The sequence below is a fragment of the Candidatus Tisiphia endosymbiont of Ceraclea dissimilis genome, from assembly GCF_964030735.1.
Lineage (GTDB): Bacteria > Pseudomonadota > Alphaproteobacteria > Rickettsiales > Rickettsiaceae > Tisiphia.
This window is the reverse complement of the sequence record NZ_OZ034917.1, coordinates 1038087-1153429: the sequence shown is the minus strand read 5'-3', so window position 1 is coordinate 1153429 and position 115343 is coordinate 1038087. Positions and strand designations below refer to the sequence as shown.

The following is a 115343-nucleotide window of genomic DNA, read 5'->3' as shown; positions in this document are numbered from 1 at the left end:
TAAAGTTATTAAATTAGAGAGAAATGTTTTTACTAAAGAACTTAACTTTGTTACCGCTAATGAAGTAGAAATTACTGGTAATTTTGGCGAGGTTGGAGCTGTAGGTAAAGTTGATTTTAATGCGGGAGGAACGCTAACATTTAATGGTCCAGTGGCTGACCCTAAAATATTCAATTCAACAATAGATGGTGGTGCTAATGGTACTTTAAATGTTCGGGGTAACCTCAAGGCTATAAATGCAGATATTGGAGAAATTAATATCATAAATATTGGTACTGCTGCTAATGGTGGTAATGTTGGTGTTCTAACCATAGATGCCTCGGATGCTAACGTTGCTCTCCTTACAAATGGTGTGGATCAAATCAACTTCTTGCATGCACATTCAGTATTGACGTTATATAATGATGGTGTTGCTGACAGAACCATAACCTTTGCTAATAACTTAACAGGAGGAGTTGGTCCTGCGGGTGCTCTTACTGCTCCTGGTGGGGTAGTATTAATGCATGGTGATGGTGGTAATACTTTAACTCTAAAATCTGTAGGTGGAAAAACCCTTGGGGCAAATGCTGCTAACTCGCTACAAGAATTAGAAATTCGTGGTAAGGTGACTATTGCAGGCGATGTTGATGCACTTGATATACAACATATTCCTGTATTAAACATTATCAATGGTGCAGAATTTACTGATGAAAGTGCCACCTCAGCCCAGATTGCTAATGTCAATATTGGATCCGCTGCGAATGGTTCAGCAAATTACATAATTGATACAAAGCATGGTCCTGTTAATATTTTACCTAATGCTGCTGATCAAATTCATTTCTTGCATGAACAGTCTCAGTTAACGTTACGGAATAGTAATGCTAATGCAGATAGAACTATAACTTTGCTCAATAATCTAGACCCAGGTGGTAATAATATGGGTGTAGTTGAGTTTAATTCTGGTGCTAATAACAAAATATTAAAGATTGACGGAGCAGCTAAAACTTTAGGTATTGTGGGTCGTAAGCTAAAAGGAGTAAATTTTTCTGGTAATGGGAATATTGAGGTCGTCCCCGCCATATATGCTAAGACTATAACATTAAATACAACTGGAAATGCTGAGATAACAACGAACGGTGTTAATGGTGATGTTGTATTTGCTAAGGCTGGTACCTTAAAGGGTAATGTTACAGGTGGAGTGATTTTTAAAGCCGATGGTCGTGTAACTGGTAACATTACAGGGCTTGTGACTGTTAATGCTGGTGATAGTACCGTTGATGGTGTATTGACTAATGTAGCTTTTACTGGTGATGGTCAATTAACTACCACTCAGGATATTGGAGGTAATGTGGATTTTGCTAATAGAGCAGGTACAATTAAGCTGGCAAATACTCGAAAAATTGTTGGTGCTATAAGAAATAGTAGTAATGCAACTTTAGAGTTTTTAGGAGAGGGGGAACTAACTGCTACTAACTTAAACTTAAAAACGTTAAAAGCCGGGGCAGGTGATGTAAACTTAGCTACTGGTAATTATAACATTAAAGAAATCCAGGGTAATGGTGTACACGGCAGTTTAACTTTTGCTAATGACTTTAATTTAAAAGGTGGCATTAACTTGACTGCTGGAAACGCAGTTAATTTAATATTCGCAGGTAATGGCAGCATTGATAGTGACGTCGGAACAAATGCCAACCCGGTTGGTAGTATCCAAATTAAAGCTGGCACTGTGACATTTGGTGGGGCAATTAATTCTAATAACGATCTCGTGATAGCAAATAAGGCAATGGCTGATATTGCTAAAGATTTGAAGGCTCATGAGATTAAGGGAAAAGGTACGGTTAAATTTAGTAATAAAGACAAGATTGTTATTGATAGCCCAATAGATAATGATACTATTCTGGAAATAGCCGGAGCAGATGTAGAAGCTGTCAAAAAAGTTTCTGCTCAAAATATTATCTTCTCTAGTGCTAAGAGTGCAACTTTAACCTTAAAAACAGCAAGTACTATTAATGGTATTACAACAACAGGCAATAATTTCTATAGTCTGGCATTAGGTGCAGATTGTAGCACTGGAACAAATGATATTGCTGCTAACGTAGATATTAAATTACTAGGTGATCACACAATCACTATCAATAGTAAAAATTTCTATTCCGATATATTGACCGAAAAGAATAATAGTGGTAAAGTAATATTCAAGGCAGAGAATAGCGTTGCTTATGGCAATCTAGGGGCAGATAAATTTAGATTGGCTGATGTAATTTTTGATAATAATTCAACGGTAAGAGCTGATATTTACTCCAAGAAAATAACAATTAGTGCTGATAAAACTGCAACTTTTGCTGGTGTTGAAAAAAGAACTATAGCTGTGCCAACAATAAATATAAAGGGAGTTGAATTACCAAGACTATCAAAAGAGTTTAGCTATTATACGCTAATTGATTCGGACAATATAGATGCTAAACCATCGTCCGAGATAAAATTTGAGAATGCCGCCTTGGTTAAAGCTCCAATTAAGGATGGACAGGTGACATTAGCAGATAATGTCTGGTTTAAAGGAAAAGTAGATTCAACATCCTCTGTAAGTTTTGCTAATAAGTATGTATTATTAGAAAAAGACATTAAGTTTGCTAGCATTGAAGCAAGTCAAGCTAAGATAATTAGCTTGCCTGGAAATCAAACTATTGCTGGTGATTTAACCGCTAAAGATTTAACTATAGATCTTGGGACTAATAAATTAAAATATGTTGGTAATGCTATACTAACAGGAACGCTACAGCTGGACACTTTCTATGACAGCTTAAAAAAGGCAGGTGGTAATATAGAAATTCAGGGTAAATTAGATATATCACAACTAGACAGATTGGATGTAAACATAACAGCCCGATCTGATAGTAGCAAAATTTCTAAAGACACTCAATATACTCTGATTTCGTTAGCTAATAAAGATGACAATACTGTAATTGATAAAGACAAAGTTAAACTTGTTTCAGTAAAGGAACAAAACAGCTTTGTTGAATGGAGTCTTGATCCTACTACTCTAACTTTACATGCCAAGAACATTACTAAGGAAGAATTAAAGGAAAAATTAAAGGAAAAAGAAGGAAAGAAAGATGATGAAGGGAAGGAAAAGAAGGAAACAAAGGGAAAAATAGAGGAAGTAAAGAAAGAAGCAAAGAAATTTGTTATTGACTCACCAAATAATTCAGCACAAGAAATAGCGTTTATTAAACAGTTGCTTCAGGTTGAGTTTAATGGAGATAGTGATGCGGCTAAGTTTCTGAGCCAATATGGTTCTATGGATAGCAAAAATCAAGATTTAGCGACTAACAGATTATTACCTGGTAACGAAAATTTAATCGGACAAAGCCCTATGAATTCAACGGCTGCAGTAATGACATTGATGAGTCAAGTTGCTGTTGCTGCTACTCAAGTTGCTGGAAGAACAGCAACTGTAGGAGCTGGTGATGATGATAAGGTAATGTATGGAGTATGGGGTAGTCCGTTTTATTCTACCGCTAACCAAAAAATGCAGCAAGGAGTTAGTGGTTATAACATGAAATCGGCGGGCTTAATCGTCGGCTTTGATGGTTTAGTAAATGATAACTTGCTAGTTGGGGCAGCCTATAGCCTAATTAATACCAAAATGTCTCATAAAAATCAGAAAAGTGGTGATAGAACTAACGGGCAAACTAATATCTTCTCTTTATATGGTGTATATAAATTTGCAGATAATTGGTTTGCTGAAAGCATAGCATCATATGGCATAACTAATGTTAAAAACTTAGAAGGACGCCTAATCTCAGCTGAATCGGCAAGTGTTACTGCTATAGAAAAAGCTGTTGCTAAATATAAATCTACTTCTTATGGTGGGCAGCTAGTTACTGGATATAATTATCAAGCTTCTGAACAATTGACTATTACCCCAGCTATTGGGTTTAGATATTCGCAATTTATGGATGATGGTCATACGGAAACTGGTACAACCTGTCAAAACTTAGTTGTTAAAAAGAGATCGTACAATAAATTTGAAGGTATTTTTGGGCTGAGAACTGAGGCAAACATCCAACTTGACCAATTACTATTAATACCAGAAGTGCATGGTTATGTTAATTATGACTTCAAAGGAAAATCACCAGTAATTGATGCAAGGTTAGGTGGAATAGATAAAGCATTACCAACAAAATTAGTTAAACCTGATAGGGTCTTCTTTAATGTTGGTACTGGCTTAACTGCCAAACACAATATGATGGAATATGGTGTTACCTATAATGCCCACATTGCTAGCAAATATATTGGTCATCAAGGTAGTTTGAAGATTAAAGTGAATTTCTAGAAAGCTTTAAAATTGGGTAGTGTCTCTATGCTTCATTGTCATTCTTAGCAATGGCGGGAATCTAGACCCCTGCTTACGCAGGGGTGACACTGAGTTAAGCCGGGGTGACATCCACAACAGTTGGGATTTTACGTCCTCAAGCCGTCATTGCGAGGAGGCATGAGCCAACGAAGTAATCCAGAAAGTAATCACAAAATGGATTGCTTCGTCGGTCTGGCGACCTCCTCGCAATGACATCTTGTACTTTAACCTTTTTTCCGTGAACACTCACGTTCAATCTACAATTGTAGTATTAGAACAATAATTTTAATTTTAGCGAACCTTGATGGTGGGAATATTTATTATTAAAAACTAAATATTCATATGCTGCCATAATTTCTGCTAGTTGACATTTTATAGTAATAGTTCCGCCAATTTTATACTGGTATTTAGCCGCCTCTTCAAGTAATAATACTTCCTCCCTATTGTTAGATCGATCTGACTCTATCTGCATATGCAGATTTTTTTGTTTGTTATGCAAAAACTTTTCGACTTCCATATATAACCCAGGAACCATCTGGCTAGTATTATTAACATTCATTGGCATAATTACTCCAAACCCTATAAGCCCAGAAGTTCTTCTGCCATTACTAGCTGCAACTAATAGGCTTTGTGTTTCAAAACTTGCATTATATCTAGCAATATTATATCTTCCATATTTAAACCCAATATATGGGACAATTGATACTCTGCTAATCCTTGAATTATAAGCAATTATTGCTTTGCTACTATAGGCAGTATCAGCAAATTTAGCTTTAACTAGCTGATTATACGCTGATAATTTTGTAGAAACATTACCCAAAGCAAGAGAAAGAAAACCCTGTAATATTACTTTTTTCGACAAATTAGTTTGACCATATATCGACATTACATGGGTATGTACAACAATTTTGTTAATACGATTCTTATATTTAAAATTGGAGAGAACATAGTTATAAGCTCCCCCAATAATGCTACCACTTGGCAACTCTATATCCTCGCCAATAGTTACCGCACTAATTTTGCCCGTATACCCATTTAACATGCTTTTACCATTATACTTAGCTTTACCAATCGTGCCACTAATCCACAAATTTTTAGGAACAATATTAACGTCATCGCCAGAGCTAAGGACAGTAAGATTGTTTAAATACCTTAAATTGGTTAATCTTAAATCAATAGTTGAATTTGCAAATTCATAAGATAATATAACTATTTCATTTACCGCTAAAGTAACAACTCTTATTGTTTCTTTTTGTTTTTGTAATAATGCTATTGCTATGTTCTCGGGGTTAGTTGTTACAATTGGAACTAATATCGCATCTGCTGTTGGAGATGCAGCTTCTATTGCTGGCACAGTTTTTTCTTCTGAAGTATCTTTTTCTTCTGGAACGACTGCTCCACCATCTCCTCCTGATGGTACTCCACCACCATCTCCTCTTGGTATTCCTGCTGCTAGAATAACTGCTCTTTTTGGAATGATTGGTTCTTCTCGAACAGCTACTTCCGAAAGAGAATCTGTGTCATTATCACTAAAGCCCATTAACGAACTATTATCAGAATTATCATTAATTTCAACAAGAGAACTTGTGTCATGACCACTAGAGCCTATTAACGAACTATTATCAGAATTATCATTAATCTCAACAAGAGAATCTGTGTCATAATCTAAGTCTATTACCTTATAATTGTCATGAGTAGTTAAGTTTACTTCCTTATAAATATGTGGGACATCATTCCTTTCAACAAGAGAATCTGTGTTTTGATCACTTAAGTCTGTTCCGCAATTATCACAGGAGTCTCTTAATAAATTATTTGGAGATACATTTACGGTTGCTGATGCAGGTGGCGTATTAACAAATGGCTGTGGTATTTGCTCTATAGGTTCGGTATCTTGACTAATCGACTTGCTTTTATCGTAATTTATTAATAGCATAGAACCACCAGGAATGAGCATTCTAGGGTTTTCCTCAAAATTTTTAAGCACGCTTTTCAAAGCATTTGATAAATATTCATGTGGAGGTTTAGCTAATACTACAGAAACATAGAGTATATTAACATAAAAACAACTCAATATAAGACATTTAATTACCTTGTTTATTCCTGTAAAAGTTTTATCTAATATTGACATATTGATATTACTTCCAATTCATTACATTCAGTTAGTGAATACCTCCATTTAATAAATGAGTACTCAAATGTTACTGTCAGGCAATAATTGAAATAGTATCATAGTATTATCCGTTGTCTAGACAAATCTTGTCCACAGACCCTAGTACTACAGTTGTAGTTTAGATGTGAGCATTCACGATTTTTTTGCTATTTTTTTGTGATGAATAAAAAAACCTGATCACCAAGCGTCATTGCGAGGAGACCGTAAGGTCAACGAAGCAATCCATTTCTAATCACTTTCCTGGATTGCTTCGTCGGTCTGGCAACCTCCTCGCAATGACATCTTATACTTTAACCTTTTTTCCGTGAACACTCACATTCAATCTACAACTGTAGTACTAGGCTCTGTGAACAAAATTTTAATTGTTTAGATTTTGAGTATTTTTAAGCGAAAATTAATAAGATTTTTACCGGAATAGTTAGTTCTATTTCAAAAAAATCTTATAATTTGCAGCTAAAAAGAGTCGAAATCTAGTAATTTAAATCTTGTTCACAGAGCCTAATATACCTCCTGAGAATTATCTTTTTCAGGTGAGATATTATGGAAATCATCATTATCTTGGGTCTCTTGTTGATAATCTAATATCTGTATATCATGAGTTTTGAATGCTTCCATAATACTACCAGAAGAGGTAATTTTACCGGTTTGTGGATTTACTGGTAATAATTTAATCGATTCTGGTATTTTAAACGCTAGTGAAGGAATATCAGAATATGCCTTTTCCATAAAGTCGATAAATATCGGTAAGGCAACACTTGACCCTGTGGCAGTTTTTCCAAGTGTTTTTGGTGTATCATAGCCAATATATGTTCCAACAATTATTTTGGGAGTAAAACCAATAAACCAAGTATCCATACTCTCATTGGTGGTACCGCTTTTACCAGCTATAATCTTACCAAGTTTTTTTGCAGCTATTGCGGTGCCTCTTTCAACTGCTCCAGTAAGAAATGAGACAATCTGATAATCACTTGCCTCATCGGTAATCATTCGACAATCTGGTTGAGACAAGATAGGCGGTGATACGTTATCAGTAAGCTGGGAATCAGATACACTACAATTTTCACATTCTCTATTGTCTCTACGATAAATTATTTTACCGTTACGATCTTTAATGAGTTCGACAAAATGTGGGGTGACTTTTTTCCCTGAATTGGCAATTATTGCATAAGCAGTTATCATTTTTTTTAACGTGGTTTCGAGCGAACCAAGCACCATAGAATAAAATCTCTTTGGCTCATTATTAATGCCGAATCGCTTGATTATTTCAGCAACTTTGTTTAGTCCTATAGATTGTGCTACCCTGACAGTAATAAGGTTTCGCGATTTCTCAAGACCTGTACGCATAGTAATTAAACCCAAAAAATCCCCTTTATAATTTTTTGGTCGCCAAACTGGCATACCAGGACCTTGTGGAACCTCTACTGGACCATCTTCAAAAATTCTATTTGGCTGGATGGCATTTTCTAAAGCAGCCAGATAAACGAAAGTTTTACTGAGTGACCCTGGTTGTCGTAAAGCCTGGGTAACACGATCAAATTTACTAACCGCAAAATCATACCCACCAACACTTGCAAGCACCTGCCCTGTTGTAGGGTTCATCACCATAATAGCCCCATTAACAGTAGGAATTTGCCTTAAAGAGTAATTAGCATTTACTTTTTCAACTACTATAACATCCCCTTTCTGCAAAAGAGTTTTTGCAGATTTAAGGTTATTTTTCGCCCATTTCATTTCTGATAAAGCTATTTTGGACTTACTCAAGTCGCAAAGACCAATTTCCGCTTGATTATCTGAAACATTTAATACTACCGCCAATTGATATTCTAGAATGGCTGGTGGCTTTGTTAGTTTATTTAAATTATCTTGCCAGTTATTTATATCTATATTAGTGATAACTCCTCTAAAACCATGTTTTCTGTCATATTCTCTTATACCTTTTCTAAGAGAATTCTCTGCAGCTTGCTGCATATTAGCATCAAGTGAGGTAATGACTGTTAAGCCTCCGGTATAAAAATATTCTTTACTGCCAATTCTACGAATAACTTCTTCCCGCACTTGCTCAGCATAATAACCGGCGGTAACGGTTTCGCTACGATCCCGCTTTTGTAAAATAATTGCCGTATCTATTGCCTCTTTTGCTATTTCTTGCGTTATATAACCATCTTCCAACATTCTCATAATGACATAATCTCTACGCTCTTTTACCCTGGCATAATTTTTTTCCGGGTTAAAATTTGATGGAGCTTTTGGTAACCCAGCAATAAAAGCTGATTCAGCAAGAGTTAAATCGTCAATAGATTTATTAAAATAATTTTGAGCAGCCATGGCAACTCCGTAGGCTCCCCTACCAAAAAATGTTTGATTAAGATATAGCTCCAAAATTTGATCTTTAGTAAAGGTTTTTGAGACCATATAGGATAAAATCGCCTCTTTAATCTTACGTTCTATCGATACCTCGGAGGTTAATAAAAAATTCTTGACTACTTGCTGGGTAATAGTTGACCCTCCTTCCACTCTACGGTGGTGTACAATATTAGAAATATTTAGTATTGCTGCTCTAATTATGCTTATAATATCAACTCCTGAATGTTCAAAAAAATTCTTATCTTCAGCTGAAATAAAAGCCTCTATAAGAGAGCGTGGCACACTACTAATAGGTACAAAAACTCTACGTTCTAAAGCATATTCCTCCATTAATTTTCCATTTTGGGCATACACTCTTGTTACCGATGGTGGATGATAATCGGCAAGTTGTGAGTAGTCCGGTAAATCCTTAGAGTAATTATACAACAAATATATACAAGCACTAATAGCTATTAGCCCTAATATTAAAAATAATTTAAAAAATACGTAAAAAAGTTTGAACATCGTTATATTATCAATTTATTATAAAATTTATAGCTATAGTCAATTAACCTGAATTAGTTCCGAATAAGCACTCACCGTGCTGTCTATTAGCGAGGAGCCGCTAAAATCGGCGACGTAGCAAGTCATTTTTGTGTCACCCCTGCGTAAGCAGGGGTCTAGATTCCCGCCTACGCGAGAATGAAAGGGTAAAAACGTCATTGCGAGGAACCCGTAAGGTCGACGAAGCAATCCAAAAAAACTATTAAATGGATTGCTTCGTCGCCACCAAAGTAGCTCCTCGCAATGACGCTGATGCTCAATACTAATCGGATTTATAACGTTGCCAATTCAAGTTAATTCACTATAATTCCCAGAATCTTTTGCCAATTTTTCAAAATGCAATAGCCCATAAGCAAAACCGATAATTGCAGGAATCATAATAAACAATAATCCCCAATTACCAAAATATTCAACAAGATATACCAAACCAAAAGAGGTAATGACATACATAAAAGCCCGAGATAAAGCAAATGTCATGCTAGCACAGATAAAACGTTTAAATATAGGAAAGCTTTTATAACAAATGGGCAAAGCAGGTCCTAAACATTCATGCAATAAAGATAGAACGGATTGAATTAGAAATAATTGGTAAGGAGAATTAACATGATTCAATAAATACGGACAAAATACGATAAAAATAGCAGATATAATCAGTATAATTCTTAGGATTAATAATGGATACATTTTTAAGCTTAAATAAGATAATACTAATATGACTAACAGCTCTATTATACAGATAATAAAATTATGATGAATAACATCAAGCATTGTATAATCAAAGCTAGTTTTTAAAATATTGGCACAATGTATATAAATAAAATAAAAACACACCGGTGCAACACATTGTAATAAAAAGAAAGCTAGTAGTGTTTTTTTATTAACTTTTGCTTGCCAAATGGGATTGGCTTTTAAGATAGCTGTATCTATATTAATTCTTTCAAAAACTCTTTTTATTCGGTATTGGGCATCAACAAATTCTGGTGCTTCTCTAAGTTTGGTTCTTGCAACAAAACCAACCAATGCAATTACTGTGCCAGCCCAAAATGCCAAACGCCAGTTAAAATCATAAGAACTAACAAGTGAGGCAACCCCTAAAGCACTTAATGCCCCTAGACTACAAAAAGCCCATATTAATCCTATACTTGCATATTGGACTGGAGGGTTAATCGTTTCAGTTAAGTAAAGTTGTGCCCCTGTCACCTCTCCTATGGCAGAGACACCTTGAACAATACGGCAAATTGTCGCTATCCAAGCTGCCATACTTCCTATCTGAGCATAAGTAGGCAGATTAGCCATCACAAAACATGATATAGCCATCAAAGAAGTTGTGATGATCACTGTTGATTTACGCCCTATATTATCACCTATCCAACCAAATATTAAGGCACCAATAGGTCGAAAAATAAATGTAGAACAAAAGATCACAGCCTTCATTAAAGAGGCTGTATGAGAATCAGTCGGTTTAAAAAATAACTCATTAAAAAACTCCCCCATATGGACGTATAACATTAAGTCAAAATATTCTAGGAATGTACCAACTGAGAATAATCCTATGGCTTCTTTTTGGTCTTTAGTTAGGTTTCGTTCCTGCTGATATCTCATCACCTATGCACCTATATATTTAAATTATAGTCAATTAACCTGAATTAGTGCCGAATAAGCACCCATCGTGCTGTCTATTAGCGAGGAGGTGTAAGTCTCCTAATTTAATAAACAATGGATTGCTTCAACCATTACATGGTCTCGCAATGACAGATAACGTCATTGCGAAAAGGCATAAGCCAACGAAGCAATCCATTAAGTGTGGATTGCCGCGACCACTATGTGGTCTCACAATTACAGATAACGTCATTGCGAGAAGCCGCTAAAAGCGGCGACGCGGCAATCCAAGAAAAAGTGAATAGAAATAGATTGCTTCGTTGACCTAAGGTTTCCTCGCAATGACGGTTTATCAATTATTGTTTTCTTAAACTAACGCTTATGTACTCCATCGCTCCTGCTATAGTCAATTCAATTCAGGGGAATTGGGTAGCAGGAACGATGGAGTGACGCCTATAAGTAATAGGCGAGCGACGAGTGACGACGTCACCAACTTCTCATCAATTGACTATACCCAATTCTCCTGAATTGACTATATAATTCTATAACCACATAGGAGAAAGAATTTTTGACAAAAATTCTTTATGTTTTTGTAATTCTTCCTTAGTTGGTTTGACAACTATAGTATTATTTTTATTTGCCATAGTAGTTCTAACCAACAGCTCATCTGTATTTTGTACCTTTTTGCTATTAATGTTAAAACTTATCTGCCTACCTCCAGTAAGCTCAACATAAACTTCTGCCAATAATGCCGCATCCTTAAGGGCTCCATGCAACTTACGCGAAGAATTGTCAATTTTATATCTTTTACATAATGAGTCAAGATTAGCCTTCATTCCAGGGAACATCTTGCGAGCCAAAGCAAGAGTATCAATAGTACTAGCAAGTTCTAAAAAATCTGTATTAGGTCTTTTGAGCAAAGACAACTCATAATTAATAAACTTAATATCAAATGTTGCATTATGTATAACAAGCTGGCTGTTACTAATAAACGCTAAAAACTCCTCGGCAATTTCTGCAAAGAGTGGTTTATCTTTTAAGAACTCTCCTGATATACCATGTATTCGATAAGCTTCTGTTGGCATATCTCGTTGTGGATTAATATAAAAGTGAAAGTGCTTACCGGTTAGAACTTTATTAACCATTTCAATAGCACCAATCTCAACAATCCTATGTCCACTTTTTGGATCTAAACCAGTTGTTTCAGTATCTAAAATTACTTCTCTTAATTGCGGCATTTTAATTTTTGTATTAGTTGAGTTATTTGTTTATCTAAATCTACTATATTAACATCAGTATTAATAACAAAATCTGCTCTTGCTATTTTAATCTGTTGTGATAATTGAATCTGTGCGATTTTATTATAAGTTGTTAAATTAAATCCTTCCCTAGACATTGCCCTTTTTAACCTAGATTCTTCCGAGCAGAATGTTGTAACATAAAAATCAAAATATTTATCAAATTTAGCTTCAAAAAGTAATGGAATCTCAGCAAATGTAATTTCTGAATCATTATTTTGCCGTTTAAAAAGAGACAAACCTTCCACTACAAATGGATGAATAAAATTTTGCAATTTTCTTCTTGATGAATCATTAGCATAGATTAGCTCTGCTATTTTTCTTTTATCAAAAATTTTTAGCTCAGGCAGTAAGTTAAGAATTATATTTTGTATTGCCGCCTTTTTGTAGATATCCTTAATATATTCGTCAGCGGAAAAAGTCATAAATCCTAAATCAGCTAAATAATTTAAGACAAAAGTTTTTCCTGAAGCATAACTACCAGTAATTCCCACACAAATCATTTTAATAAATATTTTATTTTTCTACAATAAAAAGCCCACATTTATTAGCTAGTTCAATAGTTTTTTCTAGCTCAATAACAATCACTTTCTCTTTCTGTATTGCTACCCCTTTATAACCATAACTAGCTAAATTATTTATTGTCTCTGGTCCTATTGTAGGTATATCAATTCTAGTATCTTGTCCCTTCTTCATCATTTTAACAAGTACCCCACCTGTAGAATTTTTGCGTAAATACGAACATCTTTTTATTAAATTATCTGTACCTTCTGCTGCTTCAATACCTATAATATATCCATTATCAACAATGACTGATTGCCCTACATCAAGCTGTCCTATACTATCTAATAGTTTCATGCCTAATTCGATATCTGTATTATCTATTGATGATGGAGCAATCCTGGTCTTAATGCTATTATTTGCACTCAATATTTCATAACTAGAAACTACGTTAAACCCTTTTTCTTCTAGGAAATCTGTCACTATACTAAGAAGTTTATCATCTCCTAAAAATTTTTGTTTTAATATACGAGCAAGTAACCTTGAACCCATTAAATCTACTTTAATTGCTTTTAAATTAGGACGTTTTACACCACCAGCAAGAATTATATTTTTTACATCATATTTACGAAAATACTCAATTATTGGTTTGACCATACCAATTTTAAAAAATTGGTGGGTAAGATCCTTATATAATGTCGGATCTGCTTCTCCTTCTAAAGCAGCGATATAACACTGTCCTCCTTGTGTAATAAAACTTTCAGCTAGTGAGATTGGCAATAAACCATTTCCTGCTATAATTCCCACTATACTAAAAGGATTAGAAAAATTAGAATGTAAAGCTATGGACAAATCTACCTTACGCATATTTGGGTCATGCACATTTTTTATAGTCAAAGGATTTGAAGAGTGGGAACGATAAACAAGGGAGAAGAAGCGAGTACAACGTACTCTTTGTATGTGAGTACGCAAATACCACCAAACTTTGTGAATCCAATTTTTGAAAATAGAAGAGTGTATTTGCCACATTTTAGCTATTTGCCTTATCATGATCGACTTGTCGTGGTTGACAAAATACTCTGGTACTATCCTGCTTTATAAAAGCGATAATTTGTTCTACAATATGGTTACCTTTATATTGCTTTGAAACTTTCTCAACTTTATCAGTAAAAATACCTTCGCTAACAAAAATATCATCTATAGCTTTTATAGTATCAAGCGTTTCCTGATTATCAAAGCCACGTCTTTTCATTCCAACTAAGTTTATTCCTCTAAGAAATGCCCTTTCATTTATAGCTAGCCCAAATGGAATTAAATCTTTCTCCACTGCCGACATGCCACCGATTATCGAATGTTGTCCTATACGTACGAATTGAAGAACAGCAGACAGCCCTCCTATAATAGCATAATCACCAACTTTAACATGACCACCTAAGCTAGCATAATTTGCAAAAATCACATTATTTCCTACGGTGCAATCATGTGCTATATGTACTCCAACCATAAATAAACCATTATTACCTACAGTGGTAACCATCCCACCACCTTTACTACCAGCTTGAATAGTTACATATTCTCTAATAGTATTATTACTACCTATGATAACCTCTGACTTTTCTCCCTCATACTTAACTATTTGAGGGGGTTGACCAATAGAAGCAAATGGATATATAACTGTATTAGCACCAATTTTTGTTTTCCCCTCTATAACTACATGTGATTTTAGCTCAACATTATCTGCCAAAACCACCTCTGATCCAATAGTACAAAAGGGACCTATACTGACATTTTTACCAATTGAAGCTCTTGGATCTACTATGGCAGTTGCGTGTATAGCTGGTAAGCCCATCATTAATTCCTATTTTTAACCATTGCCGTAAATTTGCTTTCTGCAACTATCTGCTCATCAACTTTAGCATTACTTGAGAATTTCCAAACAGAACCTCTATTTTGCTCTATTTTAGCATAAATATGTAATGTATCACCTGGCTCAACAATTTTACGAAATTTTGTCTCTTCAATAGACATAAAGAAAAACTCTTTATCTTTTATAGAGTAATTCATTGATTTTGCTACTAAAATAGCAGAAAGCTGAGCCATAGCCTCAACAATTAAAACGCCGGGCATTATTGGTTTTGTAGGAAAATGACCAGTAAATTGTGGCTCATTAACAGTAACATTTTTGATGCCAACAATTGATTCATTAAGCTTAAATTCTAGCACCCTATCTATTAATAAAAATGGATAGCGATGAGGTAGCATTTCCATTATTTCTATAATATTAATCTTCATTTATATTCCGTTTTTTATAAGCTGTTTCATAATTACTGATTGTTTATGCCAATCTCTAATCGATACGGCAGGGTATCCACCAACTGTTACTCCTGATTCAACATCTTTTATAACACCGGCTTTTGCTGCTACTTGTACTTTATCACCCAGTACTATATGTCCGGCTAGTCCTGCTTGCCCTCCAAGAGCACAATATGCCCCTATTGTAGTACTACCTGATATACCGACCTGTGCAACAATAATCGACCCCCTTCCTATTATAGCATTATGTCCTATCTGCACTAAGTTATCTATTCTACATAAATCTCCTATCACTGTATCATTTATTGATCCCCTATCAATAGTAGTATTACTACCTATTTCAACATTATTACCTATTTTAACTATACCTGTATGGAAAATTTTCTTGTGAACCCCTTTATCTGTTGCAAAACCGAAACCATCTTGTCCAATTCTTGCTCCAGGTAATATTACCACATCATCACCTATTATGCTGTAACTTATTGAAACATTTGAGTATATTAATGCTCTATTACCTATTACCACTCCATAATCTATAATCGTCCCAGATTCTATAACGCAATTATCACCTATTACAACATGATCTTCAATAACAACATTATGTCCTATATAACAATTATTTCCTATAGTGGCAGAATCCGAAATATAGGCAGATTGCATAATTTTGTTAGGATAAGTCTTTGCTTTACTATAGAACAAATCCACTAATTTTGCATAAAAGAAATACGGATTCTTTACTTTTAATAATATTGTTCCATTGTTAGATTCTTGTGAAAAATTCTCTGGAACTATGCAGCATGAAGCTTTAGTGCTTTGAAATTGGGTAATATATTTGCTATTACTTAAAAAAGTTATATCACCAACATCAGCCTCTTCTAAAGATTTAACATCATGGATTAACAAGTCAGTGAAACATGATATCTCAGCATCTATTAACTTTATAATTTCTGATAATTTATAAGAGGCAGATTTCTTATAAAAGCGTGAATTTATCATAGTTAGTTATTTTTATAAAATGATGAGAACAGTATAAATGTATGACGGGAGTAGTATAAACGTCAGTTAAAAAATATTCAAGTTTTCTTACAACAATTTATATGGTATAATAGTATTATATAAACATTTATACTTGAATTTCTTTAGTTTGTCTGATATGTATTATCTCGGATAGGTGTCCGAGTGGTTTAAGGATCTAGTCTTGAAAACTAGCGTACGGGCAACCGTACCGTGGGTTCGAATCCCACCCTATCCGCCACTTCCGTACGAGTTGTCGTTTTTTCAAAAATATCGAACGGGAAACGCAGAGAGGTCTCAAGTTTTTTGCCATTCAGTTCAAGGTTCTGAAATACGAATTTTATCATTTTGCGTTTTTGAGGCATTTCAGAACCTTTGAAAGTTTCATAAGCTTCAGAAGCTAGAGTTATAAAGGTTGAGACGGTATCAGTAAATTTGTCATCTGCTTCATCATAAATTTTTAATAATCGATTAATTTCATATTGACGATCTTTTAATTGTTGTTTTTTTGCTTGAAATTCTTCTGTACTCAATTCACCATTAAGTCGTAAATCTATTAATGAGTTCAATCTTTTTTCGTTTTCAGTATGTTCTTTCTTTAAACAACTGCCTTAGACGATTAATTCTATTAAGGTTAAGAACCGATAAAGCCGGGATGGCACCTTAAAATTCTGATTCTGTTAAATCGTCTCCAATGGGTATAACTTCCTCTACATCTTGAAATATATCAGGAATATCTAGACATTCGGAATCACTACCAAATTTCTCAAGAACTGCTAGTGAAGCCTCATAGTTCTTTGCTCCTCCAATAGCATGTAAAATATGGCTTTTAAGTGTAGAAGCTTCACATGTTTCCTGTATATTTAAAGCTGAATTAATGGACAATAATGCAGATTCATAGTTATCAAGACCTCCCATATCATATAAGATACGACTTTTGTCATACAAAAATGTAGCATTCTCAGGGTCTAATTTAATAGCTTCTTCAATAGTTGACAATGCATGATTATATTCACCTTGATTATTCAGAATAACACTTTTATGGTATAAGAATGCAATATTCTTATGCTCTGTATCTAATTTAATAGCTTCTTCAATAGTTGACAATGCAGCATCATACTTATCTTGATTATTCAGAATAACACTTTTATGGTATAAGAATGTAGCATTCTCAGGATATAATTTAATAGCTTCTTCAATAGTTGACAATGCATGATTATATTCACCTTGATTATTCAGAATAACACTTTTATGGTATGAGAATGCAGCATTCTCAGGGTCTAATTTAATAGCTTCTTCAATAGTTGACAATGCAGCATCATACTTATCTTGATTATTCAGAATAACACTTTTATGGTATAAGAATGTAGCATTCTCAGGATATAATTTAATAGCTTCTTCAATAGTTGATAATGCATGATTATATTCACCTTGATTATTCAGAATAACACTTTTATGGTATAAGAATGCAACATTCTTATGCTCTGTATCTAATTTAATAGCTTCTTCAATAGTTGATAATGCAGCATCATACTTATCTTGATTATTCAGAATAACACTTTTATGGTATAAGAATGCAACATTCTTATGCTCTGTATCTAATTTAATAGCTTCTTCAATAGTTGACAATGCATGATTATATTCACCTTGATTATTCAGAATAACACTTTTATGGTATAAGAATGCAACATTCTTATGCTCTGTATCTAATTTAATAGCTTCTTCGATAGTTGATAATGCAGCATCATACTTATTTTGATTATTCAGAATAACACTTTTATGGTATAAGAATGCAGCATTCTTATGCTCTGTATCTAATTTAATAGCTTCTTCAATAGTTGATAATGCAGCATCATACTTATTTTGATTATTCAGAATAACACTTTTATGGTATAAGAATGCAGCATTCTTATGCTCTGGATCTAATTTAATAGCTTCTTCAATAGTTGACAATGCATGATTATATTCACCTTGATTATTCAGAATAACACTTTTATGGTATAAGAATGCAGCATTTTTATGCTCTGGATATAATTTAATAGCTTCTTCAATAGTTGACAATGCAGCATCATACTTATTTTGATTCTTCAAAATAACGCTTTTATGGTATAAGAATGTAGCATTCTCAGGGTCTAATTTAATAGCTTCTTCAATAGCTTCTAATGCTCCTGTGCCACTACCTTCTTGTTTATTGAGAATAATACTTTTGTAATACAATAATTTAACATTGTCAGGCTTTAATTTAATAGATTCCTCAACAAATGATAATGCCTTCCCATACTCACCTTGTTTATATAGAATATTAATTTTGAGAAACCAGAACTGCTCATTGTTAGAATTCAATTTTATAGCTTCTTCAATAGTAGCTAACGCTTCTGCATGCTCATCTTGCTTATATAAAATCATAGATTTGTAAAACAACAACATATCATTGTTAGAATTTAATGTAATAGCCTTCTTAATAGACTTTAACGCTTCTTCAGTACTACCTTGTTTATCCAGAATAATAGTTTTTCTTAACCATAGTTGATCATTGTCGGGATTAAATGTAATTGCCTTTTCAATAGCTTCCAATGCTTTTTTAAGTTTACCTTGCCTTTCTAGAACAATACTTTGATGATGCAAGAATTTAGCATTATTGGGACTCGAGGCAATATGCTGATTAATGATTTTTAACGATTTTTCACAGTCTGACTTTTCTACGCAAGATAGGTCGTATTTTTGTTTGTAGATTGGATTTTTTGATTTGGAATAAACTAATGCAGAACGAGATAAACTATTTGGAGTTATATTGTAGTTGTATGAAGAATCAGGTACTAAAGATCTCTCCATTCTGTGTGATATACTATCATTCTTTCCTGTGCTATGATCATTAATATCTAGAGCATTGAAATTAATAGGGCTAGCACTAACAGAATTAGGGAATAATTGCATAATACTTAAAGTACTTAAAGCAACCCACCCAAACCCAGTTATATCGTTCTTGTATATATTGCTCTTATTTGAAGTATCATTTACAAGTGGACCCAACATGTTGTCATGCCCCTGTGATGTTGTGCGTAATGTTTGTGCTGTATTATTATTGTCGTGCGCGCTAAGCTTAGATTTCTTATTTTGGGGCTTTTTAGTAATGGATTTGTAATGAGGATCTTTATATTTATATTGGGGTCGATTTTGCTCACTTTTGCGATTATTACTAAACATAATTTTACTCCATATTTGATAATAGAATTTTAATTAAAAATGATTTTCTAGAATTAGTCAAGTCAAGTGCAATAAATAATTTATAATCATGGTAATAATTTTTATTAACATGTGCTTAAGGATGGTAATCGAGACCTAATGGCTCTACACCATAATGAGATTTAACATCGTTATCTCCTGGATATGGATTGAAACTATCCAGCTTGTTTAAATTAGATTTTACATCTGAGAGCATTTTTTCTGCGAATTTATAACCACCAAGCGAGATACAATCCTCAAAAGATTTTAATGCATTAGTCCATTTATTTCGTTCGAAGAAGATCATACCTTCAATATAAGCGATTTCTGGACTAGGCTTAAGATTTAAACACTCACTAACATAATTCAATGCATTTTCCAACTCTTCGTTTAGCCATAAAATTATACCCTTAAGACAATTAGCGTAGTAGCCTGTTTTTTGTATATTTAAAGCATTATTAACTGATTCTAACCCTTTCTGGTACTCAAGATGCTCTTTATATGTAAAAGCAAGGGAAACATATATAGAATATAATTTATCCAGATGATTATGTGCTTTAGCGTAGGTTAAAGCATTGTTAAATGCCTTTATTGCATCATCATATTGCCATAATTTTCTAAAAATAACACCTTGAATAAAATATGCATCATCTGTTTCATTTTCCTTTAAAGCCTCATTAATCTTTTGTAACGATTGTCTATACTCTTTTGATCGCAATAACTCAACACTATCATTATAATGTTGAGTATATTTAGGAGTTACTACTATCGATGGATTAATACTAAGGGTTGTTTCATTATAATATATTTCGGGATTAAAGGTCTCTTGAGAATTTATTTGCTCATCAGACACTAGTATTACATCTCGATGTTTGCCTTGTTCTGTTAATAAATTAATTAGTGCTTTATATGCATCATCAGTTTTCTGGATTTTTATCGATTGTTTGAACGATATTTCTGCTTTCATATAATTACCTTTTAACTCATGGATGGTACCAGCAAGAAGATACGCATCATAGGATTCTTGTATTGCATTAGCAGTTTCAGTAGAGTTCAATGCCTCTTCCAAATGTCTTTCTTCTGACTGAGTCTCTTCTGACTGACTCATATTATATAAAATTTGAGCTTTACGATAATATATTTCATTCGTTCGTTCAATGCTTATCGCGTTTTCAACAGCTTGTAATGCTTCTAAATATTTGTTTTGCTTCTCTAAAATTATACTTTGGAGGTGATATGCCTCATAGGTTGGACTAATTTTGATAACTCTATTAATAATCTCTAATGCCTCATCTGTATATAATTCTTCTGACACTAAGAGCTGAGCTTTAGTAAATGAAATATCATAATTTGCATTTTTATTTTTAAGGCACGATAAAGCGTTATCAATAGATTTGATTGCATCTGAATATCTGCCTTGATGTTTTAAGATAATAGCCTTAAGATAATATGCTTCATATGTTTTATTGATACTTAAAGCCTTATCAATAGCATCCAATGCATTTATCTTGCCTGTACGAGCAGCAATAACAGCTTTGAGATAACAGGATTCATAGCTATTGCGATATATTAAAGCTTGCTCTACGGCCTCTAATGATTGATTATAATCAGCCATACTATTTAAGATTTTAGCCTTGAGATAATAGGCATCATATGATTGATATACAGCTAAAGTTTCTTTTATACTGCTTAAAGCTTGACTATACTGACCATCCCGTACCAAGATTTTAGTCTTGAAATACCACGCCTCATAGGATGAATTTATACTAACAGCTGCACTTATGCTTTCTAACGCATCCTTGTAACGAGCAAGAGATACTAAGATTTCAGTCTTGCGATAGAGTGCATCATAGGTTTGGCTTTTATCTAAAGCCTCATTTATTGCACCTAATGCATAATCATGATTACCAATATTTAATAAGATTTTGGCCTCAAGATACAACGCTTCGTATGTTCTGCTTTGATCTAAAGCATAATTTATGTATGCTGATGCTTCGTCATACTGACTAAGTGCCACTAAGATTTTGGCTTTGTGAAAAAACGCACTATAGGTTTTTCTTTCAGATAGTGCTTTGTCTATTGATTCCGATGCATCATCATACTTACCAAGCTTCTCTAAGATTTTGGCTTTGTAAAAAAACGCACTATAGGTTTCTTTTTGAGACAGTGCTTTGTCTATTGATTCCGATGCATCATCATACTTACCAAGATCTACTAAGATTTTAGTCCTATAATAAAACGCGTCATAGGTTTGTTCTTTAGACAGAGCATTGTCTACTGCTTTTAATGCCTCCCCATTCTGATTTAGTTTACGTAATGTTTGAGCTTTACGAAAATATGCCTCATAGGTTGGATTAATTTCAATAGCACTATCCAAAAATTTACGCATATCTTCATATGCTTTGCGACGCTCACACATCACCACTTTCATATATAATATATTGTAATTTTTTGTATCTATGAGAATTTCATCAATAATTGATTCTGCCTCTGTATATTGATGATTCATATATAACAGTAGACTTCTTACGTATAATGCGTCATAAGTTGGCATCATCTCAATAGCCTTATTCATGGAATCCAAAGCTTTGTCTTCACCTATTTTATTGGCATTTACACCATCACTATAATATTGCTCAAAATTTGGAGACATATTTTGAGCTTTAGTAAACGATTCTTTTGCTTCATCATTTCTATTTTGATGTTTTAATATTTTACCTCTTATATAGTGTGCTTTTGAGGTTTCTTTGATACTCAGAGATTTGTCTACTGCCGTTAATGCATTCGTATATTGTTTTAGTAGTGTTAAAATGTAAGCCTGATTATAATAAAAATTATTATCATTTTGTTTAAGATTAATAGCACTATTAATTGCATCTAATGCATCTTGGTAATTACCTAGATTTTTCAATATATCGCTTTTGTAATAAAAAAACTTAGACCTACTATCATTCAATGCAATAGCATGGTTAACAGCATCTAATGCAGCTCGCAAATTATCTTGTTCTTTCAAGATAATAATTTTTTGATAAAAAAGTTGATCACTATCAGGATTCAGCCTAATTGCCTCATCAATAGCATCTAGTGAACCTTGCAAATCATTTTGTTTTTCTAAGATAATACTTTTTGTATAAAAAAATTGTGCATTATTCTTATTCAGTTTAATTGCCTCATCAATAGCCTTTAATGCCCCTTTATAATTACTCTGACATTCTAAGAGAACGCTCTTTGTATAAAAAAATTGATCATTTTGACTATTCAATTCAATCGCACGAGTAATAGCTTGTAATGCAGCTTTATAATTACTCTGGTATTTCAAGATAATGCTTTTCTTATAAAAATATTGATCATTTTGATCATTAAGTTTAATGGCAGTGATAATAGAATGTAACGCATCTTTATAATTACCAACCTTTTCTAAAAGCTCACTTTTCTTAAAAAACAATTGATCGTTTTTAGGAGCTAATGTAATAGCACGTTTTATGGTAGCAATTGCATCCTCATATTTAGAAAGACTAGCATATGCATCGCTTTGTTTTACTAGTGTGTCTATCCTATTTGTACCAGGTAAACGCTTTGAGTTTGACTGATATGCTATTTGTTTTTTCGTTTGAGAGCTAGATGTTGCGTCACGCGGCAAGCGTGCTAGAATGCTAGCTACATGATAGTCATGCGGGATATTGTCATTATATGTAACATTATTAATATCAGTGATATCTGTTGCATTAACAGGAATATCAACAACAGATTGAATATATGACAATAATTGTGCAAAAAATGCAATATTATACATGAGCATAGATATTACCACTATATAAATATTATTTTAACAATAAGCCTATAGATTAAGATAAGTTGGCTTGGAAAGTAGTAGAATTTGCAAATGACAAAACCCTAGTGTATTATTTCTAAACTCAAGATGAAATAAAAATTATTACAAAACTCTACTTTACTTGTACTATATTATCCAAATTTATCCTACGTATTTTTCCAATTGTTTCCACTATAAACACTCCTTAAAAAATATTAACAATATTAATTTTTTGGAGATATTGTTACTTATTTAGGGGGTCAATTTTCATTACAATTTTTCCTTCAAATGGGTCAATAGTTGATTACAATTTACAAAGTAATAAGTTCTTATTATAGCGACCTCGAAAAATTTTGTTGCATAAATTGACCAAGAGCCGTTTCCACATGAGTTTTTTATTTTTTTCATTGACATTTATTACAGTTGCTTTCTTAATCTATCTTGTGAAATTAAAAAATTGCTTAGTGGACATAAAATAAGGAGTATAATGATAATAGAATTAAAAACATCTTGATAGAGAAACTTATGGAAAATACCTTAGAAAGGATTGCTAACCTGGATATTGCATGATGAATTATCAGTAAATCTTTCTATCCCTTGAGTAATAAAGGTTACGAGATTAAATTTGATAAAACTCAAAAATACAATTTGTATTTTTGTATAATTCCTCTGAACCCCTTATATTACAAGGGGTTCATAGGTGAATTTTGCTACCTTCATGCAATATCCGGGCTAAAAAATATTATCAGCACGCATTTAGCCTAAGTCATGATGACAATTTTAAGGCTGCCGCTTTAGAAAAAATTGGCAATATTATGGTTAATACTGCTGCTCAGGGACAAAATTTTATTACCAGATCACAGGAACATGATTTTTACAATTATGACCTGGTAAATGAAGAATTTACCAAAAATTTACTTGGCGAGGTAGTTGAAAAATGTGATTTGTATTGATAAAGATGACGAAGTAGTTTTATTGCAAGTATACGTTGTTTGATAAATTATTATTTAATCTTAGATGGATCAACTGTATAATAATTAGTTATACGATCAGAAAATTGTTTTAACAAGAAGCTTATAGTAAAACTTGAATATTGTCGTAATACGATATAATATTTTGAATAAAATTATCAATTTTATTATGCTTTACTACGATGTAAGCCTTGTATGTTAAGGTTTTTATGAATTTTCTAATCCAGAATTCGGGTTAGTATTATTATGAAATACAATATTAAAAAATGTTCAAATAAAGATAAACAGATTAAGAACCATTGAAATAAAAAACTATTACAAATAATCTATTAACTTTGGAAGGTAAATTTATGACTAAACTTATAAAACCTACTGACTTTATTAGAAAGCTACAAGATAATGAGAAATTGACCAAAATAAACCTTAGAAACTATAATATCAATAGTAATGATCTTAAATTACTTAGTGGGGCTTTAAAAAATAATAAAACGGTAACACATATAAATCTACATAATACTAATATTTACGATGATGGAGCAAAGATAGTTGCAAAGTTTTTGCAAAACAACACAACCGTAACCAAAATAGATCTAAGTAATAATAATATTAGTGATGATGGGGCTAGACAACTTGCTAAGGCTCTAGAAATTAATAGCACTTTATCCGAACTAAGGCTTGATGATAATATTCTTAGTCATAATGTAGTAAAAGAACTTGTGGAAATGATAGAGGCTGGTAAGATTGTCAGTACAATAAGAATTAGTAGTATTGAAAATAATAGTGTTATATCAGATGTGTTAGATGTTTTAATTGTGGGTTTAACACAAATATAAAAGACTAAAAGTGTAATTATCTGAAGTAGTTGAAATTAAACTTATATTTTAGGTGAATATTTCCTAGATTTGAGGGTCTATCGAGTCTATCAGAAAGATTGTGAATTATAAGATATTTTTGGACAGAACCCAAAATCCAATTATATATACTAGTATTTTTATGACTTTAAAAATTCAGATATGTCAATAATGGCAGCAAAATAATCGTCATCAATGACATTTTCTGATACACCGTTAACATGGATTAACACAGGTCGACAAGAATATCCTTTAGGATACTTTAATAGACTAATTTTTTTCTGCATCTCATTGATTATTGAAGAATCGATATAGTTCTTAGAAAACTTAATTTCACAAATATAAAGGGTACCAAACTTTGTTTGAATTAGGTAATCAATTTGACATCCAGGATAACGAGATGTTTTTCGTTGATAAAATGGATTTTCTGAAATAATATCCTCAGGCTTAATATTTAAACTTTGATGGATGATGGTTCTATTATTTAAAATAAGGTTTTCAAATTGAAGACCCATAATTATATTCCATTCAGCAAGTGAGGTTAAAGACTTAAGACTATAGCTATTACGGTTAATCTTGCTTAAATTCTTATGTATATACTTTAGGTAGAAACGTAAATAGTTATCACTTAGACGATATTTACTTAATTTAGAGTCAATTCCTGATTTAATATCCCAGGTGTGATCTCGGGTAATAAAACCTGATAGCTCAAGTTCTAAAAAATATTCAGATATTCGCCCCCCAGGGTCTATATTTAAAATATTGCATACCTCATTTCTTTCTTTAGAACCGCTAACAAGTACTTCCACAATCTTTTGATAAACTGCACTATCCCGTAAAAATAAATCTGAAAATATTTGTCTAAACTCTTCCACTAGGATGGCTCCTTTTGTAAAGCAAAGATGTTTGATATTTTCTTCTGCTGATAATTTAGGGTTAATCTCTTCTAGATATTTGGGAACACCTCCTGTAATAGCAAGAACTTTCAGTTTCTCGTAAGCTGAGATGTTGCTAGACCAAAAGTGTTGGCAATCTATTAAAGGTAATTCTCCTAATGTTAAACTATATGAAATACGTCCAACGAATCCTGTACTACTTAGCAAATTCTTTTCAATCCATGCCGCAGCAGAGCCACATATAACAAATATAAGTTGATCGTTCTTTTTTAAATGATTATCCCAAAAATTTTTAATCTTTCCTAAGAAAGTTGGCTCTTCCGCAGCCATCCAAGAAATTTCATCAAATAATAATAAACACTTACCTGTCAATAGGCGTTCACCAACTGCCCATAACGCATCACTCCAATCATCGTACCTAGCATAGGGTGCTTTGAATTGCTGGGCTATTTGTCTTGAGAATTCATTAAGCTGATCCTTAGCTGTTACCCCTTTTTCTGGTGACAATCCTTCAAAACTATAAAAATTACTAAACTGTTTGCTAAATTCTTCAATCAACCGACTTTTGCCAATTCGTCTACGACCTTTAACTACAATGAAAGAGGCTAGTTTCTTTTTGCTAATTGCTGTAAGTCTTTCCAATTCCTCGTGTCTACCTAAAAATTTAACCATAGTACTCGATCCTAAAATTAACAAATGCTTATATTCGGATCCATTATATAACGCACATTTGGATCCGTAAATACTAATTTTGTTATTTGTGGATATATTAGTGAGATAGTACACACTATAATCAAATGATTTTGTATACCCATTCTTTAAAAGGCTTATTCTTATACAGAATTAAGGTTAAAATAGCAAATTTTTCAATAAGCACCTGTTTTTTATAGCTTTCTGATTGAATCTCCAAAATTGTTGAATTATGAAATGTCAAGTATGATTTTATTTAATCCTTGATTATTTGTGCTTTATTATAAAATTTACCTTGCATATCAAATATTTGTACTACTCCTTCTGTGTGAATATCGTGAGCTTTTTCAACCATATATTTTTGCTGTGGTGGAAACCATTATAGAGAATGCTACAATGGGTTACTAAACAAATAAAAATTGATAATTCTGGCTATTATTCTTTTGTTACTCTATTACCAGATGGTAAAATAGAGGCGTTTAAAGAGCGTCTGCAGGAATTGTTACTTAATTCTACTAGTTTTCATCAAACAGGAGCAAAGAAAGCAGAACTGTTTTATAGTGGCTTTATGCTAGGCTTTATTAATATGTTAGCTCATAATTATATAATATCATTCCTAAGCTTTTTGCTAGTTCAACTAATCCTATTTTTGGTCTTAATTATTTTCTGATTTAAATTCATTTTAATCTCCATTTAATAATTTGTTTATTTTACTAAATGTAAGATTAAATCTCAACTACTTCACACAATCTTTCTGATAGACCCTCGTATTTTCTTAACCGAATGACATTGTCCTATTACACTCCCCCTAATAACTCTATATCTTGTGTGTGATCTTCTAATACATTCAGATTACTCTCATTACTACTCACTACTTGATCTTTAGGGACATATGCACTATATGCAAGATTGCTAGCATATTCCTGATCTACATTCTTATTAAGTATCTTATTATTAGTATTCTGATATTTTTTTCCAGTTATCATACGAATTACTGCATCTACTAATATCAATGTACTATTAACATCATAATTTTTAGATACAGAATTTGTACTTAAATCATCGGATAATAATCTAGGAAAACTTTCTGGAGAATGTTTGTCGCCTAATACATTATCTCTACGTACTATGTGATGTGAACTATTCTCTCCATGATGATGAGGATGTTTCTGATTATCTAAGTCTAGATCAGATGTGTTCACTGCTAGTAACAATTCCATTCTTTTTAAGAATAATTTCTCCTGATGTGTAATATTTTTACAAAATGTTAATACATCATCTTGCCAATCTTGATTTAAGATTTCTGTTAAATAATCAAAACTCCTGGCTTTATTATCACTAAACTGCTTGATTTTATTACCAAAATCTTCGATTGCGTTATTAATATTAATTGTTAGAAGTTTTTTTTGACATTCTACAGAAGATTTATTTTGGGAATTCTCTAATAAATTCTTGCACTGCATTTTAAATAGAGCAATATTTAACTTCATAGGTTGCATGATATCATTAAATTTTATAAAATTTATATAAGCTAGCATTTCATCCCGTTGGGCTAATAATTGTTCATATTCTTTTACCATTTTTAAAAATTGTGCAATTTCTATATGTTTTTCTATAGGTTCATATAATAGTTCTATAAAAGATCCGGAATTTTGTGATAACATAGCTCCTGTTAATAGTATTCTTGGTAATGATGGATTAGGAGTAAAATGCTTATAGAAGGCATCATTTAACATAGATGCCCATTCACTTGGTGTAATAGGTGGTATATTACTAAGATCTTCTGGTAACAACAAATCTTTTACTGATACCTTAAAATAAGGCGTTGTTCCATTCGATAATTGTACTACTTGATCAATTCTTACATTCAATCTTTCAGTTAACTCCTTTGATGTATTAGCCTGTACATTACTAAAATATTCTTCAACTGTATCTTTACTACCATATTTTGTTAAAACACTATAAGCAGCAGGAGTATTTAAGCTTCTTAACTCTGATGAGCTATAAACAACAGAAAAAAAGAGTGGTAGACCAGCAACATGATAGACAGATTGAACAAAATCCGTCCAATCTTGTACTTTAAGAGAATATACTCTATCCACAAATGCACCATTTGTTTGTTTCATTGCATATTTCCAAGCTAGAAAATATTGTTCTGAAGTTATCCCTATACGCTTTGTATGAAGAAGTTGTATACCACTATCTTTTGATGATTGTTGCAGATCAAAATGTGCTTTCTTCTGTTCTGATGACATTATCATAGATTGAGGTAACCCAGAATTATATAATTCTGGGTTATAAGGATATCCACTAAAATAAGACACTGGATTACCAGGTGACTGTAAACTAATATAAAAATATCCAGAAGATGCTGGGAGAGAAAAATTTGTTGCATGATCCGAGTATGTATAATACGAATAAGCATCAGCACTCTTATGATGAATATTTAAGAAATAATCATACTTATAATGATAGAATATACTTTTAAATAGACTATTTTTATTAAGGATACTGTCAGAGTCAGGCTGACATACTGAATTATCTTCATCTACAATCAGAGTTTCTTCAGTAACAAGAGGTAAAGGTACATTTATTTTCTGTAATACAGAGATTTTTTTGGATCTTTAACATTTGGATTTAACGTCCTTAACTCTTCTGCTGACATATTATGAGCTTTAGCAATAGTACCAAAGGTATCTTTTCTTTTTACTATATAAATTCCTTCAAACTCCATTTTTCCACATTCTACGAAATCAGCTCTTAGCTCTGCCCTATCTTTCCAAGCAGGCTCAGCATTTCTCATTATTTTCGCTGTTTGAACGTAATCCCCAGCAATCAAAGATTCTTTTAATGCTACAATATTGCCTTTTTGGAAAGCATGATCCATTACTCCAACTTGACGTGCTAGATTAAGCCGATCCCAACATTCCTCTCCTATTTGTTTTTTAATCTCCTTATATTTTTGTTCAATGGAGTATTCTAATAAACTTTGAGAAATTGTAGTGTCAATGGTGAAATCTAGATCATCTAACTGCTTCTTCAGATGCGATGTATCACGACCTCGAGATTTCGCATCTGCATAATTTACAATAATATCATATTGCTCAGAAGTTAAATTAATTCCTCTTTCCTTTAATTCATTTTCTGAATATGCTTGCCATCCATTTGGTACTTTATTAATTAGAGCAAAACCAATACCAATGGTTGGTACTCCATAACCATCATCATAGATTTTGAGCTTTTCGCCCCCCTCAGGTTCTGTTACAAACTCAGCAAATTTCTTATTAAATTCTTCTGTAATCATTTTAACCTCCCTTTGGTTTTTGCACTAAAAAATTTAGCATTTAATACACCTTCTTTACGCTTCAAGAAAATATTAGTTACTTCACCTTTTGGTCTAAAATTGGTTGTCCTTATTTCATACAAATAATTTTTACCTTGATACTTAAAAATACCGCTTGCCGCCTCTCCCCATAAAGGATGGGTAACAAATATTTCTTGACTATATAAACATTTATTAGGGTCAAAATGTAGGTAAGATCCTAATATACTAAAATCTTCCATTTGCCTGTTTATATCATATAATTTGCCATTCATTCTAACTTCCCTATAATCATCACAATACAGAATATATTCTTGCTTGTTATCACTAGTATTGAATAAATTAAATCGATAAATCTTCATTTTGCCATTACATCGCTTTATATCAATAGCACTTGCAAACTCATCGCCTGCATCTTCCAGGGTCTCTTCGATTTCTTCAGCTGTTCCTTCAAGAACCACGGTAGGCCACCATTTATGCATATCAATAGGTTTCTTACCTGGGCAAGCTTTGTTATATTGAGCTATTTCTGGGTCTGTAAGTGTTTTGCCTCTTGCGATTGGCTCAATATGTTCAATGCCATTTTGACTAATAAAGTCTTTTATTAGTTGTCGCTCAAACTTTTTCTCCTCTTCAGTAGCTTTCATCGGGTATTCTATTGGAGCCATTTCTTTATCTTTAAAGAAATTCTTAATCCACACACCTTTTTCCTTTTCTGTTTTAAAATCTATAGCAAAAACATTACTATTTATTAAGAGTGCTATAGAAAACATTAATATTTGTAACATTTTATTACTTATCTTCATTTAATAATCTTTACTATAACATATTTTTTTAATCCACTAATAGCTGTTTTCATTATTTTTGTGATATTGCTTATTTTTTATTCTCTAACTCAGTACATTACTGTTATCATTCTTTAAAAGGCTTATTCTTATCCCGAATTGAGGTTATGTATCATAATGCCTTATAAATTTTTGTTATTTTTACAATGGAATAAAAAATGTAGGATACTATAATAAATAACTGTCAGTAATGTACTATAATGATCAAACTATTGTAAAATCAATTATCTTTTACGATAATAAACTAATGGCAGGTCTACTTACCCTTCATTTTTCTTCCATTTTTTCCTGTTATTACTTTTACTTTATTTATCTACGTTATTAGACTTAAGGATGAGGAGGATGACCTCAATATTATCACAAATATACGTAATACTTGTCTATGGTAATATTTCTTTTGTTGAGCCATCAAAACGTTATCATTTTTTAACCTTTTTGTTTACTAATTTTTATGCATTCTTTTATTTAGGTACACAGCAACCTAGGTTCTGTTGACAAAATTTTTAACGTAACCATATTAAAGCTCCAACAAAATTTAGAAAGGCTAAAAAGGTGGCTGGGGCTTTATCAAACCTAGAAAATATACGCCTAAAATGTTTGATTTTACCAAAGAAACATTCAATTAAATGGCGTTCTTTATAAATATGTTTATCATATTCACGTTGTACTTTACGATTAGATTTTGGTGGGATAACAACCTCACACCCCTTATTTTTTAAGCTTTCTACAAACACACTACTATCATATCCTTTATCGCCTATCACCGTCGTATTCTGAACATCTTTAGTAAGATTTTCAGCCTGAGTGATATCATTTCTTTGCCCAGCAGTTAGTATAAACTTCAGTGGGTTACCCAATCATCAACGAGGGCATGAATTTTAGTACTAAAACCACCTTTGCTTCTACCTAAAGCTGCTTCCTCTTGATTACCTTTAATATATCCAGATGAGCAAGCATGTGCTCTTACAATAGTTGCATCAATCATCATTGATTCCATATCTACATCTACTTTAACATGATCCATTAAAGCTTCCCATATACCTTTGTCAACCCATCTCTTAAATCTGCGATAAACACTGTACCAACAACCATAATAATCAGGCAGAAGACGCCATTGACAACCTGTTCTAGCAATAAACCATATTGCTTCAATAAACTGTCTTATTTTTTCCTCATTCTTGTTGTGTATAGCTTTTTTTTTCTTAAAAAATGATAAAATTGCTTCCCATGCTTGGTCTTCTATGTAATACTTCATATCGGTAGTTTCTTGGTTTCGATAACTAGAAACTACCATTTCTTCTTACTATTGCAACTTCTTTATTCTACTCTGATAACTTAACATAAAATTTTGTCAACAGAACCTAGTCCTATTGAGAATATTTTGTTGTTGTAAATGTTGGTCTAGTAAATGATCAGGTAATAGTGCCATATCGGGTATTAAATATGGCTTATTGTCTATTTGTTGAACTAAATGTTGATAAAGATACCAGTTATTTTCATTAATTCCATATCTATTAAGCAAAGTCTGTAAATTATGATATAGCGAGCTAAAGGGCTGATTGACTTGTGACGCTAAATTATGCGATAACAAATTACCCATTGTCGATTTCCAACTATTATCCCACCATTCCATGAAATTTAGTTTAAAAAATGCATTGGTAAGTTTAAATATGCTCCCAGATACTGGGTATTCTCCTGCAAAACGACAATGACTATGACCAAGCAGTGAATCTACCGCCACACCAAGCAAATTAGCAAGTTCTTTTTTCTTTTCACCATTAAAGTTTCTCGTCGCCACTTGTAAGATATTCGCATAAGATTGCAGTAGTGGTATGCCATTATTCTGTAACTCACTGACAAAACTTATCATATCAGGAATTGAAGAAAGTACCACTTTGCCAAGATTTGCCATACATTTCCAAGAGCGATAAGCTCCAAGGATGCGGTCAACTGAGGGTATTTGTGGTTTAACTCCTAGCATTAGGTCTAACTGATTGATAAAACTGTTTGGATTACTAAGCACTGCCAGTTGCCCTAAAATAGTTGGGTCTTTAGTCGCTAACTCTTGTAGCTCCCTGGTAAAAGTACCTTTGATCGATTGTAGCATTAACTCAGGATTACAACCCATATTCTCCATTACCCCAATGCTTCGACCTAATATATTAAGGTTACTAACTATCGAATCAGCAATAAAAGAACGGCTTTTAATTAGAGGGCTAATGATTTTGTCAACAAAGTCATTTTGTCTGTAATTACCAAACTGCTTCTGATATGCTAACCAAGCTTCTGGCGATTTAAAATGTAATTTCCTACTAGCCGACGCCACATCAGCTAGGTTACCACCTCTAACTTGAGTAAATGCTATATTTAAATATTGGTCAGTATCTTTTAAATGAATGTTACTGGCAAGATTATTAAATATTGCCTTATAATCTATTTTATCATTTAGTTTATTAGTCTTTTGGTGATCAAGTAGTGGATAGATAAATTTCAGCCATTCATCATAACCAGCTTCTCGGATTTTAAAGCTATCGTGACTTTGGTGAGTAATATAACCTTCCAGCGGTATTATATAACCACCTGCTAGATTAGCTCTATTGATAGCAATCATTTGCCATTTATTGATTATTTGAGCGACTAACATTGCCCTTTCGCTACCAGTCGGCTTTTTATCAGGATGGCTAATATTCCATAATTCTTGTATTACGTCCTTTTCATAAGCAATATCTCCAAGCTCGTGTACCACACCAGCTTTCTCTAAATCTCTTGTAAGACCATATAACAGCTCTTTAGCAATAGTTTGTTGCCGTAAATCAGTTTGCCGTAAATATTCTTTTATCGCAGCAACCTTATTCAGATGATTTCTAATAAATCTCTCTATGGTAGCCATCTTGATTAAGTTTAAAGCATTATTTCTTTTTTTTACAAAGTGTTCTTTTTTAAAATCATCAATGAACCTATCTATTTGTTTATCTCTTTCTAACAAATCTAATCTTTCCTGTCCGACAAACTCTTTATGGATAGTTTTTAGCTCATCTACTAATTGTTGATCAACAACAGCTAGAGTTTTAAATAACTCCTCTAATTCTGAAGGGGCTGCCCCTTGCTTAACTTTACGTAAAATTTCTTCGGTTTGTTGGTAAATAACATCTTGCTGGATGGATTCTGCTTGATAAGTAACCTTTTTTTGTTCAGGTAGATTGGCTATATCAACTTCTAAGGAAGCTAGATGCTCTTGTAGATTAGGGGTGGCATTATTAGTATCAAATTTCTCATCATCGCCGTGGTAAAAAGATTTAGCTTCTTGTGGATTATCAAGATTGATATGTTTGCCTTCCTCTAGCTGCTTTCTTGCTATATATGAGTCCTCTGGCGATAAATCATAACCTTTAGTTTCCCATTGTTGACGTTGTAAATTATTGATAATTTGCTGATCTAGTTGTTTTTCTGCTGCCAAATATTCCTGAAACTCTGGATTATTAATATGTTCCTGATGTAATTGTTGTAATTTGCCTTTTTCTTCTAATAAAATATCCAAGAACCATTTCGGTATATTCAAATGCTTTGAAGAATTGGCTCCGCAAAACTGCGGGGGATTCGCGTACTCACGTACTAGTTGTACGCTCCGTTCGCTCACCCCTTGTTTTACGTTCCAATTCTCCAGATCATTCGAATATATTTGCTCAATCTTGCCATTAGTACCAAACTGGTCTTGCATATGTTGTTGTAATTCTGCTATTTTCCGCAGTTGAGCAAAATATAAAGGATATTGTTGCTCGGCTACCGTAATTAATTGTAACTTCTTTGCTTGCAACTCAGCTAAACTTAATAAAGAACTTTCAATATTGGTACTGTTACTTGTTGGTACCTGACTATCAACTTGCCCAGTTTCCACTATTTTCTCCATCGATTGAGGAGATGACTCTTTTAGTACAGTATCAATATTATCTTTTAACTGACTATCAACTATCGGATGTAAAGTCTCAACTTCCGGACGTAACTTATTGGAATACACGTATAATCTGTCTCGTAAATATTTAGCCGAATAACCAACACCGTGCAACGTTGCCCCAAATAAACCACTTTCTATAATATTAACCAAACTATCTGACAAGTCATAAGGTCTTTGTTCAGTATGTCGTTCATTATAAAGAAATGGTTCGATAGCTGCCTGACCTACCGCCCCACCGACCAAGCCCTTAGCTAAGGTTGTTGGAAGTTTGCCATATTTTACAGCAGTTGCCGCCCACATTGCAGGTTTACCAATAGGCACGAAGCTAGCCGCAATGTTAATTAGTGACAAATTACCAAATACTATCTCAGCTCCAAATTTGCCAATAGCCTCAACTAATCCGCCTTTACCTGCCGCAATAATATAGTCATTAATTTCTCGCTGTTTTTTCCTCTCTAAAATATCTTCTACTAGTTGATTGGTAAAATTAGGGTCATACTTTAAACCTGATTCACTATATTTTTGCTCAAATTCTTCCTTGGTTAATTTGTTATTATAATTTTTAAAATATTCAGCAATATCCTGTAATTCAGGATCAATAATATTTTGTGGGTTAAAAGTTTGCAGTAAGGTTAATAGGCTTGGGCTATCTGCATAAGCTTGGCTACTAACTGCCCGCCAAACATCCATTTTGCTGCTACCTAACAAATCAAAGACACTATTATAAGATATACGCTCCGGTAATAAGGTCGAATAGTAACGTTGGTGAATTGGTTTGCTATTTACCTGATAATCTAAGTAATTATTTAAGCTGTCATTATTTTTCATCATACTAATCTATTGAATATGATTCAGAGATACCTTGTAATAATCTTTGCTTTTGTCGCTCTAAAGCTTGAGGCTTGTTGAGTTCTATCAAATCAAATTTTAATATATTACCATTTTCTGTCATAACTGGCATATACTGACCGTCTTTCGTCAGGAAAGTATAATAGACACTCTTTTTGTCAGGCGTTAGTTTCCATCTGCCTTGTTGTAAAGATTCTCGTACTTTTACAGCGGCATATTGTCCTGTTGGGTCATTGATATTATCGATAATATGGCTACCACTACCCTTAGCTACAATAGTACCATAATCACAAGCGATATTACCGCTAATAATAGCAAGTTGCAGCTCTGCTAGACTACTTTCTATGTAATCAGCATTCAAATCAATAATCATACGTTGTGCTACCACCTGACGGGGTATTATTATATTCTTACTATCTAGTCGCATATAGACCTTACTAATCAATTCTTGGGTTGCTTTTTTTACTGCTTTGTCAATTGGTAAATCTTCCGTACGTTGGTAGTATTTAGCTAAATATTTTATGGCTTGCCGTGTTTGGTTAATCTCTGTCTCGTTTTGAATATCAGTTTTAGCTAAATCCTTACTCCATTGCTTTAATATATCATTTCTGTCAATTTCTTTGTTAAATTCTGTCATTTCATGATTGATAAATAATGGCTGACTTTTTAATGATAGCTCATTAACTAGTGCGATCATTTGCATAAAGGCTGACGCAGTCTTACGGTCGTAAAGTCTACTTTCAGCATAGAATTGAGTCAAACACTCTAAATCTCCCTTACCCCTTAAGATTTCGTCCATTATCTCCAAGCCATATTGTTCCCCGCCTTCTGTATCATCATCTCGCAGACTAATTATACTATCGGTGACTTGTTTAATTTGGTTAACATCTTTAGTATCAATCTTTTTTAAATACTCATCACGTTCTTTGTTCATTAAATATCTCTGATCGTAACTAGGAATGCCTTTTTGTTCTTGCAATTGTTTCCTAAGCAATAAACGTTGTAACAATGGTATGTTGTTAGGTATTTCACCGTTCTCCTCAACCAATCTAGCTGGGTCTTGTTGAGCCAATTTAAGCTGTTTGTTAAACTGCTCTAGTAAAATATGATATATTTGCTCTTTTTTGTCATAATCAACATCTCCGCTCTTTGGAGCAATTTGTTGTAATATTTCCTGACATTGGTTGAATGGTAGGTATTTTAATTGTTGCGAGACAATAAAAGCCTGCTTATACAAAGCTTCTTGGGTTCTGAATTGCAATAATCGTGGATCATCAATATTAAAGCTGGCTTGTAGTAGATTTTCAATACCATCAACACCTTTGCCAGTATTTAGGATACTGTGCAAATGGGCATTGGTAAGCGAACTAAGTTGATGTTGTCTCATTAATTGCTGATGATGTAGTAGATTATTTGCTTGCCCCTCTAGCTTAACCCGCTGTTCAAGCGACAAATCTTCTTTCCATTCAGCAACTATATTGGGATTTAATATAGCATCCGACGAATGCTTTAAAGTACCTTGTGCTGCAGCAAATGCCAAAGCTTGTTTAGCATTCATCAGCATTTGTTCTTTTTCTTGCGGCAGTAATGATAAAGAGCTAATAGCTATTATGCTATCTTGTAAATTACTACTATAAAGTTCAGGGTTATCATAAGTAGCAATCTTAAACTTTTCGATAGCTTCAATTGCTAAATGGTTACGTTTACCATCAATCAGCTTGGCTTCTGTATGGCTGATACCAATTGAAATAATTAACGCGGTATATTAATCCACTCTCTATACATAATTGATTTTACTAAAGTTACATTTTTACTAAGTTGATTCCAGGCATAGCAAGCATTAGCAACGATATCTTCGTATACACCGTAACATTGATTAGATAGGAAGTGATTTTTGATCCACTGCCAAATTTGTTCCATCGCATTTAATTCCGGTGCGTATGGCGGAAGCGGTACCAAGGTAATGTTACTTGGAATAATTAATTTTTTCGCTGCATGCCACCCGGCATTATCTGTTAATAATGCAACATGCCTACCAGAATCAATAGTCAAAGAAAATTCATCTAAGAACTTATTCATTGAATCAGTATTGGTATATGGTAAAATTAACGCAAAAGATTCGCCCGTATCATGGCAAGCAGCCCCATAGATGTATGTTGAGATAAATTGTTGTTGCCTTACTTTCCTAGGTCTGCTCCCACGTTTAGCCCATATGCGACTTAAACTACCTTGCTGCCCAATTCAAGTTTCATCCTGTGACCAAATGTCAACCTTACTCCAATCAATATCTTTTGGTAATAATACTTTTAGCATATTGGCGAAGTTTTTTTATATGTATTTTGAGTTGCTTGATTAGATTTTGGGTGTACTGAACGAGAAGTAATCCAGCTAAAACCAAGTCGATGTATAGTGTTATAAACTGTTTTTAAACTACATTTAATACCATATGTTTCAAATAACATATTATGTAATTCCTTTCCTGTTATATAACCACCTGTCTTACTTTCACTCAACATATTTATTTTATCAGACAAAAAAGATTCTTGTAAGCTATTGAATTTTCTAAACGCACCACTCCTATGCGATTCAAATAATCCATCAAAGCTAGAGTTTCTAAATCTTCTAAGCCAAGATTGTACTGTTTTCCAGTGCGATCCAACTATTATCGATACAGTTTTCAATGACTTGCCTGATTGCAGGTGATGCATTGCTAATAAGCGTATGCGATTTCTTCCGTGCGACTCGTTTTTCATTAGGCATATGAAATCATGCTCATGAAAACCTTTTGGTAATATTAATGTTCTTGCCATTTTATACCAAATCACTATCTAATTAACAAGATACTATCCAATTCCAAGCACATATAGATTTGACAATTGCAGGATTATTTTCATAATAATTACATGCTGTGATTAGTTGATTTTCTATAGCATTCATTGAATCAAAAGCTAGGTTATAAAAGAATTTTTCCCTCATATCATCCCATATATTTTCTTGTGGGTTTAATTGTGGGCTATATGGTGGCAAGTAAGCTAGTTTAATATTATTAGGTAATAATTCTTTATCGAGTTTATGTGCAGCAGCTCCATCGCATACTACTAAAAGAAAATTATCCTTATAACGCTTTGCCATTTCTTGTAGCATTAACATCATCCAATCTTGGTTCATTAAAGGCAAAATAAGGAAACAACTAGCACCGTCAAATGGACAAATTGCCCCATAAGTATAAGTATATTCACGAATAATTTGTTTCTTAAGTAAAGGCCTGATTCCAGCCGGAACCCAGCAACGCCTTAATGAATCTATACGACCAAAACGTGCCTCATCTTGGAAGAATATCTTTAATTCCTTGCCTTCAGTTGCTGCTGATACTCTTGCTTCTTTAACCATATCAGGCCACTTTTTTTAAAAGTTTCTACCGCATCCTTCTTTTGTTTAGGATGGTATGGTCTTGGTGCAATTTTACGCCACCCATGCCTATGAAGCAGCCTATAAGCTGTGTAACGTGCTATTTTACTACCAACCGTTTCCTCAAAAATCTTATGCACCTTGCTAATTTCTACTATCCCACCATTAACGGCATTCTGTTCTATCTTTTTAAGCATCTCACGTTCTTGCTCTTGAGTTAGATAACTTCTGTATCTCCCACCTTTCTTCCTGCTACATAGTGCCTTTAAGCCTTTTTTCCGACATTGACTATGGGTTCTGTGAACATGACTTTCTGATAATCCTGTAACTTTAGCAATCAATGATGTCGGCATTTTTTCACTCACTCTTAGATAGATTGATTGATAACGTCTAAATTCTTCTTTAGTCTTTGCTTCATTCATTAATTGTTTCACTTCTTCTACATTAACTTCTAATACCTTATACCCTCTAGACATCTTAATTAACACTATACTATCTTAAATAACACACTATAGCATCTATATTATTAAATAGATAGTGATTTGGTATTACTACCTGCTCAAGTTTATATTCCCATATTATAATATACCTCCTTAACTATTTCAATTGGTATTAATTGATTTTAGTAAACCCTAGACTTCAAAAGGTTTGAAGAACATTTAATCAGGTCAAAAAATGCAATAAATTCTCAAAATTAGAAATTTTTTAAAATACATAGCGTTTTGATTATACTTTTCACGTGTCAAATAGTTCGTAAACTGCTTGACATCTAGGTTTTATAAGCTAACTTAATTGGCAACTCGCGTAAAATAGCAAGAATTTCGTGGGAATACATCAGATTGCGAGGAGCTACTTTAGTAGCGACGAAGCAATCCATGAGAATTAGTATAGATACATCAAGACTATATAGATTGCTTCGTAGGCTCACGCCTTCTCGCAATGACGTTTTTATGCTGTTTAATACTTATAGAATAAAAATTGTAGGGTACTATGGCAACAACGTCCCCAACTTCTCATCAATCAACTATAGTTATAGTGACGTTTTTAGGGCTGACATATGCAACAAAGTTTTAACAAAATACTAAAAGGCTATCAAGTTTTTAGGAAAAAATATGCGGATGGTAATAAATCTGTCATGCATAGCCTATCCCGTGATGGTCAACAACCAAAGATTATGGTAGTTGCTTGTTGTGATTCACGAGTAGACCCAGCGTTAATATTACAGTGTGATCCAGGAGATTTATTTGTTGTCCGTAATGTGGCAAATATTGTTCCCCCTTATGAAAAAGATACATATCATCATGGTACGAGTGCCGCCTTAGAATTTGGAGTTTGTTTTTTAAGAGTTGAACACTTAATTATATTGGGACATAGTCAATGTGGAGGAATCCAGGAATTATTAACTAATGATGATTCACAGCACAATGATTTCATAACCAACTGGGTTTCTCTAATAAAAACACCTAATTTTAGACAACATAACGCTGATGATTATACAAAATTAGCACTTAAACAATCATATCAAAATTGTATGATGTTTCCATGGATCAATGAACAAGTAAGCAGAAAAGAACTAATTATTCATCTATGGTTTTTTGATATAAAAACAGGGCAAATTTTTACTTATTCTGATAAACAACAGACATATATACCCCTTGCTTAAGGTTATTCTACACAGAATATAGTGGTATTTTCTAATAAATATTACTTCTATGCCCTATTTTATTTATAATTACTAAATTATTTGCTAAATCCGTATCAGCTGTATCTTCCCATTTAGCCTTATAAACTAGGCTCTGCACGATATCTTTCTTTTAATTTTTGCTTCATTTCTTCAGAAGTATAAAATTTCCTATTTGGATTTTTCATTCTGGCTAAAGCATCTTCAGCATCCTCTATATCTTGTAATTGCTCTTTAATGTAGCTTTCAATTGCTTTATGAACAATATAGCTTTTTGATCTTTCCATTGATTTAGCTATCAAAAATAAAGAGATATTTAAATCATCCATCTAGTTTACCATTCCCGCGTAGACAGGAATCTAGACCCCTGCTTACGCAGGGGTGACACAAAAATGGATTGCCGCGTTGCCGCTTTTAGCGGCTCCTAGCAATCTGATGTATCCCCACGAAATTCTTGCTATTTTACGCGAGTTGCCAATTAAGTTAGCTCATAAAACCTAGATGTCAAGCAGTTTACGAACTATTTGACACGTGAAAAGTATAATCAAAACGCTATGTATTTTAAAAAATTTCTAATTTTGAGAATTTATTGCATTTTTTGACCTGATTAAATGTTCTTCAAACCTTGTGAAGTCTAGGGTTTACTAAAATCAATTAATTGGCAACTCGTGTTATTTTGCAACAATTTCGTGGGGATACATCAGCTCGCAATGACGTTGACCACATACGACTTTTAAACTACCCGGTCTAAAACTGATTCTTCTAACTTTCAACAGTTCTAATGTCACCCCTACGAAGGGTAAGGGTGACATTAGAACTTATAATATGGGAAGAAGCGGTTAGAAGTCCATACCGCCCATGCCACCCATACCACCGCCCATACCACCACGTGGCATAGCAGATTCATCCTTATCAGCTGGTTCATCAATAATAAATGCTTCGGTAGTAATAATCAAAGAAGCAACTGATGCTGCATCTTGCAAAGCAGTACGCACGACCTTAGTTGGATCGATAATACCAGCTTTAATCATGTCAACATAAGTCATATCTTGAGCATTGAAGCCAAAGTTTTTATCTTTGCTATCAGTAAGTTTCCCAACTACAATAGCTCCATCCATACCAGCATTCTCTGCAATTTGTCTTACTGGAGCTTGCAGAGCCTTCTTAACGATGTTAATACCAGCCTGTTGATCTTCATTAGCACTTTTTAGTGACTCTAAAGCTCTTGCCGCATAGAAAAGAGTAACACCGCCACCAGCAACAACGCCTTCTTCCACGGCAGCTCTAGTAGCATGCAAAGCATCTTCTACACGATCTTTTCTTTCTTTTACTTCAACTTCAGTAGCACCACCAACTTTTAAGACAGCTACGCCACCAGCAAGTTTAGCTAAACGCTCTTGTAATTTTTCTTTATCGTAATCTGAACTAGACTCATCAATTTGTACTCGAATTTGAGAACAACGAGCTGCGATATCTGCCTTACTACCAGCACCATCAATTATGACAGTATTTTCTTTGGAGATAGTAACTTTTTTAGCAGTACCTAGCATTTTGATATTAACATTTTCAAGCTTCATACCAAGATCTTCACTAATAAGCTGACCACCTGTTAAAATAGAGATATCTTCCATCATGAATTTTTTTCTATCGCCAAATCCAGGAGCTTTAACTGCAGCAACTTTTAACCCACCACGTAATTTATTCACTACCAGGGTAGCAAGTGCCTCTCCTTCTACATCTTCAGCAATTACTAATAAAGGACGTCCTGATTGCACTACGGCTTCAAGCACTGGTAACATTTGCTGTAAATTTGATAATTTCTTTTCAAATAATAAGATAAAAGGATTTTCTAATTCAGCTACCATCTTTTCGGAATTAGTAACAAAATATGGTGATAGATAACCTCTATCAAACATCATACCTTCAACTACATCTACTTCAAAACTAAAATTCTTAGCTTCTTCAACGGTAATTACCCCTTCTTTACCAACTTTTTCCATTGCTACGGCAATTTTTTCACCAATTTCTTTATCACCATTTGATGAAATAGTACCAACTTGAGCAATCTCCTCTTGGCTGCTGATTTTCTTACTAGCTTTCTTAATTTCTTCAACTATTAAATTAACGGCTGAATCTATACCACGTTTTATATCCATAGGATTCAAGCCAGCTGCTACCGATCTGTTACCTTCCCTTGCTATTGCTTGAGTTAGAACAGTTGCGGTAGTTGTTCCATCACCAGCAACATCAGATGTTTTACTTGCCACAGATTTTACTAATTGGGCTCCCAAATTTTGGGCTTTGTCTTTTAGTTCAATGGCTTTTGCCACTGTCACACCGTCTTTGGTTAATCTTGGTGCTCCGAATGACTGTTCAATTGCAACATTTCTACCTTTTGGACCTAATGTTACTTTTACGGTATCAGCTAAAATATCAATACCTCTTAGCATTTGTTCACGTGCATTTGAGCCGTGTCTTATTAATTTTGTTGCCATATTATATTCTCCTTACAAATTAAATAATTCTTATAATAATTTAGATAAATTATTAACTAATTATGCCCATGACATCACTTTCTTTCATGATTATCAGATCTAAACCATCAACTTTAACTTCAGTACCAGCCCATTTGCCATATAGTACTTTATCGCCTACTTTAACTTCTAATGAGTGGATAGTACCATTCTCCCCTCTCACTCCTTTTCCTACAGCTATTACTTCCCCTTGCATAGGCTTTTCCTTAGCTGTATCAGGGATAATAATTCCCCCGAGTGTTTTTTCTTCTTGTTGAATTGGTTTTACCGCAATTCTATCATGTAACGGTCTAAAAGACATTCTTACCTCCATAAAATTAATACTTACACATTGTGTATTCTATATATGTTTGATTTTGTAACAGTTCAAGGGATAAAAGAAAATTTTTTAATTATTAATGAGTAATTTATGTAAATAATTCACCTTACGCATAAACCCCATGACAATTTAAAAATTTCGGAAAAGTGCAAAACGCTATTAGCGAGACCACTACGTGGTCGAAGCAATCCACATTCATTAGATTGCTTCGTCGCTACTAAAGTAGCTTCTCGCAATGACGCTGATGCTAAATACTAATTGATGAGAAGTTGGTAACGTCGTCACTCGTCGCTCGCCTATTACTTATAGGCATTGCTCCATCGTTCCTAGCCCCAAATTCTCCTGAATTGACTATATATATACCTCCTAGTTTATTTTTGATAATCTAGTACTATGTCTCCCACCTTCAAATTTAGTGGTTAAAAATTTATCGACCATTTGACATGCCAATTCTTCGTTTGGTATCTTAGCTCCTAACACTATTATATTAGCATCATTATGGGCTCTTGATCTTTCTGCCATAAATAAGTCAAAACATAAAGCAGCCCTTATGTCAGATGTACGATTTGCAGCAATTGACATACCTATACCAGTTCCACAAATTAAAATTCCTAAAGGAGCTCTATTTTCTAAAATTCCATCAACAACTTTTTTAGCATAATCTGGATAATCGACTGCTTCTTGGTTATAAGTACCATAATCAAGGATAGATATATTTTTATTGTTTAAATAACTGATAATTTTATTCTTGAGTGAAAATCCGGAATGGTCACTGGCTATTAGAACGCTGTAAGTTTTCATAATTACGTAATCTTGGTGAAAAAAATACTAAAATTAATTGTACATTAAAGTTAGTTTATTGCATAATAAAATTGCAAATTTTTTGGTTAGTTATGAAAAACAATATATTTTTTATCTATTTTGTAATATTTATGATTTCTGGATGTGCTACTCAACTTCCAGCTCCTATTGAATATAATCGTGGAAAGAATTTTTCCCAAAAAGCTACAACTACAAAACCACCAACTACCACATATTCTGAAAATAACCATATATCAGAAAGTGATGAAGGCGAAATAATAGGTAGAGAGATTGACGAGAAAGAAAAAGAGTTTGATGCTCCAACTGGTTTCTTACAAGAACGCCATGCTATAAAGCCTCAAAATCAGGACGATATAATAATAGTCCCAAAAGTAAAACTAGATGATAATAAGATAATCTATCGTGAGGTTCAATCAGGAGAAACGTTAGAATCGATAGCCAATGAGTATGGTCGAACGGTTGAGCAATTAGCTGAGCTAAATAACATGTCTGCCCCATACCATCTTAGCAAATCTCAAATTATCATGATAAAAGTTAATACTGAGCTGTTAAATAAAAAAAATCAAGAAAGATCAATAAGAAAAAGCACTATAAGAGAAACGGAAAATGCGACAAAATTTATCAAACCAATTGATGGTAAAATTACTATCAAATTTGGTGAACAAACATCTAAAGGAAAAAGCAAAGGGATTAATATTGCTGCAAAAGAAGGTGCTAATGTAAAATCTATTGCCTCAGGTAAAGTAATGTTTGCAGGCAATGATACAAAGTTTGGTAATTTACTAATAGTAAAATTAGATAATAGCGACCTTTATGTTGCTTATGCTTATTTACAAGACCTAATTGTTCAAAAAGGAGCAACAGTTTCACAAGGAGAAGTAATAGGACATGTAGGGGGTACTGGAGATGCCGAATACCCTCAGCTGCATTTTGCTATTCGCCAGGGAAAGCTAGCTGTTGATCCGCTACAATATGTAAACTATTAAAATTTAGAACATAACGTAGCAAGAACCTTTAAATAGCAAGGATGCGTTGAAGCTAGGAAATTGCCTGCGATAACTATTCCATTATATCTCCCTGATTTGTTTAAATATTAACTTTTTTTCTCTAAATATGTTTATTTTATGAAGAAAATTAGCTAGAGATCGCGGCTTTGACATATCACGTTTGTAGCTTTGTTTAGTCATTGATACATAATTAGAAATTAAAGAGGGTATAACTTCATAGTAATATACTTTATATAATCCTTTCATTGTTTCCATAGTTGTTAAATATCCCCATTTCATAACCTGTTGAGGTACTCTGGCTAGAGCTTCGATACAGGCAATTGTTTCTTCGACTTCAGGGTCGCTACTCTTATAAACATCTGCGACTGGTGCCAAATTAAACTTCATATCTTCGATCATAGCTCTAATCATCAGCCCCATATATTGTTCTTTTGCGAACCTCTTAATAAAAAGTAATTTTCTCCTATAAACAGAAAATAAAAATTTCTGTTTATAAATCAATGCAAGTAATCTTGCCCAATAAACCCTTATGCCATGAACCTTGTTCTTATTATAAAATTCTACCTTCTCTTCATAATTAATCATTTGCCTCATCCCCATCGAGAGAAGATTGGCTAATAATTTATTACAATTAATAATATCATCCTGCCTCGCCTGTTTTACATGAGGCGTTGCTTTTGTTCCAGAGAAATTTTCTGAATGACGACTTATTTGACGACCACTCGCATCTCTTTTAATATCGGCAAAATGCCCAAGCTCTTGTCCAGCTATAATTTGTAACCTAGCAACTGCTGCCCATCCATCACCATAAGTTGGATGAATTTCATCATTTTCAGCAAATGGATTGCCACCACAGGACACAAAGACTGCAACATTCTTGCCGTCAGTACTTTGCATACCACTATTGGAGCCAGAACGTTGCCAATCAACTATATCCATCATATCGCCAATATTATGGGAGTAAGTAATAAATACTTGAACCTGATCATGCAGTAACCACCTAATAACTATAGGATGGGCTGACTGAACAAAAATCCTTGTTAATCTTTCAGTAACTAATGGGTTAACTGGTTGTAATTTTTGAATTTGTTTTTTCAAATCTGTATAAATCAATGCCAATTTTTTATCGGATATAGAAGATTTATATAAAGACCTAAATAACTGATTAGTTTGTTCAATTAAATCTGGGTCTGTTATTTCTTCCTTACTTACCATCAAACTAATATTGAATTTGGGATCAGAAAATCTTGCAAAATTACAACTATTATCGGTATCTATCCTAAGTTTACCCGATTTAATTAATTGCTGAGCTAATTGTTCATATTCTATCTGCATATCTTCAGGATAGATAGCAGGAACCTTATCGAGTATATGATAAATTGAACTCATAATAGTACACTTAATATTTTCATTTTCTATCTAGAATCTCAAAAAATTTATCCTTAATAACTTCATCAAATTGCTCTAATGTTATATCAACACCAAGTTTCTTTAACGAGGTTACCGGCACATCCCTTAATCCACAAGCAATAATTCCGGAGAACATATCAAGATTTGTTGAAATATTTACAGCAATACCATGATATGCAATCCATTTTCTAACCCTAACGCCTATTGAGGCAATCTTTGCCGGTACACCGTTTTCTTTTACCCATATTCCTACCATACCATTAATAGTAAAAGCTTTGATTCCAAAATATAACAGGCTATTTATAATCCATTCTTCCAATAATTTAATATATAGCTTTAAATCTTTTTGTCTCCATTCTGATGCTAAATCAACAATAGGATATATAACTCTTTGTCCGCTACCGTGGTAAGTAAACTTCCCCCCCCTATTAGTATAAATTACTGGTATATCTCCAGGGTCTAGCAATTCATTGGCCTTAAAACTAGTACCTGCGGTATAGATATCCTTATACTCAACTAAATAAACAACCTCTTTCGAGGATTTATTAATTAAACTAGCAACCTTATCTTCCATTAATTTTACCGTATCTTCATATTCTGAAAGACCTGATAAGGTAACAAATTGCACCATAATTAGTAAGATATTTTATATTTAAGGAATATTATAATACACAAATAGGCTACCACTAAGAAGTAAAATAGAAAAAAATGAAAAATTTTAAAAAATATTTTGTATTGAAAGATTTTGGCGGGAGCAAGTATAAACAATTCAGGAGAATTGTTTATATAGGATTATTTTTAAAACCCAAAGAAGTAAGCATATGCATAGTCTCCAATAGTGGTAATCCCATAATATTGGAGTATGATCCGTATATGCTAGGAATAAAAGCTTCAGCATAGCCGTGAATCATGCAACCACCTGCTTTATTGATTCCTTCATCTAGGCTACAGTAAAATTCTATCTCTTGATGACTCAGTTTTTTAAACTTGACTATAGTTTGCACTATTTTTTGTCGTGTTAAGAGTTGTTCGGAAGTTTTTTTTATTATACAGACCCCTGTATAAACCCTATGACGTCTTCCAGATAAAATATTAAGACAATATCTAACATCTTCACTTGTTAAAGCTTTGGGTAATATTTTTCTGCCACGAGCTACAACAGTATCAGCTGCTATAATTATAGCTTCACCAGTTATTTGTTGGGCAACAACTTTTGCCTTTTCCTGTGCCAATCTTATCGCTAATTGATTTGGTAATTCTCGCAAATATTCTGTTTCATTGATATTAGCAGGAATAATTTGGGTGGGAAATATTTTGATTCTTTTTAGCAATTCAAGCCTTGCCGGTGATTGTGATGCTAGAATTACATCTATATTATGTTGTTTTAAAGAAGTATCTTCTACATTTGACATAAATATGAAAAATCTTAATGACGATGGATAACACGACCTTTTGTTAAGTCGTAAGGAGTCATTTCCACTGTTATCTTATCCCCAACAAGTATCCTAATACGATTTTTACGCATCCTACCAGAAGTATGGGCGATAATAAAATGACCATTTTCTAGCTTCACTCTAAAAGTTGCATTAGGTAAAAGCTCAAGGACAACCCCTTCAAAATTAATTAGCTCTTCTTTGGTCATTACAACTTAAATTAAATTATATTTAAAATGGCTCCCCGGGCCGGACTCGAACCAGCGACCGAACGGTTAACAGCCGTTTGCTCTACCACTGAGCTACCGAGGAACATTTACCTTACCCTTATAACAAATCTTTTGTCTAGGGTCTAGTGTTTTCTTGTTTTTTCTCTAAAAAAAAATTATATTTCCTGCATAAGTCTATTAAAAACTACTATAGTCAATTTAGGAGAATTTGGGGCTAGGAGCGATGGAGCGACGCCTATAAGTAATAGGCGAGCGACGAGTGACAACGTCCCCAATTTCTCATCAATTGACTATACTATGCTGGTGTATTTGAGCATTCATTACCAATCCAAAGCCAATAAGCATTGATACCATCATTGTACCACCATAAGATATAAATGGTAAAGGTACGCCCACTACTGGTAATAATCCCATCACCATAGCTATATTTATAAATACATGACTAAATAGGATCGATGTTATGCCTATTACCATCAATTTACTAAATGTTGTTCGACAATTAGTAGCAATCATCAATGAAATTACTATAATTGCCGAATAAAGAATTAATAGAAACAAACTACCAACAAAACCAAATTCTTCAGCAAAAGTAGCAAAGATAAAATCGGTCTGATGCTCTGGTAAAAAATTTAGATGGCTTTGACTACCTTTGGTAAGCCCTTTACCCCATAACCCACCAGAGCCAATAGCGATTTTTGATTGGATAATATTATAGCCAGCTCCAAGCGGATCTTTCTCAGGATCCAAAAAAACCATGACTCTTTTTCTTTGATAATCATGCATCACTTGCCAAATAACCGGTACGCAAGTAACAACTATAATACCAATTATCATAAAATTTCTTACTCTAAAACCAACAGCAAAGAAAATAACACTAGCAATAATGATAGTAATCACTCCAGTACCTAAATCCGGCTCTTTTATTATCAGTAAAACTGGTACTATCACAGCTATTATAGGCAATAAAATCTTATGAAATCTGGTAAAATCTTCAGTTTTTAATTGATGAAAATACCTAGCTAACATTAACACTATTGCTAGTTTTGTCGGTTCAGAAGGCTGCAAGCGGACAACTCCTAAATCTATCCAACGTTTTGCTCCCATAGCAATAGAGCCAAAAAGCTCAACACTAACTAATAAGATAATAACTGCAATATAAAATATATATGAAAACTTAAATATATATTTTATGTCAATAATCGTAATAATTATCACAATTGGTATAAACAGAAAAAAAATCATCATCTGCTTATATGCCCAAGGTTGAATATTACTATCCGAAGCGGAATATAGTACAACAAAACCAATACTACAAATTATGCTAATAAGAATAATTAAAGTAATCGGTAGTTTTTTTAGTTTTTCAAAATAATTTCCTTGAATTGACATTTTAGGTAGATATCCATAAAAATTAACTATAAAACAATAATAAATATTATATAATTATGCTCTTTAGAGCTAACCCAATAATATTACTCAGTCATTGCGGGAAGCTACTTTAGTGGCAACGAAGCAATTGTTCATATGACAAACTTCATGGATTGCCACGCTCACGTACGTTCGCTCGCAATGACGGAAGTATTTTTACCCAACGTCATTGCGAGAAGCTACTTTAGTAGCGACGAAGCAATCCCAAAAAATAATTAGAAATTGCTTTGCTACCTTGCAATGACGGTGTAATGTTAGTCGGATTAGCTACAAAGTTTAACACAACGATAAAGAACATGAAATTATTATTACATAACACACTAACTCGCAATAAAGAGGTTTTTGTACCGCTAGATAATAATCTAGTGAAAATGTATGTTTGCGGTCCAACTGTCTACGATCACCCCCATATTGGTAACGCTAGGTCCGTAGTAGTATACGATATTTTATATCGCTCACTAAGTAAAATATTTGGTAAAAATCATATAAAATATGTCCGTAATATTACCGACATTGATGACAAAATAATAAATAGAGCCAGAGAACTCAAAATAACTATTGCTGACTTAACAGCCAAAATTACAGAAGAATTTCATTGTAATATGCAATATCTAGGTTGCAAAACACCAAATATCGAACCAAAAGCTACTATGCATATTGATGATATGGTGATGATTATTCAAAAATTACTTGACCTAAAGCATGCTTATATGGCAGATAACCATGTTTATTTTGATATTTCTACCTCTCCAGATTATACAAAATTATCAAATCGTAATCTTAATGAAATGCTAGAAGGAGTACGTATTGAAAATAATCTATCAAAAAAGCACCCCCATGATTTTGTCTTATGGAAACCAGCCAATAAAGATGAAGAAATATTGGCAAATTTTGATAGTCCTTGGGGAAGAGGTAGACCAGGATGGCATATAGAATGTTCAGCGATGAGCTATAAATATCTAGGAGAAAATTTTGATATTCACGGTGGTGGAGCAGATTTAATTTTTCCTCATCATACTAATGAAATAGCACAAAGTACATGTGCTTTCCCGAACTCTTACTTCGCTAAATATTGGGTGCATAATGGATTCTTAACCTGTAATGGTGAAAAAATGAGTAAGTCGCTCAATAATTTTATTACGGTAAAAGATTTGATAGATAAGAAAATCCCAGGTGACGTGATTAGGTTATTGCTAATGAGCAGCCATTACCGCAAACCATTAGATTACAACGATAAGGCTTTAGAAGATGCTAAAAAAACAATAAATTATTGGTATAGAGCGATAGAAAATTTAGATATTAACAAGCTTGATGTTCAGAATGTTCCAGAAGAATTTTGCTCAAGCTTATTTGATGATCTGAACACCCCTCTTGCCATAAAAATAATCAACGATTATGCCAAATTGGTTTTTGCCAGTACCACAGAAGAAGATAAATACCAATATGCGTCTTACTTACTTTCTTGCAGCAATTTTATCGGTCTAATGACCAAGCCAGCTAGCGTGTGGTTCGATTATGCAATAAATGATCAACAGGGCGATCAATTAATTATGCAGCTTATTGCCCAAAGACAACAAGCAAAATTACAAAAAGATTGGCTATTAGCCGATCAAATTCGCCAAGATTTATTGCAAGATGGCATTATTCTAGAAGATAAACCAGATGGATCAACTATTTGGAGAAAAACTTGATTATCAAGAATAAGACGTTTATTAGCGAGTATAGTCAATTCAGGGGAATTTGGGGCTAGGAGCGATGCCTATAAGTAATAGGCAAGCGACGACGTCACCAACTTCTCATCAATTGACTATAGTATTTTTGCTACAACGAAGCAATTTCTAGTTACTTTTTGAATTACTTCGTTGCCTATGTTTCAATGCTTAGATTTATCTATAGCAAAACCTATTGAATTAGGTGCTATGCTGCGTCTGTAAATTCTATGCCATTACCAATAAAAGTAACATACATGTCCCCTAGAACGTTTATGCTATAATGAGAACCATTATAGTAAAGGTTTGCATGACCATTAGGGGCAAAAGAGAAATCGGTGATATGGAAATCATGCCCTCTAAAATAGATAGTATGCCCTCCTGCCCTTACAGTTAATGATTCTCCAAAAGTCGAATCTCTAACAACTACAGCAGGTTCTGCTGCTTCTATTCTTTCTTCTGTTCTCAATATTCTTGGGGTATTTGGTATATTAGGGGCGGTCATAATATTTTCCTATTTAAAAATTATTTTGTGCATTATATATAATTTAATTTTTTACGCAATATCTTATACGTTTTTAAAGATTTTGTCTGAAAAAAGCTGTTCTCTAAGCGTCATTGCGAGCGAACGTATGTGAGCGTGGCAATCCATAAAGCTCGTATAGTCAATTGATGAGAAGTTGGGGACGTTGTCGCTCAATGCTCGCCTATTACTTATAGGCGTCGCTCCATCGTTCCTAGCCCCAAATTCCCCTGAATTGACTATAATATGGATCAACTATGTTTCGCAATAAAAATTTAAATAAATTTGGTGTAAATTTATTATAAAGCTATATAATTAAATCTACTTAAATCAACTGCAGAAGCTATATTTGCTCAGCCATATTCAACAACAAATTATATTATGAAAATCAATGTGGAAATTATTCGCACTTATCAAGATTGGAAAAATCATAAATTTATCAATAAACTATTAGTCAAGAAGGTTGCGTGTGCTATATTAAGTAGATATAAGAATTTTAAAGGAGTTGCAAGGTTTGAGCTAGCGATATTACTAACTGATAATAATGAAATGTTAAATTTGAATAGCCAATTTTGTGGTAAGGGGAAAGCTACAAATGTGCTATCATTTCCTGATATAGAATTAGACTTTCGGCATTTACTTGAATTTACTCCTAATGTAGGTTATATGTATTTGGGAGACATAGCTTTTGGGTATGAAATAATTCAGAGTGAAGCGATAAGTCAAAATAAAAGCTTTAGGGATCATTTTATACATCTTTTGGTACATAGTATTTTGCATTTACTTGGCTTCGATCACCAAAATGACGAAGAAGCAACTATTATGGAAAATTTAGAAATAGAAATATTAAAGGATTTTGCTATTGTTTCTCCATATTAACAATTATGCTAGGTTATGTGAAAAAAGAAGATATTTCCTCTATTAACTCTAAAAAGGCTATGCTTACAAATCCTTCAAAATTTGATATTTTTAAATCTTGGTTCTTTCGTCTGTTTCTTAAAGAAAAGATAGAGGATAATTTTTATTATACTATTAAAAAGCTAAAATCTAACAGCAAGAAAATGGCATTGGAAGAAAAAAAGATTTTTATGAATCTTTTGAAATTTGGTCATAAAACTGTAGAAGATGTAATGATTCCTAGATCTGATATTAAGGCAGTAAAATTAACCACTAGCGTGGAGGAGTTAAGCAAAATACTTAATAGCAAAATACCTCATACTAGAACGTTAGTTTATGATGAAACGTTGGATAATATAATTGGTTTTATTCATATAAAAGATTTGTTTAAGATACTTGTTACTAAGCAAGATATATCGTTGAAAGGAATAATTCGTAAACCTATCATTTCTGCCCCTTCAATGAAATTGATAGATTTATTAGCGAAAATGCGAAGAGATCGTGTGCAGATATCTATAGTTGTTGACGAATATGGTGGAACTGATGGTATTGTCACCATTGAAGATATTATGGAAGAGATAGTTGGTAGAATAGATGATGAGCATGATAAAAAGTCGGATAATGATAATTTCAAAATTATCAATAATAATACCATTTTATCAAATGCTCGAGTGAAGGTTGAGGAGCTTGAATTGGCTCTTGGAGTGAAGTTAAAAACAGAAAATGATGAATTCGATACAATTGGTGGCTTAGTTTTAGCAAAAGTAGGTAATGTGCCTTCGGTTGGTATTAAAATTGATATTGAGGAACAGGTTGAACTTGAAGTAATCGAGGCAGATCCGAGATCACTTAAGCAGGTTAAATTAAAATTAAAAAATGGTGCATTATTACCTAATTATACCTTATGATTATCGCAACTAATTTAGCCATGAGTTATGGTGCAAAAATATTATTTACCGACGTAAATGTTCATATCAAAAATGGTAATAGATATGGGCTTGTTGGAGCGAATGGTGCTGGTAAATCTACTTTTTTTAAAGTTCTAATTAAAGAAGAGGAAGCAAGCATTGGTGAAGTCAATATAGTTAAGAAGGCTCGTATTGGTTGCTTGAAACAAGATCAGTTTCTTTATGAAAATACTTCAATTATTAATACTGTTATTGCTGGTAGAAGCGAATTATGGCAGGCTCTACAAGAAAAGGAAAAAATATTAGGGAAGGAGAAATGTGATGAGGAAAGCGGTTATCGGTTAGGTGAATTGGAACAAATTATTGCTGATAATGATGGATATATCTCAGAAATTTTTGCCATTGAGCTACTTCTAGGTTTAGGGATACAAGAAAAATATCATCATCAACCATTATCCGTTTTATCCGGCGGCTACAAACTTAGAGTATTACTAGCCCAAAGTTTATTCAACAATCCTGATATATTATTACTTGATGAGCCGACCAACCATCTTGATATAGTATCGATTTATTGGCTAGAAAATTATCTAAAACAAAAATTCAAAGGTGCTTTAGTATTTATTTCGCACGATTTGACTTTTCTTAATAATATTTCTACCCATATTTTGGATATAGATTACGGTACCATCAAAACTTATACTGGTAATTATGATATTTTTATTCGTGATAAACAGCTAATTGCCGATCAAAAGCTTAAGGATCTTACTAATATAGAGAAAAAAATTGCTACTATGCAGGTTTTTGTTGATAAATTCCGGGCTTCCGCTAACAGAGCTAAGCAAAGTAGCTCACGAGAAAAGCAAATAGAGAAAATGGAATTACCTGATATACAAAAAAGTTCACGTATTAGCCCGTATTTTAATTTTAAGCAAAAAAGACCATCTGGAAAATTAGCGCTACAAGTTAAGGGTATTTCTAAAAATTATGAGAATAAAAAAATATTAAATAATGTAAGTTTTACTGTAACAAGAGGAGAAAAAATTGTTATTATTGGTCCAAATGGTATTGGTAAATCTACTTTACTAAAAATCCTTCTTGGTAAAATATTCTCAGATTTGGGAAGTTATGAATGGGGATACGAAACTCAAATTTCTTATTTTGCTCAGGATCATCATGAATTACTCAATGAAAATATCAACGTTATTGATTGGTTATCCAACCAAATACCTACTGAGAATGACAATACGTTGCGTAGTATATTAGGTCAATTATTATTCCGTAAAGATGAAGTAACTAAGAATATTTTAAATTTGAGTGGTGGAGAAGGAGCTCGTTTATTATTAGCCAAAATTATCTTAGAAGAAAGTAATATATTGGTATTAGATGAACCAACCAATCACTTAGATATTGAATCTAAGCATATGCTAAAAAATTCACTAATTAACTACCCAGGTACTCTAATATTGGTAACTCATGATAGAGATTTTGCTAGCAGTATAGCCACAAGGATTATTGCACTATCCCGCCAAACTATTACTGATTTTAAAGGTAAATATCAGGAATATTTAGCTAAATATAGCAATGATTACTTAGATAGTAACTGGGTATTGGCAAATAAGGCGGGGAAGTAGTCTATTAAGTTTTTTGTAGACTTATAGTCAATTGATGAGAAGCTGGTGACGTCGTCACTCAATGCTCGCCTATTACTTATAGGCGTCGCTCCATCGCTCCTAGCCCCAAATTCCCCTAAATTGACTATAGCACATAAGCGTCAGTTTAAGAAAGCAATAATTGAAAAACCATCGTTGAAAGGAAGCCTTAAGCTGATGAAGCAATCCAGAAAAGTGATTAAAAAGATATGATTTTTGCCGGAATAGTGTAGCTATTTCAAGAAAACCATGTTTATTCGTAGCCAAAAAGAGCCAAATATGGAATTACTTTCATTATCGCAGCCAGCCTCCTAGGACGTTTTAGCTTTCTTGCCCGAATTAATAATCCTTTCATATAATATTCGGGTTAATGGGTTATACATAAGAAACAACAAAAACATAGTTGAATTATATTCAAAATATATTATAAGTTTTAGTTACAAGAAAAATAATATAGTCAATGTCAAAATTAAAAAATTGTATATACAAAGTTTTTTCCAAAAAAGAAAATAAAGCAAATACTATACTGGTATGTTGGGATTTTGATTGCACTGTAGTAAACGGGCATATTCATTCTTTATTAAAACATAAAAATTTTCAACCTATAACATATGAAAATTGCCTTATTATAAACGGTAGCATAGAAGAAGGGTATACAATAAATAGTACTTATGATCCACATCAAATTCAAGAGATAATGAAACCATTATTACGTTCTGATAAGTTTGGATTAAACCACCGTGATCAATTAAAAGATACGTTTAATTATTTATTAAACAAAGGTTATAAAGTGGCTATTACTTCTCATACCCGATATCCTGATACAATTAAACCAGCATTAAAAAAAATGGGCTTAACTGAGAAACAAATTGAAAAAATCGATATAATAACAGGCGTTCCCACAGGCGGAATAAAAATGGGAAAGAACTTACATATTGAAGAGGCAATGAGGCTTAATGGTATTACAGACTACTTCAATGTAGTATTAGTAGATGATGATGTACGTAATTTAAATGAAGCACAAAAAATAGGTGTGCATGCTATTTTAGTAGGTTCAGATATTAAAGGCAATATGTTATCACTTATTAAAGGGATAAAGTATCAAAAAGTTACTGATACTGGAGAATTTAATAATATATCTAAGGCGCATCAATCGAATCAAATCGAAGATAACTCGAACATATTAGATTCTGAAATTCCTAAATCAGTACAAAAATATCTTCACGTAAGTATGCAACCAATACAAGTGCATAATTACAGTAATGTAATTGAAGAATTAGACCCCCAATTACTGGGAACAGAAGAGCCAACGGCATCATTGATACCATACATTATTTAATTCTGATTTAGAGCAGCACTATAGTCAATTCAGGAGAATTTGGGGGCTAGGAGCGATGGAGCGACGCCTATAAGTAATAGGCAAGCATTGAGCGACGACGTCACCAACTTCTCATCAATTGACTATAAAGCATCATCAAGACCATCTAGCCTACGACTCAGAGAAGATAAAATGAGTCTATAGCAACCTGGTTAAATCTTGTCAACAGACCCTAGCTAGCAAAATATGATGCAAGTGGCAAGATAATTGTGGAGCTAGGAAAGAAGGTTGATAGCATTAGTGCTACTGCTAAAACGAACTAGTTTCTGAGGATAGCAAGCTTAGCGGGCTGTGGATTTAGGGATAATTTCTAACGAAGTTCTCCACAATTCCACAGCCACAACTACAGCAATCTAAATTTTAAAAATATTTAAAACACCCAATTATTGTATTTTCAGCAATTCATTAATTTTACTAATAGACATACCTGTCATCTTAGCAATTGACCCCACGGAATTGCCATTCTTTAACAACAGCTTTACCAATTCAGCTTTACCCTCAGCTTTACCTATATAGATACCTCTAGCTTCACCTCTAGCTTCACCTCTAGCTTCGCCTTCTTCGATATATTTTTGTGCAATAGTTCTCATAATAACACCTTGTTCTTCTTCTGATAAATATTTGGCTAGTACTTCCTCCAATTCTGATTGCTTTGCCTCAGGAAGCTTAGCGTCAGTGTACCATAAAAACGATTTTATGTAAATATAGCCTTTTTCCTTATCTATTAATATCTCTAATTTAAACCTTTGAAGAAATTCTTCCCAAAGCTTTATCATATCTCGTTGATGAATATGCTTGAGCATATATTCTAACATCCCAATATGCTTTTTCTTCATTATTTCATCATCAGACATGCTTTGTAAATCGACCAATTGATAATCTTCTGTCATTAATTTCTTGGCTATAATTGCATCGGTAAATAAACTCCATAAATTCCTAGGGGCAGTATACACTTCTTTACCATTATAAATTACTAAATTATATACTAATGGTAATTTCTTTCTTCCTTTCTTATGCCTTTCGCATAATAACAATGTGTATTTCCATAATCGTAGAGCTGTCCAATAATCAACGCTCGACTGAGCCTCAATCAACACATACACAAAAGCCTTACCCTGATTCTTGCTAGCAACTCCATATACTATATCACTATATTTCTTGTTTAACGATTCCTCTATGTAACTTTCTTTTTCTACTGTTATTTTTGATAAATCTACTAAACTCTTAAAATCATTAGGCAAATAATATTCCAAAAATTCTTGAGCTGCCACAGGATCAGCCATTATTGTTTTGACTAATGAATCATGCTTTAACTTTTTTGTCATTTTTATACTTACTTATTAAGCTATTGTTTAGCTAAACTAGTACCTATAATACCTTGATCATGATATTCCAGCAATTGCTTTCTATCAATCTGTCAATAACATTTTAAATTCGAATAAATAATTTGTTGTGCCTGGAAATTTTATCATTCCCTGATCTCTCAGCCACTCTTTGCCACAACAACACTGAAGTCGGGAAACTTAGTTGGGTTAGCTATAGCAGATCATTTAATACATTCTCACTATTTTCACTCCAAGTAGCTAATATCCCTCTGGCATCCTTATTACTAGAATTGTTCCATAATATATCCCATTGTTCTCTGAGAGCAATATTATTTAAAATATCTCCCGTATAATGGATATTAAAAGCCAACATAGCTGATATGGTGCCTTCATCTAATAGACCTAGATTTGAGTTATCTGCTTTTATAATTGGATAACCAAATTTCTCAAGTAATTTCTGTACTTCTTCAATCTTATTCCTATCTTGCTTTGTTTTATCATTATAAGATATTATAACTTTAGGGTTCTCTTTTCTTGAGACAAAAGAATAAAGTCCAAGAGATGCTTTAGCAAAGCTCTCCCAAGGGAAATATATACCAGGATCTATTTTTCTACCTGGAGCCCAATCACTATGACCTATTATTAATTTTGGATTTATTTCATATTTGGATACTAATGTTTTAACTAACTCAATACTGGCATCTATTTGCTGATCAGTAAAAGGTTCCTTACCAGAAGCAATGTGTTCAATACCAATAGACCAGCTGTTCATATCATTATCAAGTATTGAAGTCGCAATATGGGGATTAAGAGTACTATTTTCTTTTAAATTATTTGTTTCATCATCTGATCCATGAACCCCACAAAATTTTGAATTCATAAATGTTGGATCAGCTGGGTCAAGATCACTATCTGCTTCTAATTTTCCTCTACCAGCATGCCAAGCCCTATACTGATCTGGTACAAGTCGATAAATGGTACCATCAGTATTTATTACATAATGAGATGAAACATTTGATGTATTCCTGGTAAATAATGCGATAGTTTCAGCAAAATTACACTCCGTATAATGCATTACTATCCATCCAGCAGTACCATTATTCTTTCTCAAGTTATAATTATTACATTTCCCTGCCTCAGGTTCTACTTGAGGATCAGGTGGGATTTCAAAATTTGTACGTAAATAAGTATTATTAATATTGTTATTGCTCATATTACTATTCCTCTGGTTAAATTAGTTAAAGTATAGTCAATTGATGAGAAGCTGGTGACGTCGTTACTCGTCGCAGTCCAAATTCTCCTGAATTGACTATATTTGTTGACTTCCAATATAGCCCATGATTATTAGTATATAATATTTTATGGTTTGACTAAGGATATTAAGAGAAAATAATGTAAAAAATTGGAATAATAAATTTGAGGGAGGTAACAATATCACATCCGACAGCTTCCTAAGGGAGTTGAGACAGAAAAACTTTAATAGACCTCTTGCATAACCTAATCTAATTGGTAATTTTGTTGTCAAAACTCGTCTCCGTTTCTCACGTACATCTTAGTACGCTGCGGTACTCGATTTCGTTTTTCCTAAAAATTCCTCAATTATCTTTAGGTTATGCAAGAGGTCTAATAACTCATCTTACGCATAAACCACATGGCAATTTAAAAATTCCAGGAAAGTGCAAGATGTCATTGCGAGACCACTACGTGGTCGTGGCAATCGACATTTATTAGATTGCTTTGTCGCTACTAAAGTAGCTTCTCGCGACGCCAAGCTATTTTCTATGTGACTTTTAAATGTCATGCGTAAGGTGGTTTTAAATTCCTAATGGCACTTAAGTTTGTTGTAATATGGTTAAAAATAGACTATTTTGTAGGCTAAATTTTGGGACTTTTGGAGAGAAACCAAAATAAAAATGTTTGAGTGAAGTTGTAGAACCTCGAGAAGGTGGGGCGAATAACGGGACTTGAACCCGCGACCCTCAGATCCACAATCTGATGCTCTAACCAACTGAGCTATATCCGCCATATAATCTGTGCTAAAGTAATTTATTATCACTTGTAAGTCAAGTATATTTAACTTACCTTACGCATGGCATTTAAAAGTTATATAGAAAATAGCTTGGCGTCATTGTGAGGAGCCGCTAAAAGCGGCGACGCGGCAATCCATTTTTGTGTCACCCCTGCGTAGGTAGGGGTTTAAAGATTCCCGCCTATGTGGGAATGATGGTATGGACGAGTGAAGCGAAATATGCTTTACTTGTACGGAGTCAGCTGAAAAATAGTTTTCAGCTGCTCCAAATTAAATAATAATTTAATTAATAGATCCATACCATGATAAATAATAGCATAAAAAATACTATAATAGGAATAGATTTAGCAAAAAATAGTATGCACTTGGTGCAAGTCGATCAAAATGGCAAAAAAATAGGTTACCAAAAAGTTACAAGAGATGAGTTAATAGCCTATTTAAGCAATCTCGATAAAAGTTCATTGGTAGCTATGGAGGCATGTGGAGGAGCTAATTATTGGTCACAGGAAATTGCTAAGCTTGGTTTGCAAGTCAAACTAATGAAAACAAAAGATGTAAAAGTTTATGCTACATCGAAACAGAAAAATGATTATAACGATGCGTTAGCAATATGCAAAGCGGCTCGTGATCCAGAATTAAAAACTGTGCTACTAAAAAGCAAGGAGGAACAAGATATAAAATTCTTGCATAAAATTAGAAGTAATACGATCAGAGATCGTGTGCAAAAAACTAATTCTACAATATCAAGTTTATGTGAATATGGCTATAATACAAAATTAAGTAAAAATAAATTTTGCAAATCATGTAGGCTGGAGGTAGAGTTAGCGTATAGTAAAGGTTATATAAATTCTGGGGTAAGGTCAATTTTACTTTTAGAATGTAAAGAAATTGAGGATTTATGTGACAAAGAAAAAACTTTAGAAAAGCTGATTATCAGCAATAATAAGCAAAGTGAGAAAGCTACTAGGTTGCAGACAATTTTTGGCATTGGAGCAATCAATGCTAGTTGTTTGAGTGTAGCCCCAATGGAAAGTTATCCAACCCCGAGGGATTTTGCTGCTTCGCTTGGTTTGGTACCAAAGCAACATAGCTCAGGAGATAAGATAGTTTTAGGAGGGATTACCAAACAAGGAGATAGATATGCCAGAACTATGTTGATTCAAGCCGCAAGGACAATAGCAATAAGAGCAAAAAGTGATAAGGAATCAAAAGATAAACTAGTGCAGTGGGCAGTGAAGAAATTTGCTGAAAATAAATCATATAATATTATATGTGTTGGTTTAGCAAATAAGTTAGCAAGGATTGCTTATGCAGTAGTCACCAATGGTAGCGAATATGTTGCAAATTAGTTTAGTTGGAAAAAAAGAAGAAACTATGTCAACTAAATAAAAATTGGTAATTGATAAATATTGTGAGTAAAGAATAGTAACAATAAAGAGAACGAAAGTTAAAGAGTTAATGAATAAGTATTCTGAATAAAATCCGTAATTATGTCGAGGCTCTAGAAGCCGTGGGAATGAGAGGTCACTCAAGGATATTTATAAGAATGCAGAAACCATTATGGCACTTGATGCCGAATATATGACCGCTTCCTTTGTGGCTCTATTTTTTTATTTTCTTTCTTGACAAATTCACTCGTCCATATATGACAGGGTAAAAACGTCATTGAGAGGAGTGCTAAAGCACGACTAAGCAATCCATTAAGTGTGGATTGCCGCGACCACTATGTGGTCTCGCAATGACAGATAACGCTACCCAATTCCCCTGAATTGACTATATTACTTCACTAATTCATCTAGTTTACCTGCTTTTTCAAGTTCATAAAGAGCGTCGCACCCACCAATATGCTTACTATTAATGAATATTTGTGGTAATGTACGTTGTCCACTAGCTTTATGCTGTAGTTCTAATCTTTGCCTCTCATTATAATTATCTACGATTATTTCTTCGTAAGATATATTTTTTTGATTAAGTAGCTTTTTGGCCTTAGTGCAATAGGGGCAATGTGTTAATGTATAAATAATGACCGTGACAAATATGTTTTTCATAAAAGTTATCCTATTTAATTGGTTATAAAACTATTATCTACATATAATAACAAACTAGCAAGTTACAAATTAATGATAAATAATTTTTCGATAGTATCTAAATATAGTCCAGCTGGCGATCAGCCAAAAGCAATTAATGAAATCATTAAGGGGCTTGAATCGGGATTGCCTTCACAAATACTTTTTGGCATTACTGGTTCCGGTAAAACCTTTACTATGGCAAATATTATTGAGAGAACCGGTCGACCGTCACTTATTATGGCTCATAATAAAACGTTAGCTGCCCAAATTTATTCAGAAATGAAGGCGATTTTTCCAAATAATGCCGTTGAATATTTTGTATCATATTATGATTATTTCCAACCCGAAGCATATATTGCAAAAACCGATACTTATATAGAAAAAGATTCTTCGATAAATGAACAGATAGATTTATTAAGACACTCTGCTACTAGGTCTCTTTTAGAACGTAGGGATGTAATTGTTGTATCTTCTGTTTCTTGTATTTATGGTCTTGGTTCACCGGGTCTTTATTATCAGATGACTATAAGTCTTAAGTCTGGGGAAATTTATGCTAGAGATAAATTGCTCAGTGACCTAGTAAGCTTACAATATAAGCGTAATGATGTGGGATTTGAGCGTGGTACGTTTAGGGTAAAAGGTGATAATATTGATATATTCCCAGTACATTATAACGATAAAGCTTGGCGATTATCATTTTTTGATAATAAACTGGAATATATCAGCGAATTTGATCCGCTTACAGGTGAAAAATTAGCTAAATTGGAGCAAGCTGTGATTTATGCTAAATCGCACTTTGTAACACCTAAAGAAGTAGTACAAAACGCCATATCACAAATTGAAGAGGAGTTACAACGACGTTTAGAATTTCTTAATACACATGGTAAGTTAGTAGAAGCTCAAAGGTTAAATCAACGTACTCAATATGATATGGAAATGATGATGGAGACTGGCAGTTGTAAAGGTATTGAAAATTATTCTCGGTTTCTAACTGGTAAAGCAAATGGACAGCCACCACCAACCCTATTTGAATATTTACCTAAAGATGCTTTATTATTTGTTGATGAAAGTCACGTATCTGTTCCACAAATTAGAGCAATGTATAATGGTGATAGGGCTAGAAAAACCGTACTAGTGGAACATGGGTTTCGTCTTCCGTCAGCCTTAGATAATAGACCATTAAAATTTGAGGAATGGCAAGATTTTAGACCTCAAACGGTTTTTGTTTCAGCTACACCGGGATCTTTTGAATTGGACGAAACAGCAGGGGTTATGGTTGAGCAAATCATCAGACCCACAGGGTTACTTGACCCAGAATGTATTATAAAACCAGCAACTAACCAAGTTGAAGATTTGCTAAGCGAAATTCAATCGACAATAAATAAAGGATTTCGTATCTTAGCGATAACATTAACTAAAAAAATGTCAGAAGATTTAACAAATTATCTCCAAGAACTAGGGTATAAAGTATCATATTTGCACTCTAATATTCATACTCTTGAGCGTATTGAAATCATCAAAGATTTACGCCAAGGTACTATAGATATTATTGTTGGTGTTAATCTATTACGAGAAGGTTTAGATATTCCGGAATGTGGACTTGTTGCCATACTCGATGCTGATAAAGAAGGCTTTTTACGCTCGGAAGTTTCGTTAATTCAAACTATTGGTAGAGCTGCAAGGAATAGTCAAGGAAGGGTAATACTCTATGCAGATCGTATTACCAACTCTATTGACAAGGCAGTAAGCGAGACATATAGGAGAAGAAAAATTCAAGAAGAATATAATAGACAGCATTCTATAATACCCCAAACAATTAATAATCATATCCATGCACTAATTAAATTAGAAAAACTGGATAGTAAGTTAGGTAATAAAAAACAAGCTCATATATTATTGGATAATCCAGTAAAATTAAAAGCTCATATCAATAAATTAAAAAAAGAAATGTACTCAAAAGCTAGCAATTTGGAATTTGAACAGGCAGCAAAAATACGAGATCAAATTAATACGCTAGAAGAAGCCGCTTTAGAGCTAACTTAGTTTACTCACCTTATGCATAAACCCCACAACTGTTGAAAGTTAGAAGGTAAAGAGGGTTTTAGATAGGTTTTCTGTCATTGCGAGACCACTACGTGGTCGTGGCAATCCACATTCATTAGAGGATTGCTTCGTCGCTACTAAAGTAGCTTCTCGCAATGACGCCAAGCTATTTTCTATATGACTTTTAAATGTCATGCGTAAGGTGAGTTAGTTTAAAGTACCTCTCTATAATGTGATGAGTTAGGGGATGAAAAAATAAGCAATATTAGACCTCTTGCATAACCTAAAGATAATTGAGGAATTTTTAGGAAAAACGAAGTCGAGTACCGCAGCGTACTAAGATGTACGTGAGAAACGGAGACGAGTTTTGACAACAAAATTACCAATTAGATTAGGTTATGCAAGAGGTCTATTATAAAAATAATGAAAACAGCTATTAGTGGAGCAAAAAAATCTGTTATATTTATAGATATAGCCGAGAATTTGACATAACTTGGTGAGTATTCACGATTATCATAAATAAAAGGTAACTTATATGTATAAAATTAATCCGGTACACCCTGGCGAAATACTTAAGACTGAATTCCTGGAACCTTTTGGTATTTCGGCTTATAGATTAGCTAAAGATATTGAAGTACCAATTAATAGAATAACAGAGATTGTAAACAAACAAAGAAATATTAGTACTGAAACTGCTCTGTTATTGGCAAAGTATTTCAGCTTATCAGATAGTTTTTGGATTAGGATACAGTCAAGATATGATGAGGCAGTTACTAAGGAAAAAATATTTAACCATCTTGCCTCTATTCATCCTTTAGTTACCATGGGGAAAAGGCATCATATACTCTAATAGGTGGTTTGAATTAGATTATTTGACATAAAGCAAGGAATTGCATACTATACCGCCATTATAATGTCTTTGGAGAAAGCATGTCATCAAATCGGTTATATTTATTTCGAGATACGCGTTTTTTGCCTATCTTCATAGTACAATTTTGTGGTTGTATGAATGATAATATACTAAAGAATGCGTTAATTATATTAATTACCTATAAACTATCTAGTCAATTGGTGGAATCAGCCCAATTACTTGTACTCGCTGCTAATACTATCTTTGTATTACCTTTTGTAATATTTGCAAGTATTGCAGGGCAAGTAGCTGATAGATATGAGCGATCAACTTTAGTTAAAATCATTAAGTTATTTGAACTAATCATAGTGCTTTTTGCTACTTATGGATTTTTTGATAATAGTTTAGTAATACTGTTTTTATCTATATTGTTTATGGGTATACACTCGACATTTTTTGGACCAATCAAATATAGTGTTTTGCCAGATCATTTATACCGAGATGAGTTGTTGGGAGCTAATGGATTCGTTGAGGCGGGAACATTTATTTCCATTTTAGTTGGTACTATTATTGGAGGATACTACACTATAAGTGGCAATTTAATAATCACTATTCTGATAATGATTGCGGTAATTGGCGTTATTGCTAGTTATTTTATGCCAAAATCAAATAATTCTAATTGTGAAATTAAAATAAAATTAAATTTATTTCGCGAAAATATAGAAATGATTAAATATGCCAAATCTAAAAAGCAAGTATATTTAGCAATTCTTGGCATATCTTGGTTTTGGTTTATCAGTGCGGCAATACTTGCCCAAATTCCAGCTCTTGCTAAAAATACTTTTGGAGCAGATGAAAATGTTGCTAATTTGTTTCTTGCGACATTTTCAATTGGAGTAGGGGTTGGTTCTTTTTGGTGTAGTAAGATTTTGGGGAATGAAATTACCACGAAATATGTTTTTGTTTCAGCGATTGGTGTCAGTATATTTGGTATTGATTTATTTTTTGCCAGTCGAATTAGTGCAGTTCATTATGAACCGGAGCAATTAAAGAGTATATTTGTCTTTTTATCTAAAAAGCATAATTGGCGGATTATTATAGATTTATTTTTTATAGCTGCTATTGCGGGGTTATATATTGTTCCGCTTTTTGCAGTATTACAATATCTTAGCTCCTCAGCTCATCGTAGTAGAATAATTGCTATAAATAATTTTGCTAATGCTGTGTTTATGGCTGGGTCTACTGCAATACTTTCGTTGTTATTCTATTGGGAATATTCGATACCATCGGTTATATTATTTATTAGCATACTTAACATAGTGGTAGCTTATTATATTTATCAATTAATTCCTGAAGTAAAAATAGTACCTTTTGCTGTTAACCGAGCTATTTTAAAATTTATTTTTGATTGCATGTACAGAGTGGAAGTAAAAGGTATTGAAAATTTTTATAAAGCTGGCAAAAGATCAGTAGTTATCGCCAATCATATTTCATATCTTGATCCTGCATTACTGGCAACTTATTTACCTGAAGAAATGACTTTTGCCATTAATACAAATATGGCTAAAGTGTGGTGGGTAAAACCATTTTTAACGATGGCAAAAACTCTACCAGTTGACCCCGCTAATGCAATGGCTATAAAGAGTTTGATTAGGGAAGTGCAAAAAGATAAAAAAGTTGCTATCTTTCCCGAAGGAAGAATAAGTATTACTGGTTCCTTAATGAAGATATATGAAGGACCTGGCATGATCGCTGAAAAAGCTGATGCAACAATTTTACCTGTAAGAATAGATGGTACACAATTTACTAATTTTTCCAAACTTAAAAATATACTAAAAACACGGATATTTCCTAAGGTTACTATCACTATTTTACCACCAGTAAAGTCTCCTGCTAATCAGAATATGGATAATAGGGAAAAGCGTAAATATATAGGTCAGGCTCTTTATGATATTATGACTGACATGATATTTGAAAGCTCTGATTACCAGAATACTATATTTCAGTCTCTCCTTGAAACAGCAAAAGCTTATGGTTTTAACAAAACAATAATACAAGATATTGATGATAAGTCTGTTACCTATCGTCAATTAATATTACAATCTTTTACTTTAGCAAATTTAATAAAACAGGATACAGAAGTAGCTGAATATATAGGTATTATGCTACCTAACATGGTTGAAACGATTGTTACTTTTTATGCTATGCAAGCCTGTTCCCGTCGACCGGTCATGATTGATTATATGAGTGATGTTAGCAATGTAGTGACCTCGTGCAAAACAACGTCAGTAAAAACCGTCTATACTTCAAAACAATTTGTTGAAAAAGCTGGATTGCAAGAAATGTTGGCAAATATCTTAGAAGTTAATATAAAAGTCATTTATCTTGAAGATTTAACAACAAGAATTACTTTATATTTAAGAATTAAGGCTATGATAGCTAGCTTTTTCCCACAGAGTTATTATAGTAATATGTGTGCTAGTTATGATGACAATGATCCGTCGGTTGTAGTATTTACTTCAGGCACTTCAGCTTCCCCTAAGGCTGTAGTATTGTCGCATAGAAACCTGCAAGCTAATAGATGCCAGGTTCTAGCTAAGTTACATTTTAGTCTAGATGATTTTGCCTTTATGGCTTTACCATTATTTCACTGTTTTGGTTTATCTGGCACAATAATGATGACGCTTAACGGTATACCAGCCTTTCTTTATCCTTCTCCTTTGCATTATCGGAGTGTTCCTGAGGTAATATATGACATCGGAGCAACAATTATATTTGGTACAGATGTATTTTTATATAATTATGCTACCTGTGCTCATCCTTATGATTTTTATTCTATAAGATACGTGTTTGCCAGTAGTGAGAAACTTAGGAAAGAAACAACGCAATTATGGCTCGATAAATTTGGTATAAGAATTTTTGAAGGATATGGGGCATCTGAAACAGCTCCAATAATAGCGTGTAATACTCCCATGCATTATCGTGGTGGAAGTGTAGGTCGTTTGATGCCCAAAATAGAATATTATATTAAACCAATTAACGGAATAGAAGAGGGGGGGCAATTATTTATTAAGGGACCAAATATCATGCTTGGCTATATGCACTCTAATAATCCTGGAGTTATTCATCCAACATCATCAGAAAATTTGGGTCTGGGCTGGTATGATACTGGGGATGTTGCAAAAATTGATAAAGATGGTTACCTTACCTTATTAGGTCGTGTTCAACAATTTGTTGCAATAGAAGAAGTAGTCTCGTTGGTATTAATAGAGGAATTGGCTAATATGATTGATGTTGATAGTAAAAATGTGGCTATTTGTTCTGATGATGGTATAGTCAATTCAGGGGAATTGGGTAGCAGGAGCGATGGAGCGACGCCTATAAGTAATAGGCGAGCATTGAGTGACGACGTCACCAACTTCTCATCAATTGACTATAATAAAGACAGACAAATTTTTCTCTTTACCACCAGTCAGATTATTAATAGGGAAAATTTTATAGAAATGATGGCTAAAAATTCGCTATATTCGAGACAAAATACTGAATTAACAAAATATTTTCCAGAGATTATCCATGTTAAAGAAATACCGATTCTACCAATAGGTAAAGTAAATTATCGGCAAATAACTAAAATGCTTGAAAATTATGGAAAAGCAACTAGAATGCTGGAATGAGGTAAGGAACCTATATTTAATAGAAAAGAATTATGCATAATGTTATTAGTAAAATATTATTGATTATCGTCGTTGTCCTAATAGCATTATTTGCTTATAAAACTATGAAAACTCCTAATGCTGTCTCTGCTACAGTTTCGATTAATGCTGCAGATCAGTACTCATTAGATAAAAAAGAAAACATAGAGAAAACTGAAAAAATTGTAAAAGAATATTTACTAAATAATCCTGAAGTAATAATTCAGTCAATAGAAGGTCTTCAACGACGTAAAATGCAGGAAATGGAAATAAAAACTGGTGAATATATCAGAGATAATAAATCTGAAATAGAAAATTCTCCTACATCTCCAGTACTTGGTAATCCGAATGGGGATATAATCATTGCTGCTTTTTATGATTATAATTGTGGTTATTGTAAAAAAGGTAGTTATTTTATTAATCAGTTAATTAAATCAGATACGAGCGTTAAAGTCGTTTTGCAACTATATCCACTTCTTGGTGAGGCGTCTAATTATGCAGCAGCTATTGCTTTAGCTGTTTATAAGACCACTCCTGATAAATTTCAGGATATTCATAACGGTTTAATGGAGCTAAAACCTATCACCAAAGAATCTGTAGAAAAATTGCTTCTCGCAAATGATTTAAATATTGAAGTAATCACAGAAGAAATTAATAAGGGTGAGATACAAAAGCTTCTCGAGAAAAATGTTAAATTAGCAAAAGGTTTAAAAATACAGGGAGTTCCTGCCTATATTATTAATGGTAAATTAATTGCAGGAATGATGGATATGGAACAATTGCAAAGAATAATTGCCGATATAAAAAGCCAAAATAAATTATAATGGTATCCTAATTCAGGAGAGGTTGGTGACGTCGTTGCTCAATGCTCATAAGCGTCAGTTCTGGGTTTCCGTTGTCATTACCGCTTCGGTGCGGAATCTAATACTACAGTTGTAGATTGAATGTGAGTGTTCACGGAAAAAAGGTTAAAGTATAAGATGTCATTGCGAGGAGGTTGCCAGACCGACGAAGCAATCCAGGAAAGTGATTAGAAATGGATTGCTTCGTTGACCTTACGGTCTCCTCGCAATGACGCTTGGTGATCAGGTTTTTTTATTCATCACAAAAAAAATCGTGAATGCTCACATCTAAACTACAACTGTAGTACTAAGCCCCCTGCTTACGCAGGGGTGACACCTAATTTTTTCGCCATCCCCGCTTCGGTGCGGAATCTAATACTACAGTTGTAGATTGAATGTGAGTGTTCACGGAAAAAAGGTTAAAGTATAAGATGTCATTGCGAGGAGGTTGCCAGACCGACGAAGCAATCCAGGAAAGTGATTAGAAATGGATTGCTTCGTTGACCTTACGGTCTCCTCGCAATGACGCTTGGTGATCAGGTTTTTTTATTCATCACAAAAAAATCGTGAATGCTCACATCTAAACTACAACTGTAGTACTAAGACCTCTGCTTACGCAGGGGTTACACCTAATTTTTTCGCCATCTCCCCGCTTCTTCCCGTTGTCATTCCCGCTTCGGTGCGGAATCTAATACTACGGTTGTAGATTGAATGTGAGTGTTCACGGAAAAAAGGTTAAAGCATAAGATGTCATTGCGAGGAGGTTGCCAGACCGACGAAGCAATCCAGGAAAGTGATTAGAAATGGATTGCTTCGTTGACCTTACGATCTCCTCGCAATGACGCTTGGTGATCAGGTTTTTTTATTCATCACAAAAAAATCGTGAATGCTCACATCTAAACTACAACTGTAGTGCTGAGTCCCCTGCTTACGCAGGGGTGACACTAAGGCAAGTAGGGATGATACAAAAATGGATTGCTTCGAAAGCGGAAACCTCCTCGCAATTACACTTAGCGATCAGCTTTATAGACAACCCCAATTAACACGCCGTATCAACAGCATAATAATGTGCCATCTCTGACCCCCTTCCATCACAAGCTACTTCTTCTGCAGCACGGTATTGATCAGCACAGCTAATAGCTTCATTAATAATATTATCTTCATGTTCAAACATTGAACTGAAAAATTTAAGAAATTTATTCTGAAAATGACTAAGTTCAGATATATTGATATTTTTAAAATTGCCATCAGCAATTAAAGGCAGGTGAGCAGACAAAGCTTCAAGCTGTGCGTCATTTAATCCTTTTAAGAATACTTGCAGAACATCATATTCTTTGGGTGATAATTTCATCAAGCCTTCTTTTAAAGACTCAGCTTGTTTCTCAGTTAAGTTTATCGCTAATTTTGCTTCAAATTCTTCTGATATTACGTGAGTATTAACAGTATCCTTATCTTGTCCTTTTTTGTCAATATTATCGTTCTCTTTATTCTCGCTAAGAACACTAGACTCCTCAACACTTTGTGCCTCATGAAGCTTTAAGCTTTCCTCTCTAGCTTGCACATTCTTAACCAATGTTGCACATAGCTTTTCAATCAATTCTTTATTATCTTCGACATATTTCTTACCAACTTCTTTTAATTTAGCTATATTAGATGGACTAACATTATCTAACTTCGTACATCCTTTTGGCAGATTAAGTACAATTTCTATAAATTGTCCATCTTCCGATAGGTCTCGCCTAACTTCATCCGTAGCATCCTTTTCATTAGCTCTCAGAATTTTATTCACCAGGTTTCCCTTAGTTACCCAACCTATCGAACCATCAAGTTTTTTTGATGGTATCTCTCTTGGTATATCCGGTGGTTCAAAATTAAGAGCACAAATTGTCGTGTTTTTTAGCATTTCTCTTTGTTGCTCAATATTTAATCCTTCTTTAAGCTTTTTTAGGACTGACGCAGCCGGACGATTAGCCCCTAACCCTCCATCAACAAAAGCAGTACCATTATCTTCGTCAATAACAGGTTTAAAATAGGTAGGAGCAGCTGCACTACAACGAGCTGCCCATTTTGCAAGAATACCTTTGTCAGCAGGGTTATCACTATCCCAAAGCTTATTAGGATTATCTTCTTTACCACTTACGTCAAAAGCAGAAATAAAAACACGAGTTACACTATCTCCCAAAGTAGTATCACCTGCATATTCTTCTAGTGCTGCTTTAAGAGGTTTTTGACTATATTGATGCTTAAATATTTTAAGAAACCCTCCTCCAAACTTTGGTGGAAAAATTTCAGCTGCTTTATTTTCAAACATCTCTAAAACTTTTTCTGCTGAAAAAAGCGGTTCTGTTGAGCCTGGTTCTTTAGGGCGTGTCAATGCAACTGTAATTATTGCACCGACACTAGTACCAGCAATACAGTCAAATAATTTACATATAGGCATGCCTGTAATTTTTTCGATTCTTTCAAGCACCATCAACTGAGAGACTCCTTTGATCCCGCCTCCTGAGAGCGAGAGAATCATCTTTTTTTGTAATGTTGGCATGATAACAACCTCATAAAATTTAAGTTTAATAATAAATATTATATAGCTTATTACAGTATAGTAACTATCTTGTTTAAGAAAATCAAGCAATAGATGAAATAAGTTGCTAATTATTAGATAAAAATTAATTATATAGTAACATAATTGTTACTATATAATTAATTATAGTCAATTGATGAGAAGTTGGTGACGTTGTCGCTCAATGCTCGCCTATTACTTATAGGCGTCGCTCCATCGCTCCTGCTACCCAATCCCCCTGAATTGACTATAGTTATCGTAGGCAGCCTCCTAGTTTATTATAATAGTCTTAATAAAAAATCTATCTTTAAACGTAAAATTTGTCATTTCCGCATTCCATTGTCATTCCCGCTTCGGTGCGGAATCTATATTAAATGTCATATGTAAGGTTAATCATTAACTATAGAAACCGCCATAATTTTCAACTTCATCGATAATTCCTTGTATTTCTACTGTTAAACGAGATAATTTCATGGAGATAATCCTAATTTGATATTGATAATTCCGATAATACAATAAGACAAAATCCCCCGGTTGATATTTGATAAAATTTGCCGGCATGATAAATCTTAAAATTTTAGTTTCAGTAGCAGCATTTTTTAGGATTAGCTGCCCTAATCTTTCCGCTTCCAGGCAAGATAGTATAATAGGTAGCCTTAAGACTGGAATAGCTCTATGTGAAAAATTCTCACTATTTATTTGGCAAAAACCATTATTATAATTATCACATCGATCAATAAAGTTTAGCCCTAATTTACTAATAATGCTAGTTTTAGAAATTTCCATTTGTTCTAAATAACTATTGCTTGATAATTTAACCAATATTTTTGAACTAACCTTACAGAGAGGTGAATATCCACGCTTGGTAAATTTAATTTGTTCCTGATAAGCTATGATATCAAAGAAATATATAATCCTTAGAGAGTTAATAATATCAATGCAAGATAACGCTTTATTTAATACCAACCCTTCTACCGCTTCATCAAGAGTAGATATGTCGATGTTCTTTAGTGGAATATTGCATCTATAAGACAATTCAAGAATTATTGCCGCTAAATTACAAGCCCCAAACTTATTATTCACCCAATGTCCTTTTGCCCATAAGTTACCATCTCGCCAAATATTATTATGGGGCCAAGCTGGATAAGGTCTGGCATCCCAAGTCCATAAAAACATTTGTTCGATATATTCTTGTGTTTGCCAATATTCAATAAATCCCCGTATAGCTTTACGCTGAATGGAAAAATCAACTTCACCAGTAGAATATTTTGGTACTCCGCCATCAATACATAAAGGATCAAAGAATATATTAGGTTGATTAGTTGCTTTATCAATAGAAGGGAAACCAAACTCTGTAAACCAAATTTTCTTCATTTTTGGTTGCCATTCTGTTGTTATCCCATCAGGATTGCGATGATAATTCTCCCACCAATATCTTAAATTCTTCCAAGCATAATCTTCTGATAATTGACGTTGACTATTATTGTCATCTACAAAGTAATCATATCCTTCGCCTGATTGCCAACCTTTAATGATTTCTTCTGACGAAATTCTGGAATTTACCGTTCTTGTTACAGGAAAATAAGCATCAATACCAACAAAATCTATATATTCTGAGGCAAATAACTTATCTAAATTATACCATCCGTCTTTGGTATGGTGATATTCTGACCAATCTGCGGCATAAGTCACAAGTACATTATCACCAACGATATTTTTAACTAATTTTGCTAGTTTTATCAGTTCCATAACAGCAGGAAAATTATTATGTTGATCTCTGATACTAGTTAAACCTATTAACTCAGACCCGATTACAAAACTATCAATATGATCCTTAACTAACTCAGCATAATGTAGAATGAAATCATTATAACCTTGATCTTTATTAAAAAAATCTACTACCGAACTTATCGAACCTGTCAAATGACCCCGCCATGGCTTTTGCCAAATATCCAGAAAAAACATTGGATAAAACATGATTTTAAAGTTTCTACGTTTTAATTCCTGTAAGTAACGTATGATACTCGCATCATTGACTGTACCACCATATTTAGGGAAGTTATCTGCATCTCGTGATACTAATCTTGCCGTATCACGTGAATATTTACCAACTTGCCATTGTTCTGAGTATTGGGTATGCGGATCATTAAATTCTACGGCAGGTTTGATAATACAATTTTTAATATCCAAACTATCGCCAAACCAGCATACAACTGGTGCAACCCATTTGATATTAGGACATATAATTTTCATTTGATCCAGACTATAAACACTATCAGCAATGTTATGATAATTATTGGAATTTATTGGTTTTTTATTGATCACACCCCCCAAAGAATTGGTAATGGTTTTATACTGTATTAGGCAATCATAAACAAATTCCCCTGAACCTGGGATAATGTCAATCGCCTCAACCAAATCTTCTACGCTCTTGCCTTCAATATTATCAGGAATATTAGCCTTTCTGGTTACTTCAAAGGAGAAATTTGGTATAGAATTATTAAAATCAGCTAATGGTAGCTCTTCAAATACCGCGTAGCTTAATCCACGGAAAGCTGGTACTTGCCCTTGAGGATCAGTTGCAGCAATTAAAGGATCGGCTATTTGCTCTTCTGACCCTAAATAAAGCCTGAATGTATATTGTTCAAGATTGAGCAACTGATCATTAGCCCATACTCTACTAATTTCAGCAATTTCACCTTCACATATACCAACTGCAAAGGATAAATAATATTCGCATTCTGTTAAATTATGGATGGCGACAGTTCCCTGAGCATCTGATACGCCTGGCTGTGCAACGCTGGTAATCTGCACTTCCTTAATTTGGTTTGCCCAAATTATTTTACCATTGACCCTTGCTGTACCAAAAACTAACGCTATTGGATGTCCATAAACGGCTTTTGATAGAACAAAACTTTCCCTAATATTTTTAAAATGATAATATTCCTCGGGTTGATGATTTAAATATTCTAAATAATCACCTAATGTCTTACCTGCAAATCGTCCAATAGTTGATAATATACCTCCACCAAAAACACCACCTATGCTACTTCCTATGTTACCTAGAATCTGACTAAACATATTAATATCTTATATTTTTTAGTTAATATAAGATACTATATCACATAATATCTCTGCACTAAGTGTATCGACTCATTTAATTTATATTTTTTTGTTAAAACTAAAATTTACCTCTTAACCCTTTACATACATCAATTGACTATAACGACTCATTAAGAGCTTGTAGATTAGCTTTACTAAACATCGCTCGATCAGCTATAAAGCATACATCCTCTATATTATCTTATTTTTATGCATTTAGGATTTGTGAGAAAATATCCATCTTTGAACCTTGCTCAACATAATTTTTTATAATAGTTTTTAGACTTTCTGGCAGAATAACTATATTATCAATTTGGTCTATGGGCTTCCAAATGAAACTATGGAATTTATGATCCATTGCTACAGGTGGATGAGATAAATCTAACCCCTTAATATCAATATTATATACAATATTTAATTCATGATAAATTGATCCTTTACGCTTCCAACTGCATTCCAATATACCGGCAAACTCTGATTCCTCTATCTCTAGATTCATTTCTTCCCATATTTCTCGTTTCAAAGCTTGTAAAGATGGTTCATTATATTCAACATGTCCACCTGGCAAGAAAAAAATATTTGGTGGAAAATTTGGATTATCAGATGTAGCAGTAGTAAGCAATATGTGATTATTATGAATAATTATTCCACGTACTATTACATTGATACCAGTATCAATGTGTTTTGTTTGTGATAATTCTAATTTTTGTACACATGCTGTATGCTTTTCACCAGTGAAGTTTTCTGTAACAAATTTTTCAATTATATCCTGAGATTCTTCTAAAGAGGAGTTTTGGCTACCTAAACATACAACATTTGCATTAAGCTTTTGCCTAGTTTGTATAGAGTCTTCCGTTGATCGTGATATAATTGCCCTTATATGGGTAAATCTATTGAGTGCAATAGCTACTTCTTGACCACTCTCGCATATCATCACCCCTATGTCTTCTGTATTTCGGAGCCTATCTGCTAACAATCTAGAAATATCAACATAATCTAGTGGAGAATCATCATCAATACCTAAATCCTCAGATTCAAAACCACTTAAATTATGCTGATCTATCAGAGCTTTACGCAATTCTATGCCACGATAATCGCTAGCATATACCAACTTTCTACTCATTACAAATTCTCCTAGTATTAATCGATTTATCCTTCAAATCCTTAACTATAGGTGACGTCGTCGCTCAATGCTTGCCTATTACTTATAGGCATCGCTCCTAGCCCCAAATTCTCCTGAATTGACTATATATTATCTGGTATATTGCTATTAAAAAAACCAGTCTATAATATATATTTGGTATTATATCTTAAATTATCTAAATTTTTGTCTAGACAAAGAGAGCAACCTTAGATAATCTTAACATATGGTTAAGTATAGTCAATTGATGAGAAGTTGAGGACGTTGTCACTCGTCGCTCGTCTATTACTTATAGGCGTAGCTTCATCGCTCCTGCTACCCAATTCCCCTAAATTGACTATAATTATAAGTATATATTACAAAATTAGATGCAACGTTTACTTGGTAAAAAATTAACTCCACATATTATCGCTATCTTTATATTTATGGTTTATAATATTAGTATATATCAATGTCTGCAATATAGCCAAAAAGAACAAGATAAGTTGGCTTTGGAAATGGTTCAACATAATATAATCACTTTATTAGCAACAGATATAGAAACAGCTTTAAATTCAAGCGTATTTGATAAAACTTTTTTCATTCTTAAGAAATTTACTAGCCAAGATAGTAATCAAATACTAAACCAAAGTGGATTAGTTAATTTTATTGGTTCTAATAATTCTTTTCTTTATGTTAATAATTTCCAAGATATGTTAGTCTTTGATTTGCAAAATTTAAAAGAAACAATTAGCAAAATACTACCAATTTACCTTATTTATCAGATTGAAATTAATGCTAATGATATAGCAACAAATAATATTGATAACAATGATTATTTAACGAAAAGACACTGTAAAATTAATAATATAAATCTTTTGATTAAATTAGGTATTAGACCTAATTCTGATTATTATTTAAATAATGTTAGCAAGCTATACAAATGTTTATATCTAAATATAGCAATTTCTTTTGTTATCTGCTCGATAATTCTTTACATATATCTGCAAAGAAAACAACGTTTTACTTACAATATAGAACAATTAGAAGATAATTTATTTGCAGCAAATAAATTGAATAATGCCTTAATTTTACATAAAAAATCCAGTAGAAACTTAAATGCTTTTTTTATCAAAAAAGCCACTGAGGAATATATAAGGCAACAATTAGAATTGGATTCTAACCAAAGAATTAAAATGGATAGAGTAGCTCCCAGTAACTATTTATTTCCTATATGTTTCACTAATCATACTCAAGCAGAGATTAACATAAAAGAGTTAATTAATTATTTGGAAAACTATTTTGCTGAACATTTTTTAGATATAGCAATAAAATATGAATATAAGACTGATAAATTGATAGTGGATTGTGGTCAACATGTCTTGTATCAAATAATTTTTAGCTTAATGTATAATTTAATCCATTTTATGGAAGACCAAAGTAGTTTACCTAAAACTTTGATAGTCACGTTTAATGTAAACAATATCATTATTTCTTATGATAGTTTTTTACTTACTGAACAAATGATGATAAATTTATCAAACAGTATGCTTTTAGAAATTATAGATCCATTTTTACTAAGTTGTAATAAAATATTTCAATCTTTAAGAGAACATGGGTTGAACTATAAAATATTCAGTAAAAATAAAATAAATATAATAACAATTACATTACGTAGAACTGTAATTATCAATAAAGAGAAAGGTAAAGTAATAAGTTTTGCCAAATATACACCAAATAAATAAAGAGTTACTTAAATTGAGGTAAAAAAGATGAAAAGATACTTATTAATAATAATGTTGCTAGCTATGCCTTATAATTCATTTGCTCAAATACAAGTATCTAATCTTGTTATACCAGTCAACTATTTTGTTAATCACATTAAGCAATTAACTTTTGTAAAGAGTAATTTAGTTAAATATAGACAAGCAAGCCTTGTTGGTATTAGTGGTATGGGCAAAACTCAGCTTGCTAGAATGTATGCTTATGAGAATAAAAATAATTATAATGTGATTTGGTTTATTGATTGCAATTTAGACATCAATGAAGAATTTGTAAAATTGGCAAAATCAATTAATGCAGTTAGTAAATCTAACCTAATATCAGAAGATGTATTATCCGCAAAGAAAGAGGTGATGTCTTATTTATCCAGTAAAGATAAATGGTTGTTAGTGTTTGATAATTTAAAGATCAAAGAAAATGAAAAAGTACAAGAATTTGTTAACTGGGAACATAATGGTCATATTCTCTTTGGCTCGCAGGATAGTGAATTATTACCTAATATAGTCAAAATGACTGCCTTTGAAAAAAGTGATGCGATAACTCTTGCTAATAATATTTTAGAAAAAGAGAATAATGATGTTAAACTATCAGAGTTCTTAGCCCAAGAATTTGCCGGTTATCCTATATTGATAGTACAAGGGGCTCAATTGTTAAAACAAATACCGGGTTTAGATAAAAAGGAATATAAGAAAGGGCTAGGAAAGTCTACTGATAAAATTAAGTTAAACATTACCTTAGCTATCAAAGAATTAAAACCAAATGCTAGAGAGCTATTAAATAAGATAGCTTTAATTAATAACCAGGCTTTTTCTAAAGATTTACTACGAATTATCACTAATGATAAGAACAGCCTTGATGATGATATTTATCAATTATCTAAATTTGCCTTGATATCTAATATTGATACCAATGAAACTAATTCTATCTTTGAAATGCATGACGTGATTGCTCAGAAAATCGCAGAGATTAATGGGGACAAGAACAATAAGGCTTATTTAGAGGATATTGTTATTAAATTAGTACACTCTATACCACAGGAGCTAGTCAACTCTTACATGTTATTCAGTAAAAAAACTGTCAGAGATAACTTAGAAATAATTACTGAAAATGCACAAAAATACAATATAAATACATACAAACTTTTGGATTTGAATTTACAGCTATTAATGCAATATGTTAATCACTTAGATTTCTATAATGCTAAAAAATTGGTCAATTGGTTCAATAGAAATGATCCAGAAAAAAAATTTACATCATGGATAATAAATAATAATGAAAAATATTTATATGCAGCTTATTTACAAGTAATAGGGTGGTATTATGGAAACCTAACACAGTATAATACAGCTCTTAACTACTACAGAAGAGCTGAAAAGATATTATTTAGTCTTGATGGTTATAATGATTTTAAGTTTAATCTTATATCTCATATAGCAGAATCAGAAGCTTATTTAGGGAATACGAAGGGTGCAGAAGAAAGTCTCAAAAGAATAGAAGATTTGCTTCAAGCAATTAATGAACCTGATTTAAATAAAAGGCATTACATTTATGCTATAACATACTACGCTGAATCGATATTATTATTGACACAGGGTAAGTATGATAAAGCACTGAAAGTCATTAATAAATCTTTAGAGTCATTTATTAAGGGTGGATTAAATCAAAATGATTTTGCTCTTGTAGATCATTATATGATAAAAGTTAGTATATTTAATACTTTAGGTAAGTATCAAAAAGCATATAGCCAAATCCAAAAATTATATGATATATCGGGACATTTAAAAAAAGAAGAGCATGTAGTTTTTGGCAAGATATTTACTCAAATATCCATATTAGAACTAGGTTTAGGCAATGCTAATAAAGCCTTAGAATATGCAAAAAAAGCAAAAATGATCTTTATTAACGATCCAACCAGACTTAATAATAGTAAAGAAACTGTCCTATCACCGGATATATATTTAGCCAAAGCCTTTGTTGCTGAAGCAAATGCTTTAGCATCTCTTGGACAAAATGAGCAAGCAGTTAAATCTTATGCTGATGCAGAAAGCTTATATTGGAATAACTACCAAGAGAATATGGGGAATGTTGATGAAATAAGTATTATGTATTTAAATGCAGCAAAAGCTAGTTGTCATTTAACAGAAAAAGCCTGGTATATTAAGTTTCATGATCAACATGTGAAAAAATTTGGTTCAACTCATCCTAGAAGTATTGAAATATTAAAGATGGATTCCATATGCTATCCTGCATCTCAACGTTGATTGTATTTGTGTTTCAGTACCCATTTAATGAATTTTTCATCAGGGAGAGTTAATTTAGATTCAGAAGAATAATTAAACACTTCGTTAATTATTAAGGTCGCATCATTACAAGAAACACTTAGTTGCTGAGCTTTAATTTCAATTATTACTTGTTCTGCAACTTTAATAAGTAAGTCTAGGTCTTCGGAGGTTAGAAATGGATAACTTTCCGTTGGCATAGTAAAAAGGTCTTTTACTGTTAAGCCGAATACATCAGCTACAGCTTGTAACAATTCTGCAGAAGGTTTTCTTGATATTCCCTTAATAATATTATAAACATTATTTTTTCTAAGCCCCGCCTTTCTTTCTAAATCGGCTATTTGATAATTATGATCTTTAATTAATTTCTCAAGATTTTTTTGTAATGCATTATAAGACATGTAATTACAACTAATTTAGTTTATAAATATAACTTATTATATGCAATATTTTAATTTTTTCAGTAAAAATATATTGATATTAATTGCTTGCTATAATATAGTTACATATATATAGCGTAATAACTGTAATTATTTATAGTAAAGATCGAATAATTAGTTATATATAAATACTAAAATTAAATAAGTGTAAATTCAGTTTTGGGTTTTCACAAATATAGTCAATTCTCCTGAATTGACTATATTCAGCAGAATTATCAACAAATAATCAGACGATGTTGGGCTTGAACAAATTATCAATTAGCAGGTATATCATATGAGTAATAATAATCATGAGCAATGTGCAGCAGAACTCAAAGAGATCAAGAGCAAACTTTTTGCATTATCTGGTATGGTGCAATCTTTGCTATGGACAGTTGGTAACAGTGATTTTAAGCAAGAAAGTTATATGAAGATGCTAATTAAACAACAATCTGATTTGCAACAAAAGATCGATTATATCTGTTGCTATATTGAAGTTAAAAAACAATGGGATGAAGAAGACTATCCTCAAAATTAGTTGAGAATCAATAATTAGTTGAGAATCAATCATAAATTGTTATTCCCGCCCACTATTGTCATTCCCATTTTGGTACGGAATCTAGACCCCACACCAAAGCATAAGCATCAGTTTAAGAAAACAATAATTGAAAAACCGTCGTTGCGAGCCACCATAGGTGGTGTGGCAATCCATTTCTAATCACTTTTCTGGATTGCTTCGTCGACCTTACGACCTTCTCGCAATGACGGTTTTTCAATTTAGGAAGAATTGGGAAATTTGCTATTAATTCTCAAAATGACCATCTTTCATTTCTCTCCAAGCTTCAAGAATCTCTTTTAACACCTCTTTATTTGGTTCAATTTCATGATCGTCAAAATCACTTAATGATTTTATTAAGTCTTCAAGGTCTTTTAGTGTTAATTCAGATATATCTTCATCCGGATAATTTTCTTCTAAACTCATAGCAATTTCGTCAACATCATTCCAATGCATTATTTTCCCCTATATTATTTTTATAGCCAATTACTATTACCATTTAATCAACTCTACCAATAAATAATATATTAGTGCATGTTTATAATAGTATATTATTAAAGGGGGTGAGATTATTATACAACTAATATGCTGTTTTGCTTTGAAGAATTGACCTTGCTTGTTTTTTAGTTTAAACTGACAGCCATTGGATATTATAGTTAATTAGAGGTACATATGTCATTAGCAAAGGAAGGAGAAAATAATGTAGTGTTATTTAATATTGGCGGTAGCCATGAAAGCCAAGAAACTCAGCATAGTACCAATATGTCTAAAATTAGCTCAGCAATATCAACTATTGAGCTTAAACCCTACATGCAAGATGGTAAACTAGATAAGAATCATATAGTAAATGAAATATTGGATAAATCTGAGGATTTAGAAAAAACACCCATACTTAATATACAATTTAATTCAAATATGGAAAAACCATTATTTGATGAAAATGATTTAACGAATTTAAAAAACTTAGGGGTTAAGGTTTGTTTGACCTTTAGTAATTATAATGCACAAGCTCAAAATCTACAATCTAGTTGGCAACCTCTTCTTTCTAATGTTGATCATGTGTTTTTTGCCAATGCTAATGACCAAGTTAGGGCTGTAGATAGAAAACATATAGCTAAAGAAAAAACTTCGCACATCCAATCTATGCCAGTTAGCAATTTAATAGAGTCAGAGATTCTAAACAGACCTCCTAATATATTATTGTCAGGGGGATTACCTAATAAAGAGAGATTAACTGAGGTAGTAAAAGCAGCAAAAGACTTAGGTAATACTAGGGTAATTATAGCCAGCAATCCTTCATCTATCGATGACGTAGCTAATATTATTGCAAACAAATTTGATATCATTAACCAAGATCAACAATTAGGTATTAAGTTAGAAGTTGAAGAAATTTTACAAGATAAAGTTGGTGGTGCTAGAAAACTAGAGAATTATATATCGCAATTATCTCAACAATTCCAAAAAGATATTGGTAGAACAGAAATAAATCCTATTGATATATATTTTGACCTATCTGAGCCGCAAAAACTTCAGAATCTTGCCAAGCAAGCTAAATATACTGTACCGCTTCAACAGGGATACACCATTGAAAATTTTACTAATGGTTGCATCCCATTAGGTCAAGGTCAGGGAAGAAGTTCTGATATTACTGCTGAAGTTAAACAAAGGGAAGATGTTCCTGGCATTAACAGCGTAACTGTTCATTATATGCAAGAGAATCTAAATGAATATAAACCAGAGAATGTCCTTAAGAGAGTTATCAATGCTTTTAAACAAATGGCAAATGAAGGGAGAAAAGCAATACCGATACCAACAAAACAAAACAAGGTAGAATACTCTCAGGAAAATAATCTAACAAAAGAGAATTATTGGTATAATGATTTGGATATATCCAATTTACTAAAAGCCTCATTAAACGAAAATGTTTCTATCCAACCAGCTGTATCACTAGCTTCTGAGCAGTATAACAATGAAATGTTACGACATGTTATGCTTGAAGCTATCGTATCGGTAAATAGTGGAAAAGACTATGCTGTTATGCCAATTAATACGGGACATGAACACTGGGTTAGTTTAGCAATCACTAAGGATAGGGATAATAAGATAGTATTTACCTATAATGATCCTATGGGAACGCCTATAGATCAACGACAGGAGTTACTAGATATGATTAAAGAAGTTTGTCCTGATAATGCTGAAATCGTTGATTTAAAGACTAAACAACAACAAAACGATAAAGATTGTGGACCTTTCATTGTAGATAATTTAATTAAAATGGCAAAAGGCAAGAAGATTCTTACTACTGAACAATCTCAAGATATGGGAGCAAAATTACGTGAGGGGCAAGCAGAAACAATGAACATCGAAAAAATCAAGAAAAAAGCTCGTAGTATGAGAGAAATAATTGGTAGCACATCTAAAACTCTTTCTACATCTTGCCGTCCTTCTACATCTCTTGCTATTAAAAGCAATAGCCGCCCTAGAGGGAATAGTATTGCTTAGGGAATTATATAACTGTAGTCAACTGATGAGAAATTGGAAACGTTGTCGCTCAATGCTCGCCTATTACTTATAGGCGTTGCTCCATCGCATAGGCGTCAATTTAAGAAAACAATAATTGAGAACCGTCATTACGAGCCACCGTAGGTGGCGTGGCAATCCATTTTTAATCACTTTTTTGGATTGCTTCGTTGACCTTACGGTTTCCTCGCAATGACGGTTTCTCAATTATTGTTTTCTTAAACTGACGTTTATGTACTCCATCGCTCCTGCTACCCAATTCTCCTTAATTGACTATAATACTCCTAAGAAAATTTATTGTTTTTAGGGAATCCACTAGGAGGGATTTTGCCAACAGAGCCTCGTCGTCCACGAAATGGTAAAAGATCTTTCTCTACCCTAGTCTTTTCTCCTATTTTCCAGCTTAATCCTAAACTACTATCAAATATCTTAACATCCATCAGTTTGGCATCTTTAAATTTTTGCAGAGTTACGCCTTGTCCTCGTTTCATTATTGGTACTTCATTGAGATTAAATACTAATAATTTCCGGTTTTCACCTATACAAGCAAGACAATCGCCATCTACTGGTAAGCAAGTAATACAATAATGATTTTCAGGAACTTGCATAATTTGCTTGCCTAGTTTAGTTTGTGCTACTACTTCATCTGAATCAATAATAAATCCTTTGCCAATACTACTGGCTAGTAAAAGTTTTTGAGTGGGTTGATAAACAAACATACTCACTATTTCTTCATTACCAATATCTATAATCAGCTTTATCGATTCTCCATTGCCTTTCCCTCTAAATATATTATCACCTAGAATAGTGAAAAAACGCCCTGATGCACTAAATATAAGGATTTTGTCAGTAGTATAAGCCTCAAGAATAAAGTTTTCTGCATCGCCTTCTTTGTATTTTACAGTTGATAAATCATTATTATGACCTTTCAAAGAACGAATCCATCCCATTTTGGAACATATTATGGTGATAGGTTCTTTGGTTATGAAAGCTGAAATATCAACAATCTGAGCGACAATATTAGCCTCTTCAAAACTAGTTCGACGCATGCCTAATTTAGTAGTAAAACCAAACTTTGTTTGCACCATTTTTACTTCTTTCTTAACTATTTTCTTTAACTCATTCGGATCCTGTAAAATTTTCTGCAGATTTGCATGTTCTTTTTCTAGCGAAGTATGTTCGTTAATAATTTCTTGTTCTTCCAGTTTTCTTAAAGACCTCAACCTTGTATTGAGAATTGCTTCAACTTGCAGATCAGTTAAACTAAATTTAGCGATCATTATTTGTTTAGGCTCATCTTCTTCACGAATAATTTTGATTATTTCATCCAAATTTAGGTAAGCTATTCTTAAACCTTTAAGAATTTCCAATCTATGTTCAATTTTGCTAATAAGAAATTTGGATCTACGAGTAATAATATTTTGTCGGTGTAATAAAAATTCCTGCAATATTTCCAGTATATTAGCTACTTTAGGAATATTATTTGAACCTATAACATTCATATTAAGCTGGATTCTATTTTCTAGAACAGTTAATTTAAATAATGACTCCATAATTACATTAGGGTCACAATTACGATCTCTAGGTTCAATAATTAACCTTATATCTTCTGTCGATTCGTCCCTGATATTACCGATCAAAGGAATTTTTTTGTCTTTTAACAAGCCAGCTACTTGTTCGATAAGTTTAGATTTTTGTACTTGATAAGGTATTTCAGTAATTACTATCTGATATAAACCATAACTTAAATCCTCTTTGACCCATCTTGCCCTTACTCTAAAACTACCACGTCCTATACTATAGGCTTGATGGATTGAATCAATTCTATCCACAATTATGCCACCTGTTGGAAAGTCAGGGCCTTTGACAAATTGCAAAATATCGTTGACCTTTGATTCAGGATGGTCAATTAAATATATTAGCGCATCACATAATTCATGTAAATTATGAGGGGGGATACTGGTTGCCATGCCAACTGCTATACCTTCTGAGCCATTAGCCAATAAATTAGGAAACATAGCAGGCATAATTACTGGTTCAGTATCTGAATCATCATAGGTAGGACGAAAATCAACAGTATCTTGATCTATATCTGACATTAATAAAGTACAGATTTCTGTCATTCTTGATTCCGTATAACGCATAGCTGCTGCATTATCGCCATCAATAGAACCAAAATTTCCCTGCCCATCAATTAATGGATATCTGAGAGAAAAACTTTGGGCAAGACGTACCAATGTATCATAGACTGCACCATCACCATGTGGATGATATTTACCGATTACATCACCGACAACTCTTGCACATTTCTTATAGCCTGAGGCTGGTTCTAACCTTAATTGCAGCATAGCATATAATAATCTACGATGGACTGGTTTTAACCCATCACGAACGTCAGGCAAGGATCTTGACATAATTGTTGATAGAGCATAAGAGAGATAACGCTCTGATAATGCATTACCAAAATCTATATGTTCTATTTTAGCATCATTGGTCATAAAAAACTTTTTCTTATATTTATTTCCGATAGTATAATACCTTAAATATATACTCACACTAATACAAAAATAGTATTAAATAGTAAAAATTATACTTTTTATTTTAATGGTTCTATTGTTACTCCCCGTTTCGGTGGAGCATCCATAACTGCTGGAGTTAAAAAGAAAGCTAAATTACAACTAAGGGTAATTACCATACAAATCCGTTATTGCTAGGAGGTTGCCAGACCGACGAAGCAATCCATAAAAGTAACCAAAGATGGATTGCCACGACCTACTTGCGTGGTCTCGCAATGACAGAAAACCTATCTAAAACCCGCTTTACCTTCTAACTTTCAACAGTTGTGGTCTGGCAACCTCCTCGCAATGACATCTTATACTTTAACCTTTTTTCCGTGAACACTTACATTCAATCTACAACTGTAGTACTAGTTAGTTATAACTCTTGCACTATACAGATAAATTACTGTACTGAACAATATTAGTAATAATAACATAAAAAATCCTAGCACTAAGTATATTGAATTAAAATATTGCCATAATAACATACAAAAAAATGGCGTTGTCGATGAAAGTATCATTCCACCAAGTGAATGAGATAGGCTACACATTCTAGCCCTAATATTAGTTACAAACATAGATTGGACAATAATTTGTAATGGCACTACGTAAAATGGAGCAAGTCCGATAAGTATTACCGGAAAGTAAATTATCGAGATTTTTATATATAATAGCAATTGGACAATAATTATAACTAGCAAACTTAATGATAATGAGATAATAATTTGTTTTTTGGGATAAAACCTATCGGCTAAAAAACCAGACAATACTGACATAATGGCATAAATGCTTATTAAAACTATATTGATAATTTGAGATTGACTGCTACTCATCACCAATACACTTTTTACGGCAAAGACTCCCCAAAAATAAATGAGAAAATGGTAAATACCCCCTATACAACCACTGATTAATATTGCTAAAATAAATTTGCTAGGCAAATTTTTGATAATCTTTGCCAAATAAAAAAAGTTATAATCAGCAGATTTATGATCTTTTCTAGATTTTAAAAATTCTTCGCTTTCATGAAAATAGTGCCTCAAAAATATAATAATTAAGCCAAAAATTCCACCAATAATAAAATTCGCTCGCCATAAATAAGCAATTGACTCAAACTCTGTAGAAAAATGGTAAATTGCTGCCGCAAGCAATGCTCCAACCTGACTACAAAATGATACAATACCACTAGCACAATTTTTACTTGCCTTACCCACTTTTTCTACAACATAAATTTTTATTGCATCACTTTCTCCTGCTAAACTCATTAAAAATGTCATACGACAAAATATTAAAATTATTGTCGCTACTATACCAATTTTATCAAAATTAGGAGTTAACCCTATAAGAATTGTCGAGATAGTGGCTAAAAATACCGAAATTCTCACTGAGACAACTCTACCATATTTATCACTAATAAAACCAAAAATGATAGAACCAATGGGACGAGCTATTACAGCTATACTAAATATAGCAAAAAATAATAATATTTGTTGATCATTTGATCCTAATGGTAAAAAGTTTTTGGATAAAATAGTTGCTGATAGTCCAAAAAGAGCATAGTCATAATAACGAACAGTTGTTGTAAAAAAAGCAATTAGGAACGCCGGTCTTGTCATACATCTAGACCTATTATTTTTCTCATGGTATAATTTTTTTATCTTATTTGTGCATTGTTGATTTTTTATTGTTGAGTATATACATTTAATGCAAAAAAAGAAAATGTTAGTTATATGCGGACCTACTGCTAGTGGTAAGTCTTATTTGGCACATTATTTAGCCAAAATATATGATGGCGAGATAGTTAACAGCGACTCTATGCAGATATATAAGCATATCCCTATTATTACTGCTTCACCATCACCAATATACCGAAACGAGATACCATATCATCTTTATAACTTTTTATCCGTAGATCAAGAATTTTCAGTAATACAATATGTCAATCATGCTCTTGAGAAAATTACAGACATCCGTAATAGAGGTAAGCTACCAATAATTGTTGGTGGTACGGGGTTATATATTAATTCACTGCTTTTTGGTTATAATGAAATACCGACAATATCTCCAGAGATTAGGCAATATGTTAGAGAATTGCACTCTAAGATTGGCTCATGTCAATTCTTTAATCAACTAAAAGAGCTTGATGTATTGGCTAGCCAGAAATTAAATAAGCATGATAGTCAGAGGGTTATAAGAGCCTATGAAGTATTTATGCAAACCAAGCAATCTATATTTACTTTCCAAGCTACACAGAATATACCCATTCTTCCAGAATTTGACTTTAAAGTAATTTTTCTACATCCGGAGCGAGAATTTCTTTATCAAACATGTAATACTAGGTTAGAAAAAATATTTAATGAAGGAGCAATTGAAGAAATAGCTCTAATTAAAGAAAACTTTCCCGATATAATATCTTCTGCAATAAAAACCATTGGTCTGCGAGAAATATTATCTTATCTAAATAATGAAATTACTTTACAAACTGCCTTAAATCTAGCACAAATTAAAACCAGGCAATATGCAAAAAGACAAATTACCTGGTTTAAAAACCAAATAAAAGACAAGATTACTCTAGAATATTCCAATAATCAACAATTTGAAGAGTTATTAATAGACTTACCTAAATCTATTGATTTGAAAAAAAATTTTAATTTTTTTAAATCTATCTCTTAGTGCTGGAAAATTTTGTGCTATACTAAAAATTATAAAGAACATTAATTTTAAAACAGGCTATATTGAAAATATAAGCTTTTTATGCTAAATATGAGGAAATTATGATATATTGCAACCAATCTAACCAAAAATCCTATCCTTTTGTTTTGCCGGAATTGCCTTATGGTAAAGGGGACTTCGTGCCACATTTTTCCCCTGAAACGTTTGATTACCATCATGGGAAACACCACCAAGCATATGTAACTAACTTGAATAATTTGTTGCAAAATAATCAGGAATTACAAAAGAAGAGTTTGGAGGAGTTAATAATTTACGCAAGTACCAAACCAGATGAAGCCGCCATATTTAATAATGCTGCACAAATATGGAACCATAGTTTCTTTTGGCATTCTATTAAGCCTTCAGGCGGTGGAAAACCTACTGGTATGATGTTAGAGCAGATAAATAAAGATTTTGGTAGTTATGAGAATTTTGCTACTGAATTTAAACAAGCGGCAATAAGTCAATTTGCTAGTGGTTGGGCATGGTTAGTCTCTAATAATGGTAAATTACAGATAGTAAAGACTAGTAATGCTGAAACGCCTATTACTAAGTCTATGAAACCGTTGCTTAACTGTGATGTTTGGGAACATGCCTACTATATAGATTATCGCAATAAGCGTCCGGACTATATTTCAGTTTATATAGAGCATATGATTAATTGGCAATTTGCTGCCAGTAATATTTGAAATTACCAAATATAGAATTACTTATTATTGCAGGTAGCCTCCTAACTTTATGCTCCAATATTTGGTTTATGAAATTAAAAGGTTGTTTAAAGCTTTTTTAACTACTCCATTTAAGGTGTCTCCATGCTGTATAGCATATAAACTTGCTTCTTTGTGTAATTCAGGATCAATTCTAACATTAAAACTACCCTTGAATGGTTGGTCAGGAGCTTTTCCAATATTATTGCAATCTTCTAAATAACTATCTACTGCTTCATGAAAAGCTTTTACCAGAGATTTGGCTTCGAAAGCCTCATAATTTACTAAATCTCTTATAAATTCTATTTTCCCAAAAAAAAGCTCTTCTTGTGAATCAAAATGAACTGATCCATAATAATTTTTGTAACAAATTAAATCAATTTTTGTCATATCAACCTCTCTTTTTCTAGTTTTTTAATTATAGTCAATTGACTATACTTTTTACAAATTTATTGATTGTTCTTGGCAGATTATTTTATAGATTTCACTTTTTTCTAACAATTTAACATGAGTATCCCGAGCAATTAACGTTCCATGATCAATTAGCAAAATTTCATCAGCCTGTTCTATACTTGAAATACGATGAGCAATCGATAATATAGTTTTGCCTTTCATTATTTGTTGCAATTTACTCAATAATTTTTGTTCATTTTCGCTATCTAAGGCACTCATTGCTTCATCTAAAAGTAAAATTTCTGGGTTATATAGAATTGCCCTACTGATAGCTATTCGTTGTTTTTGTCCTCCAGATAATCTAATACCCTTCTCACCAATTTCAGTATCTAATCCTTCTTTAAGATTCTGGACAAAATCCATTATACCGGTGTTATTAGCTGCTTCTATTATTTCTTCCATACTTGCATCAGGTTTAGCAAAAGCAATATTTGACCTAATTGTACCAGAAAAAATACTTGAATCTTGTGGAACATAGGCAATCTTGCGTCTTATCTGATGATCTTGAGTTTTGGATATATCTTGACCAGCAATTCTAATTGTTCCTTTCTCAGGAAAATAAAATTTTAACATTAATTGCATAATAGTACTTTTACCAGCACCCGATCTGCCAACTATACCAATAAACTTACCTTTATCTATCTTAAATGACAGATCATCTATAACTAAATTGTCTAATCTTGATGGATAGACAAAACTTACATTGTCAAACTCTATACTCAAAGAAGATTTATTATCTTGATAATCACCCATTGGAACATTAGTTAGTTGATTTTTGCAAGTATAATCTATAAGAACAAAAACTCTTTCCGAGGCTACAAGAGATGAGTGGACTTCAGTTAAAAGCTCAAAAATACCCCCACTACTTACACCAGCGATGATAGCATAATAAATAAATGATATCATCTGACCTGATGATAAATGCCCCTGCACTATGTCTCTGCTACCTACCCATATAACTATAGTGATGGAGAATAATATAACTGAAATAGCCAAAGCAAAAAATACTGAACGGACTTTTAAACGACTTGCCGCATGTTGTAAATAATCAGAAATTTGCTTATTGAAAGCCGCTACTTTATTTGCCTGCTGATTAAAGGCTTGTATTGCACAAATATTTGATACGCTCTCTTCTAAATTAGCGGTAATATTGGCTTGTGATTGGAGAACATTTTTTGATAAATTTCGTACATATTTACCAAATTTTATTAGTGGTAGCAATAATAATGGTATAATAATAATGACAATCGCAGCGAGTTTAGGACTCTGGCAGAACATTAAGATAATTCCACCAATTAGCATTATTGAGTTACGAACAAAAAAAGAGAGAAAATTGACAATCAACTTATAAATAAGTTCTATATCCACACTCAGGCGAGAAATGATATCACCAATTTTGAGATCCTCAAAACAAACAATATCGAAATTAATTATGTTACTGTAAGCCTCTTGCCTAATTTGACTAACGATTTTTTCAGCAATATTATTAATGAAATAAGAACGGAAAAAACTACCCGTACTAAAAATTAATATTAAAATACTAATATATAATATTGATTGGTTGATTGATTGTAGATAATTTCCTTTCAAACCGCTATCGATTAACTGCCTAAAAGCTCCACCTATTGCTAGCAAAGAAATTGACACACATAATAATGCCAACATGACAATTGCAAGATCTAATTTATAGAACTTTAAATAGTTGATAAATCTACAAGGAATTGTCTTATGCATTACAAAGATAATTTTGTTACTTGCTGTGGTGCCGGATGTCGGATTTGAACTGACGACCTACCGCTTACAAGGCGGTTGCTCTACCACTGAGCTAATCCGGCAAATAAGAAAAAGCTCGTGTGACCTTTAATGTCATTGCAAGGAGATATTTTGCAACACATCGTCATTGCGAGGAGGTGTAAACCTCAATCCTTTCTAATCACTTTTATAGATTGCCACGTCGCCGCTCTGCGGCTCCTCGCAATGACGTTTTTTAGACTTATATTACTTTTTCAGCTTACGCCTTTTCGCAATGACGTATGTATCCATAACCGTCATTGCGAGACCATGTAATGGTCGAAGCAATCCATTTTGGTACCTTTATGGATCGCCACGTCGCCGCTTTGCGGCTCCTCGCAATGACGTTTTTTAGACTTATATTACTTCTTCAGCTTACGCCTTTTCGCAATGACGTATGTATCCATAACCGTCATTGCGAGACCATGTAATGGTCGAAGCAATCCATCCTGGTACCTTTATGGATCGCCACGTCGCCGCTTTGCGGCTTCTCGCAATGACGTTTTTTAGACTTATAATTACTTTTTCAGCTTACGCCATGTTATTTAAGCTTTTTTGGACTCTTTCTTAGGAGGCTTTATTTTACGATTCTTAATTTTTATTTCCATTTTCTTTTTGATCGAGGCTGGGAGTGCTATACCTGCTTCTTCAATAAACCTAGCAACACGATCTGTAGGTTGAGCACCAGTACTTAACCAATATTCTATACGATCAGATTTTAGAATTACACGATTTGCATCACCTTTGACAAGCATAGGATTATAAGTACCTACCTTCTCCAAAAAGTCACCATCTCTAGGAGCTGTTTCATTTGCTACAACCACTCTATAATGAGGACGTTTCTTGGTTCCACCTCTTGCCAAACGAATTTTTGTTGCCATATATTCCTACTATTTCACTACTTAATCTTTTCTTCTTTAAAAGGAACGTGTTTCCTAACTACCGGATCATATTTCTTAAATGCTAATTTCTCAGTTTGGGTCTTAGGATTACGTTTCTTTACCAAAAAATACCCTGTACCAGCTGTACTAACAAGTCTTACCAAAACATTTTTATTTTTTTTAGCCACAACTATCAAACCTTTTAGTATTATTTTATAAATTGCCAGTCATCATAAAACTAAGACAACAAATAGTCAAGAGTAAAATAGTTTTCTTACGTCAACTATTGTGCTAGGCTTTTATATCACATTTTCAAGATATAAGAGCCTAGGAGTCTACCTAGGCTTTTTCTTTATCATTACTAGTACTCAACGTCACAAAACGTTGGGCTGAAGTATCTAAAGCACGGCAAGCAATTGATTGAATTTGTTGCGTTGCCATATCGGCTTTTGCAGTTAGTTCTTTCATTAAAATTTCCTGCTTGGTAATTTTATCTTCAAGATAACTAATACTTTGTGCTTGCAATTTTAACTTGCCTTCATATTCCTGCTGTTTAAGTTGCATGTCAAAATCATATTGCTGTGACAACTTACCACGAAGCGATTCTTCTGCATTATTTACCGCCTCTTTTATTATATTTGGAATTTGCCCTACTTGAATTTCTAAGGATTCATAATCACCCTCTTTTTCTACTAAATCAGCTTCTCGTTTTAATAGATTATCTCTTAAATCCGATAATTCTTTCTCCATAATAGCTTTCTTACTATTATATTCATCAATTTCCTTACGACGTTTTAATTCTAATGTATAAATATATTCTTCTTCCTCACGTTTCTTGGTCTTTTCAAGTTTTTCTTTTTGCTCTTTATAATCCCGCTCAAGTTGCTCACTTTGCTGTTGCCACTGAGATTTTTTGGCTGTCATTTCTTGAGTAAAAGTTTGTTTTGTTTGTTCCATTTCTAATTTAAACTGTTCTTTTTGCCCAATTTGGGTTTGTAATAAGGCAGATAAAGTATTAGCTGTTTCATTAATTTGATATAATTCTTGTAAATGTTTTTGCTCTAAATTAATTGCTTCCCGTAAATTTACCAATTTTTCTGATTCTTTAAGCAATTGCTCTGATAAATTATCGATTTGTTTAATTATCTTGGATTTTAAGGCACTAAGATCAGTTAATATAGCATCTGATGAATTGCTAACAGCTTTTGTTATAACAACTTGCTCATCTTGTCGTTGCTTTTGTTCTTGGGGACTAGTTACTTGCTTTTCAGCTAACTGCACTAGTACCTCATTATAGGCTGATAAAATTTGCTCCTTGGTACTTTTAAGCGATAATTGTTCCGGGGTATTGGGTTTTTTCATTATTACCTCATCTCTTACGTAAAGTTTAACAGTCTAGGACGCTATATTAGTGTATTCTTTATTCAATTCTCTAATCACCCACATCCATATAATACAAATTATACCAAATACTATCATTAAATATATAGAAATAGATTGATAAGTTGCACAAGGTAAAATAATAAATATTAAAGACTGGAGAAGAGCACTCGTTGACTTTCCAAGTTTAGTACCAATTACGTCAGCAGCTGCTTTACCTTTTGTCTTAAGCTCAGTATCTAAAGGAACATATGACATTTCTTTAGTAGAATCAAATAGAGTATATTTACTTGATTTACTCAACACGTTGTTGATTAGTCCCATTGTAATAGCAATTGAAGAAGGATCAGTGAGCATAAAGCTAACCACGATTATAGCAGACAATCCATCAAAATTAGATACTAAGAAAAATAGCATGCCAGTTATAAAAACCATTATTGGCGTTATACTTGCTGCGGTAAACCAGCCCAACCTCCTGACAATATTGGAGCCAAGAATAACAAACAAAATGGTAAATATGCCAGTAATACTTAGATAATTGCCAACAAAAGCAGCAAATTCCGTCGGTGTTTTATAAATCTTTGAAGCTGATGCTTTCCAAGGTCCTTCAACTAAGTTTATAGCTATACCATAACAGACAAGCAGTGTAGCAATTAGCCTAATATATCTTGAAGCAATAACCATTTTAAAACTTTCTATAAGGGTTAGCGATTGTTTCTTGACAGAAAATTGCAGTTTTTCTACCTGAGATTTATCTAATATTTTATGATTCAGTATCCAAAAAGTTGCTAATGCTATTGAGCCAAATATCAGTACGCAGCCCAATATAATTTGCACTGAAAGCTCAGTCTCTGTATGTTGCAAACCAAACTTATTAATTAACAATTGATTTAGATAAGATAAGTTTTCTAAAAACTTACCTGATATATAAAGCCCCGTTTGAGCAAAAAGTCCAAATAAAGGATAGAATCTTTTTGATTGTTCCACCGAGGTTATATTATTAACAAACTGCCAAAAAAGTAATGCAAATATCACACTTGGCCATAATTCTGCTATAATATAGAACAAAGAGAAACTCCAATTAGATAAAAGTAATATAAACCATTTTAAATTGGGATAAGACTTTACTAAAATACCAGCATGCTCACTACTCAAATGCAATGCCAAATGATTAGGAAAAATATAAAATGCAAATAAAGCAAAAAATAGTAGAAAAATTGATAATATAAGGTAGAATATATACTCCCCTTTTATGTTATTTACTAATTTCACATAGATTATCGACATCAAAAATGCCGAAGGTAAAACCCCCCAAAATTTAAGAAATGATACAGTTTCGGTACCAATCATGGTATTAATCAGACTGTCTTTTAAGGCTCTGATAATATTTTGTATAAATAAAATACAGAACATCAATAATGTTACATATAGAAATTTAGATAATTCATGCCTTTTGATAGGAAAGATATATTCTGACAATCTATTTGTTAATTTTGAGGTGGGTGATGTATTGTGAGTTATAGAGAGATACGAAAAAACTTTAGAAATTACTGCCATATAAGGCTCTAACCTACTTATTACTTGGTTAGAGCCACATACTAAAGCTTTTTGTCTTGATAGTCAAGGATAATATTTATTAATCAGCTAAATAGACGAGTAATATGGCTCTGAGCAAGCTTTATTTATTATTTTCTCCCTCATTAATCTTATTATCATGCACTTTGTGAACTAAATATAATCCGGCAAATATACATATATAAGCTGCTAATGAATATAGACATTTAAATAATACTTCTTGATAAAAAATCGACAAAACTCTACTTGTAGAGAATATATTTATGAAAAATCCTAACATCACAACACCATCTACAATGGCACACACTATCAAACTAATAAAATTCCTAGTATTAAAAGAATATGCTGATGCTGACTTGAGATGTAAAAATACACTTGTACTACAATATGTTGACAGCAATACAGAGACAGAAGCTGCAAACACAATTCCCTTAATAGCATAACCATTAATATAATAATCTAAATTCCATAACAAACCAAAGCTTACTATTGTACTCAACACTACAGCAATCATAGCTTTTTTCTTGCCATATAGCTCGGATATAATATTGACAGTTAACGTTAAAAAGACAAATACTAAAGAACATTGAGCTATTTTATTAAAGAAATTTAATAAATAAGTAAATATACAAAGTAACGTCACTAATGGCATGTAAAATTTATTATTAATATGGTGCATATTCCTTTCCTCTTTTTTTGGTCTAGTTTTTTGATTTATAATCTTAGATTATAACATAGTTGAATGATTTAAAGAATTGAAATTGAATGACAAGCGTGAAGTTTTAAATACACTCAAATGATTTAGAGAATTAGATTTGAAAATAGACCTCTTGCACAACCTAAAGATAATTGAGGAATTTTTAGGAAAAACGAAGTCGAGTACCACAGCGATGTACGTGAGGAACGGAGACGAGTTTTGACAACAAAATTACCAATTAGATTAAGTTATGCAAGAGGTCTAATGAATAGCAAGCACACGCAATAGTCATGGCACGTGGCAATCCATATAGTCATTGATGAGAAGTTGGTGACGTCGTCGCCCAATGCTCGCCTATTACTTGTAGGTGTTGCTCCTAGCCCCAAATTTTCCTGAATTGACTATAAATTGTCATTTTTAGCAACGGTGGAAATCTAAGATATGCACCAAAACAGGTATGACACAAAACAGGATTGATAACCTTCATAAAAAAATTTGTATTGCAAGCTTGGCAGTGACTTACTCTCCCATGCCTCAGGGCATAGTACCATCAGCGCTACAAGGTTTCACGTTCGAGTTCGGTATGGGATCGGGTGTTTCACTTGTGCTATAACCACCAAGCTAGCAATACAAATTTTTTACATCATAAGTCAACAAATATCTTTTACAACTCTACTTCTGCTGGTAATTTGGACAATGATGCGGTACCTGAATCCTCACATACATTATAGTACGCTGCGATTCTGCGTCCGCGTCCCCTTCAAATCCTTGCACATAAGCGAGCTTTCAAAAGGTCTAGTTGGTAATTTTGGCGTCAAAACTCACCTTCGCTCCTCACGTATGTTTATATACGCTGTGGTACTCGATTTCGTTTCTCCTAAAAATTCATCAACTATCTTTGACAGCCTCCTAGAAGGCAAATAAAAAAATTTAATGTTGATAAAACTAAAAACTTGGTATGTTTTTTACAGAATTAATGCTGCACACAAAGTACAACCTCAGCAAAGTAAATCAATCGAGCTATTAGTACCAGTTAGCTACACACGTTACCGTGCTTCCACACCTGACCTATCAACGTGGTGGTCTTCCACGGCTCTGATAGGGAAGTCTAGTTTTGAGGTAGGTTTCCTGCTTAGATGCATTCAGCGGTTATCCTTTCCGTACTTAGCTACCCAGCTATGCCGCTGGCGCGACAACTGGTCCACCAGAGGTACGTCCACCTCGGTCCTCTCGTACTAAAGGCAGATCCTCTCAAACTTCCTACACCCACGGCAGATAGGGACCAAACTGTCTCACGACGTTCTAAACCCAGCTCACGTACCACTTTAATCGGCGAACAGCCGAACCCTTGGGACCTTCTCCAGCCCCAGGATGTGATGAGCCGACATCGAGGTGCCAAACGATTTCGTCGCTATGGACGCTTGGAAATCATCAGCCTGTTATCCCCGGAGTACCTTTTATTCGTTGAGCGATGACCCTTCCACTCGGGATCACCGGATCACTATGACCGACTTTCGTCTCTGCTCGTCTTGTCAGACTCGCAGTCAGGCTAGCTTATGCCATTGCACTCTAATAGTTGATTTCCGACCAACCTGAGCTAACCATCGCGCGCCTCCGTTACTCTTTGGGAGGCGACCGCCCCAGTCAAACTACCCACCATGCATTGTCTCGGATCCTGATTCAAGGATCGCGGTTAGATATCAAGAATCAAAAGGGTGGTATCTCAAGGGTGACTCCACAGTGGCTTGCGCCACCGCTTCATAGTCTCCCACCTATCCTGCACATCTAATTCCTAATACCAGTGCAAAGCTATAGTAAAGGTTCACGGGGTCTTTCCGTCTAACCGCGGGAACTCCGCATCTTCACGGAGAATTCAATTTCGCTGAGTCGATACTGGAGACAGCGGGGAAATCGTTACGCCATTCGTGCGGGTCGGAACTTACCCGACAAGGAATTTCGCTACCTTAGGACCGTCATAGTTACGGCCGCCGTTCACTGGGACTTCAATTCAGAGCTTGCACCCCTCCTCTTAATCTTCCAGCACTGGGCAGGCGTCAGACCCTATACTTCGTCTATTGACTTTGCAGAGCCCTGTGTTTTTAATAAACAGTCGCTACCCCCTAGTTTGTGCCACCTATAAATGGTTGCCCATTCACAGGTCATCCTTCTCCCGAAGTTACAGATGCAATTTGCCTAGTTCCTTCAGCATCGTTCTCTCAAGCGCCTAGGTATACTCTACCTGTCCACCTGTGTCGGTTTGGGGTACGGTCTTTAACGAGGGTGTTATTTCCTGGAAGATATTCACCGCACACGCAATCCAATAAGCGTATACAATTTACTATCTCCGTCACATCCCTCAGGTTCAGGAATATTAACCTGATTCCCATCGATTACGCCTTTCAGCCTCACCTTAGGAGCCGACTAAGCCTGCGCAGATTAACTTTACGCAGGAACCCTTGGACTTTCGGCGAGAATGTTTCTCACATTCTTTATCGCTACTTATGTCAGCATTCTCACTTCCGATACCTCCAGCAAACTTCACAGTTCACCTTCACAGGCTTACGGAACGCTCCGCTACCATCTGCACTATTAAAGTGCAAATCCGCATCTTCGGTACATGACTTGAGCCCCGTTACATTGTTGGCGCAGGAAAACTTATTTAGACTAGTGAGCTATTACGCTTTCTTTAAATGATGGCTGCTTCTAAGCCAACATCCTAGTTGTTTTGGTTTTCCCACATCCTTTAACACTTAGTCATGATTTAGGGACCTTAGATGGCGGTCTGGGCTTTTTCCCTCTCGACTATGGACCTTAGCACCCACAGTCTGTCTGCTATGCTGTACTCGTCGACATTCGGAGTTTGGTTGAGTTTGGTAAGTCTGTAGGACCCCCTAGCTCATCCAGTGCTCTACCTTCGACGGTAATCGCTATAACGCTCTACCTAAATAGATTTCGCGGAGAACCAGCTATATCCGAGTTTGATTAGCCTTTCACCCCTAGCCACAGCTCATCCCCTACTTTTTCAACAGTAGTGGGTTCGGTCCTTCAGCGGATATTACTCCACCTTCAACCTGGCCATGGCTAGATCACTCGGTTTCGGGTCTAATTCATCTAACTAAAATCGCCCTATTCAGACTCGCTTTCGCTACGCCTACACCTAACGGCTTAAGCTTGCTAGATAAACTAAGTCGCTGACCCATTATACAAAAGGTACGCCGTCACAGAACATAAATGTCTGCTCCGACTGCTTGTAAGCATTCGGTTTCAGGTCTATTTCACTCCCCTTGTCGGGGTTCTTTTCACCTTTCCCTCACGGTACTTGTTCACTATCGGTCACTAGAGAGTACTTAGGCTTAGAGGGTGGTCCCCCTATGTTCAAACAGGATTTCACGTGTCCCGCCTTACTCAAGGACTCCAAAACTTTTTACCTATAAGGGGCTATCACCCTCTATGGCCAACCTTTCCATGTTGTTCTAGTTTTTATTCTGAAGCCACTGGCCTGGTCCGCGTTCGCTCGTCACTACTAACGGAGTCTCGGTTGATGTCCTTTCCTCCAGCTACTAAGATATTTCAATTCGCTGGGTTTGCTTCGCATAGCTATGTATTCACTATACGATACCTGCTAAGCAGGTGGGTTTCCCCATTCGGAAATCTTCGGATCAAAGCTTATTCGCAGCTCCCCGAAGCTTATCGCAGCGTATTACGTCCTTCATCGCCTTCTAGTGCCAAGGCATCCACCAAATGCTCTTATTTTATTTACTTTAATTTTTTCAAACTTGAGATTGTACGATGTGTACAGAACTAATTCTGCACCATTACAGTATCCACTCGCGATCATAGAATTTTTATTAATCGCAGTGTGTATTTAGTTTTCAGCTTTATCAACTTGTCAAACAGCTACAGGATTTATTTACCCTGTGTGAAGTTTTATACCGATTATTCAAAACAATGTCAAACATTATTTTATAAATAATTCCGGAGGCAGGCTAAAGTTATAGTCATGTATAGACTTACCCGATAATGCAAGAAAAAAATAATATATAACAGCAAAAAAATCGAATGCAGTCATGTATCCGGCTTATAGTTAATCAATTACTTTAAATTTACCCTATAGCCCTGATGGAATTCGCTGGCTTACAAACTTATACTTATCATTTCTTCGACTTCTAACGAGCCATTGGATTGCTCAGTTTTTTCGTAAGCTAAGGTTAGTCTTATTTACCATCAATATTATCATTCTTTCGCATATTCCAGATTAGAATCTATTAAATTTCTATTTACCTATAATATTATCTCGTCAACAACTAGTTTGTACCAATTCTTTAGCTACAAACTTTACTCTCGGTATAATCATTGCCTGAACTGAGTACCGCAAACACCACCCTTGCTAGTTTGTTAGTTACTGCAACAGTTGTTTTATTATGCCCATTTCGTTCAGATAAATTAATTGTGGAGCTATTAGTTTTACAGTATGACCTAATTTTGTTAATTCTCTTGCCCAATAGCTAGCTCCACCGCAAGCTTCCATGCCTACTAGACATTTTGGTAAGTTAGCCATAAAAGTTAGAACCTGCTCTCTTATTAATTTTTTCTTTAATATTGTCTTACCATTTTTATCTACACCGTGAATTTAAAAAATTCTTTTTGCAATATCTATACCAATTGTGGTAACTTCCATATGAACCTCCTTATTGTTGTTTAGGATTCATTTCCTATCCTAGAAGATTAGCATATGCTTCTCATTCTGTATATAGGGTAGGTCCATACCATTATTTCAGGAGAATTGGGTAGCAGGAATGATGGGACTCGCCTATAAGTAATAGGTGAGCGACGAGTGACTACGTCCACAACTGTTGAAAGTTAGAAGAGGAAGCGGTTTTAGACCGAATAGTTTAAAAATCGTATGTGGTCAACGTCTATTAGCGAGAAAGACCTTAGGTCGACGAAGCAATCCATAAAAGTAACCAAAGATGGATTGCCACGACCTACTTGCGTGGTCTCGCAATGACAGAAAACCTACCTAAAACCCGCTTTACCTTCTAACTTTCAACAGTTGTGGGACGACGTCCCCTACTTCTCATCAATTGACTATATATAAAATAAGAGGTAAGAATATGAGTACCATACCTTTTTGTAAAACCAATTTGCAAACTATTCTACAAAATAGTTTGAGTATTCCTAAAGTTGTTATATATACTGATGGAGCTTGCTCAGGTAATCCTGGACCAGGCGGTTGGGGGGCATTGTTACAATTTAATGGAGTTTGTAAGGAGATATTTGGTCATGAGCTACACACCACTAATAATCGCATGGAAATGACAGCAGCAATTGAAGCGTTAAAAGTTCTTAAAAAATCATGCTGTGTAGAACTTTATACAGATAGTAAGTATTTACAGCTTGGAATAACTCAGTGGATTAACACCTGGGTAAAAAATAACTGGCATAAAAACAACAATGATCCTATCAAGAATGTTGATTTATGGAAAAAATTGTACGACGAACTAGGTAAACACTCTATTATCTGGAATTGGGTTAAAGGTCATGGTAATAATAAGGGAAATCAGATAGCCGATAGTCTGGCTGTCAAAGGAAAAGAAACTGCTATAAAAATGCTCAAATGTCATTCATAGATAATTTTTTTATATCTATTTTCTCTAAGGAAATTGGGAAAGATCAATTTGGTAACAAATATTACGAAAGTAAAAAGCTTGATTATTTAGGTCAAACTAGAAGACAGGTGGTTTATAAAGGTAAAGTAGAAGCATCAAAAGTTCCGCCTATGTGGCATGCTTGGCTGCACTACATGATCAATGAAGTGCCAATCAATAATGATAAATTTGACTGGCAACAAGATTATCTCCCTAATATCACTGGTACTAGCTTGTCGCATAAGATAGTAAAAAATAAGACAACCAAAGCCGAATATAGTAGGTGGCAACCTTTAGACGAATCAAATTTAGGTGAATCAAAATAATGAAACAGAATGTTATAGAAACTTTAGTTGGCTTTATAGTAATATTAGTTGCTATAGGTTTTTTTATTTTTGCTTATAAAATTGGCAACTCATCAAGAGTCGAATCTGGGTATATGCTTAAAGCAAATTTTCAAAACGCTGAAGGGATAGTCAGGGGAAGTGACGTGATGTTAGCTGGTGTAAAAATCGGATCAGTAATTGATATAACTTTAGATAAGACTAGTTTTTTTGCCTTATTAACGATTTGCATCAATAACGATATAAAGTTACCTAAAGACACTAGTATAGCAATAGTTACAGGTGGAATACTTGGTAGTAGATATATATCCGTAACTCCAGGTTCGTCTGAAGAAAATTTGGCGATAGGTGAGCAGATAAAATACACTCAGTCGGCGGTTAATATTGAATCCTTGATAGGTAAATTAATTTATTCCTTTGGTAGTGGTAAGAAGTAATATTAAATTTTATTCAAAATCCTATTAGTGTACATTGCAAATTAGTGTATAATTGTAGTGACAAGGATTATTATATTAACTAGTTATGGAATAAAAAATAAGCAATATCGTAAGAATAATGAAAACAGCTATTAGTGGAGCAGAAAAATCTGCTATATTTATAGATATAACAGATTTTGCCATAACTTGTTATATCGAATTCAGGTTATATTACAAAATGAAATAAGTTATAATCACAATGTTTAAATTAGCTAATATATTAAATACACTGAAATCACCTACCGATTCTACGATAGAACCTAAAAATGTTCAGTCTGGTAACTCTGTTAAAATTACTAGGAATTGGTACGAAGAAAGATCTGATAAAATCATTGTACAGCGTAATATCTTGTTGGTAATATCTATATTACTGATACTTTTAGTAATGGCATCTATAGCAGCGGTAACTATAGTAATAAATTCAAGAGAATTTAGCCCTTTTGTTATCCAAATTGATAATAGTACAGGTATGGCAACGATTGTTAATCCAATATCTTCGGAGATATTAAGTGGCAATGATGCTCTTTCAAGATATTTTATTAAAAAATATTTAATAGCTAGGGAAACATATAATCCTGTTGATTTTGATACTGAAGCACGTAGAAGGGTTAGGTTATTATCTTCAAATTCAGTATATTATAACTATCTTGGCTACATAAAAAATAAAGATATAGATCCAGTTTTAATGTATGGTCAAAATAACACAACTTTCTTACTAATTAAATCTTGGTCAAAATTACAAGAAAATTTACAAGAAAATAAAAATAAATATATGATTAGGTTTTCTATTAATGAAACAGCAGGTGATAGAAAGGTTTTTAATAAAATAGCAGTGGTAAGTTTTGCATATATTCCAATGGAATTAACAGATATAGACCGAGATATTAATCCAGTAGGCTTTCAAATTAATGATTACAGGGTAGATGATGATAATAGCTAGACTTCTTTTTACAGCAATAATATTATTGCATTCGGTTATTGCCAATGCTGATACAAGTAATATGCATGTAGGTAATGATTTAGATGACCTGGCAATAACTACTGATAACAGAATTAAAACTTATATACATAATCCTAATGAGGTTTATTTATTAGTTCTGCATTTTGGGTTTCAGTCAAGTATAGAATTTGCCAAAAATGAGGAAATACAAAATATTGTTCTTGGAGAGTCATATGCTTGGAAAATGACTCCGTTGGCAAACAGATTGTTCATTAAGCCGTTGGAAAAAAACATTAGAACAAATATGACTATAATAACTAATAAAAGAACTTACCAATTCGATGTGGTATCCAAAGAATTGGAAGAAGGACGCGAAAAGGATTTAGTGTATGTAGTTAGGTTTTATTATCCTAAGAAAACCTTTAGTACTTTACAATAAATTTATTGTTAGTTCTAATCGATTGGCATTTAGTTATAGTAAACCTTGCATCATTGTGAGGAGTGCTAAAGCACGACGAAGCAATTGTAAGTTGTCATTCCCGCGTAAGCGGAAATCTATAATATCTCAGAGCTTTTTTGGCTCTATTTTTAGATTCCCGCCTACGCGGGAATGACAATAGTAAGTAGGTGTCACCCCTGCTTCGGTGCGGGGGCTAGATTCCACAACTGTTGAAAGTTAGAAGGTAAAGCGGGTTTTAGATAGGTTTTCTGTCATTGCGAGACCACGTAGTGGTCGTGGCAATCCATCTTTGGTTATTTTTATGGATTGCTTCGTCGACCTACGGTCTTTCTCGCAATGACGTTGACCACATACGACTTTTAAACTATCCGGTCTAAAACCGCTTCCTCTTCTAACTTTCAACAGTTGTGGGCTAGATTCCGCACCGAAGCGGGGATGACAAACATTATCCAGCTAAAACCTTCTTGGGTTAGTTATAGATGATTTTTTTTATAAATTGATATTAATTTAACATGTCAGAACAAGATAATACTACTTCTCAAGTCAATGCAACTGGTGCAGAGGAACAAGATATACCAGAAGTTCAAAATGAGCTATCAAAAGTTGCCACTAATCCTAAGCAAAGTATTGCGATTTTGCTTGTCATTTCTGCGGTTTTTATATTTATTTTTTTTAAACTTTTTATTAGTGATAATAAACCAGAGGAGGTAGTAGTAGCTCCGTCAGCACCTACCGATATTACTAAACCGACACAAGATAACTCTAAAAATATACCAGAAATTCCAAAATTACCAGAAGCCCCTAAGCTTGAAGCCCCTGCGGAGCGTCCACCACCACCACCTCCTCCTCCTCCACAACCTATTCTCCCTCAAGTTGCTTTACCTACTGGAGAGAATAATAGTGCTGACAAAGTTACTCTTCCTTCCGTTACGCCAACAGCTCTTCCTGGGAAATTAACTGAAAGTGAGGAGGAAAAGAACCGTCGTGAAGCAAAGAGAAAATCTGCTATAGTATTAATTGCAGGAGTCCCAGAGAAAAAAACACCGGATCAAATTGCCGAAGAAGCAAATTTCCAAGATCGGGGAAATATGGCATTTGTTCTTGCTCGTGGCAAGATAATGGAAGCAGTATTAGAGACCGCTATTAATAGTGATTTAGGTGGAGAAATAAGAGCAATAATTAGCAGAGATGTATTCTCTGAAAAGGAGAAAATTATTTTAATTCCTAAAGGGTCAAAGATTTTTGGTGTTTATGCAACTGGTACTGATGGAGCGTATGGTCGAATTTCCATAATATGGAATCGTATTGATCTATCAAGCGGTTATACCATTAATTTAGATGCTTTGGCTGTTGATAATCTTGGAAGACCAGGCGAACAAGGAAGAGTAGATAATAAATTTAAAGAGCGGTTAACCAATGCTGTATTATCATCAGCATTTAATATTGTACTTGCCAATGCTCTTGACAAAGTGGTAGCTCCGCCAGTTAATGCACAAGCTACTGCTGCTAATACTGCTATCGCTGTTAATATACAGAATTTGGCACAAAGTATTAATAATAGTTCCGGTACTGAGGATGTTAAAATTGCACAGATATGTACTAATGTGATGAATGCCATTACTGATAAAAGCTCAACGGCATATATTTCAATGATGCAGGCTTGCAATATTGCTCGTAATCCAACTGGCTCGCAACCTGGTCAAAGACTTATAGCATTAATGAGTGCAGTAACTAGTGCAGCAGCTAGTTTGTTATCTAGTACGGCAAATGCTAGCACTCCAACTCAGGCACAAGCAGCTTCAAAACAAGCATTTACGGATGTTAGCAATACTGTGAAAGATATGATGAAGCAACAGGCATTTAAACCAACTATTACCATAGATCAAGGTACGTTAATAAAAATTTATGTTAATAAAGATTATAAATTTCCTCAAGCTGTACTAAGAAAATCAAGATTAATAAAATGAGTGATAATTTTGCGGCATTAGAGACTTTTTTATTACCATTTAAAGAATTATTTGCAGAAGATGGTATTAATGAGATCATGGTAAACAAACCAGGAGAAGTATGGGTTGAAAAGAAAGGAGATCAATTTTGTAAATTGGTACCTGAGCTTGATTTCGAACATCTTATATCACTTGGTAGGTTAGTAGCTCAGTCAACTGATCAGATAATTTCCGAAGAAAGACCTTTACTTTCCGCCTCATTACCCAATGGTTACCGTATTCAAGTAGTATTTCCTCCTGCTTGTGAACCGGGTTATGTTGGCTATGCTATCAGGAAAGGTAGTGCAATGAGTCTTACGCTAGATCAATATGACAAGATGGGAGCTTTTGATTCAACATCTACAGGGGAATTGATTGACGAGAATGAAGAAGTATTAAACAACTATCTGAAAGAAAATAAAATTAAAGAATTTATTCGGCATGCGGTAATTTCTAAGAAAAATATTATTATTAGTGGTGGAACATCAACTGGTAAAACAACCTTTACTAACGCTGCCTTAGCAGAAATTCCAAGTAGTGAGCGATTAATTACTGTGGAAGATGCACGAGAGGTAATTCTAACAAGCCATCCTAATAAATTACATCTCCTAGCTTCAAAAGGGGGGCAAGGTCGTGCAAAAGTTACTACTCAGGATTTGATTGAGGCGTGTTTACGTCTAAGACCTGATAGAATTATTGTTGGTGAACTTAGGGGAGCTGAGGCATTTAGTTTTTTACGAGCCATTAATACAGGGCATCCTGGTTCTATATCTACTTTACATGCTGATACACCAGCCATGGCTATAGAACAATTTAAGTTAATGGTTATGCAAGCTAGTTTAGGTATGCCACCGGATGAGGTAAAAAAATATATATTAGCGGTCGTCGATATTGTGGTACAATTAAAGCGAGGTAGTGGCGGTAAAAGATATGTCTCAGAAATATACTATAGTAAGAATAGGCAAGGCTAACGATGGAATGGCATAAAATACAAAAACTTACTCGTAACATTTTAGGGCATGCTATAATACACCCATTGGTAATATTTTGTACGATATGGGTAAGTGGAGCGATAGTTGCATTTATTACTAACGAAACTAGAGTCCTAAATATTGACTTAGTAGCCATAGACATAGCTTATAAGTGGTTTTATTGGTTAGTTAGTGTATGGTCACAATTAGATCTTCAAGCATATAATTACTTGAAAATTAAGTTAATACTAGCCCTGACTATGCCAACAATTATAGTGATCATATTCTACTGGAAGAATTTCAAAAGAATAAAAAGTTTACAATTTTTTACTCAGGCAGAAAAAGTTTATGGTGATGCTAGTTGGGCTACTGAAGATGATGTAAGTAGAGCTAATTTACGTGCAAAACATGGTATGTTACTTGGTACTAATAGTGGTGGATATTTTGTTGCTGATGGGTTTCAACATGCTTTACTTTTTGCTCCAACCGGTTCAGGTAAAGGTGTAGGATTTGTTATTCCCAATTTATTATTTTGGGAACATTCTATAATAGTGCATGATATTAAGCTAGAGAATCATGGTCTTACAAGTGGGTGGCGGCAAAAACAAGGGCAACGTGTTTTTGTTTGGGAGCCATCAAATCCTGATGGGATAACTCATTGTTACAATCCGATAGATTGGGTAAGTACCAAACCAGGTCAAATGGTGGATGACGTACAAAAAATCTCAAATCTGATTATGCCTGAAAAAGATTTTTGGAATAATGAGGCACGCAGTTTATTTCTCGGTGTGGTACTATACTTAATTGCTGATCCGACAAAAACTAAATCTTTTGGCGAAGTGGTAAGAACAATGCGTAGTGATGACGTAGTGTATAATTTAGCAGTAGTTCTAGATACTTTAGGCAAAGTAATACATCCTGTTGCCTATATGAATATAGCAGCATTTTTACAAAAAGCAGATAAAGAACGTTCAGGTGTTATCTCAACAATGAACTCCTCCTTAGAATTATGGGCAAATCCCCTTATTGATGCTGCTACTGCCTCATCTGACTTTAATATACTTGAGTTTAAAAAGATTAAAACAACAGTGTATGTTGGTCTAACTCCTGATAACATACAACGTTTGCAAAAACTGATGCAGGTTTTTTACCAGCAAGCTACAGAATTTTTAAGTCGTAAAATGCCTGATCTAAAAGAAGAGCCTTATGGTGTGATGTTCTTACTTGATGAATTTCCTACTTTAGGAAAAATGGAAACATTTAAGGCTGGTATCGCGTTCTTCAGGGGATATAGAGTTCGCCTATTCTTGATTATCCAAGATACTCAACAGCTCAAAGGAACTTATGAGGATGCTGGTATGAATTCGTTTCTGTCAAATTCTACATATCGTATTACTTTTGCAGCTAATAACTATGAAACAGCTAACTTAATATCTCAGCTAGTTGGTAATAAAACAGTTGAACAACGATCATATAGTAAACCAATATTTTTTGATCTTAATATTTCAACAAGAACGCAGAATGTATCACAAGTTTCAAGAGCTCTGCTTTTACCTCAAGAAGTAATTCAGCTGCCAAAAGATGAGCAAATCGTGTTAATTGAATCTTTCCCGCCTATAAAATCTTTAAAAATTAAGTATTATGAAGATAAGTTCTTTACAAATAGGCTATTACCCCCTACATTTATTCCAACTCAAAAACCTTATGATCCAAATAAAAATAATGTAAATGAGGAACAAGAGAATGTAGATTCTAGCAATACAGATGCTACTACTATAGAAGATTAATTTTTTAAGTAAGAAATAAGATAAATATCTATGCGTTCAGCTATTATTGATATTGGGTATAATGCCGTAAGAGCTGTAGTTTATGAATGTGATAGACTTGGAGCTCCAGAAATTTTTAATGATAAATTTAAAAGTGATATTATTAATTTACTTAATCTAGATAATTTGGAAGTAAAGCATCAAGCATATTTGTCACTACAATATTTAGTACATATTTTTGATAGGTTATCAGTCACAGATGTTAAATGCGTTGCTACTGCTGTACTTAGAGGACATCCAAGAGCTGAAGAATTTAGGGAGATAGTTAAGAGAGAGTTTAATATTGATATTGAAATTATTTCTGGTGAACGTGAAGCTTATCTTACAGCTGCTGGGTTAATTTCTGGTATTAATGATGCTTGTGGTATCGCAGCAGACTTAGGGGGTGGCAGTCTTGAGCTTGTCCAAATCAAAGATAAAAAGGTGGGTATTTTAAAGTCTCTACCTTTAGGCACTAGCCTAATCACTACTAGCATAACCACTAATTTAGTCACTAATACTCACTTTGACAATATTGATATAATTAGTCAAATGATTAAGAAAGAGTTTGAAGGATTACATTGCCCAAATTTATATTTAATAGGAGGGGCTTTAAGATTAATGGGGCGTTCTTATATGGAATTTATTCATTACCCTCTTAAAAACTTACATAACCTTGAAATAAACCGTAAGGAATTTGAGCTATATCTTGAAAGATTGGCTCATGTTAATATGTTGAAAACACAATACAAGTCAAAAATTCATGGTAATGCAATTTTAGTGGCACAATCTATGTTAAATGTCTTTTCACCAGAAAAGGTAATAATTTCAAATTATGGTTTAAAAGAAGGTGTTAGATTTGATTGCCTTCCTGAAGAAGAACAGCAAAAAGATATTATTTATGAACGAATCAAGACATTAGTAAATTTTGACGAGGCTAGTTGCAATATCAAAAATTATACAGAAGTTATTAGACCTATCTTAATTCAACCAGATACCACAACAATTAGTATAATTGCTTTGGTCGTAATGCTTGCACAATATAATAAGAATATTGATAGAACACTGCGTTCTAATTTTATTGTTGAATTTATTCTATCTTCAGATATTCCTTTTACTCATCGTCAACGATTGATGATGAGTAACGCTCTTGCACTTAGCTATACATCCAAAAGTGATACATATATTAATAGGCTGGCAAAAAGAATGATTGATCAGTATGATTATTGTAACAGTCATGTAATAGGTAATTTTATAAAAATTGCTAGGGAAATTGATGGACCAAGATTTCAATCACCATCTTTTTCTTTTGAATTAAAAAATGATAAATATATTGAAATTTCTACACTAAATATTTTACCAAAACCAGTTTTTACCAAACTATGCGAATATCTAAAAGCTATAGGTTTTGCTCGAAAGAATATTTGTTGAATTTCTAAGTAACTTATCTAATACTAAATTAACTTATAAAAAACTTTAACTTTCTAGAATATGGCACAAAAAGCAATTAGAGTACCTGAAATACAGGAAAAGAATTATAGTTTTAGTGAATTTGTGAATAAATTGCCTTGTCAAAAACAAGAACATAATATCTTAAAAAATAGTTTTGATTTAAATAATCAAGCAATTCTATTTGAAGGTGATTGTATGAAATTATTAAAACAGATTTCAGATAACAGTATAAATTTAATAATAACATCACCGCCATATAACATAGGTAAGGAATACGAAAAAAAATTAGATATTAATAAATATTATAATTGGCAAAAAGAAGTCATCAATGAGTGTTATAGAGTGCTAAAAGATGATGGACATATTTGTTGGCAGGTCGGTAATTATGTAGAAAATGGAGAGGTAATACCTTTAGATATTTTATTATATCCTATATTTTCAGAATTAAAAATGAAAATGAGAAATAGGGTTATTTGGCATTTTGGACATGGATTACATGCTTCAAAAAGATTCTCTGGAAGACATGAAACTATTATGTGGTTTAGTAAAACCGACAATTATTACTTTGACTTAGATGCTGTTAGGATACCTCAAAAATATCCTAATAAAAAATATTTTAAAGGTAACAAAAAAGGGGAATTGTCTTGCAATCCAAAAGGTAAGAACTCATCAGATGTTTGGGATATTCCAAATGTAAAAAGTAATCATATAGAAAAAACGGAACACCCATGTCAATTTCCCGTCGGTTTAGTTGAAAGGTTGGTTTTATCAATGACAAAAAAAGATGATATTGTTTTAGATCCTTTTGTTGGTTCTGGTAGTTCTTTTGTTGCAAGTCTAAAAAATTCTAGAAAATGTATAGGGGCAGAAATAGATGAGAAATATATAAATATTTCAAAAAAAAGAATTAAAGAAACATTAAGCGGAACTAGTAGGGTTAGAGAAATGAATAAACCCGTCTATGAACCTGAAACAGTATGATATGAAAATAGTTTATGAATATTCTCATCTTGGAGGAAAGCAAATTTTACAAGTTGATTATCCTAAAATTTTTCAAGAAGTTCATGAATCAATAAAAGCGATAAATGATATAAAGAAAAACAAAATCAGCAAAGAGAAAGCAAATAAAGGAAAAATGCTTTATTCGCCAAAAGAATTAAATAATGCTTTTGCTCATATTTTTTTAATGAAGATAAGGCTGATGTAGGAATAGAAATAGTACCATGTCATAGTTTACAACAACAAATGTCAACAGGTGTTTCTTATGGAGAACAGCTTGTTTACGATATTGAAAGATTAAAAAGGCATTTCCCTGCTGTTCCTGTTTGTGTAATCCTGGTTGATATAGGGGAAAATATATAATCACCAAAATTACTATAAATTTGGATTGCTTTGTCGCCACTAAAGTGGTTTCTCACAATGACGTTTACACCCTTGCTGACAAAATATTTTTGGGTAATATAAGATACTGAAGAAGAAATTATGATAAAATGTACTCGCAAAATTGAATTTGATGCAGGTCATAGGGTGATCGGGCATAAGAATAAATGTCAATTTTTACACGGTCATCGTTATGTCCTTGAAGTTACCGCTGGATCTGATGTTACCAATAATCTTGGTATGGTTGTAGATTTTAGTTACCTAAAATCAGTAATAAAAAACTGGATAGATGATAATTTTGATCATAATATTATATTACATCAAAATGATAAAGAGATAGGAGATAAAATATGTGATTGGACTGGTCAGAAAATATATTATATGCAACAAAATCCAACGGCAGAAAATATAGCATTACACTTAAAGTTGGATATATTGCCAAAATTATTTACTAATAGTTCCTTTTTTATTACAAAAGTCAAATTATTTGAAACACCTAATTGCTTTGTTGAGGTATAAGTGGTACAAAGATGTTGTGTAATTTTAACTACGACCGATGACCAGCAAGTAGTAGACAAACTAACCATTAGTTTGTTGGAAGCAAATCTAGCTGCTTGCATACAAGTAGACAATATAGTCAGCTATTTTAAATGGGAAGGTAAGATATCTTCTGTACCAGAATTTCGTATTGTAGTAAAAGCCAAGTCTGATAACTACAATGCAATAGAAAAGATGATTATTGATATACACAATTATGATCTTCCTCAAATAATAAAGCTCGACATTCAAGATGGGCTACCGGCGTACTTAAACTTGGTAACTCAAAGTATCTAATTTTAAGAGAGTGTTTATTAGAATTAAGATTTACTCAATTATGGTAAAAAGAGTTGTAATTAGTTAGTACAGCTAGTTTTTATTATAGATATTCACCTGAAATCAGCAAAATAAGTTTAAAACACTCTTTAATTTAATTAAGTATAATAATGAAATTATGGAAAAAAGTTACATTGGGGTTAATCTTAGGTATAGTGTTTGGTATATATTTTCCTGAATATGTATCTTACATAAAACCGCTAGGAGATATTTTCCTGCGTTTGATAAAAATGATTATTGCTCCTTTAATATTTTTTAGTTTAGTAGCGGGTATAACTAGTATGAATGACCCTGCTTCTCTTGGTAGAGTAGGGTTAAAGGCGGTTGCAGCTTTCTTAGGCACGACCTTCTTTGCCGTAGTTTTTGGTATTACAGTTGCTCTTATATTAAAGCCAGGGCATGGTGTACATATTAACTTTGATGTTGCACAAACTATACCGCAAGAAAAATCCTTTAACATACTTAACTTTTTTGTAAGTATTGTGCCTGAGAATGTAGTAGGTTCATTTGCCAATTCTAATGTTTTACAAATTGTATTCTTTGCAATATTTTTTGGACTTGTGATAAATAAAATGGGTATTAGTGCTGAACCAATTAAGAATTTATTTCATATATTATCAAAAGTGGTGTTAAAAATGATCTCAATGATCATTCAGCTTTCTCCATATGGTGCATTTGCTTTAACGGCTTGGATAGTTGGTACTCAGGGCTTTGATGTAATGATTAGTTTGTCCAAATTAGTTGTTGCGGTAGTTATTGCTATGATATGTCAATATGGTATTTTTGGCATGTTAATTTATCTATTCTGTCGAATATCACCATTACCTTTTTATAGAAAAAGTCTAGAATATCAAGTGCTTGCCTTTTCTACTTCTAGTAGTAAAGCAACGCTTGCTACTACTATGCAAGTTTGTCGTGAACGACTAGGTATATCTGAATCTAGCACTTCTTTTGTATTACCACTTGGTGCATCGATAAACATGGATGGGTTTGCAATAAATTTAGCTCTTACCACTATATTCTTTGCCCAAATGATGGGTGTAGATTTAGCATTGCATGATTATTTAGTAATCATTATTACCTCAACTCTCGGGTCTATAGGTGGAGCTGGCATTCCTGGAGCTTCTTTAATAATGCTACCTATGGTACTGTCTTCGATCAATTTACCGATTGAAGGGGTTGCTATAATCGCTGGAATTGATAGGATATTAGATATGTTACGTACGACCATTAATATTACAGGGGATGCAACAATTACCTTGATTATCGATAATAGTGAAGGTACTCTGGATAAAGATACATATAACTCAATATAATTAGAATTTTGGTATTAGTGGACAATAAAAATATGATATAGTAACATGATGGTTAACCCGAGAAGGTGTTAGCAATAGTAAATTGGCATCATTATGAAAAAATGAAGGATATATGAAAGTAGAAAATGTTGAACTAAAAATAGGAGATAAAACCTTTAATTTACCAATCAAAAGAGCCTCAATCGGTCAAGATGTTATTGATGTTAGCAGTATATATTCATTAACAGGCTATTTCACTTACGACCCTGGATTTATGTCTACAGCAGCTTGTAAATCAGCTATGACATATATAGATGGTGATCAGGGGATATTGAGATATCGGGGATATGATATTAAAACATTAGCAGAAAGAAGTAATTTCTTAGAGGTATCCTATTTGCTATTAAATGGTGAATTGCCGACTATTGATCAATATAAATCTTTCTCTCAGAAAATTACTTATCATTCTTTGATTAATGAGCAGCTTAGAAATTTATTTATGGCTTTTTGTCCATCAGATCATCCTATGGCAATTATGCTGGCGGTGGTAGGCTCTTTATCTGCATTCTACCCGGATTTTCTAAATGTAGAAGAAAATGAACGTGAATTGATTTCTATTAGAATGATCGCCAAAATGCCAACTATTGCGGCAATGGCATATAAATATTCAATAGGACAGCCTTTTATCTATCCTGATAATAGTCTAGATTTTACTGAAAATTTTCTCTATATGATGTTTTCAACCCCTTGTGAAAAATATAAGGTGAATCAGGTAGTAAAGAATGCCTTAGATAAAATATTCATCCTTCATGCTGATCACGAGCAGAATGCCTCCACTTCAACAGTACGTTTAGCCGGGTCGTCCGGAGCTAATCCATTTGCTTGTATC

General features: G+C 33.4%; 92 protein-coding genes, 4 tRNA genes, 2 rRNA genes and 1 pseudogene (2 of these 99 cut by a window edge). 41 read left to right on the top strand and 58 right to left on the bottom strand.

Annotated features, from left to right (window positions below; translation table 11 throughout):
- Nucleotides 1-4315 carry the 3' portion of an autotransporter domain-containing protein gene (locus ACQH1V_RS05505; protein ID WP_425360117.1) on the top strand. It extends 1913 nt beyond the left edge of the window, so only the last 4315 of its 6228 coding nucleotides appear in the window; the start codon falls outside the window, past its left edge; its stop codon occupies nucleotides 4313-4315.
- A gap of 292 nt (nucleotides 4316-4607) precedes the next feature.
- Here the strand turns inward: ACQH1V_RS05505 and ACQH1V_RS05500 are convergent, their stop codons facing one another.
- From ACQH1V_RS05500 to ACQH1V_RS05490, 3 genes are all read right to left on the bottom strand, one after another.
- Nucleotides 4608-6464: an autotransporter outer membrane beta-barrel domain-containing protein gene (locus tag ACQH1V_RS05500; protein WP_425360116.1), complete on the bottom strand. Its 1857-nt coding sequence runs from the start codon at nucleotides 6462-6464 to the stop codon at nucleotides 4608-4610.
- 540 nt (nucleotides 6465-7004) lie between these two features.
- Entirely contained in the window at nucleotides 7005-9374 is a 2370-nt protein-coding gene (locus ACQH1V_RS05495; RefSeq protein ID WP_425360115.1) for a penicillin-binding protein 1A, read from the bottom strand.
- A gap of 327 nt (nucleotides 9375-9701) precedes the next feature.
- Nucleotides 9702-11015 carry an MFS transporter gene (locus tag ACQH1V_RS05490; protein WP_425360890.1) on the bottom strand — a complete coding sequence of 438 codons (1314 nt, stop codon included), beginning with the start codon at nucleotides 11013-11015 and terminating at the stop codon, nucleotides 9702-9704.
- A 422-nt stretch (nucleotides 11016-11437) separates the two neighbouring features.
- Between ACQH1V_RS05490 and ACQH1V_RS05485 the strand changes: the two genes are divergently transcribed.
- Complete coding sequence (locus tag ACQH1V_RS05485; RefSeq protein WP_425360114.1) at nucleotides 11438-11539, top strand: palindromic element RPE2 domain-containing protein; 102 nt, start codon at nucleotides 11438-11440, stop codon at nucleotides 11537-11539.
- A gap of 15 nt (nucleotides 11540-11554) precedes the next feature.
- Here ACQH1V_RS05485 and dnaQ read toward each other — a convergent pair whose 3' ends face one another.
- From dnaQ to lpxD, 6 genes are all read right to left on the bottom strand, one after another.
- The gene (gene dnaQ / locus ACQH1V_RS05480; protein WP_425360113.1) at nucleotides 11555-12250 is read right to left on the bottom strand and encodes a DNA polymerase III subunit epsilon; all 696 of its coding nucleotides are present in this window, start codon (nucleotides 12248-12250) and stop codon (nucleotides 11555-11557) included.
- Nucleotides 12238-12813, bottom strand: coding sequence for a dephospho-CoA kinase (gene coaE, locus ACQH1V_RS05475; RefSeq protein ID WP_425360112.1), 576 nt, complete (start codon nucleotides 12811-12813; stop codon nucleotides 12238-12240). Before coaE ends, dnaQ begins: the two co-directional genes overlap by 13 nt.
- Before the next feature lie 13 nt (nucleotides 12814-12826).
- On the bottom strand, nucleotides 12827-13678 hold the full coding sequence (locus ACQH1V_RS05470; protein WP_341749463.1) for an LpxI family protein: 852 nt from the start codon (nucleotides 13676-13678) through the stop codon (nucleotides 12827-12829).
- A 163-nt stretch (nucleotides 13679-13841) separates the two neighbouring features.
- Nucleotides 13842-14660: an acyl-ACP--UDP-N-acetylglucosamine O-acyltransferase gene (lpxA, locus tag ACQH1V_RS05465; protein WP_094649354.1), complete on the bottom strand. Its 819-nt coding sequence runs from the start codon at nucleotides 14658-14660 to the stop codon at nucleotides 13842-13844.
- Between the two features lie 2 nt (nucleotides 14661-14662).
- A complete protein-coding gene (gene fabZ / locus ACQH1V_RS05460; RefSeq protein ID WP_094649353.1) occupies nucleotides 14663-15103 on the bottom strand; it encodes a 3-hydroxyacyl-ACP dehydratase FabZ in 441 nt (146 codons plus the stop codon).
- Nucleotides 15104-16120 (bottom strand): UDP-3-O-(3-hydroxymyristoyl)glucosamine N-acyltransferase, encoded by a 1017-nt coding sequence (lpxD, locus tag ACQH1V_RS05455; RefSeq protein ID WP_425360111.1) that lies wholly within the window; start codon nucleotides 16118-16120, stop codon nucleotides 15104-15106. It abuts the gene before it with no gap.
- Nucleotides 16121-16289: 169 nt separating this feature from the next.
- Between lpxD and ACQH1V_RS05450 the strand changes: the two genes are divergently transcribed.
- Nucleotides 16290-16379, top strand: a tRNA-Ser gene (locus tag ACQH1V_RS05450).
- A 422-nt stretch (nucleotides 16380-16801) separates the two neighbouring features.
- Here the strand turns inward: ACQH1V_RS05450 and ACQH1V_RS05445 are convergent.
- Nucleotides 16802-19342 carry a tetratricopeptide repeat protein gene (locus ACQH1V_RS05445; RefSeq protein ID WP_425360110.1) on the bottom strand — a complete coding sequence of 847 codons (2541 nt, stop codon included), beginning with the start codon at nucleotides 19340-19342 and terminating at the stop codon, nucleotides 16802-16804.
- Between the two features lie 115 nt (nucleotides 19343-19457).
- A complete protein-coding gene (locus ACQH1V_RS05440) occupies nucleotides 19458-23159 on the bottom strand; it encodes a tetratricopeptide repeat protein (RefSeq protein WP_425360109.1) in 3702 nt (1233 codons plus the stop codon).
- A 719-nt stretch (nucleotides 23160-23878) separates the two neighbouring features.
- Here ACQH1V_RS05440 and ACQH1V_RS05435 point away from each other — a divergent pair.
- Together ACQH1V_RS05435 and ACQH1V_RS05430 are read left to right on the top strand one after the other, a co-directional pair.
- Entirely contained in the window at nucleotides 23879-24124 is a 246-nt protein-coding gene (locus ACQH1V_RS05435; protein WP_425360108.1) for a hypothetical protein, read from the top strand.
- Nucleotides 24125-24492: 368 nt separating this feature from the next.
- The gene (locus ACQH1V_RS05430) at nucleotides 24493-24975 is read left to right on the top strand and encodes a hypothetical protein (protein ID WP_425360107.1); all 483 of its coding nucleotides are present in this window, start codon (nucleotides 24493-24495) and stop codon (nucleotides 24973-24975) included.
- Nucleotides 24976-25133: 158 nt separating this feature from the next.
- On the opposite strand, the gene ACQH1V_RS05425 is transcribed toward ACQH1V_RS05430, so the two are convergent.
- Nucleotides 25134-26561 carry an AAA family ATPase gene (locus ACQH1V_RS05425; protein ID WP_341759839.1) on the bottom strand — a complete coding sequence of 476 codons (1428 nt, stop codon included), beginning with the start codon at nucleotides 26559-26561 and terminating at the stop codon, nucleotides 25134-25136.
- 406 nt (nucleotides 26562-26967) lie between these two features.
- On the opposite strand from ACQH1V_RS05425, the gene ACQH1V_RS05420 reads away from it, so the two are divergent.
- Nucleotides 26968-27249 carry a hypothetical protein gene (locus ACQH1V_RS05420; protein WP_425360106.1) on the top strand — a complete coding sequence of 94 codons (282 nt, stop codon included), beginning with the start codon at nucleotides 26968-26970 and terminating at the stop codon, nucleotides 27247-27249.
- Nucleotides 27250-27376: 127 nt separating this feature from the next.
- Here ACQH1V_RS05420 and ACQH1V_RS05415 read toward each other — a convergent pair whose 3' ends face one another.
- From ACQH1V_RS05415 to ACQH1V_RS05370, 10 genes are all read right to left on the bottom strand, one after another.
- Nucleotides 27377-28903, bottom strand: coding sequence for a hypothetical protein (locus ACQH1V_RS05415; protein WP_425360105.1), 1527 nt, complete (start codon nucleotides 28901-28903; stop codon nucleotides 27377-27379).
- Nucleotides 28904-29169: 266 nt separating this feature from the next.
- Nucleotides 29170-29883: a LysM peptidoglycan-binding domain-containing protein gene (locus ACQH1V_RS05410; protein ID WP_425360104.1), complete on the bottom strand. Its 714-nt coding sequence runs from the start codon at nucleotides 29881-29883 to the stop codon at nucleotides 29170-29172.
- A complete protein-coding gene (locus ACQH1V_RS05405) occupies nucleotides 29880-30707 on the bottom strand; it encodes a hypothetical protein (protein WP_375329873.1) in 828 nt (275 codons plus the stop codon). The genes ACQH1V_RS05410 and ACQH1V_RS05405 overlap by 4 nt, the downstream gene beginning before the upstream one ends.
- A 542-nt stretch (nucleotides 30708-31249) precedes the next feature.
- Nucleotides 31250-32001, bottom strand: a protein-coding gene (locus ACQH1V_RS05400) for an IS5 family transposase (protein WP_425360889.1) whose coding sequence is annotated in 2 segments (ribosomal slippage) — nucleotides 31250-31605 and nucleotides 31605-32001 — 753 coding nt in all. Because the reading frame shifts where the segments join, the coding sequence is not laid out codon by codon here.
- 96 nt (nucleotides 32002-32097) lie between these two features.
- On the bottom strand, nucleotides 32098-35529 hold the full coding sequence (locus ACQH1V_RS05395) for a hypothetical protein (protein WP_425360103.1): 3432 nt from the start codon (nucleotides 35527-35529) through the stop codon (nucleotides 32098-32100).
- A 1-nt stretch (nucleotide 35530) separates the two neighbouring features.
- Nucleotides 35531-37105 carry a hypothetical protein gene (locus ACQH1V_RS05390; RefSeq protein WP_425360102.1) on the bottom strand — a complete coding sequence of 525 codons (1575 nt, stop codon included), beginning with the start codon at nucleotides 37103-37105 and terminating at the stop codon, nucleotides 35531-35533.
- Nucleotides 37106-37299: 194 nt separating this feature from the next.
- Complete coding sequence (locus tag ACQH1V_RS05385) at nucleotides 37300-37761, bottom strand: IS630 family transposase (protein WP_425360888.1); 462 nt, start codon at nucleotides 37759-37761, stop codon at nucleotides 37300-37302.
- A 92-nt stretch (nucleotides 37762-37853) separates the two neighbouring features.
- Nucleotides 37854-38357: a helix-turn-helix domain-containing protein gene (locus ACQH1V_RS05380; protein ID WP_341748510.1), complete on the bottom strand. Its 504-nt coding sequence runs from the start codon at nucleotides 38355-38357 to the stop codon at nucleotides 37854-37856.
- Between the two features lie 22 nt (nucleotides 38358-38379).
- On the bottom strand, nucleotides 38380-38937 hold the full coding sequence (locus ACQH1V_RS05375; RefSeq protein WP_425360101.1) for an IS630 family transposase: 558 nt from the start codon (nucleotides 38935-38937) through the stop codon (nucleotides 38380-38382).
- Nucleotides 38889-39431, bottom strand: coding sequence for a helix-turn-helix domain-containing protein (locus ACQH1V_RS05370; RefSeq protein WP_425360100.1), 543 nt, complete (start codon nucleotides 39429-39431; stop codon nucleotides 38889-38891). Before ACQH1V_RS05370 ends, ACQH1V_RS05375 begins: the two co-directional genes overlap by 49 nt.
- 581 nt (nucleotides 39432-40012) lie before the next feature.
- Here ACQH1V_RS05370 and ACQH1V_RS05365 point away from each other — a divergent pair.
- The gene (locus ACQH1V_RS05365; RefSeq protein ID WP_094649796.1) at nucleotides 40013-40618 is read left to right on the top strand and encodes a carbonic anhydrase; all 606 of its coding nucleotides are present in this window, start codon (nucleotides 40013-40015) and stop codon (nucleotides 40616-40618) included.
- Between the two features lie 119 nt (nucleotides 40619-40737).
- On the opposite strand, the gene ACQH1V_RS05360 is transcribed toward ACQH1V_RS05365, so the two are convergent.
- The 4 genes from ACQH1V_RS05360 to rpiB all read right to left on the bottom strand — a co-directional run bounded on the left by ACQH1V_RS05360 (nucleotide 40738) and on the right by rpiB (nucleotide 44290).
- Complete coding sequence (locus tag ACQH1V_RS05360; RefSeq protein WP_133062940.1) at nucleotides 40738-40923, bottom strand: hypothetical protein; 186 nt, start codon at nucleotides 40921-40923, stop codon at nucleotides 40738-40740.
- Between the two features lie 552 nt (nucleotides 40924-41475).
- Nucleotides 41476-43131 carry a chaperonin GroEL gene (gene groL, locus ACQH1V_RS05355; RefSeq protein ID WP_425360099.1) on the bottom strand — a complete coding sequence of 552 codons (1656 nt, stop codon included), beginning with the start codon at nucleotides 43129-43131 and terminating at the stop codon, nucleotides 41476-41478.
- A gap of 52 nt (nucleotides 43132-43183) precedes the next feature.
- A complete protein-coding gene (locus ACQH1V_RS05350; protein WP_341748667.1) occupies nucleotides 43184-43471 on the bottom strand; it encodes a co-chaperone GroES in 288 nt (95 codons plus the stop codon).
- A 384-nt stretch (nucleotides 43472-43855) separates the two neighbouring features.
- Nucleotides 43856-44290, bottom strand: a complete 435-nt coding sequence (rpiB, locus tag ACQH1V_RS05345; RefSeq protein WP_425360098.1) for a ribose 5-phosphate isomerase B — start codon at nucleotides 44288-44290, stop codon at nucleotides 43856-43858.
- 92 nt (nucleotides 44291-44382) lie between these two features.
- Between rpiB and ACQH1V_RS05340 the strand changes: the two genes are divergently transcribed.
- Nucleotides 44383-45297: a peptidoglycan DD-metalloendopeptidase family protein gene (locus ACQH1V_RS05340; RefSeq protein WP_425360097.1), complete on the top strand. Its 915-nt coding sequence runs from the start codon at nucleotides 44383-44385 to the stop codon at nucleotides 45295-45297.
- A gap of 81 nt (nucleotides 45298-45378) precedes the next feature.
- On the opposite strand, the gene ACQH1V_RS05335 is transcribed toward ACQH1V_RS05340, so the two are convergent.
- The 6 genes from ACQH1V_RS05335 to rodA form a co-directional block, all read right to left on the bottom strand.
- Nucleotides 45379-46707 carry a DUF2748 family protein gene (locus ACQH1V_RS05335; protein ID WP_425360096.1) on the bottom strand — a complete coding sequence of 443 codons (1329 nt, stop codon included), beginning with the start codon at nucleotides 46705-46707 and terminating at the stop codon, nucleotides 45379-45381.
- Between the two features lie 19 nt (nucleotides 46708-46726).
- Nucleotides 46727-47359 (bottom strand): lipoyl(octanoyl) transferase LipB, encoded by a 633-nt coding sequence (gene lipB, locus ACQH1V_RS05330; RefSeq protein ID WP_094649446.1) that lies wholly within the window; start codon nucleotides 47357-47359, stop codon nucleotides 46727-46729.
- Nucleotides 47360-47510: 151 nt separating this feature from the next.
- Nucleotides 47511-48140 (bottom strand): Maf family protein, encoded by a 630-nt coding sequence (locus ACQH1V_RS05325; protein ID WP_425360095.1) that lies wholly within the window; start codon nucleotides 48138-48140, stop codon nucleotides 47511-47513.
- 14 nt (nucleotides 48141-48154) lie between these two features.
- Complete coding sequence (gene infA / locus ACQH1V_RS05320) at nucleotides 48155-48370, bottom strand: translation initiation factor IF-1 (RefSeq protein WP_094649298.1); 216 nt, start codon at nucleotides 48368-48370, stop codon at nucleotides 48155-48157.
- 28 nt (nucleotides 48371-48398) lie between these two features.
- Nucleotides 48399-48473 (bottom strand) — tRNA-Asn (locus ACQH1V_RS05315).
- A gap of 200 nt (nucleotides 48474-48673) precedes the next feature.
- Nucleotides 48674-49774 carry a rod shape-determining protein RodA gene (gene rodA, locus ACQH1V_RS05310; RefSeq protein ID WP_341759865.1) on the bottom strand — a complete coding sequence of 367 codons (1101 nt, stop codon included), beginning with the start codon at nucleotides 49772-49774 and terminating at the stop codon, nucleotides 48674-48676.
- A gap of 341 nt (nucleotides 49775-50115) precedes the next feature.
- Here rodA and cysS point away from each other — a divergent pair, with 341 nt between their 5' ends.
- Entirely contained in the window at nucleotides 50116-51510 is a 1395-nt protein-coding gene (cysS, locus tag ACQH1V_RS05305; protein WP_425360887.1) for a cysteine--tRNA ligase, read from the top strand.
- A 226-nt stretch (nucleotides 51511-51736) separates the two neighbouring features.
- Here the strand turns inward: cysS and ACQH1V_RS05300 are convergent, their stop codons facing one another.
- On the bottom strand, nucleotides 51737-52033 hold the full coding sequence (locus ACQH1V_RS05300; RefSeq protein WP_425360094.1) for a hypothetical protein: 297 nt from the start codon (nucleotides 52031-52033) through the stop codon (nucleotides 51737-51739).
- Nucleotides 52034-52096: 63 nt separating this feature from the next.
- Nucleotides 52097-52306, bottom strand: coding sequence for a palindromic element RPE2 domain-containing protein (locus ACQH1V_RS05295; RefSeq protein ID WP_094649301.1), 210 nt, complete (start codon nucleotides 52304-52306; stop codon nucleotides 52097-52099).
- A 126-nt stretch (nucleotides 52307-52432) separates the two neighbouring features.
- Here ACQH1V_RS05295 and ybeY point away from each other — a divergent pair, with 126 nt between their 5' ends.
- The 5 genes from ybeY to ACQH1V_RS05270 all read left to right on the top strand — a co-directional run bounded on the left by ybeY (nucleotide 52433) and on the right by ACQH1V_RS05270 (nucleotide 57027).
- Nucleotides 52433-52930 (top strand): rRNA maturation RNase YbeY, encoded by a 498-nt coding sequence (ybeY, locus tag ACQH1V_RS05290; protein ID WP_425360093.1) that lies wholly within the window; start codon nucleotides 52433-52435, stop codon nucleotides 52928-52930.
- A gap of 59 nt (nucleotides 52931-52989) precedes the next feature.
- The gene (locus tag ACQH1V_RS05285; RefSeq protein WP_425360886.1) at nucleotides 52990-53856 is read left to right on the top strand and encodes a hemolysin family protein; all 867 of its coding nucleotides are present in this window, start codon (nucleotides 52990-52992) and stop codon (nucleotides 53854-53856) included.
- Nucleotides 53853-55487, top strand: a complete 1635-nt coding sequence (locus ACQH1V_RS05280) for an ABC-F family ATP-binding cassette domain-containing protein (RefSeq protein WP_425360092.1) — start codon at nucleotides 53853-53855, stop codon at nucleotides 55485-55487. Before ACQH1V_RS05285 ends, ACQH1V_RS05280 begins: the two co-directional genes overlap by 4 nt.
- Before the next feature lie 478 nt (nucleotides 55488-55965).
- Complete coding sequence (locus tag ACQH1V_RS05275) at nucleotides 55966-56844, top strand: HAD family hydrolase (protein ID WP_425360091.1); 879 nt, start codon at nucleotides 55966-55968, stop codon at nucleotides 56842-56844.
- A gap of 39 nt (nucleotides 56845-56883) precedes the next feature.
- On the top strand, nucleotides 56884-57027 hold the full coding sequence (locus tag ACQH1V_RS05270) for a hypothetical protein (protein WP_425360090.1): 144 nt from the start codon (nucleotides 56884-56886) through the stop codon (nucleotides 57025-57027).
- Nucleotides 57028-57266: 239 nt separating this feature from the next.
- Here the strand turns inward: ACQH1V_RS05270 and ACQH1V_RS05265 are convergent, their stop codons facing one another.
- From ACQH1V_RS05265 to ACQH1V_RS05255, 3 genes are all read right to left on the bottom strand, one after another.
- Nucleotides 57267-58208 (bottom strand): Rpn family recombination-promoting nuclease/putative transposase, encoded by a 942-nt coding sequence (locus ACQH1V_RS05265; protein ID WP_425360089.1) that lies wholly within the window; start codon nucleotides 58206-58208, stop codon nucleotides 57267-57269.
- A 211-nt stretch (nucleotides 58209-58419) separates the two neighbouring features.
- Nucleotides 58420-59421, bottom strand: coding sequence for an N-acetylmuramoyl-L-alanine amidase (locus tag ACQH1V_RS05260; RefSeq protein WP_094649787.1), 1002 nt, complete (start codon nucleotides 59419-59421; stop codon nucleotides 58420-58422).
- A gap of 733 nt (nucleotides 59422-60154) precedes the next feature.
- Nucleotides 60155-60231 (bottom strand) — tRNA-His (locus tag ACQH1V_RS05255).
- 308 nt (nucleotides 60232-60539) lie between these two features.
- Here ACQH1V_RS05255 and ACQH1V_RS05250 point away from each other — a divergent pair.
- The gene (locus ACQH1V_RS05250) at nucleotides 60540-61586 is read left to right on the top strand and encodes an IS110 family transposase (RefSeq protein ID WP_425360001.1); all 1047 of its coding nucleotides are present in this window, start codon (nucleotides 60540-60542) and stop codon (nucleotides 61584-61586) included.
- Nucleotides 61587-62015: 429 nt separating this feature from the next.
- Here the strand turns inward: ACQH1V_RS05250 and grxC are convergent, their stop codons facing one another.
- Entirely contained in the window at nucleotides 62016-62285 is a 270-nt protein-coding gene (gene grxC / locus ACQH1V_RS05245; RefSeq protein ID WP_094649417.1) for a glutaredoxin 3, read from the bottom strand.
- A gap of 75 nt (nucleotides 62286-62360) precedes the next feature.
- Here grxC and uvrB point away from each other — a divergent pair, with 75 nt between their 5' ends.
- The 4 genes from uvrB to ACQH1V_RS05225 all read left to right on the top strand — a co-directional run bounded on the left by uvrB (nucleotide 62361) and on the right by ACQH1V_RS05225 (nucleotide 69715).
- Nucleotides 62361-64349 carry an excinuclease ABC subunit UvrB gene (gene uvrB / locus ACQH1V_RS05240; RefSeq protein ID WP_341759919.1) on the top strand — a complete coding sequence of 663 codons (1989 nt, stop codon included), beginning with the start codon at nucleotides 62361-62363 and terminating at the stop codon, nucleotides 64347-64349.
- 535 nt (nucleotides 64350-64884) lie between these two features.
- Nucleotides 64885-65199, top strand: a complete 315-nt coding sequence (locus tag ACQH1V_RS05235; RefSeq protein WP_094649416.1) for a HigA family addiction module antitoxin — start codon at nucleotides 64885-64887, stop codon at nucleotides 65197-65199.
- 80 nt (nucleotides 65200-65279) lie between these two features.
- On the top strand, nucleotides 65280-68873 hold the full coding sequence (locus tag ACQH1V_RS05230) for an acyl-[ACP]--phospholipid O-acyltransferase (RefSeq protein ID WP_425360088.1): 3594 nt from the start codon (nucleotides 65280-65282) through the stop codon (nucleotides 68871-68873).
- Nucleotides 68874-68905: 32 nt separating this feature from the next.
- Entirely contained in the window at nucleotides 68906-69715 is an 810-nt protein-coding gene (locus ACQH1V_RS05225) for a DsbA family protein (protein ID WP_425360087.1), read from the top strand.
- 1057 nt (nucleotides 69716-70772) lie between these two features.
- Here ACQH1V_RS05225 and ACQH1V_RS05220 read toward each other — a convergent pair.
- From ACQH1V_RS05220 to ACQH1V_RS05205, 4 genes are all read right to left on the bottom strand, one after another.
- Nucleotides 70773-72275, bottom strand: a complete 1503-nt coding sequence (locus ACQH1V_RS05220) for a patatin-like phospholipase family protein (protein ID WP_425360086.1) — start codon at nucleotides 72273-72275, stop codon at nucleotides 70773-70775.
- Nucleotides 72276-72689: 414 nt separating this feature from the next.
- On the bottom strand, nucleotides 72690-75374 hold the full coding sequence (locus ACQH1V_RS05215; RefSeq protein ID WP_425360085.1) for a baseplate megatron protein TIM-barrel domain-containing protein: 2685 nt from the start codon (nucleotides 75372-75374) through the stop codon (nucleotides 72690-72692).
- 229 nt (nucleotides 75375-75603) lie between these two features.
- Nucleotides 75604-76518: an RpiB/LacA/LacB family sugar-phosphate isomerase gene (locus ACQH1V_RS05210; RefSeq protein ID WP_341748652.1), complete on the bottom strand. Its 915-nt coding sequence runs from the start codon at nucleotides 76516-76518 to the stop codon at nucleotides 75604-75606.
- A gap of 248 nt (nucleotides 76519-76766) precedes the next feature.
- Nucleotides 76767-76859 (bottom strand): palindromic element RPE2 domain-containing protein, encoded by a 93-nt coding sequence (locus tag ACQH1V_RS05205; protein ID WP_425360084.1) that lies wholly within the window; start codon nucleotides 76857-76859, stop codon nucleotides 76767-76769.
- 45 nt (nucleotides 76860-76904) lie between these two features.
- Here ACQH1V_RS05205 and ACQH1V_RS05200 point away from each other — a divergent pair, with 45 nt between their 5' ends.
- Entirely contained in the window at nucleotides 76905-78260 is a 1356-nt protein-coding gene (locus tag ACQH1V_RS05200) for a hypothetical protein (protein WP_425360083.1), read from the top strand.
- Between the two features lie 27 nt (nucleotides 78261-78287).
- Nucleotides 78288-80558, top strand: a complete 2271-nt coding sequence (locus ACQH1V_RS05195) for a tetratricopeptide repeat protein (RefSeq protein ID WP_425360082.1) — start codon at nucleotides 78288-78290, stop codon at nucleotides 80556-80558.
- Here the strand turns inward: ACQH1V_RS05195 and ACQH1V_RS05190 are convergent.
- A complete protein-coding gene (locus ACQH1V_RS05190) occupies nucleotides 80549-80977 on the bottom strand; it encodes a helix-turn-helix domain-containing protein (RefSeq protein ID WP_094649625.1) in 429 nt (142 codons plus the stop codon). The genes ACQH1V_RS05195 and ACQH1V_RS05190 overlap by 10 nt on opposite strands.
- A gap of 313 nt (nucleotides 80978-81290) precedes the next feature.
- Here ACQH1V_RS05190 and ACQH1V_RS05185 point away from each other — a divergent pair, with 313 nt between their 5' ends.
- Nucleotides 81291-81533: a hypothetical protein gene (locus tag ACQH1V_RS05185; protein ID WP_094649624.1), complete on the top strand. Its 243-nt coding sequence runs from the start codon at nucleotides 81291-81293 to the stop codon at nucleotides 81531-81533.
- A gap of 264 nt (nucleotides 81534-81797) precedes the next feature.
- Here ACQH1V_RS05185 and iscX read toward each other — a convergent pair whose 3' ends face one another.
- The gene (gene iscX / locus ACQH1V_RS05180; RefSeq protein WP_094649784.1) at nucleotides 81798-82007 is read right to left on the bottom strand and encodes a Fe-S cluster assembly protein IscX; all 210 of its coding nucleotides are present in this window, start codon (nucleotides 82005-82007) and stop codon (nucleotides 81798-81800) included.
- Between the two features lie 216 nt (nucleotides 82008-82223).
- On the opposite strand from iscX, the gene ACQH1V_RS05175 reads away from it, so the two are divergent.
- Nucleotides 82224-84053 carry a Ulp1 family isopeptidase gene (locus ACQH1V_RS05175; RefSeq protein ID WP_425360081.1) on the top strand — a complete coding sequence of 610 codons (1830 nt, stop codon included), beginning with the start codon at nucleotides 82224-82226 and terminating at the stop codon, nucleotides 84051-84053.
- A 302-nt stretch (nucleotides 84054-84355) separates the two neighbouring features.
- Here the strand turns inward: ACQH1V_RS05175 and parC are convergent, their stop codons facing one another.
- The gene (gene parC, locus ACQH1V_RS05170; protein ID WP_425360080.1) at nucleotides 84356-86569 is read right to left on the bottom strand and encodes a DNA topoisomerase IV subunit A; all 2214 of its coding nucleotides are present in this window, start codon (nucleotides 86567-86569) and stop codon (nucleotides 84356-84358) included.
- Between the two features lie 428 nt (nucleotides 86570-86997).
- Complete coding sequence (locus ACQH1V_RS05165; protein WP_425360079.1) at nucleotides 86998-88245, bottom strand: MFS transporter; 1248 nt, start codon at nucleotides 88243-88245, stop codon at nucleotides 86998-87000.
- Between the two features lie 88 nt (nucleotides 88246-88333).
- On the opposite strand from ACQH1V_RS05165, the gene miaA reads away from it, so the two are divergent.
- Both miaA and ACQH1V_RS05155 read left to right on the top strand, forming a co-directional pair.
- A complete protein-coding gene (miaA, locus tag ACQH1V_RS05160) occupies nucleotides 88334-89302 on the top strand; it encodes a tRNA (adenosine(37)-N6)-dimethylallyltransferase MiaA (protein WP_425360078.1) in 969 nt (322 codons plus the stop codon).
- 101 nt (nucleotides 89303-89403) lie between these two features.
- Nucleotides 89404-90030 (top strand): superoxide dismutase, encoded by a 627-nt coding sequence (locus ACQH1V_RS05155; RefSeq protein ID WP_425360077.1) that lies wholly within the window; start codon nucleotides 89404-89406, stop codon nucleotides 90028-90030.
- Between the two features lie 66 nt (nucleotides 90031-90096).
- Here the strand turns inward: ACQH1V_RS05155 and ACQH1V_RS05150 are convergent, their stop codons facing one another.
- The 12 genes and pseudogenes from ACQH1V_RS05150 to ACQH1V_RS05095 all read right to left on the bottom strand — a co-directional run.
- Nucleotides 90097-90438 (bottom strand): type II toxin-antitoxin system HicB family antitoxin, encoded by a 342-nt coding sequence (locus tag ACQH1V_RS05150; protein WP_425360076.1) that lies wholly within the window; start codon nucleotides 90436-90438, stop codon nucleotides 90097-90099.
- A 51-nt stretch (nucleotides 90439-90489) separates the two neighbouring features.
- Nucleotides 90490-92235 carry an ABC transporter ATP-binding protein gene (locus ACQH1V_RS05145; RefSeq protein ID WP_425360075.1) on the bottom strand — a complete coding sequence of 582 codons (1746 nt, stop codon included), beginning with the start codon at nucleotides 92233-92235 and terminating at the stop codon, nucleotides 90490-90492.
- Between the two features lie 26 nt (nucleotides 92236-92261).
- Nucleotides 92262-92336 (bottom strand) — tRNA-Thr (locus tag ACQH1V_RS05140).
- Between the two features lie 501 nt (nucleotides 92337-92837).
- Nucleotides 92838-93173 carry a 30S ribosomal protein S16 gene (rpsP, locus tag ACQH1V_RS05135; RefSeq protein WP_094649034.1) on the bottom strand — a complete coding sequence of 112 codons (336 nt, stop codon included), beginning with the start codon at nucleotides 93171-93173 and terminating at the stop codon, nucleotides 92838-92840.
- Between the two features lie 17 nt (nucleotides 93174-93190).
- Complete coding sequence (rpmG, locus tag ACQH1V_RS05130; protein WP_094649033.1) at nucleotides 93191-93361, bottom strand: 50S ribosomal protein L33; 171 nt, start codon at nucleotides 93359-93361, stop codon at nucleotides 93191-93193.
- Between the two features lie 151 nt (nucleotides 93362-93512).
- Complete coding sequence (locus ACQH1V_RS05125; RefSeq protein ID WP_425360074.1) at nucleotides 93513-94535, bottom strand: hypothetical protein; 1023 nt, start codon at nucleotides 94533-94535, stop codon at nucleotides 93513-93515.
- 33 nt (nucleotides 94536-94568) lie between these two features.
- On the bottom strand, nucleotides 94569-96074 hold the full coding sequence (locus ACQH1V_RS05120) for an Npt1/Npt2 family nucleotide transporter (protein ID WP_425360885.1): 1506 nt from the start codon (nucleotides 96072-96074) through the stop codon (nucleotides 94569-94571).
- Between the two features lie 157 nt (nucleotides 96075-96231).
- Nucleotides 96232-96807, bottom strand: a complete 576-nt coding sequence (locus tag ACQH1V_RS05115; RefSeq protein ID WP_425360073.1) for a VUT family protein — start codon at nucleotides 96805-96807, stop codon at nucleotides 96232-96234.
- A gap of 266 nt (nucleotides 96808-97073) precedes the next feature.
- Nucleotides 97074-97211: a hypothetical protein gene (locus ACQH1V_RS05110; RefSeq protein WP_425360072.1), complete on the bottom strand. Its 138-nt coding sequence runs from the start codon at nucleotides 97209-97211 to the stop codon at nucleotides 97074-97076.
- A gap of 120 nt (nucleotides 97212-97331) precedes the next feature.
- Nucleotides 97332-97446 (bottom strand): 5S ribosomal RNA (gene rrf / locus ACQH1V_RS05105).
- 381 nt (nucleotides 97447-97827) lie between these two features.
- A 23S ribosomal RNA gene (locus tag ACQH1V_RS05100) occupies nucleotides 97828-100587 on the bottom strand.
- A gap of 679 nt (nucleotides 100588-101266) precedes the next feature.
- Nucleotides 101267-101455: pseudogene (locus tag ACQH1V_RS05095) on the bottom strand (IS110 family transposase); the annotation flags it as partial.
- A gap of 484 nt (nucleotides 101456-101939) precedes the next feature.
- On the opposite strand from ACQH1V_RS05095, the gene rnhA reads away from it, so the two are divergent.
- The 16 genes from rnhA to ACQH1V_RS05015 form a co-directional block, all read left to right on the top strand.
- A complete protein-coding gene (gene rnhA, locus ACQH1V_RS05090) occupies nucleotides 101940-102455 on the top strand; it encodes a ribonuclease HI (RefSeq protein WP_094648721.1) in 516 nt (171 codons plus the stop codon).
- Nucleotides 102443-102799: an NADH-ubiquinone oxidoreductase subunit NDUFA12 family protein gene (locus tag ACQH1V_RS05085; protein WP_425360071.1), complete on the top strand. Its 357-nt coding sequence runs from the start codon at nucleotides 102443-102445 to the stop codon at nucleotides 102797-102799. Before rnhA ends, ACQH1V_RS05085 begins: the two co-directional genes overlap by 13 nt.
- Nucleotides 102799-103254, top strand: coding sequence for an outer membrane lipid asymmetry maintenance protein MlaD (mlaD, locus tag ACQH1V_RS05080; RefSeq protein ID WP_341748640.1), 456 nt, complete (start codon nucleotides 102799-102801; stop codon nucleotides 103252-103254). The genes ACQH1V_RS05085 and mlaD overlap by 1 nt, the downstream gene beginning before the upstream one ends.
- Before the next feature lie 238 nt (nucleotides 103255-103492).
- On the top strand, nucleotides 103493-104233 hold the full coding sequence (locus tag ACQH1V_RS05075; protein WP_425360070.1) for a virB8 family protein: 741 nt from the start codon (nucleotides 103493-103495) through the stop codon (nucleotides 104231-104233).
- The gene (locus tag ACQH1V_RS05070; RefSeq protein WP_192866910.1) at nucleotides 104220-104672 is read left to right on the top strand and encodes a TrbG/VirB9 family P-type conjugative transfer protein; all 453 of its coding nucleotides are present in this window, start codon (nucleotides 104220-104222) and stop codon (nucleotides 104670-104672) included. The genes ACQH1V_RS05075 and ACQH1V_RS05070 overlap by 14 nt, the downstream gene beginning before the upstream one ends.
- 533 nt (nucleotides 104673-105205) lie before the next feature.
- Complete coding sequence (locus ACQH1V_RS05065) at nucleotides 105206-106660, top strand: TrbI/VirB10 family protein (protein ID WP_425360069.1); 1455 nt, start codon at nucleotides 105206-105208, stop codon at nucleotides 106658-106660.
- On the top strand, nucleotides 106657-107649 hold the full coding sequence (gene virB11, locus ACQH1V_RS05060) for a P-type DNA transfer ATPase VirB11 (RefSeq protein ID WP_425360068.1): 993 nt from the start codon (nucleotides 106657-106659) through the stop codon (nucleotides 107647-107649). The genes ACQH1V_RS05065 and virB11 overlap by 4 nt, the downstream gene beginning before the upstream one ends.
- A 2-nt stretch (nucleotides 107650-107651) precedes the next feature.
- Nucleotides 107652-109436, top strand: coding sequence for a type IV secretory system conjugative DNA transfer family protein (locus tag ACQH1V_RS05055; RefSeq protein WP_425360067.1), 1785 nt, complete (start codon nucleotides 107652-107654; stop codon nucleotides 109434-109436).
- 30 nt (nucleotides 109437-109466) lie between these two features.
- Nucleotides 109467-110885 (top strand): Ppx/GppA family phosphatase, encoded by a 1419-nt coding sequence (locus ACQH1V_RS05050; RefSeq protein ID WP_425360066.1) that lies wholly within the window; start codon nucleotides 109467-109469, stop codon nucleotides 110883-110885.
- A 60-nt stretch (nucleotides 110886-110945) separates the two neighbouring features.
- Nucleotides 110946-111887, top strand: coding sequence for a DNA-methyltransferase (locus tag ACQH1V_RS05045; RefSeq protein WP_425360065.1), 942 nt, complete (start codon nucleotides 110946-110948; stop codon nucleotides 111885-111887).
- 1 nt (nucleotide 111888) lies between these two features.
- A complete protein-coding gene (locus ACQH1V_RS05040) occupies nucleotides 111889-112113 on the top strand; it encodes a hypothetical protein (RefSeq protein WP_425360064.1) in 225 nt (74 codons plus the stop codon).
- A 2-nt stretch (nucleotides 112114-112115) separates the two neighbouring features.
- Nucleotides 112116-112268, top strand: a complete 153-nt coding sequence (locus tag ACQH1V_RS05035; RefSeq protein WP_425360884.1) for a hypothetical protein — start codon at nucleotides 112116-112118, stop codon at nucleotides 112266-112268.
- 120 nt (nucleotides 112269-112388) lie between these two features.
- The gene (locus ACQH1V_RS05030; protein WP_341748635.1) at nucleotides 112389-112805 is read left to right on the top strand and encodes a 6-pyruvoyl trahydropterin synthase family protein; all 417 of its coding nucleotides are present in this window, start codon (nucleotides 112389-112391) and stop codon (nucleotides 112803-112805) included.
- A complete protein-coding gene (gene cutA / locus ACQH1V_RS05025; protein WP_425360063.1) occupies nucleotides 112806-113120 on the top strand; it encodes a divalent-cation tolerance protein CutA in 315 nt (104 codons plus the stop codon). It abuts the gene before it with no gap.
- Between the two features lie 149 nt (nucleotides 113121-113269).
- Nucleotides 113270-114475, top strand: a complete 1206-nt coding sequence (locus ACQH1V_RS05020; protein ID WP_341748633.1) for a dicarboxylate/amino acid:cation symporter — start codon at nucleotides 113270-113272, stop codon at nucleotides 114473-114475.
- Between the two features lie 112 nt (nucleotides 114476-114587).
- A protein-coding gene (locus tag ACQH1V_RS05015) for a citrate synthase (RefSeq protein WP_341748632.1) crosses the window boundary here: on the top strand, nucleotides 114588-115343 show its 5' portion. 531 nt of this gene lie beyond the right edge of the window; only the first 756 of its 1287 coding nucleotides appear in the window; it begins with the start codon at nucleotides 114588-114590; its stop codon lies off the right edge, out of view.

Bases quoted from the DNA above. Each gene is read 5' to 3' on its own strand.
- ACQH1V_RS05470 (WP_341749463.1), bottom strand. From the start codon at position 13,678: ATGCGTAAGGTAGATTTGTCCATAGCTTTACATTCTAATTTTTCTAAT.
- ACQH1V_RS05285 (WP_425360886.1), top strand. From the start codon at position 52,990: ATGCTTACAAATCCTTCAAAATTTGATATTTTTAAATCTTGGTTCTTT.
- iscX (WP_094649784.1), bottom strand. From the start codon at position 82,007: ATGCATTGGAATGATGTTGACGAAATTGCTATGAGTTTAGAAGAAAAT.
- rpsP (WP_094649034.1), bottom strand. From the start codon at position 93,173: ATGGCAACAAAAATTCGTTTGGCAAGAGGTGGAACCAAGAAACGTCCT.
- ACQH1V_RS05220 (WP_425360086.1), bottom strand. From the start codon at position 72,275: ATGCCAACATTACAAAAAAAGATGATTCTCTCGCTCTCAGGAGGCGGG.
- ACQH1V_RS05260 (WP_094649787.1), bottom strand. From the start codon at position 59,421: ATGAGCAATAACAATATTAATAATACTTATTTACGTACAAATTTTGAA.
- ACQH1V_RS05050 (WP_425360066.1), top strand. From the start codon at position 109,467: ATGCGTTCAGCTATTATTGATATTGGGTATAATGCCGTAAGAGCTGTA.
- fabZ (WP_094649353.1), bottom strand. From the start codon at position 15,103: ATGAAGATTAATATTATAGAAATAATGGAAATGCTACCTCATCGCTAT.
- coaE (WP_425360112.1), bottom strand. From the start codon at position 12,813: ATGATTTGTGTGGGAATTACTGGTAGTTATGCTTCAGGAAAAACTTTT.
- ACQH1V_RS05215 (WP_425360085.1), bottom strand. From the start codon at position 75,374: ATGTTTAGTCAGATTCTAGGTAACATAGGAAGTAGCATAGGTGGTGTT.
- ACQH1V_RS05150 (WP_425360076.1), bottom strand. From the start codon at position 90,438: ATGACAAAAATTGATTTAATTTGTTACAAAAATTATTATGGATCAGTT.
- ACQH1V_RS05225 (WP_425360087.1), top strand. From the start codon at position 68,906: ATGCATAATGTTATTAGTAAAATATTATTGATTATCGTCGTTGTCCTA.
- ACQH1V_RS05440 (WP_425360109.1), bottom strand. From the start codon at position 23,159: ATGCTCATGTATAATATTGCATTTTTTGCACAATTATTGTCATATATT.
- ACQH1V_RS05265 (WP_425360089.1), bottom strand. From the start codon at position 58,208: ATGACAAAAAAGTTAAAGCATGATTCATTAGTCAAAACAATAATGGCT.
- ACQH1V_RS05360 (WP_133062940.1), bottom strand. From the start codon at position 40,923: ATGGAAAGATCAAAAAGCTATATTGTTCATAAAGCAATTGAAAGCTAC.
- ACQH1V_RS05350 (WP_341748667.1), bottom strand. From the start codon at position 43,471: ATGTCTTTTAGACCGTTACATGATAGAATTGCGGTAAAACCAATTCAA.
- ACQH1V_RS05165 (WP_425360079.1), bottom strand. From the start codon at position 88,245: ATGACAAGACCGGCGTTCCTAATTGCTTTTTTTACAACAACTGTTCGT.
- infA (WP_094649298.1), bottom strand. From the start codon at position 48,370: ATGACCAAAGAAGAGCTAATTAATTTTGAAGGGGTTGTCCTTGAGCTT.
- ACQH1V_RS05300 (WP_425360094.1), bottom strand. From the start codon at position 52,033: ATGACCGCCCCTAATATACCAAATACCCCAAGAATATTGAGAACAGAA.
- miaA (WP_425360078.1), top strand. From the start codon at position 88,334: ATGCAAAAAAAGAAAATGTTAGTTATATGCGGACCTACTGCTAGTGGT.
- ACQH1V_RS05045 (WP_425360065.1), top strand. From the start codon at position 110,946: ATGGCACAAAAAGCAATTAGAGTACCTGAAATACAGGAAAAGAATTAT.
- ACQH1V_RS05075 (WP_425360070.1), top strand. From the start codon at position 103,493: ATGTTTAAATTAGCTAATATATTAAATACACTGAAATCACCTACCGAT.
- dnaQ (WP_425360113.1), bottom strand. From the start codon at position 12,250: ATGCCGCAATTAAGAGAAGTAATTTTAGATACTGAAACAACTGGTTTA.
- ACQH1V_RS05405 (WP_375329873.1), bottom strand. From the start codon at position 30,707: ATGAAGATAAGTAATAAAATGTTACAAATATTAATGTTTTCTATAGCA.
- ACQH1V_RS05495 (WP_425360115.1), bottom strand. From the start codon at position 9,374: ATGTTCAAACTTTTTTACGTATTTTTTAAATTATTTTTAATATTAGGG.
- ACQH1V_RS05190 (WP_094649625.1), bottom strand. From the start codon at position 80,977: ATGTCTTATAATGCATTACAAAAAAATCTTGAGAAATTAATTAAAGAT.
- ACQH1V_RS05375 (WP_425360101.1), bottom strand. From the start codon at position 38,937: ATGGTTAAAGAAGCAAGAGTATCAGCAGCAACTGAAGGCAAGGAATTA.
- ACQH1V_RS05250 (WP_425360001.1), top strand. From the start codon at position 60,540: ATGATAAATAATAGCATAAAAAATACTATAATAGGAATAGATTTAGCA.
- ACQH1V_RS05185 (WP_094649624.1), top strand. From the start codon at position 81,291: ATGAGTAATAATAATCATGAGCAATGTGCAGCAGAACTCAAAGAGATC.
- ybeY (WP_425360093.1), top strand. From the start codon at position 52,433: ATGAAAATCAATGTGGAAATTATTCGCACTTATCAAGATTGGAAAAAT.
- lipB (WP_094649446.1), bottom strand. From the start codon at position 47,359: ATGGTGCAATTTGTTACCTTATCAGGTCTTTCAGAATATGAAGATACG.
- ACQH1V_RS05195 (WP_425360082.1), top strand. From the start codon at position 78,288: ATGAAAAGATACTTATTAATAATAATGTTGCTAGCTATGCCTTATAAT.
- ACQH1V_RS05155 (WP_425360077.1), top strand. From the start codon at position 89,404: ATGATATATTGCAACCAATCTAACCAAAAATCCTATCCTTTTGTTTTG.
- lpxD (WP_425360111.1), bottom strand. From the start codon at position 16,120: ATGATAAATTCACGCTTTTATAAGAAATCTGCCTCTTATAAATTATCA.
- ACQH1V_RS05425 (WP_341759839.1), bottom strand. From the start codon at position 26,561: ATGGTTAAATTTTTAGGTAGACACGAGGAATTGGAAAGACTTACAGCA.
- ACQH1V_RS05275 (WP_425360091.1), top strand. From the start codon at position 55,966: ATGTCAAAATTAAAAAATTGTATATACAAAGTTTTTTCCAAAAAAGAA.
- ACQH1V_RS05235 (WP_094649416.1), top strand. From the start codon at position 64,885: ATGTATAAAATTAATCCGGTACACCCTGGCGAAATACTTAAGACTGAA.
- ACQH1V_RS05065 (WP_425360069.1), top strand. From the start codon at position 105,206: ATGTCAGAACAAGATAATACTACTTCTCAAGTCAATGCAACTGGTGCA.
- grxC (WP_094649417.1), bottom strand. From the start codon at position 62,285: ATGAAAAACATATTTGTCACGGTCATTATTTATACATTAACACATTGC.
- ACQH1V_RS05420 (WP_425360106.1), top strand. From the start codon at position 26,968: ATGCTACAATGGGTTACTAAACAAATAAAAATTGATAATTCTGGCTAT.
- ACQH1V_RS05500 (WP_425360116.1), bottom strand. From the start codon at position 6,464: ATGTCAATATTAGATAAAACTTTTACAGGAATAAACAAGGTAATTAAA.
- ACQH1V_RS05340 (WP_425360097.1), top strand. From the start codon at position 44,383: ATGAAAAACAATATATTTTTTATCTATTTTGTAATATTTATGATTTCT.
- cysS (WP_425360887.1), top strand. From the start codon at position 50,116: ATGAAATTATTATTACATAACACACTAACTCGCAATAAAGAGGTTTTT.
- ACQH1V_RS05030 (WP_341748635.1), top strand. From the start codon at position 112,389: ATGATAAAATGTACTCGCAAAATTGAATTTGATGCAGGTCATAGGGTG.
- ACQH1V_RS05445 (WP_425360110.1), bottom strand. From the start codon at position 19,342: ATGTTTAGTAATAATCGCAAAAGTGAGCAAAATCGACCCCAATATAAA.
- ACQH1V_RS05325 (WP_425360095.1), bottom strand. From the start codon at position 48,140: ATGTCAAATGTAGAAGATACTTCTTTAAAACAACATAATATAGATGTA.
- ACQH1V_RS05175 (WP_425360081.1), top strand. From the start codon at position 82,224: ATGTCATTAGCAAAGGAAGGAGAAAATAATGTAGTGTTATTTAATATT.
- ACQH1V_RS05280 (WP_425360092.1), top strand. From the start codon at position 53,853: ATGATTATCGCAACTAATTTAGCCATGAGTTATGGTGCAAAAATATTA.
- ACQH1V_RS05430 (WP_425360107.1), top strand. From the start codon at position 24,493: ATGACTAAACTTATAAAACCTACTGACTTTATTAGAAAGCTACAAGAT.
- ACQH1V_RS05085 (WP_425360071.1), top strand. From the start codon at position 102,443: ATGTCATTCATAGATAATTTTTTTATATCTATTTTCTCTAAGGAAATT.
- ACQH1V_RS05115 (WP_425360073.1), bottom strand. From the start codon at position 96,807: ATGCACCATATTAATAATAAATTTTACATGCCATTAGTGACGTTACTT.
- ACQH1V_RS05365 (WP_094649796.1), top strand. From the start codon at position 40,013: ATGCAACAAAGTTTTAACAAAATACTAAAAGGCTATCAAGTTTTTAGG.
- virB11 (WP_425360068.1), top strand. From the start codon at position 106,657: ATGAGTGATAATTTTGCGGCATTAGAGACTTTTTTATTACCATTTAAA.
- rpiB (WP_425360098.1), bottom strand. From the start codon at position 44,290: ATGAAAACTTACAGCGTTCTAATAGCCAGTGACCATTCCGGATTTTCA.
- rnhA (WP_094648721.1), top strand. From the start codon at position 101,940: ATGAGTACCATACCTTTTTGTAAAACCAATTTGCAAACTATTCTACAA.
- ACQH1V_RS05410 (WP_425360104.1), bottom strand. From the start codon at position 29,883: ATGATTACAGAAGAATTTAATAAGAAATTTGCTGAGTTTGTAACAGAA.
- parC (WP_425360080.1), bottom strand. From the start codon at position 86,569: ATGACCAATGATGCTAAAATAGAACATATAGATTTTGGTAATGCATTA.
- ACQH1V_RS05040 (WP_425360064.1), top strand. From the start codon at position 111,889: ATGAAAATAGTTTATGAATATTCTCATCTTGGAGGAAAGCAAATTTTA.
- ACQH1V_RS05395 (WP_425360103.1), bottom strand. From the start codon at position 35,529: ATGATGAAAAATAATGACAGCTTAAATAATTACTTAGATTATCAGGTA.
- lpxA (WP_094649354.1), bottom strand. From the start codon at position 14,660: ATGGGCTTACCAGCTATACACGCAACTGCCATAGTAGATCCAAGAGCT.
- ACQH1V_RS05230 (WP_425360088.1), top strand. From the start codon at position 65,280: ATGTCATCAAATCGGTTATATTTATTTCGAGATACGCGTTTTTTGCCT.
- ACQH1V_RS05370 (WP_425360100.1), bottom strand. From the start codon at position 39,431: ATGTCTAGAGGGTATAAGGTATTAGAAGTTAATGTAGAAGAAGTGAAA.
- ACQH1V_RS05390 (WP_425360102.1), bottom strand. From the start codon at position 37,105: ATGAATGCTAAACAAGCTTTGGCATTTGCTGCAGCACAAGGTACTTTA.
- ACQH1V_RS05200 (WP_425360083.1), top strand. From the start codon at position 76,905: ATGCAACGTTTACTTGGTAAAAAATTAACTCCACATATTATCGCTATC.
- ACQH1V_RS05210 (WP_341748652.1), bottom strand. From the start codon at position 76,518: ATGAGTAGAAAGTTGGTATATGCTAGCGATTATCGTGGCATAGAATTG.
- ACQH1V_RS05125 (WP_425360074.1), bottom strand. From the start codon at position 94,535: ATGAAAAAACCCAATACCCCGGAACAATTATCGCTTAAAAGTACCAAG.
- ACQH1V_RS05380 (WP_341748510.1), bottom strand. From the start codon at position 38,357: ATGGCAAGAACATTAATATTACCAAAAGGTTTTCATGAGCATGATTTC.
- ACQH1V_RS05335 (WP_425360096.1), bottom strand. From the start codon at position 46,707: ATGAGTTCAATTTATCATATACTCGATAAGGTTCCTGCTATCTATCCT.
- ACQH1V_RS05070 (WP_192866910.1), top strand. From the start codon at position 104,220: ATGATAATAGCTAGACTTCTTTTTACAGCAATAATATTATTGCATTCG.
- ACQH1V_RS05020 (WP_341748633.1), top strand. From the start codon at position 113,270: ATGAAATTATGGAAAAAAGTTACATTGGGGTTAATCTTAGGTATAGTG.
- groL (WP_425360099.1), bottom strand. From the start codon at position 43,131: ATGGCAACAAAATTAATAAGACACGGCTCAAATGCACGTGAACAAATG.
- mlaD (WP_341748640.1), top strand. From the start codon at position 102,799: ATGAAACAGAATGTTATAGAAACTTTAGTTGGCTTTATAGTAATATTA.
- ACQH1V_RS05145 (WP_425360075.1), bottom strand. From the start codon at position 92,235: ATGCATAAGACAATTCCTTGTAGATTTATCAACTATTTAAAGTTCTAT.
- ACQH1V_RS05490 (WP_425360890.1), bottom strand. From the start codon at position 11,015: ATGAGATATCAGCAGGAACGAAACCTAACTAAAGACCAAAAAGAAGCC.
- ACQH1V_RS05055 (WP_425360067.1), top strand. From the start codon at position 107,652: ATGGAATGGCATAAAATACAAAAACTTACTCGTAACATTTTAGGGCAT.